At 69.8% G+C, this 111,844-nt stretch carries 112 protein-coding genes, 1 tRNA gene and 1 pseudogene (2 of these 114 running past the window's edge); 48 read left to right on the forward strand and 66 right to left on the reverse strand.

Annotated elements, in window-relative coordinates; all coding sequences use genetic code 11:
* Positions 1-86, reverse strand: partial view of a glycosyltransferase family 39 protein gene (locus tag LOZ83_RS10040; RefSeq protein WP_236790123.1) — the beginning only. Its footprint begins 1,201 nt before the window's first position; 86 of the gene's 1,287 nt are visible here — the first part of the coding sequence; it begins with the start codon at positions 84-86; its stop codon lies off the left edge, out of view.
* Between the two features lie 85 nt (positions 87-171).
* On the opposite strand from LOZ83_RS10040, the gene LOZ83_RS10045 reads away from it, so the two are divergent.
* The gene (locus tag LOZ83_RS10045; protein ID WP_236790124.1) at positions 172-2,022 is read left to right on the forward strand and encodes a DUF6541 family protein; all 1,851 of its coding nucleotides are present in this window, start codon (positions 172-174) and stop codon (positions 2,020-2,022) included.
* Here the strand turns inward: LOZ83_RS10045 and LOZ83_RS10050 are convergent.
* The 6 genes from LOZ83_RS10050 to LOZ83_RS10075 are packed head-to-tail and all read right to left on the reverse strand — an operon-like array spanning position 1,940 to position 7,286.
* A complete protein-coding gene (locus tag LOZ83_RS10050) occupies positions 1,940-2,839 on the reverse strand; it encodes a YbhN family protein (protein ID WP_236790125.1) in 900 nt (299 codons plus the stop codon). The two genes, LOZ83_RS10045 and LOZ83_RS10050, sit on opposite strands and share 83 nt — an antisense overlap.
* Positions 2,840-2,844: 5 nt before the next feature.
* Positions 2,845-3,954 (reverse strand): acyl-CoA reductase, encoded by a 1,110-nt coding sequence (locus LOZ83_RS10055; protein ID WP_236790127.1) that lies wholly within the window; start codon positions 3,952-3,954, stop codon positions 2,845-2,847.
* Entirely contained in the window at positions 3,951-4,940 is a 990-nt protein-coding gene (locus tag LOZ83_RS10060; protein WP_236790128.1) for an acyl-protein synthetase, read from the reverse strand. The genes LOZ83_RS10055 and LOZ83_RS10060 overlap by 4 nt, the downstream gene beginning before the upstream one ends.
* Positions 4,937-6,337 (reverse strand): AMP-binding protein, encoded by a 1,401-nt coding sequence (locus LOZ83_RS10065; protein ID WP_236790129.1) that lies wholly within the window; start codon positions 6,335-6,337, stop codon positions 4,937-4,939. The genes LOZ83_RS10060 and LOZ83_RS10065 overlap by 4 nt, the downstream gene beginning before the upstream one ends.
* 13 nt (positions 6,338-6,350) lie before the next feature.
* The gene (locus LOZ83_RS10070) at positions 6,351-6,584 is read right to left on the reverse strand and encodes an acyl carrier protein (RefSeq protein WP_236790130.1); all 234 of its coding nucleotides are present in this window, start codon (positions 6,582-6,584) and stop codon (positions 6,351-6,353) included.
* Between the two features lie 3 nt (positions 6,585-6,587).
* Entirely contained in the window at positions 6,588-7,286 is a 699-nt protein-coding gene (locus tag LOZ83_RS10075) for a UDP-N-acetylglucosamine acyltransferase (RefSeq protein ID WP_236790131.1), read from the reverse strand.
* Positions 7,287-7,327: 41 nt separating this feature from the next.
* On the opposite strand from LOZ83_RS10075, the gene LOZ83_RS10080 reads away from it, so the two are divergent.
* Both LOZ83_RS10080 and LOZ83_RS10085 read left to right on the forward strand, forming a co-directional pair.
* Complete coding sequence (locus LOZ83_RS10080) at positions 7,328-8,434, forward strand: DegT/DnrJ/EryC1/StrS aminotransferase family protein (RefSeq protein WP_236790132.1); 1,107 nt, start codon at positions 7,328-7,330, stop codon at positions 8,432-8,434.
* Positions 8,431-9,312, forward strand: coding sequence for a Gfo/Idh/MocA family protein (locus LOZ83_RS10085; protein WP_236790134.1), 882 nt, complete (start codon positions 8,431-8,433; stop codon positions 9,310-9,312). The genes LOZ83_RS10080 and LOZ83_RS10085 overlap by 4 nt, the downstream gene beginning before the upstream one ends.
* On the opposite strand, the gene LOZ83_RS10090 is transcribed toward LOZ83_RS10085, so the two are convergent.
* From LOZ83_RS10090 to LOZ83_RS10105, 4 genes are read right to left on the reverse strand one after another with little or no spacing between them, the layout of a single operon-like run.
* On the reverse strand, positions 9,305-9,910 hold the full coding sequence (locus LOZ83_RS10090; protein ID WP_236790135.1) for a DapH/DapD/GlmU-related protein: 606 nt from the start codon (positions 9,908-9,910) through the stop codon (positions 9,305-9,307). The two genes, LOZ83_RS10085 and LOZ83_RS10090, sit on opposite strands and share 8 nt — an antisense overlap.
* Entirely contained in the window at positions 9,862-11,064 is a 1,203-nt protein-coding gene (locus LOZ83_RS10095; protein ID WP_236790137.1) for a glycosyltransferase family 4 protein, read from the reverse strand. Before LOZ83_RS10095 ends, LOZ83_RS10090 begins: the two co-directional genes overlap by 49 nt.
* A gap of 5 nt (positions 11,065-11,069) precedes the next feature.
* The gene (locus LOZ83_RS10100; protein ID WP_236790138.1) at positions 11,070-11,999 is read right to left on the reverse strand and encodes an NAD-dependent epimerase/dehydratase family protein; all 930 of its coding nucleotides are present in this window, start codon (positions 11,997-11,999) and stop codon (positions 11,070-11,072) included.
* Positions 11,992-13,110 carry a DegT/DnrJ/EryC1/StrS family aminotransferase gene (locus tag LOZ83_RS10105; RefSeq protein ID WP_255823488.1) on the reverse strand — a complete coding sequence of 373 codons (1,119 nt, stop codon included), beginning with the start codon at positions 13,108-13,110 and terminating at the stop codon, positions 11,992-11,994. The genes LOZ83_RS10100 and LOZ83_RS10105 overlap by 8 nt, the downstream gene beginning before the upstream one ends.
* Positions 13,111-13,188: 78 nt before the next feature.
* Between LOZ83_RS10105 and lhgO the strand changes: the two genes are divergently transcribed.
* Positions 13,189-14,376: an L-2-hydroxyglutarate oxidase gene (lhgO, locus tag LOZ83_RS10110; protein ID WP_236790140.1), complete on the forward strand. Its 1,188-nt coding sequence runs from the start codon at positions 13,189-13,191 to the stop codon at positions 14,374-14,376.
* Here lhgO and LOZ83_RS10115 read toward each other — a convergent pair.
* Positions 14,357-14,875, reverse strand: a complete 519-nt coding sequence (locus tag LOZ83_RS10115) for a DUF3558 family protein (protein WP_236790142.1) — start codon at positions 14,873-14,875, stop codon at positions 14,357-14,359. The genes lhgO and LOZ83_RS10115 overlap by 20 nt on opposite strands.
* Positions 14,876-14,985: 110 nt before the next feature.
* On the opposite strand from LOZ83_RS10115, the gene LOZ83_RS10120 reads away from it, so the two are divergent.
* Together LOZ83_RS10120 and serS are read left to right on the forward strand one after the other, a co-directional pair.
* Positions 14,986-15,738, forward strand: coding sequence for an Asp/Glu/hydantoin racemase (locus LOZ83_RS10120; protein WP_236790143.1), 753 nt, complete (start codon positions 14,986-14,988; stop codon positions 15,736-15,738).
* Positions 15,739-15,799: 61 nt separating this feature from the next.
* Positions 15,800-17,089, forward strand: coding sequence for a serine--tRNA ligase (serS, locus tag LOZ83_RS10125; RefSeq protein ID WP_236790144.1), 1,290 nt, complete (start codon positions 15,800-15,802; stop codon positions 17,087-17,089).
* Here serS and LOZ83_RS10130 read toward each other — a convergent pair.
* Complete coding sequence (locus LOZ83_RS10130) at positions 17,086-17,469, reverse strand: tautomerase family protein (protein ID WP_236790146.1); 384 nt, start codon at positions 17,467-17,469, stop codon at positions 17,086-17,088. The two genes, serS and LOZ83_RS10130, sit on opposite strands and share 4 nt — an antisense overlap.
* Positions 17,470-17,590: 121 nt before the next feature.
* Between LOZ83_RS10130 and LOZ83_RS10135 the strand changes: the two genes are divergently transcribed.
* Genes LOZ83_RS10135 through LOZ83_RS10145 form a run of 3 tightly spaced genes read left to right on the forward strand, consistent with a single transcriptional unit; the run spans position 17,591 to position 18,857 of the window.
* Complete coding sequence (locus LOZ83_RS10135; protein ID WP_236790752.1) at positions 17,591-17,986, forward strand: MarR family winged helix-turn-helix transcriptional regulator; 396 nt, start codon at positions 17,591-17,593, stop codon at positions 17,984-17,986.
* A 26-nt stretch (positions 17,987-18,012) separates the two neighbouring features.
* A complete protein-coding gene (locus LOZ83_RS10140) occupies positions 18,013-18,366 on the forward strand; it encodes a helix-turn-helix domain-containing protein (RefSeq protein ID WP_236790148.1) in 354 nt (117 codons plus the stop codon).
* The gene (locus tag LOZ83_RS10145) at positions 18,363-18,857 is read left to right on the forward strand and encodes an SRPBCC domain-containing protein (RefSeq protein ID WP_236790150.1); all 495 of its coding nucleotides are present in this window, start codon (positions 18,363-18,365) and stop codon (positions 18,855-18,857) included. Before LOZ83_RS10140 ends, LOZ83_RS10145 begins: the two co-directional genes overlap by 4 nt.
* Here LOZ83_RS10145 and LOZ83_RS10150 read toward each other — a convergent pair.
* The 4 genes from LOZ83_RS10150 to LOZ83_RS10165 are packed head-to-tail and all read right to left on the reverse strand — an operon-like array spanning position 18,854 to position 22,064.
* Complete coding sequence (locus LOZ83_RS10150) at positions 18,854-19,759, reverse strand: haloalkane dehalogenase (protein ID WP_236790152.1); 906 nt, start codon at positions 19,757-19,759, stop codon at positions 18,854-18,856. The two genes, LOZ83_RS10145 and LOZ83_RS10150, sit on opposite strands and share 4 nt — an antisense overlap.
* A 9-nt stretch (positions 19,760-19,768) precedes the next feature.
* Entirely contained in the window at positions 19,769-20,221 is a 453-nt protein-coding gene (locus LOZ83_RS10155) for a DUF350 domain-containing protein (RefSeq protein WP_236790154.1), read from the reverse strand.
* Between the two features lie 40 nt (positions 20,222-20,261).
* Entirely contained in the window at positions 20,262-21,428 is a 1,167-nt protein-coding gene (locus tag LOZ83_RS10160) for a glutathionylspermidine synthase family protein (RefSeq protein WP_236790155.1), read from the reverse strand.
* Positions 21,429-22,064, reverse strand: a complete 636-nt coding sequence (locus LOZ83_RS10165; protein ID WP_236790157.1) for a hypothetical protein — start codon at positions 22,062-22,064, stop codon at positions 21,429-21,431.
* Between the two features lie 62 nt (positions 22,065-22,126).
* On the opposite strand from LOZ83_RS10165, the gene LOZ83_RS10170 reads away from it, so the two are divergent.
* The 3 genes from LOZ83_RS10170 (at position 22,127) to LOZ83_RS10180 (ending at position 23,934) form a co-directional block, all read left to right on the forward strand.
* Entirely contained in the window at positions 22,127-23,092 is a 966-nt protein-coding gene (locus LOZ83_RS10170) for a septum formation family protein (RefSeq protein ID WP_236790160.1), read from the forward strand.
* Positions 23,093-23,096: 4 nt separating this feature from the next.
* Positions 23,097-23,447 (forward strand): metallopeptidase family protein, encoded by a 351-nt coding sequence (locus LOZ83_RS10175; RefSeq protein ID WP_236790163.1) that lies wholly within the window; start codon positions 23,097-23,099, stop codon positions 23,445-23,447.
* Positions 23,448-23,517: 70 nt separating this feature from the next.
* A complete protein-coding gene (locus tag LOZ83_RS10180) occupies positions 23,518-23,934 on the forward strand; it encodes a hypothetical protein (protein ID WP_236790165.1) in 417 nt (138 codons plus the stop codon).
* Here the strand turns inward: LOZ83_RS10180 and LOZ83_RS10185 are convergent, their stop codons facing one another.
* The 3 genes from LOZ83_RS10185 to pheA form a co-directional block, all read right to left on the reverse strand.
* Complete coding sequence (locus LOZ83_RS10185; RefSeq protein WP_236790167.1) at positions 23,935-24,594, reverse strand: DUF4232 domain-containing protein; 660 nt, start codon at positions 24,592-24,594, stop codon at positions 23,935-23,937. It abuts the gene before it with no gap.
* A 123-nt stretch (positions 24,595-24,717) separates the two neighbouring features.
* Entirely contained in the window at positions 24,718-25,323 is a 606-nt protein-coding gene (locus tag LOZ83_RS10190; RefSeq protein WP_236790168.1) for a histidine phosphatase family protein, read from the reverse strand.
* Positions 25,320-26,231 carry a prephenate dehydratase gene (gene pheA, locus LOZ83_RS10195; RefSeq protein WP_236790169.1) on the reverse strand — a complete coding sequence of 304 codons (912 nt, stop codon included), beginning with the start codon at positions 26,229-26,231 and terminating at the stop codon, positions 25,320-25,322. Before pheA ends, LOZ83_RS10190 begins: the two co-directional genes overlap by 4 nt.
* A gap of 96 nt (positions 26,232-26,327) precedes the next feature.
* On the opposite strand from pheA, the gene LOZ83_RS10200 reads away from it, so the two are divergent.
* From LOZ83_RS10200 to LOZ83_RS10210, 3 genes are all read left to right on the forward strand, one after another.
* The gene (locus LOZ83_RS10200; protein WP_236790170.1) at positions 26,328-26,939 is read left to right on the forward strand and encodes a macro domain-containing protein; all 612 of its coding nucleotides are present in this window, start codon (positions 26,328-26,330) and stop codon (positions 26,937-26,939) included.
* A 102-nt stretch (positions 26,940-27,041) separates the two neighbouring features.
* On the forward strand, positions 27,042-27,974 hold the full coding sequence (coaA, locus tag LOZ83_RS10205; protein WP_236790171.1) for a type I pantothenate kinase: 933 nt from the start codon (positions 27,042-27,044) through the stop codon (positions 27,972-27,974).
* Positions 27,975-28,104: 130 nt separating this feature from the next.
* A complete protein-coding gene (locus LOZ83_RS10210) occupies positions 28,105-28,260 on the forward strand; it encodes a hypothetical protein (protein WP_236790173.1) in 156 nt (51 codons plus the stop codon).
* A gap of 4 nt (positions 28,261-28,264) precedes the next feature.
* On the opposite strand, the gene LOZ83_RS10215 is transcribed toward LOZ83_RS10210, so the two are convergent.
* The 5 genes from LOZ83_RS10215 to LOZ83_RS10235 form a co-directional block, all read right to left on the reverse strand.
* Complete coding sequence (locus LOZ83_RS10215) at positions 28,265-29,800, reverse strand: hypothetical protein (protein WP_236790174.1); 1,536 nt, start codon at positions 29,798-29,800, stop codon at positions 28,265-28,267.
* A 49-nt stretch (positions 29,801-29,849) separates the two neighbouring features.
* A complete protein-coding gene (locus tag LOZ83_RS10220; RefSeq protein WP_236790175.1) occupies positions 29,850-30,824 on the reverse strand; it encodes a hypothetical protein in 975 nt (324 codons plus the stop codon).
* A gap of 14 nt (positions 30,825-30,838) precedes the next feature.
* Positions 30,839-31,897 carry a hypothetical protein gene (locus tag LOZ83_RS10225; RefSeq protein WP_236790176.1) on the reverse strand — a complete coding sequence of 353 codons (1,059 nt, stop codon included), beginning with the start codon at positions 31,895-31,897 and terminating at the stop codon, positions 30,839-30,841.
* A 78-nt stretch (positions 31,898-31,975) separates the two neighbouring features.
* The gene (locus LOZ83_RS10230; protein ID WP_236790177.1) at positions 31,976-32,308 is read right to left on the reverse strand and encodes a hypothetical protein; all 333 of its coding nucleotides are present in this window, start codon (positions 32,306-32,308) and stop codon (positions 31,976-31,978) included.
* Between the two features lie 72 nt (positions 32,309-32,380).
* Positions 32,381-33,562, reverse strand: coding sequence for a 3'-5' exonuclease (locus tag LOZ83_RS10235; RefSeq protein ID WP_255823491.1), 1,182 nt, complete (start codon positions 33,560-33,562; stop codon positions 32,381-32,383).
* Between the two features lie 64 nt (positions 33,563-33,626).
* On the opposite strand from LOZ83_RS10235, the gene LOZ83_RS10240 reads away from it, so the two are divergent.
* The 4 genes from LOZ83_RS10240 to LOZ83_RS10255 all read left to right on the forward strand — a co-directional run bounded on the left by LOZ83_RS10240 (position 33,627) and on the right by LOZ83_RS10255 (position 37,007).
* Positions 33,627-34,343, forward strand: a complete 717-nt coding sequence (locus LOZ83_RS10240) for a thermonuclease family protein (RefSeq protein WP_236790179.1) — start codon at positions 33,627-33,629, stop codon at positions 34,341-34,343.
* Between the two features lie 39 nt (positions 34,344-34,382).
* Positions 34,383-35,759, forward strand: a complete 1,377-nt coding sequence (locus LOZ83_RS10245) for a carboxylesterase/lipase family protein (protein ID WP_236790180.1) — start codon at positions 34,383-34,385, stop codon at positions 35,757-35,759.
* Between the two features lie 9 nt (positions 35,760-35,768).
* A complete protein-coding gene (locus tag LOZ83_RS10250; RefSeq protein WP_236790181.1) occupies positions 35,769-36,395 on the forward strand; it encodes a response regulator transcription factor in 627 nt (208 codons plus the stop codon).
* A gap of 123 nt (positions 36,396-36,518) precedes the next feature.
* Positions 36,519-37,007, forward strand: coding sequence for a MarR family winged helix-turn-helix transcriptional regulator (locus tag LOZ83_RS10255; protein WP_236790183.1), 489 nt, complete (start codon positions 36,519-36,521; stop codon positions 37,005-37,007).
* On the opposite strand, the gene LOZ83_RS10260 is transcribed toward LOZ83_RS10255, so the two are convergent.
* Genes LOZ83_RS10260 through LOZ83_RS10280 form a run of 5 tightly spaced genes read right to left on the reverse strand, consistent with a single transcriptional unit; the run spans position 37,004 to position 41,242 of the window.
* On the reverse strand, positions 37,004-38,011 hold the full coding sequence (locus tag LOZ83_RS10260) for an ABC transporter substrate-binding protein (RefSeq protein WP_236790184.1): 1,008 nt from the start codon (positions 38,009-38,011) through the stop codon (positions 37,004-37,006). The genes LOZ83_RS10255 and LOZ83_RS10260 overlap by 4 nt on opposite strands.
* Positions 38,004-38,831 (reverse strand): ABC transporter permease, encoded by an 828-nt coding sequence (locus tag LOZ83_RS10265; protein WP_236790185.1) that lies wholly within the window; start codon positions 38,829-38,831, stop codon positions 38,004-38,006. Before LOZ83_RS10265 ends, LOZ83_RS10260 begins: the two co-directional genes overlap by 8 nt.
* The gene (locus LOZ83_RS10270; RefSeq protein ID WP_236790188.1) at positions 38,828-39,589 is read right to left on the reverse strand and encodes an ABC transporter ATP-binding protein; all 762 of its coding nucleotides are present in this window, start codon (positions 39,587-39,589) and stop codon (positions 38,828-38,830) included. The genes LOZ83_RS10265 and LOZ83_RS10270 overlap by 4 nt, the downstream gene beginning before the upstream one ends.
* The gene (locus LOZ83_RS10275) at positions 39,586-40,536 is read right to left on the reverse strand and encodes a DUF6282 family protein (protein ID WP_236790189.1); all 951 of its coding nucleotides are present in this window, start codon (positions 40,534-40,536) and stop codon (positions 39,586-39,588) included. The genes LOZ83_RS10270 and LOZ83_RS10275 overlap by 4 nt, the downstream gene beginning before the upstream one ends.
* A 55-nt stretch (positions 40,537-40,591) precedes the next feature.
* Positions 40,592-41,242, reverse strand: coding sequence for a GntR family transcriptional regulator (locus tag LOZ83_RS10280; protein ID WP_236790190.1), 651 nt, complete (start codon positions 41,240-41,242; stop codon positions 40,592-40,594).
* 89 nt (positions 41,243-41,331) lie between these two features.
* On the opposite strand from LOZ83_RS10280, the gene LOZ83_RS10285 reads away from it, so the two are divergent.
* Positions 41,332-42,147, forward strand: coding sequence for an NAD(P)-dependent oxidoreductase (locus tag LOZ83_RS10285; protein WP_236790191.1), 816 nt, complete (start codon positions 41,332-41,334; stop codon positions 42,145-42,147).
* On the opposite strand, the gene LOZ83_RS10290 is transcribed toward LOZ83_RS10285, so the two are convergent.
* The 4 genes from LOZ83_RS10290 to LOZ83_RS10305 form a co-directional block, all read right to left on the reverse strand.
* Entirely contained in the window at positions 42,069-43,235 is a 1,167-nt protein-coding gene (locus tag LOZ83_RS10290) for a GAF domain-containing sensor histidine kinase (protein ID WP_236790192.1), read from the reverse strand. The two genes, LOZ83_RS10285 and LOZ83_RS10290, sit on opposite strands and share 79 nt — an antisense overlap.
* 8 nt (positions 43,236-43,243) lie before the next feature.
* Positions 43,244-46,432: a thiol reductant ABC exporter subunit CydD gene (gene cydD / locus LOZ83_RS10295; RefSeq protein WP_236790193.1), complete on the reverse strand. Its 3,189-nt coding sequence runs from the start codon at positions 46,430-46,432 to the stop codon at positions 43,244-43,246.
* Positions 46,429-47,436, reverse strand: a complete 1,008-nt coding sequence (gene cydB / locus LOZ83_RS10300) for a cytochrome d ubiquinol oxidase subunit II (protein WP_236790194.1) — start codon at positions 47,434-47,436, stop codon at positions 46,429-46,431. Before cydB ends, cydD begins: the two co-directional genes overlap by 4 nt.
* Positions 47,437-47,506: 70 nt before the next feature.
* Positions 47,507-48,991 carry a cytochrome ubiquinol oxidase subunit I gene (locus tag LOZ83_RS10305; RefSeq protein ID WP_236790196.1) on the reverse strand — a complete coding sequence of 495 codons (1,485 nt, stop codon included), beginning with the start codon at positions 48,989-48,991 and terminating at the stop codon, positions 47,507-47,509.
* Between the two features lie 140 nt (positions 48,992-49,131).
* On the opposite strand from LOZ83_RS10305, the gene LOZ83_RS10310 reads away from it, so the two are divergent.
* Together LOZ83_RS10310 and LOZ83_RS10315 are read left to right on the forward strand one after the other, a co-directional pair.
* Positions 49,132-49,968, forward strand: a complete 837-nt coding sequence (locus LOZ83_RS10310) for an NmrA family NAD(P)-binding protein (RefSeq protein WP_236790197.1) — start codon at positions 49,132-49,134, stop codon at positions 49,966-49,968.
* 122 nt (positions 49,969-50,090) lie between these two features.
* Positions 50,091-50,696, forward strand: coding sequence for a TMEM165/GDT1 family protein (locus LOZ83_RS10315; protein ID WP_236790198.1), 606 nt, complete (start codon positions 50,091-50,093; stop codon positions 50,694-50,696).
* Here LOZ83_RS10315 and LOZ83_RS10320 read toward each other — a convergent pair.
* Both LOZ83_RS10320 and LOZ83_RS10325 read right to left on the reverse strand, forming a co-directional pair.
* On the reverse strand, positions 50,689-51,318 hold the full coding sequence (locus tag LOZ83_RS10320) for a helix-turn-helix domain-containing protein (RefSeq protein ID WP_236790199.1): 630 nt from the start codon (positions 51,316-51,318) through the stop codon (positions 50,689-50,691). The two genes, LOZ83_RS10315 and LOZ83_RS10320, sit on opposite strands and share 8 nt — an antisense overlap.
* The gene (locus tag LOZ83_RS10325) at positions 51,315-52,169 is read right to left on the reverse strand and encodes a hypothetical protein (RefSeq protein WP_308190211.1); all 855 of its coding nucleotides are present in this window, start codon (positions 52,167-52,169) and stop codon (positions 51,315-51,317) included. Before LOZ83_RS10325 ends, LOZ83_RS10320 begins: the two co-directional genes overlap by 4 nt.
* Before the next feature lie 323 nt (positions 52,170-52,492).
* Between LOZ83_RS10325 and LOZ83_RS10330 the strand changes: the two genes are divergently transcribed.
* Positions 52,493-53,266: a DUF2470 domain-containing protein gene (locus tag LOZ83_RS10330; protein ID WP_236790200.1), complete on the forward strand. Its 774-nt coding sequence runs from the start codon at positions 52,493-52,495 to the stop codon at positions 53,264-53,266.
* Here the strand turns inward: LOZ83_RS10330 and LOZ83_RS10335 are convergent.
* The gene (locus LOZ83_RS10335; protein ID WP_236790201.1) at positions 53,263-53,724 is read right to left on the reverse strand and encodes a PPOX class F420-dependent oxidoreductase; all 462 of its coding nucleotides are present in this window, start codon (positions 53,722-53,724) and stop codon (positions 53,263-53,265) included. The two genes, LOZ83_RS10330 and LOZ83_RS10335, sit on opposite strands and share 4 nt — an antisense overlap.
* A gap of 24 nt (positions 53,725-53,748) precedes the next feature.
* Between LOZ83_RS10335 and LOZ83_RS10340 the strand changes: the two genes are divergently transcribed.
* The 4 genes from LOZ83_RS10340 to LOZ83_RS10355 all read left to right on the forward strand — a co-directional run bounded on the left by LOZ83_RS10340 (position 53,749) and on the right by LOZ83_RS10355 (position 56,935).
* Complete coding sequence (locus LOZ83_RS10340) at positions 53,749-54,555, forward strand: CPBP family intramembrane glutamic endopeptidase (RefSeq protein WP_236790202.1); 807 nt, start codon at positions 53,749-53,751, stop codon at positions 54,553-54,555.
* A gap of 10 nt (positions 54,556-54,565) precedes the next feature.
* Complete coding sequence (locus LOZ83_RS10345; protein ID WP_236790203.1) at positions 54,566-55,771, forward strand: arginine deiminase; 1,206 nt, start codon at positions 54,566-54,568, stop codon at positions 55,769-55,771.
* Complete coding sequence (locus LOZ83_RS10350; RefSeq protein WP_236790204.1) at positions 55,768-56,220, forward strand: pyridoxamine 5'-phosphate oxidase family protein; 453 nt, start codon at positions 55,768-55,770, stop codon at positions 56,218-56,220. Before LOZ83_RS10345 ends, LOZ83_RS10350 begins: the two co-directional genes overlap by 4 nt.
* A 166-nt stretch (positions 56,221-56,386) precedes the next feature.
* Complete coding sequence (locus LOZ83_RS10355; protein ID WP_236790205.1) at positions 56,387-56,935, forward strand: ferritin; 549 nt, start codon at positions 56,387-56,389, stop codon at positions 56,933-56,935.
* A 1-nt stretch (position 56,936) separates the two neighbouring features.
* On the opposite strand, the gene LOZ83_RS10360 is transcribed toward LOZ83_RS10355, so the two are convergent.
* The 4 genes from LOZ83_RS10360 to LOZ83_RS10375 form a co-directional block, all read right to left on the reverse strand.
* Complete coding sequence (locus tag LOZ83_RS10360; protein WP_236790206.1) at positions 56,937-57,773, reverse strand: hypothetical protein; 837 nt, start codon at positions 57,771-57,773, stop codon at positions 56,937-56,939.
* On the reverse strand, positions 57,770-58,264 hold the full coding sequence (locus LOZ83_RS10365) for a SigE family RNA polymerase sigma factor (protein ID WP_236790207.1): 495 nt from the start codon (positions 58,262-58,264) through the stop codon (positions 57,770-57,772). Before LOZ83_RS10365 ends, LOZ83_RS10360 begins: the two co-directional genes overlap by 4 nt.
* 82 nt (positions 58,265-58,346) lie before the next feature.
* Positions 58,347-58,709, reverse strand: a complete 363-nt coding sequence (locus tag LOZ83_RS10370; protein WP_236790208.1) for a DUF952 domain-containing protein — start codon at positions 58,707-58,709, stop codon at positions 58,347-58,349.
* Complete coding sequence (locus LOZ83_RS10375) at positions 58,706-59,566, reverse strand: DUF5926 family protein (protein ID WP_236790209.1); 861 nt, start codon at positions 59,564-59,566, stop codon at positions 58,706-58,708. Before LOZ83_RS10375 ends, LOZ83_RS10370 begins: the two co-directional genes overlap by 4 nt.
* 66 nt (positions 59,567-59,632) lie before the next feature.
* On the opposite strand from LOZ83_RS10375, the gene LOZ83_RS10380 reads away from it, so the two are divergent.
* Complete coding sequence (locus LOZ83_RS10380) at positions 59,633-60,787, forward strand: cytochrome P450 (protein WP_236790210.1); 1,155 nt, start codon at positions 59,633-59,635, stop codon at positions 60,785-60,787.
* On the opposite strand, the gene LOZ83_RS10385 is transcribed toward LOZ83_RS10380, so the two are convergent.
* The 12 genes from LOZ83_RS10385 to LOZ83_RS10440 form a co-directional block, all read right to left on the reverse strand.
* Entirely contained in the window at positions 60,779-61,690 is a 912-nt protein-coding gene (locus LOZ83_RS10385; RefSeq protein WP_236790211.1) for a DUF4328 domain-containing protein, read from the reverse strand. The two genes, LOZ83_RS10380 and LOZ83_RS10385, sit on opposite strands and share 9 nt — an antisense overlap.
* 7 nt (positions 61,691-61,697) lie before the next feature.
* Entirely contained in the window at positions 61,698-62,036 is a 339-nt protein-coding gene (locus tag LOZ83_RS10390; protein ID WP_236790212.1) for a rhodanese-like domain-containing protein, read from the reverse strand.
* Between the two features lie 41 nt (positions 62,037-62,077).
* A complete protein-coding gene (locus tag LOZ83_RS10395; protein ID WP_236790213.1) occupies positions 62,078-63,694 on the reverse strand; it encodes a cation acetate symporter in 1,617 nt (538 codons plus the stop codon).
* Positions 63,691-64,071, reverse strand: a complete 381-nt coding sequence (locus tag LOZ83_RS10400) for a DUF485 domain-containing protein (protein ID WP_236790214.1) — start codon at positions 64,069-64,071, stop codon at positions 63,691-63,693. The genes LOZ83_RS10395 and LOZ83_RS10400 overlap by 4 nt, the downstream gene beginning before the upstream one ends.
* 251 nt (positions 64,072-64,322) lie before the next feature.
* Positions 64,323-66,107: a cation acetate symporter gene (locus LOZ83_RS10405; protein WP_236790215.1), complete on the reverse strand. Its 1,785-nt coding sequence runs from the start codon at positions 66,105-66,107 to the stop codon at positions 64,323-64,325.
* Between the two features lie 19 nt (positions 66,108-66,126).
* Positions 66,127-66,630, reverse strand: coding sequence for a hypothetical protein (locus LOZ83_RS10410; RefSeq protein WP_236790216.1), 504 nt, complete (start codon positions 66,628-66,630; stop codon positions 66,127-66,129).
* Positions 66,627-67,454 carry a LytTR family DNA-binding domain-containing protein gene (locus LOZ83_RS10415; RefSeq protein WP_236790217.1) on the reverse strand — a complete coding sequence of 276 codons (828 nt, stop codon included), beginning with the start codon at positions 67,452-67,454 and terminating at the stop codon, positions 66,627-66,629. Before LOZ83_RS10415 ends, LOZ83_RS10410 begins: the two co-directional genes overlap by 4 nt.
* Positions 67,455-67,502: 48 nt before the next feature.
* The gene (locus LOZ83_RS10420; protein ID WP_236790218.1) at positions 67,503-68,345 is read right to left on the reverse strand and encodes a S49 family peptidase; all 843 of its coding nucleotides are present in this window, start codon (positions 68,343-68,345) and stop codon (positions 67,503-67,505) included.
* 65 nt (positions 68,346-68,410) lie between these two features.
* Positions 68,411-69,685 carry a sensor histidine kinase gene (locus tag LOZ83_RS10425; RefSeq protein ID WP_236790754.1) on the reverse strand — a complete coding sequence of 425 codons (1,275 nt, stop codon included), beginning with the start codon at positions 69,683-69,685 and terminating at the stop codon, positions 68,411-68,413.
* Positions 69,686-69,850: 165 nt separating this feature from the next.
* Positions 69,851-70,702, reverse strand: coding sequence for an Fpg/Nei family DNA glycosylase (locus LOZ83_RS10430; protein ID WP_236790219.1), 852 nt, complete (start codon positions 70,700-70,702; stop codon positions 69,851-69,853).
* A 3-nt stretch (positions 70,703-70,705) separates the two neighbouring features.
* Positions 70,706-71,146 carry a DUF983 domain-containing protein gene (locus LOZ83_RS10435; RefSeq protein ID WP_236790220.1) on the reverse strand — a complete coding sequence of 147 codons (441 nt, stop codon included), beginning with the start codon at positions 71,144-71,146 and terminating at the stop codon, positions 70,706-70,708.
* 90 nt (positions 71,147-71,236) lie between these two features.
* The gene (locus LOZ83_RS10440) at positions 71,237-72,718 is read right to left on the reverse strand and encodes a sigma-70 family RNA polymerase sigma factor (protein WP_236790221.1); all 1,482 of its coding nucleotides are present in this window, start codon (positions 72,716-72,718) and stop codon (positions 71,237-71,239) included.
* Between the two features lie 186 nt (positions 72,719-72,904).
* Here LOZ83_RS10440 and LOZ83_RS10445 point away from each other — a divergent pair.
* Both LOZ83_RS10445 and LOZ83_RS10450 read left to right on the forward strand, forming a co-directional pair.
* Positions 72,905-72,977: transfer RNA gene (locus LOZ83_RS10445), tRNA-Gly, on the forward strand.
* Between the two features lie 548 nt (positions 72,978-73,525).
* Complete coding sequence (locus LOZ83_RS10450; RefSeq protein WP_236790222.1) at positions 73,526-74,989, forward strand: alkaline phosphatase family protein; 1,464 nt, start codon at positions 73,526-73,528, stop codon at positions 74,987-74,989.
* A 31-nt stretch (positions 74,990-75,020) separates the two neighbouring features.
* Here the strand turns inward: LOZ83_RS10450 and LOZ83_RS10455 are convergent, their stop codons facing one another.
* Positions 75,021-77,381, reverse strand: coding sequence for an oxidoreductase (locus LOZ83_RS10455; protein ID WP_236790223.1), 2,361 nt, complete (start codon positions 77,379-77,381; stop codon positions 75,021-75,023).
* A gap of 109 nt (positions 77,382-77,490) precedes the next feature.
* On the opposite strand from LOZ83_RS10455, the gene LOZ83_RS10460 reads away from it, so the two are divergent.
* Entirely contained in the window at positions 77,491-78,498 is a 1,008-nt protein-coding gene (locus LOZ83_RS10460; RefSeq protein WP_236790224.1) for a winged helix-turn-helix domain-containing protein, read from the forward strand.
* On the opposite strand, the gene LOZ83_RS10465 is transcribed toward LOZ83_RS10460, so the two are convergent.
* The 4 genes from LOZ83_RS10465 to LOZ83_RS10480 form a co-directional block, all read right to left on the reverse strand.
* Entirely contained in the window at positions 78,482-79,255 is a 774-nt protein-coding gene (locus LOZ83_RS10465; protein ID WP_236790225.1) for an amino acid ABC transporter ATP-binding protein, read from the reverse strand. The two genes, LOZ83_RS10460 and LOZ83_RS10465, sit on opposite strands and share 17 nt — an antisense overlap.
* Positions 79,252-80,172 carry an amino acid ABC transporter permease gene (locus LOZ83_RS10470; RefSeq protein ID WP_236790227.1) on the reverse strand — a complete coding sequence of 307 codons (921 nt, stop codon included), beginning with the start codon at positions 80,170-80,172 and terminating at the stop codon, positions 79,252-79,254. The genes LOZ83_RS10465 and LOZ83_RS10470 overlap by 4 nt, the downstream gene beginning before the upstream one ends.
* Positions 80,172-81,098 (reverse strand): ABC transporter substrate-binding protein, encoded by a 927-nt coding sequence (locus LOZ83_RS10475; RefSeq protein WP_236790228.1) that lies wholly within the window; start codon positions 81,096-81,098, stop codon positions 80,172-80,174. Before LOZ83_RS10475 ends, LOZ83_RS10470 begins: the two co-directional genes overlap by 1 nt.
* 186 nt (positions 81,099-81,284) lie before the next feature.
* A complete protein-coding gene (locus LOZ83_RS10480) occupies positions 81,285-82,712 on the reverse strand; it encodes a M20/M25/M40 family metallo-hydrolase (RefSeq protein ID WP_236790229.1) in 1,428 nt (475 codons plus the stop codon).
* A 360-nt stretch (positions 82,713-83,072) separates the two neighbouring features.
* Between LOZ83_RS10480 and pdhA the strand changes: the two genes are divergently transcribed.
* The 10 genes from pdhA to LOZ83_RS10530 all read left to right on the forward strand — a co-directional run bounded on the left by pdhA (position 83,073) and on the right by LOZ83_RS10530 (position 97,614).
* A complete protein-coding gene (gene pdhA, locus LOZ83_RS10485) occupies positions 83,073-84,305 on the forward strand; it encodes a pyruvate dehydrogenase (acetyl-transferring) E1 component subunit alpha (protein WP_236790755.1) in 1,233 nt (410 codons plus the stop codon).
* Complete coding sequence (locus tag LOZ83_RS10490) at positions 84,305-85,345, forward strand: alpha-ketoacid dehydrogenase subunit beta (RefSeq protein WP_236790230.1); 1,041 nt, start codon at positions 84,305-84,307, stop codon at positions 85,343-85,345. The genes pdhA and LOZ83_RS10490 overlap by 1 nt, the downstream gene beginning before the upstream one ends.
* A gap of 3 nt (positions 85,346-85,348) precedes the next feature.
* Positions 85,349-86,587 (forward strand): dihydrolipoamide acetyltransferase family protein, encoded by a 1,239-nt coding sequence (locus tag LOZ83_RS10495; protein ID WP_236790231.1) that lies wholly within the window; start codon positions 85,349-85,351, stop codon positions 86,585-86,587.
* Positions 86,588-86,697: 110 nt separating this feature from the next.
* Positions 86,698-87,246, forward strand: a complete 549-nt coding sequence (locus tag LOZ83_RS10500) for a TetR/AcrR family transcriptional regulator (protein ID WP_236790756.1) — start codon at positions 86,698-86,700, stop codon at positions 87,244-87,246.
* The gene (locus tag LOZ83_RS10505) at positions 87,243-89,204 is read left to right on the forward strand and encodes an ABC transporter ATP-binding protein (RefSeq protein ID WP_236790232.1); all 1,962 of its coding nucleotides are present in this window, start codon (positions 87,243-87,245) and stop codon (positions 89,202-89,204) included. Before LOZ83_RS10500 ends, LOZ83_RS10505 begins: the two co-directional genes overlap by 4 nt.
* 33 nt (positions 89,205-89,237) lie before the next feature.
* Entirely contained in the window at positions 89,238-90,029 is a 792-nt protein-coding gene (locus LOZ83_RS10510) for a DUF72 domain-containing protein (protein WP_374202658.1), read from the forward strand.
* A gap of 73 nt (positions 90,030-90,102) precedes the next feature.
* The gene (locus tag LOZ83_RS10515; protein WP_236790234.1) at positions 90,103-91,158 is read left to right on the forward strand and encodes a hypothetical protein; all 1,056 of its coding nucleotides are present in this window, start codon (positions 90,103-90,105) and stop codon (positions 91,156-91,158) included.
* A gap of 142 nt (positions 91,159-91,300) precedes the next feature.
* Positions 91,301-92,470, forward strand: a complete 1,170-nt coding sequence (locus LOZ83_RS10520; RefSeq protein ID WP_236790235.1) for a hypothetical protein — start codon at positions 91,301-91,303, stop codon at positions 92,468-92,470.
* The gene (locus LOZ83_RS10525) at positions 92,463-96,173 is read left to right on the forward strand and encodes an FkbM family methyltransferase (protein ID WP_236790236.1); all 3,711 of its coding nucleotides are present in this window, start codon (positions 92,463-92,465) and stop codon (positions 96,171-96,173) included. The genes LOZ83_RS10520 and LOZ83_RS10525 overlap by 8 nt, the downstream gene beginning before the upstream one ends.
* A 73-nt stretch (positions 96,174-96,246) precedes the next feature.
* Complete coding sequence (locus LOZ83_RS10530; protein ID WP_236790237.1) at positions 96,247-97,614, forward strand: acyltransferase; 1,368 nt, start codon at positions 96,247-96,249, stop codon at positions 97,612-97,614.
* A 165-nt stretch (positions 97,615-97,779) separates the two neighbouring features.
* On the opposite strand, the gene LOZ83_RS10535 is transcribed toward LOZ83_RS10530, so the two are convergent.
* The 3 genes from LOZ83_RS10535 to LOZ83_RS10545 form a co-directional block, all read right to left on the reverse strand.
* Complete coding sequence (locus LOZ83_RS10535) at positions 97,780-98,445, reverse strand: response regulator transcription factor (protein ID WP_236790238.1); 666 nt, start codon at positions 98,443-98,445, stop codon at positions 97,780-97,782.
* Positions 98,442-99,503 (reverse strand): sensor histidine kinase, encoded by a 1,062-nt coding sequence (locus tag LOZ83_RS10540; protein ID WP_236790757.1) that lies wholly within the window; start codon positions 99,501-99,503, stop codon positions 98,442-98,444. Before LOZ83_RS10540 ends, LOZ83_RS10535 begins: the two co-directional genes overlap by 4 nt.
* Positions 99,504-99,614: 111 nt before the next feature.
* Positions 99,615-100,454 carry a helix-turn-helix transcriptional regulator gene (locus LOZ83_RS10545; protein ID WP_236790239.1) on the reverse strand — a complete coding sequence of 280 codons (840 nt, stop codon included), beginning with the start codon at positions 100,452-100,454 and terminating at the stop codon, positions 99,615-99,617.
* 102 nt (positions 100,455-100,556) lie between these two features.
* Between LOZ83_RS10545 and LOZ83_RS10550 the strand changes: the two genes are divergently transcribed.
* The 5 genes and pseudogenes from LOZ83_RS10550 (at position 100,557) to LOZ83_RS10570 (ending at position 105,165) form a co-directional block, all read left to right on the forward strand.
* Positions 100,557-101,969: an MFS transporter gene (locus LOZ83_RS10550; RefSeq protein ID WP_236790240.1), complete on the forward strand. Its 1,413-nt coding sequence runs from the start codon at positions 100,557-100,559 to the stop codon at positions 101,967-101,969.
* A 53-nt stretch (positions 101,970-102,022) separates the two neighbouring features.
* Entirely contained in the window at positions 102,023-102,541 is a 519-nt protein-coding gene (locus tag LOZ83_RS10555) for an RNA polymerase sigma factor (protein WP_236790241.1), read from the forward strand.
* The gene (locus tag LOZ83_RS10560) at positions 102,534-103,403 is read left to right on the forward strand and encodes a VOC family protein (protein WP_236790242.1); all 870 of its coding nucleotides are present in this window, start codon (positions 102,534-102,536) and stop codon (positions 103,401-103,403) included. The genes LOZ83_RS10555 and LOZ83_RS10560 overlap by 8 nt, the downstream gene beginning before the upstream one ends.
* Before the next feature lie 139 nt (positions 103,404-103,542).
* Positions 103,543-103,830: pseudogene (locus tag LOZ83_RS39740) on the forward strand (helix-turn-helix domain-containing protein); the annotation flags it as partial.
* Positions 103,831-104,262: 432 nt separating this feature from the next.
* Entirely contained in the window at positions 104,263-105,165 is a 903-nt protein-coding gene (locus tag LOZ83_RS10570; RefSeq protein ID WP_236790758.1) for an ATP-binding protein, read from the forward strand.
* A gap of 3 nt (positions 105,166-105,168) precedes the next feature.
* On the opposite strand, the gene LOZ83_RS10575 is transcribed toward LOZ83_RS10570, so the two are convergent.
* On the reverse strand, positions 105,169-106,467 hold the full coding sequence (locus LOZ83_RS10575; protein ID WP_236790243.1) for a UDP-glucose/GDP-mannose dehydrogenase family protein: 1,299 nt from the start codon (positions 106,465-106,467) through the stop codon (positions 105,169-105,171).
* A gap of 148 nt (positions 106,468-106,615) precedes the next feature.
* Here LOZ83_RS10575 and LOZ83_RS10580 point away from each other — a divergent pair, with 148 nt between their 5' ends.
* Entirely contained in the window at positions 106,616-107,374 is a 759-nt protein-coding gene (locus LOZ83_RS10580; RefSeq protein ID WP_236790244.1) for an SDR family NAD(P)-dependent oxidoreductase, read from the forward strand.
* On the opposite strand, the gene LOZ83_RS10585 is transcribed toward LOZ83_RS10580, so the two are convergent.
* Entirely contained in the window at positions 107,371-109,056 is a 1,686-nt protein-coding gene (locus LOZ83_RS10585) for a TM0106 family RecB-like putative nuclease (protein WP_236790245.1), read from the reverse strand. The genes LOZ83_RS10580 and LOZ83_RS10585 overlap by 4 nt on opposite strands.
* 85 nt (positions 109,057-109,141) lie before the next feature.
* Here LOZ83_RS10585 and LOZ83_RS10590 point away from each other — a divergent pair, with 85 nt between their 5' ends.
* Positions 109,142-109,606 (forward strand): DUF6474 family protein, encoded by a 465-nt coding sequence (locus tag LOZ83_RS10590; protein ID WP_236790246.1) that lies wholly within the window; start codon positions 109,142-109,144, stop codon positions 109,604-109,606.
* Between the two features lie 50 nt (positions 109,607-109,656).
* Here LOZ83_RS10590 and LOZ83_RS10595 read toward each other — a convergent pair whose 3' ends face one another.
* The 3 genes in view from LOZ83_RS10595 to LOZ83_RS10605 are tightly spaced (each overlapping or abutting the next) and all read right to left on the reverse strand, a layout consistent with a single transcriptional unit that may run on beyond the window.
* Positions 109,657-110,619 (reverse strand): glycine betaine ABC transporter substrate-binding protein, encoded by a 963-nt coding sequence (locus LOZ83_RS10595; RefSeq protein WP_236790247.1) that lies wholly within the window; start codon positions 110,617-110,619, stop codon positions 109,657-109,659.
* Positions 110,616-111,395 (reverse strand): ABC transporter permease, encoded by a 780-nt coding sequence (locus LOZ83_RS10600; protein ID WP_236790248.1) that lies wholly within the window; start codon positions 111,393-111,395, stop codon positions 110,616-110,618. Before LOZ83_RS10600 ends, LOZ83_RS10595 begins: the two co-directional genes overlap by 4 nt.
* A protein-coding gene (locus LOZ83_RS10605; protein WP_374202646.1) for an ATP-binding cassette domain-containing protein crosses the window boundary here: on the reverse strand, positions 111,392-111,844 show its 3' end. 732 nt of this gene lie beyond the right edge of the window; only the last 453 of its 1,185 coding nucleotides appear in the window; its start codon lies beyond the right edge, outside the window; the stop codon is at positions 111,392-111,394. The genes LOZ83_RS10600 and LOZ83_RS10605 overlap by 4 nt, the downstream gene beginning before the upstream one ends.

Below are 111,844 nucleotides of genomic sequence, written 5' to 3' on the forward strand. Positions count from 1 at the left end.
GGCACCCCGGTCCGCCCGAACCGTGGCCACGCACAGAGAACGACCGCCGCCAGCGCGAACCAGACGGCGACCGCGACGATCACCATTCTTTTCCCGGGCCCCCTCCGCCGCCTCCCTTGCAGAAAGTATCGTGCGTGCGCGGAAATCGTTTCTGGAATTCGGGGCGGGATTTTGCTGACCATCGCGGGGTACCTGCTGGTGATCTTCGGGCCGGGCGCCGTGATCGGCGCGCTCGCCGGTGCCCGTGGCTGGCTGCTGCCCGGGCTCGCGCCGTTGCTCACCTATTGCGTCGCGGGCCTCGCCGGGCCCTGGTACGCGACGATCGGGGTGCCGTTCAACTGGCCGAGTTTCCTGGTCGCGGTGGTCGTCTTCGCCGGTATCGCGTTCGTCGTGCGGCGCCCGGCCGAGCGCGAGCACCACTGGGACTGGCGCGGGCAGGTCGCGGTCGGCGCGTGCGTGGTGTTCGCGGCCGCCGTGGGCGCGCGCACGGTTCTGCGCGGAATGGGCGGGATCACCGCTATTCCCCAGGGATTCGATGCCGTTTACCACGCCAACGGAATTCGGTACATCGCCGAAACGGGTGACGGCAGCCTCACCGGAATGGGCAAGCTGAATTGGTATCCGGAAGGCCTTTTCTACCCGAACAGCTATCACCTCGTCGGCTCGCTTGCCGAACGGCTGACGGGCGCGCCGATTCCGGTCGTGCTCAACGCGAACACCTTGCTGCTGCCGGGTTTGCTGGCGTTGTCGCTGGTCGTGCTGGTGCGCCGGTGCCACGGGCGCGCGGTGCTCGCGGGCGCGGTCGCGCTGGTGTGCGTCGCGGCCGCCACCCTGCTGTACGACTCGCTCGGCGGGCCGCTGTTGCCGTTCCTGCTCGGCCTCGCGCTCACCCCGCTGGGCACCGTCGCGTTGCGCGAATACCTGCGGCGGCCCGCGCGTGACACCGGTTTCCTGCTGGCCGCGGCCGCGGTCGGCCTGCTGACGATCCACTCGTCGACGCTGTTCGGCGGGCTGCTGTTCTCCTTGCCGCTGCTGCTGAACCGGCAACTCGGCCGGAACCTGCTGCGCCTGCTGCCGATCGCGGCGGTGAGCCTCGTCGCGGCCTGGCTGCAGCTGTCCGGCGCGCTCGGCCTCGCCTCGGGCAGCCTGCCCTACAACGGCTGGCCGACCGAGGCGACGACGAACAAGGCCGTCGGCATCCTGCTCACGTTCCAGCGCGACGAACCACATGCGCAACTGTGGCTTTCGGCCGCGCTCCTGATCGGGCTGATCACCTGGCGCAGGCTCGGCGAGCTGCGCTGGGTCGCCGAGTCGGCCCTGCTGCTCGGCTTGTTCGCGGTCGCCGTGCTGTCGTCCGGAAACCCGCTGGTGAAAGCGCTTTCGCGGCCGTGGTGGGATGACCCGACCCGGCTGGTCGCGATGGCCACGATCCCCCTGTGCGTGCTCGCCGGGCACGGGCTCGCCGAGGTGCAGCGCGTCATCCGGGACCGGTTCGAAACGCGCTGGTTCGCGCTCGCGACGGCGGTGCTCGTGCTGGCCGGGTTCTTCGTGGTCAGCAACCAGCTCTACACGTCGGCGAACGCCGCCGTGGTCCAGCCCGGATACGGTCCGCACGGCGGCATCGCGGAGGACGACCTGCCGGTGAGCCACGACGAGGAGCAGGCGATGCTGGCTCTCGGCCGGCTCGCGAAACCCGGTGACTGGGCGATGAACGACCGCGCCGACGGGTCGGTCTGGACCTACGCCCTCACCGGTGTCCGCACGGTGGCCGCGCATTTCGACCGCGCGCTGCCGACGCCGGAGTACACGCTGCTGGCCGCGCATTTCCGCGAGTACGACACGAACCCGCTGGTCCGCGAAACGGTGGCACGGCTGAACATCCGCTGGGTCGTACTCGGCCACGGCGGCTTCCCGACCGGGCCGCATCCGCCGGGCCTGCTCAACCTGGGCGGGCTGCCGTTTCTGCGAGTGGCTTATCAGAACGCCAACGCCACCGTGTACCAGCTGCTGCCAGCGCGGTGAGCAGATCGGCGACGGTGAACATCACCCGGGACGCCAGCGCGAACGCCAGCGCCTTACCGGCCGAGATCCCGCTTGTGGTGAGCACGGCGACCAGCACGGCCTCGCGTACGCCGGCGCCGCTGGGCAGCAGGAACGCAACCGATCCCGCTGTCATCGCGAGCGCCATCGCGCCGATGCAGGTCAGCAGGTCCGCCCGGCCGCCGGTGAGCAGCCACAGGTGCACGCCCTGCAGGGACCACGCCAGCAGCGAGGCCCCGAACGCCGCCCCGACGCGGAAAGCGGTGAAGTTCCGTTCCAGGGGCGGGCGCCGCGACAGTTTCAGCGCGCGCGACGTGATCCAGGTCAGCACCCTCGGATGCAGCACCGCGATGACCGGCACCGTGGCCAGCAGCCACCAGCGCGGCCCGGCGAGCACCGCCAGCTGCAGTGCCGCGATGAGCCCGATGCCGAACTGCACGAAGGATCCGGTGAACACCCGCGCCCGGGACAGCCCGGCCTTGCGGCCCAGCTCCGCCTGCAGCAGGTAGGCCCACACCGAGCCGGGCACGTACTTGCCGAGCGCGCCGACGAGGTTGATCCGCGCGCTGTGCCGGAAACTGACCGGCGGGCCGAGGCCGTCGACCAGGGCGTGCCAGCCGTAGGTGGACATCGCGATGCTCGCGATCAGCGCGACCAGGCTCAGCCCGGAGGACTCCCACGGGATGCCGGCGAGGGTGCGCCAGAACTCCGACCAGTTGGCCGTGAGCGCGCGCACCGCGAAGCCGACGACCAGTACGACTGCGACCCAGCGCGCGATGTCGAGAATCCTGGCTTTCATGGGCCTCAGACTGTGACGGTGATCAGTTTCGTGAACTCGGTAAGCAGATGGTAGCCGTCCCAAACTGGGAAGAACCTGAGCGCCGATCCAAACGGGACGACCCGGTCCACCCCGGACCGCTTCGCGAAATCGATCAGTTCCGCCTGCTCGAAGCCGAAATGTGTGACTGTCTGGTCCTTTCGCCGCACCTTCGGCACGAGTTCGGCGAGCGACGAGACCCGGGAATGTGTGAAAACCCCCACACCAAGCCATTCCCGCAGCACATCCGTCGATTCGAGACTGGTCACCGCGTCGCTGTCGAACGAGATCCGGGCGACCCGGCCGTCCGCCGCGGCGCCGTAGGTCGAGACGCGGTTCTGCACGGCCATCGCGGGTTCGGTGACATGCCCTTTCTCTTGCGTGACGGCGACCAGCAATGCCCGGAACTCCGCGGAAACATCCTGGTCACCGACCCAGAACACGCCTCGCGGCGAGGAACACGCGGCCTGGTCGAACCAGTACGCGTCAGTGAAGAACGCTTCGACCGCCGACCGCCGTTCCCGCGCGGAAGCGCGCTGCCAAGCGGTAACGGAAATGATCGCGAACGAAGAACGGTCGGGAAACGTCAGGTCACGAGCATGTGGCTGGAGAGGGAATTTTCGTAGTGCTCGCACGGAATCATCGCCACCCCACAGCACGCGCAGATCGGCGGCGGCCGAAAGCTCGGCGGTCAACTCGTCGTCGCGGTCGTAGGTGATCATTCGCTGCGTCCGCGTGATCACGGGTTCGTCCAGCTCTTGCCAGACGTCCAGGATCGCCCGCGCGGCCGCGCCCGCGCGCGGGGAAATGCGCACGACATTGATGTTCCCGGCCAGCGCGGACAGCGCCCACGAATACACGAACACGGTGTCCACATTGGCCGGCGGCACATGGAACACCACGCCGCGCGGCTGCCGCAGGCCGTCCAAACGCGACAGTTCCCGCTCGATTTCCGCGCGTCGCAAGAAGAATCCCAGCGACGCCAGCTCCGGAAATCGGCGCCCGAGTGTGAGCAGCCGCCGCCCGAAACGGTCCAGGAACGCCACGACCCGCTCGTCACCCACGTCCAGCCGCGGGGCGCCGAGGTCGAGGTTCATGCCGCGACGGTATCCGAACAGCCGCGGACCTCGGCTTTCGGCAGCCGGCCCAATACGGTGAACCGCTTCCCGGGCCAGTCGCCGTCGTCGATGCCGTGGCACACACCGAGATCCTCGGTCAGCAGGACATGCCCGGGATACGACCGCGGCAGCGTGCTGACCACCTCGATCACCCCCGGGACGCCGACGGGCTGTTCGGCCCAGGTGCGCGGATCCCGGATCACCACGTCCGCGAAGTCCGGGCAGTACAGGCCGTCGCCGGACGGACCTTCGACGAACACGGTGCCGATCTGCTCGACCATCCCGTAGTAGTTGTGGATCCGCCGCAGCCCGGTGTCCTCGGCGAAGCGCCGCCGGAACTCCGCGTTGTCGACGGCCCGGTCGGCGAGCTTCTTCCAGCCGCCGGAGTGGATCAGGATACCGTTCGACAGGTCCAGCCCGTGCTCGCGCGCGAGCACGTACAGGTACTGCCAGACCAGGAAGGTGAACCCGAAGACCAGGAACGGTTCGCCACCGTGCGTGTCCAGAAACCGTTGCAGCGCGGCAAGATCGGGCTGCTCGGACTCGTCGAGCAGATACACGTGCTTGCGTCCGAAGTTCGCCATCCCCAGCACGCCGGCACCGCGCGCGGACGACGAGCGCACGATGCTCTTCCGGTCCACCACGAGCATCGGCAGCCGCGACGGCCCGAGCACCCGCTGCAACGTCGCCGAGAGCTGCCTCGTCTGCGCCGCCGCGGCCGCCTTGTCGAGAAAGATCCTCGACGGCGCGCCGGTGGTGCCCGAAGACGTCAGCACCCGGAACACCTCGCTGTCCGGGATACTCTTCAACTCGTGCGTCTTGAACAGCCGCACAGGCAGCCAGGGCAGGTCCGCCACCTCGGCGAACGTGTCGCCCGCGCCGAGCGCGGCCAGGATCCGGTCGTACTCGGCGCACCGCTCGCGGTGATACGCGGTCAGCTCGGCGAGTTCCGGCACCAGGCTCATATCAGCTCCGTCAGCGCCTGATAGTCGATCTTCCCGCTGGCCAGCAGCGGCACCACGTCGATCGACCGGACGTCGAAACCCGAGGCGTGCAGGTGCAGCCGTTCACCGAGCGCTCGCGAGGCCTGCTTGCAGACGTCCGCGGCGACGCCCTCGGCGAACAGCACGACCTTGTCGTCGGCAGGGACCGCGGCGACGATCTCGATGCCCAGTTCGGTCGTGCGGGCCGCCTGCTCCAGGTCGTCGAGGTTGAGCCGGTTGCCGAACACCTTGCCGATGCGCTTGAGCCGGCCGGTGACGAACAGGAACCCGTCCTCGTCGAGATAGCCGAGGTCCCCGGTCGGCAGCACCCCGCCGAGTTCGTCGTCGAGCGCGAGCCCGGCCGCGTCCTCGGCGTAGCCCATCATCACGTTGGGGCCGCGGTAGACGACCTCGCCGGTGATCTTCGGATGCGTGGTCTCGGTGCCGTCGCCCAGCTGGATGCCGAACTGCCCGCCGGGGATCGCGGGTCCGACGGAATCCGGTTTGTGCGCCAGCATTTCCGCCGGCATCGTCGCCATCCGCGGCGACGCCTCGGTCTGCCCGTACATCACGTACAACCCGCCGCCCGCGGCCCGCATCCGCGCGTCGAACTCCGTGACCAGCTCGGGCCGCAGCCGCCCGCCCGCCTGCGTGAGCGTGCGCAGCCGCGGGTAGCGCGACGGGTCGAAATCCAGGCGCCGCAACATCTCGTAGTGGTACGGCACCGCGGCGATGGACGTGCAGCCCGTGTCGGACACCGCGTCCCAGAACGGGCGGCCGAGGATGCCGGACGGTTCGATCGCGATCGCCGCGCCGCGCGCGAGATGCGAGTTCAGCACCGACATCCCGTAGCTGTAGTGCGGCGGCAGGCTCGTCGGCGCCACGTCGTCCGGTCCGAGGCCGAGGACCTCCGCGATCGCGTGCGCGTTGGCCAGGATCGCGTGCCGGGACAGCCGGGCGAAGTGCGGGGCGCCGGTCGAACCACTCGTGGCCAGCAGGACCGCGAGGTCGGGATGCGGCGCCACCCCGTCCGGCGACGTACGCACCCAGTTCCCGTCGTCGTCGGCGCGGTAGCCGGGCGGCGGCAAGGCGTCCGGCGCGGCGAGCACCGCGCCGGGCCGGAACCGGGCGATCAGCTTGCCCAGCGACTCGGCGCTCAGCGCGGGGTCGATGAGCGCGACCGCGCGGGCCGCTTCGAACGCGCCGAGATACCGCAGCACGCCGGGCAGATCGATCGGCACGCGCGCGAACAGCACGCCTTCCGGCAACGCGGAAAACGCCTCGGCGGCCCGGGCCACCTCGCCCACCAGCTCGTCGTGCCCGAGCGTGCGGCCGGAGGCCACGTCGACGAGCCGGGCGCCGTCACCGATGAGCGTCACTCCGATCGCCTCCTCAACCGCGCAGCTGCCGCACCAGGTCCAGCGCCACCTTGAAGCTCGAGAGATCGAGCACCTGGTCGGTGTCCAGCTGGACGTCGAACTCGTCCTCGATGGCGGCGACGAGCGTCATGTGCCCGACCGAGTCCCACTCCTCGATGCCGCGGTACTCGAGCGTCTCGACGTCCGCGTCCTCGCCGAGGTCCAGCGCCGCCACGAACACGGCCCGCAGGCGCTGTTCGATCTCCACGTTTCAGTCCTTCCGGTCTTCCCAGGCTCGCACCAAAGTAGAGAGCCCGGCAGGCAGCGTGCACATCAGCCCATCGGGTGGAAGTCGCGTTTTGCCCTTGAGCCACGGTTCCAGCTGATCAATCGTGTCCTGGTCGAGGCCCAGCCGGGTCAGCCCGACCACGTTCAGGCCGGCGACCCGGGCGGGGTTGCCGACCGCGATCGTGAACGCGCCGACCTCACGGCGGACGGCCGCGCCCATGCCCACCATGGCGCCCGGTCCGACCCGCACATGTTGATGGACGGTTACGCCCATCCCGAGGTTGGCTCGCGACCAGATCCGGACATGCCCGCCCAGCACGACATTGGAGGCCAAGGTCACCGCGTCCCCGATGAGGCAGTCGTGCGCGACATGACTTCCTCGCAGGTAGTAGCCGTCATCGCCGAGTACCGTCGGCCGCCGCGTGCCCTGGTGCACGCTCGCGTACTCCCGGATCCGGTTCCGGTTCCCGATGCGCACCCCCGCGCCCGCGGGCTCGTCGTCCCACGCCGGATGCGGGCCGTCGCGGTCCTCCGCCGGGGTGCCGATGGTCACGTGCGGGCCGATCCAGTTGCCGTCGCCGATGGCCGCCGGCCCGGTGATGACCGTGTACGGCCCGATCACGTTGCCGGTCCCGAGCTCGACACCCGGCCCCAGCACCGCGGTCGGGTGGATGCGATTCATGGGCAGCCACCCTACCCACAGGCCGAAAGAGGATGACCCGCATGATTCCCCTCACCGTGGTCGACGTCCGCGACGCCGAGTCGCTCGTGATCGACGTGCTGCGCTCGGGTGGTCTCGCCCAGGGGCCGATGGTCAAGCGGTTCGAGGACGCGTTCGCCCGCGTCGCCGGCACCGCGCACGCGATCGCGGTGAACAGCGGGACGACCGCGCTGGTGGCGTCGCTGCAGGCGCTGGGTCTGCGGCCGGGGGACGAGGTGATCACGTCGCCGTTCACGTTCGTGGCCACGCTGAACGCGATCCTCCAGTCGGGCGCGACGGTCCGGTTCGCCGATGTGGCGCGGGCGGACTTCGCGCTCGACCCCGACTCGGTGGCGGAGCTGCTCGGCCCGCGGACCAAGGTGCTGCTGCCGGTGCACCTGTACGGGCAGATGGCGGACATGGGCAAGCTCGCGCCGCTGGCGGCCGAGCACGGGCTGCACGTGGTCGAGGACGCCGCCCAGTCGGTCGGCGCGACTTTCCAGGGACAATCGGCCGGATCGTACGGTTTGGGCTGTTTTTCCTTGTACGCCACCAAGAACGTCACCACCGCCGAAGGCGGGGTGATCACCACCGACGACGACGAGCTGGCGGACCGGCTGCGCTTGTTGCGCAACCAGGGCATGCGCGCGCGGTACGCGTACGAGGCGGCCGGCTACAACTACCGGATGTCGGAGCTGCACGCGGCGGTCGGCATCCCGCAGCTGACGAAGCTCGACGAGCTGGTCGCCGCCCGGCAGCGCAACGCGCGGCAGCTGTCCACCGGGCTCGCCGGCACGCCCGGGCTCGCGGTGCCGGTCGTGCTGCCGGGGCGTTCGCATGTCTGGCACCAGTACACCGTGCTGATCGGGCCGCACGCGATGCTCTCGCGCGAGGAGCTGGCCGCGGAGCTGACGGAACGCGGGATCGGCACCGGCGTGTACTACCCGAAGCTCGTGTTCGACCACGACTGTTTCCGCGGCCATCCACAGATCCCGGCGGTGCGCCCGGAGGACTTCCCGGTGGCGCACACCCTGTGCCGGCAAGCGCTTTCCCTGCCCGTGCACCCGGCGCTGACCGAGTCCGATGTGGACACCATCGTCCGCGAGGTCCGAGAGGCGCTCGGCGCATGAGACTGGCTTTGGTGGGCACCGGCGTGATGGGCCGGTTGCACGCGCGGACGATCGCCGGGAACGAGTGGGCTTCGCTGGCGCGGGTGATCGAGCCGCGGGCCACGGCCGGGCTCGCGTGCGCGGCCGAATTCGGCGCGGACTGGGCACCTTCGCTCGATTCACTGTCCGATGTGGACGCCGTGGTGCTCGCGTCGGCGACCGAGTCGCATCACGAGCTGGCACTCGAAGTTCTCAAGCAGGGCAAGCCTTTGCTCGTCGAGAAGCCGGTCGCGGACGAACTCGGCGCGGCCGAGGAGATCGTCCAGCTGGCGGAAAATCTGGACGTTCCGGTGATGTGCGGGTTCATCGAGCGGTTCAACCCGGCGGTGCTGGCCGCGGCGCGCCTCGTCGACGAGCCCGTGCACCTGATCGCGCAACGGCACGGGCCGTACGCGCCGCGGATCCGGACGGGCGTCGCATGGGATCTGCTGGTGCACGACGTCGATCTCGCCATCCGGTTCCTCGGTGAGCCGGCGCGGGTCGCGTCGACGGCCGGGTACTTCCATCCGCGCTCGGCCGCGGGCGCGGAAGACGCCGTGGACGCGACCCTGTCGTGCCGCACCGGGATGGCCATGGTCTCGGCTTCCCGTCTGGCGCAACGGAAAGTGCGCACGGTGACGATCACCGAGCTGGACCGGGTGATCGAGCTGGACCTGCTGCGCCGCGAGGTCGTGGTGGTCCGGGAGTCAGGGCCGGAGGCGTATCCGGTCGTGGACAGGGAACCGCTCGCGGCTCAGCTCGACCATTTCCTCGACCTGGCCGCGGGCAGGATCGACGCGGCCGCCGAGCGCGCGTCGATCCTGCCCGCGCACCGCGTCATCGCGCGGGTGCTCAGCTGAAGTCGCCCGCCGGGGAGCCCCACGGGGTGATCGTGGCCTCCCGGCGGCGCTTGTTCTCCGCGCGCACCCGCTCGGCCTCGGTCTTGATGTACTCCTCGTCGTAGCGCTGGAACACCCGCGCCGGGTTGCCCGCGACGAGACAGCGCTCGGGAACATCCTTGGCCACCACGGAATTCGGCTGCACGGTCACGAAATCGCCGATCGTGACCCCCGGCATGACCACCACGTGCCCGCCGATGAAACAGCCCTTGCCGATCGAGACCGGCGTGCGCTCGATGAGATCGCTGCCGGAATGGTTCTCCAGCATCATGTTCGCCAGCCAGCTGGAATGGGTGAACACGAGCGCGCCGACGCCGATGCTGGTGTGCTCGCCGATCATCAGCCCGCCGCTCGCGTCGAGCACGGCGTCCTCGCCGATCCAGCAGTGCTCGCCGAGCCGCAGATGCTCCGGGCTGATGATCTTCGCCCGGTCGCGGATCCTGGTGCTGGCGGGCAAACCGAGGAAGCGGGCGCGTTCGGCGTCGTTGAGGTACTGGCCGACCAGATCGGTCAGGATCTGCGGCCGTAGCCGGTTGCTGCGCTCGTCGTCGAAGAACACGCTGCCTCCAGTAATCGCAGATGATGCTTGGCCACGACGTCGAGTGCGAAGTGCTCGCGCACCAGCGCACTCTGCCGCCGGGCGAGGTCCGCCCGCCACGCCGGATCGTCCAGCAGCCCGATGACGGCCTCCGCGACGGCGGCCGGATCATCCGGCGGGACAAGGAGAATGTTGTCGCCGTTGCGCAGGTCCACACCCGGGTAGTTGTCGGCGGCGGCCGACGCGATGGTCGCCGTGCCGGACAGCATCGCCTCCAGCGACGCCGTTCCGCAGCCGCCGTTGAGGTCGTGCGTGACGATGTCGGCCGCGGCGAAGTACGACGGGACTTCGGCGCGGGGCACCGCGCCCCGGACGACGATCGCGTCCCGAACGCCGAGTTCCTCGGCCCGGTGCAGGAATTCGTCGTGGTACACGCGCCCGACGACGGTCACCTTCGTCTCGGGATGCTTCGCGAGGATCGACGGCAACGCCTCGACGAGCGGCAACCGGTTCCGCAGCGGGATCACATGCCCGAGCGACACGATCGACGGGTTTTCCCTTGCCCCGGCATGGATTTCCGCGCGGTCGAAGAACTCCGTGTCGATCGGGATCGGCAGATGCGTCGAGTTCGCCGCGGTCGTGCCGTAGCGGCGGGCGCAGTAGTCGGCGCCGAGCTTGTCCAGCAGGATGTAGTGCGGGTCGATACGGCGCAGCATCGGCTTCACCAGCGCGGCGTCGAGCAGCCGGAAAACCGAGCGGTACCAAGGGTTTTCGCTGATGAGCAGGGTGTGGACGGTCAGCAGGCACGGCACCCCGAGCCGCCGCGCGTACCGGCCCGCGAGCCACGACAGGTCGAAGAACTGGCCGTGCAGGTGCAGCGCGTCAGGCTGGAACTCGTGCAGCAGCCGGCAGATCCGCCGCCGGTTTCCCGGCACGAGCGCCGTGAAGCTGAGATCGAAGTCGATCGACAGGCCCAGCTTCGGCATCTTCGCCGCGGGCAGCCGGATGATCCGGTACCCGTCGCGCTCCTCCTCCGCCGGCGCCTGCCCGTATTCCGCGGTCAGCACCAGCACGTCGTGCCCGGCCTGGGCGTACTTCGCCGCGAGCGCCGCGGCCATGTGCGCGCTCCCGCCCACGCGCGGCGGAAAGAAGTTGTTGACGACGGCGATGCGCATGCCGCTCAGCCGTAGGACTCGACTAGTTCGCGCATGCCTTGTTCGACCGGGATGGTCGGCGCCCAGCCGAGGATTTCCCGGGCCCGGTCGATGTTGGCGGCTCGCCGCGAGACCAGCACCTCGCGCGGGTTGAACTCGGGCTCGACGTCGGCGCCGACCGCGTCGGTGAGGATCTTCGCCAGGGTGGCGATCGACGTGTCGATGCCGGTGCCGATGTTGACCGGCAGGTTCGCCCGCGGCGATTCCAGTGCCCGCACAACGGCTTTCGCGAGATCCGTGACGTGCACGAAGTCCATCGACTGCTCGCCGCGGCCGTCGATCACCGGCGGTTTGCCCGCGCGCAGCCGCTGGATGAAGTGGTTGATCACCGACGTGTAGTAGGCCTCGATCTTCTGCCCCGGCCCGTACACGTTGAAGAACCGCAGCGCCAGCCAGGACAGCCCGTGCCGGCGTTCGTAGAAGCCGAGCAGATCCTCGCCCGCGCGCTTGCTGATGCAGTACGGGGTCAGCGGGCGCAACGGGTCGTCCTCGTGCATCGGCAACCGGTCCGGCTCGCCGTACACCGACGCCGAGGACGCGAACACCAGCCGCTGCACGCCTTCCGCGGCCGCGGCGGCGAACACGTTGTGGTTGCCGGTCATGTTGATGTCGATCGACTCGTGCGGGTCCGCGACGGACTTGTTGATCGACACCGTGGCGAAGTGGATCACATGCGTGCAACCGCGGATCGCCTCGCGCACCGCGCCGCCGTAGCGCACATCGGCCTCGATCAGCTCGACCCGGCCGGTCGCGACGAACTCGTCGACGCGGGCCCGGTCCCCGCGGGTCATGTTGTCGAAGATCCGCACCGAGTAGCCGCTCTCGAGCAGCAGCGGAATCGTGTGCGCGGCGATGAACCCCGCGCCCCCGGTGAAGAAAACCTTGCGGTCAGGCATCAACAGCTCCTCGAACGGCGTCGATCACTCGGTCTGCCTGCTCCTCGGTGAGCTCGGCGTGCATGGGGATGGCAAGGTGCCGGCGGAACGCGTCCGCGGACACGGGCAGCGGGCGCTGCCGGCCGTAGACGGGCTGCAGGTGCGAGGCGTAGGTGCCGAACGTGCAGCCGATCCCCCGCGCACGCAGCCCCGCCAGCACGCGGCCGCGGTCCAGTTCGGGCGCGAGCAGCAGAAGGTAGCTCTGCCAGGGATGTTCGCGATCCGGCAGCTCGGCCGGCACCTCGACCGCGTCGAGCTCCCGGAACGCCTCGGTGTACCGCTTGGCGACCGACCGCCGGGCGGCGAGCAGGCTCGGCAACCGGTCGAGCTGGGCGCCCAGGATCGCGGCCTGCACGTCGGAGAGCCGGAAGTTGTAGCCCAGCTCGTCGAACACCGGCACGTCCTCGCCGCGCCCGAACGCCGGCGCGACGCCGTACGAATGCGTCTTGCGGGCGCGCTCGATCAGCACCGCGTTGTCCGAGACGAGCGCGCCACCCTCGCCGGCGGTGATGCCTTTGCGGCCGTGGAAGGAAAAGGCCGCCAGGTCGGCGAGGCTGCCGGCGGGCCGGGTGCGGTAGGTCGCGCCGGCCGCGCACGCCGCGTCCTCGAACAGCCAGAGCCCGTGCCGGTCGGCGATCGCGCGGTACGCGTCGAAATCGCCCGGCTGCCCGGCGAGGTCCACGACGAGGATGCCGACCGTGCGGGGGCCGATCGCGGCCTCGATCGCCGCCGGGTCCGCGCAGAACGAGTCGGGCCGCACGTCGGCGAACACCGGCGTGGCACCGGACTGCAGCACGGCGTGCCCGGTGGCCGGAAAGGTGTAGTCCGCGACGACGACCTCGTCGCCGGGGCCCACGCCGAGTGCCCGCAGCCCCAGGAAGAGCGCGGAACCGCAGTTGCTCGTCGCGAGTGCGTGCGCGGTGCCGGTGAGGTTCGCGAACCGCGCCTCGAACCGCCGGCAGGTGGGACCGGCGCCGGCCAGCCAGCCCGAGGCGAACACCGCGGCGACGGCGGCGAGTTCGGGTTCGCCGACCGTCGGCCGGCCCAGCGGAATCGTCGGCGGAATTGTCAAGGGGGACTCCTTCACCTCGCGCGGAGTCTAAGCAGCAAACCCCCTCACTCGATCAGGCGAACCCGTACTCTGGGCCTCGTGGCACAGCGAGTGATCGTGATCGGCGGCGGGATCCTGGGTCTGGCGGTGGCCTGGGAACTGACCCAGCGGGGTGGCAACGTGACCGTGCTGGAGAAGGAAAATACCTGGGCGGCACACCAGACCGGACACAATTCCAATGTCGTGCACGCCGGTCTCTACTACAAGCCGGGTTCGGCCAAGGCGCGGATGTCCGTCGCGGGCAACAAGTCCATTGTGGACTTCGCGCGGGTGAACGGGGTCGGCGTCGAGGTGTGCGGCAAGCTGGTCGTCGCCACCACCGAGGCCGAACTGCCGGCGCTCGGCGTGCTCGCCCAGCGGGCCGAGGCGAACGGCGTCCCGGCGAAGCTGATCTCCGGCGAGGAGGCGCGCGAGTACGAGCCGGAGGTCTCGTGCGTCAAGGCGCTACGGGTCGAGTCCACCGGCATCATCGACTTCCCCGGCGTGTGCGCGGCTCTCGTCCGGCTGCTCGAAGACAAGGGCGCCGAGCTGCGGCTCGGCACGCCCGCGCTCGGCATCCGGCCCGGCCGCACGGGCGGCGTCGAGGTCGCCACCGGTCGCGAGGTGCTGCGGGCCGACGCGCTGGTGAACTGCGCGGGCCTGCAGTCCGACCGGGTCGCGGAACTGGCCGGGGTCACCCCGAGCGCCCGGATCGTCCCGTTCCGCGGTGAGTACTACGAGCTGCGCCCGGACCGGCGGCATCTCGTGCGCGGGCTCATCTACCCCGTGCCGGACCCGACGCTGCCCTTCCTCGGCGTGCACCTGACCCGGATGCTCGACGGCAGTGTGCACGCGGGCCCGAACGCCGTGCTCGCCCTGCATCGCGAGGGCTACCGCTGGCGCGACATCTCCCCGGCCGACATCGCCGACGTCGCCCGCTTCGCCGGCACCTGGCGGCTCGCCCGGAAGTACGCCTTCCCGACCGGGCTCGACGAGGTGCTGCGCTCCCTGTCCAAACGCCGGTTCGCCGAGAGTCTCGCCCGGCTCGTCCCGGCCGTCGGGCCGGACGACCTCGTGCGCGCGGGTTCAGGCGTGCGCGCGCAGGCGCTGCTGCCTGACGGCTCGCTCGTCGACGACTTCCTGATCGAGACCGCCCCCAACCAGGTGCACGTGCTCAACGCGCCTTCCCCGGCGGCGACGAGCGCGCTGGAGATCGCGAAGCACGTGGCTAACTCGGTATCCGCTTAGCGACGATCGGCGCGGCCTTGCGCGCGGTGTCGCACGCCTTGGCCTCGTCGGTCATGTTCTGGCTGGCCAGCGCGATGAACGAGCGGTCGGACAGGGTGACGGCGAGGTTGCACATCGAGTCGCCGAAGACACCCGGGTAGTTGTCCCAGGTGAGCCCGCCGAGCTGCTCCTGCGCGGTCGGCGCGTCGGAGAAGTACTCCCGCACGTTCAGGTCGGTCGCGTAGCTGATCTGCAGCTCGTCGTCGAACTCGGAGATGGGGTTCGTCGACCGCCACTCGCAGCTCGGCGGCACCCGCGCGCTCTTGTCCTCGGGCCGCGGCGTGCCGGGCGCCTGCAACCCCAGCTGCACGGCCTCGTCGCTGGTCAGCAGCGAGCAGGGATCGGTGGACGCCGTGGGCGCCACGGTCACCCGGCGCGGGTCGGGCTGCGGCATCCCGGTCACCGCGCTGGTACAGCCCGCGACCAGCAAGGCGGCCGCGACCACCAGCAGTCTGCGCACGCTTCCCCCTCGAAACCTTTAACGGCCTGGTTACACACGCCGCCTTCTGTTTTCGCACGTAGAACCTACCGTCCCGAGTGGAGTCGCATGGGTGAGAAGGGAAAATTCCGATGACCATCAGTCCCTTCGAGATCACCCTGCCCGCGCAGACCGGCGTCGGCGTGGTCGCGCCGTTCGACTTCGCCCTCGACCGCGAGCTGTGGCGCTGGGTGCCGGACCAGGTGTGCCTGCACACGACCCGGTTGCCATACCTGCCCGAGCCGGTCACGGTGCAGCTGGCCGAAGCGCTGAGCGACCCGCACGGTGTCCGCCGCGCGACCCGCGACGTGCTCGTACCCGAACCGCTTGTCGTCGCCTACGCCTGCACCTCCGGCAGCTTCGTCGGTGGCGCGGCCGGTGAGGCGGCGCTGGTCGCGGGCATGCTCGACGCGGGCGCGCCCGCCGCGGTCACCACGTCCGGAGCGCTGATCCGCGCGTGCACCCGCCTCGGCGTCCGGCGGCTCGCGGTGATCACGCCGTATGTGGACGACGTGACCGACCGGCTGCTGGCTTTCCTGGCGGAGTACGGCATCGGCACCACCGCGAGCGTCGGTCTCGGCATGCTCGGCGACATCTGGAAAATGCCGTACTCGGCGGTCCTCGGCGCGGTCGCGGGCCTGGACGTGACGGGCGCCGACGCGCTGTTCGTCAGCTGCACCAACGTGCCCACCTACGATCTGGTCGCCCCGCTGGAAAGACGGCTCGGCATTCCCGTGCTGACCGCCAATCAGGTCACTCTGTGGGCCGCGCTGGAGGATGCCGGCGCGGCCCTGTCGCATTCCAGTGCCCTGACGGCACCGCTCGCGGTGTCCGAGGTCGCCTGAAACTCGCTGGTCGCCGCGACTACCCTGGGTGCATCAAACCCGGCTCGTACCTGGAGTACTGATGCACGACCCTCGCCTGCTGCTCGATCCCGGGACGGACGCGGCCGCCAAGCTGCGCCGCCGCGGGTACGTGCTCGACACCGACCGACTGGCCAAGCTGGTCAGCCGGCGCTCCGAGGTCATCAGCCAGGGCGACCAGGCGCGGGCGCAGTCGAAGAAGTCGGCGGCGGAGGTGCAAGCCGCCGCGCGCCGGGGCGAGGACATCACCGAGCTGCGGGAGCAGGCGCGCCTGCTGAAGGTCCGCATCGGTGAGCTGGAGGAGGAGCAGCGTTCGGTCGAGGCGGAGCTGAACGAGTTCCTGCTGGCGATCCCGAACCTCCCGCTCGACGAGCTGCCCGACGGCGCCACCGAGGAGTTCGCCGAAGAGGTCCGCCGCTGGGGCACGGTCCCGGAGTTCGACTTCGAACCGCTCGACCACGTCGATCTGGGCGAGCGGGCGGGTTTCCTGGACCTGCAGCGCGCGACGAAGCTGTCCGGCCCGCGGTTCGCGGTGTTCAAGGGCGCGGGCGCGCGGCTGGAGCGGGCGCTGGCCACGTTCTTCCTCGACGTGCACACCCAGGAGCAGGGCTACACCGAGTTCTCGCTGCCGGCGCTGGTGACCCGGCAGGCGATGACCGGCACCGGCCAGCTGCCGAAGTTCGAGGAGGACCTGTTCCGCACCGCAGTCGCCGACCGGGAGCTGTTCCTGATCCCGACCGCCGAGGTGCCGCTGGTCAACCTGCACGCGGGCGAGATCCTGAGCCTCGAGGACCTGCCGCTGCGCTACACCGCGCACACCCAGTGCTTCCGCTCGGAGGCCGGGTCGTACGGCCGCGACACGCGCGGGCTGATCCGGCAGCACCAGTTCTCGAAGGTGGAACTGGTGCAGCTCGTCGACGCGGAGAAGTCGCGGGAGGCGCTGGAGGAAATCCTCACGCACGCCGAGGAAACCCTGCAGAAGCTCGGCCTCGCGTACCGCGTGATCAAGCTGCCGGCCGGGGACATCGGGTTCTCGGCGCAGATCACGTTCGACATCGAGGTGTGGCTGCCCAGCCAGCAGACCTACCGCGAGATCTCCAGCGCGTCGGACACGGGCCAGTTCCAGACCCGTCGCGCGGGCATTCGCGGGAAGGCCAAGGACGGCAAGCGCGGTGCGGTCGCGGCGCTGAACGCCTCGGGTCTGCCGATCGGGCGGACGCTCGTCGCGCTCGTCGAACAGTGCCAGCAGCCCGACGGCTCGATCCGGATTCCCGAAGCCTTGGTGCCGTACACCGGTTTCGCCATGATCAACGCGGACGGCAGCACCAGCTAGCTGGCCACTACGCCGCCGACGCCGGTGTGCTCCATCGGTGTGCCGACCAGCTCGACGGCCACACCGGCGCGGACGCGTTCGCCGAACACCGCGACCACCGCGTCGGTGACCCCGGAGATCAGCCGGGCCACCATCTCCTGCGCGTTCGGCAGGCTGAAGGCCGCCTCGTTGATCCCGAACGTGACACTCGGCGACGGTTTCCCGGCGGGCTTGCCGCCGATGCCCCACCGGTTCGCGGGCAGGCCGATCAGGTGCACCACCGCGATCTCTCGCGCCCAATCCCCATACACAGCAACGACCGCGTCGGTCAGTGCCGCGATCAGCTCGGTCTCGCGGCCCGCGAGGTCGTCTTCGAGCGCGTGCACGGTCAGGTGGGGCATGCCGACTCCTTTATGATGAGTTTGATCGCAAATCATCTTTGCTTACAAAGCTAATTGAGGAGGCCGGCGAGTGTCAACGCCTGATCCCACGGACGACGCCGTCCGCGAACTGCTGCTACTGATGCCGCGACTGGTGGGCCGGGGCAAACGCCTGCCACTGCCCGAGCAGCTCCAGTCGTTCGACCTCGCCCCGAGGCACCTGTCCCTGTTTTCCCTGCTGCTCCTCGACGGCCCGCAGACCGTGTCGGAGCTGGCCGGAAAACTCGGCGTCGCTCCGACCACGGTCAGCCTGATCGTCAGCGACCTGAGCCGGAAAGGCGTGCTGGTCCGGCGCGAGGACGAGGCGGATCGGCGGCGCCGGATCATCGACATCAGCACCGAAAGCCGGCCGGCCATCTCCCAGTGGCTATCACCCGGCGCGCAAGCGTGGCAGCAAGTCCTCAGGCCATTGACGGCCGCGCAACGGCGGATGTTCGTCGACACCCTGCTCGCCTACGAAGCCGTACTTGCGCGCTGACCTGCTCGCCACTAACGTACAACCATGTGGTTGTAAGTCAGCTCAGTGACGACGAGGTGGACCGGGTCTTCCACGGTCTCGCGGACGCGACCCGCCGGGACATCGTCGTGCAGGTGTTGCGGCAGGAGCAGTCGATCTCCGCGCTCGCCCGCCGGTACGACATGAGTTTCGCGGCGGTGCAGAAGCATGTCGCGGTACTCGAACGGGCCTCGCTCGTCGTCAAGGAACGGCGCGGAAGGGAGCAGCTCGTGCACGGCAACCCTGACGTGCTGCACGAGGCCGGCCGCCTGCTGGAGGCCTACGAGCAGATCTGGCGCCACCGTGTCCGCGCCATCGAGGACATCCTGTCCGAGGATCGCGAGAAGGGGAAAAAGAAATGACCGTGATCAGCAGCCAGAAGAACACCGAAGCACTGACCCTGACATTCGTCGCGGAGTTCGACTCGCCGGTCGAGAGCGTGTGGCAGGTCTGGGCGAATCCGCGCAAGCTCGAGCGCTGGTGGGGCCCGCCCACCTACCCCGCGACCTTCGACGAGCACGATCTCACCGTCAGCGCCCGGTCGCGGTACTACATGACGGGCCCGGACGGCGGGAAGTCGCACGGCTGGTGGCAGATCACCGCCGTCGAACCGCCGCACCGTCTGGAGTTCGACGAGGGCTTCGCCGACGAACACGGCGAACCGTCGACCAGCATGCCGAACTCGCACTTCGTGGTCACCCTCGAAGCGGCCGGGTCCGGCACCCGGATGACGACCGTCGCCAACTTCGCCACTGCCGACGACCTCGAGAAACTGGTCGGCATGGGCATGCAGGAAGGCATGCGGCTCGCCATGGGCCAGATCGACGGCGTGCTCAGCAGCACCACCGTCTAGCCGCGGACGAAGTCCGCCACGATCCGGCCGAGCTCCTCGCCCGCGTCCTCCTGCAGGAAGTGCCCGGCGCCGGCCACGGTGGGATGGTCCAGACCTGCGGCGCCCTTGATGGCGCGCCGCAGGATCGGGGCCATCCCACCGGTGATCGGGTCACCGTCGGAGAAGGCGCACAGGAACGGTATGTCCATAGTGGACAGTGCGCCCCAGGCCGCCCGGTTGGCGTCGCTCGCCGGATCGTCCGGCCGGGTCGGCACCAGGCCCGGCATCGCGCGCGGGCCCGCCTTGTACATCTCGTTCGGGAACGGCGCGTCGTAAGCGGCACGGACCTCTTCGGACAGGCCGGTCCGGCAGCCGGATCCGACGAGCCGGCCGATGTCGAGCACCGACGCGTTCTGCACCACCTCGCGGAACTCGTGCCACACCGCCGGCATGTCCAGATCACCCGTGGGCAGCCCGGTGTTCGCCGCCACGACGCGGTCGAACCGGTCCGGATGCTCGGCGACCAAGCGCAGGCCGATCAGCCCGCCCCAGTCCTGGCCGACGAGCGTGACCCCGCGCAGATCCAGCGCGTCGAACGCGAACGCGCGCATCCACTCGACATGCCGGGCGTACGTGTGGTCGACGATCTCGGCGGGCTTGTCCGACCGGCCGAAGCCGACGAGATCCGGGGCGATCGCGCGCAACCCGGCGCCGGCGAGCACGGGCAGCATCTTGCGGTAGAGGAACGACCAGCTGGGCTCACCGTGCAGCAGGAGCACCACCGGCCCGTCCGGTGGACCCGCTTCGGTATAGGCGACTCTGACGATGCCGTCCGTCGGGTTGTCGATGTCCGCGTACAGGGCTGGGTAGTCGAAGTCGGGCAGATCGCTGAACCGGTCGTCTGGTGTCCTCAGTAGGCGCACACACCAACTCTAGGAGATGGCGACCGCCACCACGAGGCCCAGTGCGACGTGCGCGGCCGCGACGACGACGCTGACCGGCTGGAACTTCTCCTGCTCGATCGTCTTGCCGACGTCGATCCGGGTGGCCCATTCGAGCAGCCGCACCGCGATGACCTGCACGATGATTCCGAGCAGGCCGTAGATCAGCGCGGTGATCAGCCCGGCGGTGAGATCACTGGCCGAGTTGAAGATCGCGACGACGATGATGAACGCCATCGACAGCAGCCCCGACGCGGTGACGATCACGGCGTTGGGCAGGCCGCGGTGCACGAGCGCGGACAGCTTGCCCGGCGTGGTCCAGTCGATCGCGTAGAAACCGGCGAACATCAGCAGCAGGCCGACGATCCCGTAGAGCAGGATCGCTCCGACCCCGTGCACGAGGTCGGAGCCGAACGTCGCGGGCAGCGCGCGGATGGTGGTCACTGAGTCTCCAGGTTCCGGTTCGGGTGTCGCGGGGTGTTTATCACGATTCCGGGATGCGATGGGGGACAAAAGCGGCACCGTCGTCGGTGACCAGCCCCGCCGTCTCGCGAATGCCCAGGCCGGCCGCGCTGTCGCCGACGATCCACGCGCCCAGCGCCGGGCGGAACCCGTCGAACTCCGGCAGCGGGTCGAACGCCTGGTACACATAGCCTTCGTGGCCGTAGACGCCGGGCGTCTCGGTCTCGTACCCGGGCGCCACGATCGACACGTTCGCGCCCTCACGGCCCAGCTTCGGCTTGCGCACGTACTCGGTCAGCAGGCCGGGGTCGTCGGCGAACGCGGGCAGCAGGTTGGGGTGCCCCGGGTAGTTCTCCCACAGCACCGCGAGCAGCGTCTTGTTGGACAGCAACATCTTCCACAGCGGCTCGACCCACAGGGTGCGCGGCAGCGACTCGACGGCGTGGCGGCCGAACTCCTCGTCCACCACCCATTCCCACGGGTACAGCTTGACCACGGTGTTCATCGGGGCCTCTTCGAGGTCGACGAACCGCTTGAGCACCGGGTCCCAGCCGATCTCCTCGATCGCGAGACCGACGGTGTCCAGGCCACCCTCGGCGGCGGTCTCCTGGAGGTAGCTGGTCGTGATGTGGTCCTCGCCCGTCGGGTCGGCACTGGACCAGGTGAAGTACAGCTCGTTGTCCGGCAGCTGGCCGCGGATCTCCTGCCACCGCTCGACGAGCTTCTCGTGCACCGAGTTCCACTGGTCGTCGTCGGGAAAGACCTCGGTCTTCCAATGCCACTGCAGGACCGACGCCTCCAGCAGCGACGTGGGCGTGTCCGCGTTGTACTCCAGCAGCTTCGCCGGGCCGCTGCCGTCGTAGCGCAGGTCGAAGCGGCCGTAGACATGCGGATCGCGGCGCTTCCACGACTCGGCGATATGCGGCCAGACCCACTCCGGGATGCCGAACTGCGCGTACCGCTCGGTCAGCACGACGTTCTCGACGGCCTCCAGGCACATCGAATGCAGCAGCTCGACGTCGGCTTCGAGGGAGAGCACCTCGTCCATCTCGAACACGTAGTGCACCGACTCGTCCCAGTACGGCCTGTCCTGGCCGCTGCCGTAGCGCGCGGGGGTACCGAACACCAGGCCCTGTTCTTCGACGATGCGCTGCCAGTCCCGCCGCGGGGCGCTGGTTGCCCTCCGCACCTACGACCCCCCGGACTTTCCGGTGCCGCCAGTACCACCGGTACCGCCCGTGCTGCTCTTGCCGCTGATGCCGAAGCCGCCGCGCTGCACGGTCTTGCCCGCGTTCGTCTTGACCGTGGTGTTGCCGGACGGAGCGGTGTACGTGCCACCCGCGACGTGCGTGCCGACCGCGCCGGTGCCGCCGTAGTTGTAGCGATACTGACCGCCGCCGAGGGCCAGCGGGAGGATCCACAGGCCGCTACCCGAGTCGTAGTGCCCGCCCTGGCTGGTGATGTAGGAGTCGTCACAGTACTGGTCCGGCTGGACGGTGCCGTTCGCGTCGGTGCAAACCGCGCTGACCTGGTTCGGGGTGCCGACGATGTACCACGCGGCGACCACGCCGACGAGCCCGACCGTGACGCCGCTGCCGATCATGACCTTGCGCCGGGTGGCGGCCTTGCGCTCGGCGACCTCGCGCGCCTGCGCTTCCGTCGCCTCGCGTTCCTCTTCCTCGGCCAGCGCCTTTCTCCGCGCGCGCTGCTCAGCCAGGGTCGGCTCACGCGGCGTCGTCGACTCGGCGTCCTGGTACCGCATCGAGCCGTGCGCGGGGGGCTGCTCGGAAGGCTGGTGATCTTCCGGCGGAATTTCTTCGGTCATCGAGGCACACACTAGCCACCCGAGGGTCGTCGTGTGGGCGAGACGCGGGCATTATTGACCCGATGCTCGGACACGGCTTGGCAACGAACACGGTGCGCACCCGGCTCGTCATGGTGGGTGTGTTCATCGGCGCTATCGCAGCCCTGTCTCTGAGCGTGGCTTTCTCCTGGGGAGACACGGTCACCGGGGGCGGGAAGGTCGAAGAGTCGCCCGAGGCGAAAGCCGCGTTCCACGCGAATGCCGGAAGCTGCGTGAACTGGGTGAAGCCCGACGTCTCCGACATCCACGTCGTGCCGTGCGCGCAGCCGCACCTGTACGAGGTGACCGGTGTGGTGAACATCGCCGACAAGTACCCGGCAGGGGTACCGGAACCCGGGATCGACGAATGGCGCGATCTCGCGATGGCTCGCTGTGCCGACGGCGCGCAGCAGTACCTGGGCAAGCAGCTGGACCCGTACGGCAAGTTCGCGGTGAGCGCGCTCCGGCCCGGGGCCGACGAGTGGACCGGTGGCGACCGGGACATGAGGTGCGTCCTGCAATGGGCCGCGCCCGGCGGGGCGCTGCAGCCGGTGACCGGCAACGCGGCCAACCAGTCGCAGGCACCGGTGTGGGAGCCGGGAACCTGCCTGGCGCTCGCGGGCAAGACGGTCGGCAACCCGATCGACTGCGCCCAGCCGCACGCGTACGAGATCGTCGCGACCGTCGATCTGAAGAAGCAGTTCAAGGACGCCTACCCGTCGCAGAAGGACCAGGCGGCATGGCTGGACACCGAATGCAACAACGATGTCCAGTCGTACGCGGGCGGGGTCGATCTCGACGCGGAGCACCTGATCCTGACCTGGGACCTGCGTGAGCAGGAAAGCTGGGACGCCGGGTCGTCGCTGGTCAACTGCAAGGTCGCGGCGAAGCTGCCGGACAACTCCGGGCTGGCGCCGGTGACGGGCAGCGTCAAGCAGCAGGCACAGGACGCGCCGCCCGCGCAGCCGCCGGGCTCGCCCGGTGCGCCGCCTCCCCCGGGCGGCGGGTGAGCCGATGCCGGTGGAGATGTCCGCCGCCCGGTTCGAAGAGCTCGTCGCCGACGCTCTTGACGCGGTGCCCGCCCAGTTCGCCGAGGCGATGGACAACGTCGTCGTGCTGGTCGAGGAGCACAACTCCGAAGCGCCCGGGATTCTCGGGCTGTACCACGGGATCGCGCTGACCGAGCGGACGTCGAGCTACGGTGGCGTGCTCCCGGACCGGATCTCGATCTACCGCAGGCCGATCCTGGCCATGTGCCAGACCGAGGACCAGGTGGTCACCGAGGTGCTGATCACGGTGGTGCACGAGATCGCCCACCATTTCGGCATCGACGACGCCCGCCTGCACGAACTCGGCTGGGGCTAGCGACACCCGCGGTGGATAACGGACCGGCCGCGAAGCTGGCTCCGTGCCGGTCCGGATGCTGGAATATCGCATGCGGACCGACGAGGGCAACGTCGCACCGGACGAGCCGGTCGCGTCCCGGCGTCCGCTGGTGTTCGCCGGGGCCGTCGGTTTCCTGCTCGGGCTACTCGTGATGGGCCTGCTCTGGGCGGGCGCCAGCAGCGGCAGCGGCGCGACCGAGGACGCCAGAGCCGCCTGTGGCGCCCTCGATCGCGCGGGTGCGCTGCCCGCCGGGTTCGTCAGCCAGGCGGCGCTCGCGCCCGGGGTGATCCAGCACATCACCGCCGCCCGGGATCTGTCCGCCGCGGCGGCCGCGCAGAACTCCGCCTACGAGGACCTCGCCGACCACCTCGACGGCGTCAGCCGCATGGTGATCAGCCTCAACTTCGCCGACCCGTCCGGGCGCAGGCACCTGACCCTGGCCCACCAGCTGTGCGGCCGGTTGTGACTATTGCGCGTTGCTGCCCTTGACGATCGTCTTCACGGTCAGCTGGTCACCCGGGATGTTCGGGTTCGCGCAGCCCGTGCCGGCCAGGTCGATGAACATCGACGCCGTTTCCTGCGGCGGGTAGATCCGCAGGCCACGCACCGCCTGCGGCTGGCAGGTCACCGTGTCGAAGTTCTGCACGTTGACGAAGCCGAGCGCGGCCGACGCCGTGTCGCCCTTGTTCAGGCTGATCACCGCGCCCTTGTCCCCGACCCGCACGGCGGGCTGCCCGACCTGATGGCCGTCCGCGCCCGCGACGTACGAAACGCCGGGGAACCCCTGGATGGTGCACGGGTGGTCACTGGTGTTGGTGAAGATCAGCGACCGGTGGACCGTCCCGGCGCCGGCATCGCTCTGACCGAACGAAAGCTTGAGATCAGCGGCCTTGCACAGCCCGTTGTCACCGGACGACGCGGGCGGCGGGGCCGTCTGCGAGCCGGGGGTGACCGAGCCGGGGCTGCTGGGCGCCGGGGTGTCCGTCGACGCGCTGGACGACGGCGCCGGGGCCGAGGTACTGGGCTCGGGCTGGGCACCGTTCGAGCCGCCGCACCCGGCGACGGCGAACGCCACCGCGACCGCACTCGCGGCCAGCCCCACCTGTGAAATCCTCGCTCGCGCCATGATGTTCTTCCCTCCCTATGCCGTTGTGAGCACTACCCGGAGGACGCGTATGCACGCACTCGGTTGTGTGGTCCATGCCAATCCGTTACCAAGAGACTCCGGACATGGTGAACCTGCCACAACTCACATCTCGGCGCCCGCCCAAGTGAGGCAGTGCCAGCCCTCGGGCGACGATTCCAGCTCGACGATGCCGGTGTTCGGGATGAGCCCCTGGTCGGCCAGTTCGGGCCGGACGTTGTCGGAAAGCCATTCGGCCGCCAGCCGGATCACGCCGCCGTGGCTGATCAGCGCGATCGCCGGGTCGTCCAGGTGCTTGGCGCGCAACTCGCCGATCGCGGCCAGGTACCGCTCGCGCACCTGCTCACCGCTTTCGCCGCCGGGCATCGCGACGCTGAGGTCGCCCCGGGTCCACGGGCGCACCGTCCCGGCGTAGGCCCGCAGCGCCGCCATGTCGCCGCGGCCTTCGAGATCACCGACGCTGACCTCGTGCACGCCGTCGATCACCTGGACCTCGTGGGTCAGCGCGGCCGCGAGCGGTCCGGCGGTCTGCTGGGCACGGGTCGCGCGGGAGGCGTAGACGGCCGCGATCGGCTCGCCCGACAGCTTGTCCGCAAGCGCTTGCGCCTGCTGCCGCCCCAGCTCGGTGAGCGCCGGCCCCGGGAGCGCGGTGTCCAGGATCTTGCGCACGTTCGCGGTGCTCTCCGCGTGCCGGATCAGGTACAGCTTCACGCCTGTTCTCCTCTGCGCACCGCCGCGACCCAGTCCGCGGCGTCGACGAAATCTTCGTTGCCCGCGGCCGGCTGGATCGTCGCGCGTACCCCGTCCGCCCGCGGGTGCGAGCCGAGGAACCGGACGTTGCGGCAGCGGCGGCGCAACCCGGCGAGCGCGTCGCCGATCCGAGGCTCCGCGACGTGCCCCTCGAAGTCAATGAAGAACCGGTATTCGCCATAGTTCCGGGCGGGGCGGGCGTCGAGCCGGGTCAGGTTGATACCGCGATCGGCCAGTTCGGTGAGCAACTCGGCGAGCGCGCCCGTCCGGTTGGCCGCGGCCGCGACGACGGAGGTGCGGTCGGCGCCGGTCGGTTCGGGCAACGGGTGCTGTGGCTTCCGGACGAGGAGGAATCGGGTGCGCGCGTCCCGCACGTCGGCGACCTCGGTGGCACGGACCTCCAGCGGGTAGTGCTGGACCGCGACCGGCGCGGTCACCGCCGCGTCGAACTCGCCGGCCTGCACCGCGACCGCGGCGGCGGCCGTCGAAGACGTCGCGATGGGCCGCGCGCCGGGCAGGTTGGTCTCGACCCACAGCCGCACCTGCGCGAGCGCGTGCGGGTGGCTGGCGACCGTGCGGATCTCCTCGGTGCCGGGCCGGGTCAGCACGCTGAAATGCACTGGTAGCAACGCTTCCGCGCACGCGATCAGCGGTTCGGCGTCGGCGAGCCCGTCGAGGGTGGCCGGTACGACCCCTTCGACCGAGTTCTCCACCGGCACGCACGCGCCGTCGGTTTCTCCCTTGCGCACCGCGGCGAGCGCCAAGTGGATCGTCTCGAAGGGAATGAGCTCGTCGTCGCCGGTGGCGAGCGACCGGGCGGCTTGTTCGGTGAAGGTCCCGACTGGTCCAAAATATGCGATCCTTGCCACCCGCCCAGGTTACGCAGCTGGCAGAACACTGGTCTGTTCAGGCGTTGGCAAGATCGGATGGTTACGCCGGGTGGCTTTTTTTGGCATGGTGTACCCGTGACCGCCGATTCGGGCACGCACACCACCCATAAGGGCACCGAGGATCAGATCTCACCTTCTACCCCTTCTCTGGTGTTGTGCGCCCTCGACGAGCCCTTGGTCCGCGCGTGGCAGTCCGTCGTGGACCGGATCAGAGGTGCCGTGCGCGTGCATCACGGCTCGGTGCTGGACATCGCGGCGCAGGCCGTGGTGAGCCCCGCCAACTCCTACGGCTGGATGCGCGGCGGCATCGACGCGATCTACGCGCGGGCGTTCCCCGAGGTCGAGCAGAACGTGCGCAGCGCGATCCTCGCCTACCACGGTGGTGAGCTGCCGATCGGCGAGTCGGTGATCGTGCCCACCGGGGAGCCGTCGCCGGCGTGGCTGATCAGCTCCCCCACGATGCGCGAGCCGGGCGAGCGGTTGCCCGAAGACACCGTGCACCCGTATCTCGCGGCGCGCGGCGTGTTCCTGCGATGGCGCGACGGCCGGCTCGAACACGGCGCCGACGTGCGCACGGTGGTCGACACCATCGCGATGCCCGGCCTCGGCACCGGCGTCGGCGGCGTCAGCCCGGAGACCTGCGCCCGCCAGGTCGCGGCCGCCTGGACCGAGGTCTTCGGGCGTTGACCGTGCACTAACTCACAGCCCGTTCGCACGCTGGACGACCTACCGTAAGAGGAGCGTTACGCGGGCAACGGCGCCAGCCCACGGCGGGCAAGGAGTGAGGGAATGTCACGGGTTCGTGAGCTCAGCCCCTACGTCGAACTACACCGGGACCAGTGGCGCGAGCTGCGGAGAAACACCCCCCTGCCACTGACCGCCGACGAACTGCTGGAGCTGCGCGGGCTCGGCGAACAAGTGGACCTGAACGAGGTCGCCGAGGTCTACCTCCCCCTGTCGCGCCTGATCAACCTCCAGGTCGCGGCCCGGCAGCGGCTGTACGAGGCGACGACCACCTTCCTCGGCGAGGACAGCCGGGGCACCAAGGTCCCGTTCGTGATCGGCATCGCCGGCAGTGTCGCGGTCGGCAAGTCGACCACCGCGCGGCTGCTGCGCACGCTGCTCGCCCGCTGGCCCGATCACCCGAGCGTCGACCTCGTCACCACCGATGGCTTCCTCTACCCGGCGGCGGAGCTGACCCGGCGCGGCATCATGCACCGCAAGGGTTTCCCGGAGAGCTACGACCGGCGCGCGCTGCTGCGCTTCGTCGCGGAGGTGAAGTCCGGCGCCGAGGAGATCAGCGCCCCCGTCTACTCGCACCTGGCCTACGACATCGTGCCGGGCGTGGAGCAGATCGTGAAGCAGCCGGACATCCTGATCATCGAGGGGCTGAACGTGCTGCAGCCCGGCCCCCGCCTGATGGTCTCGGACCTGTTCGACTTCTCCATCTACGTCGACGCGCACACCGGGGACATCGAGCACTGGTACGTCGAACGGTTCCTCAAACTGCGCCAGACGGCGTTCGCGGACCCCGCCTCGCACTTCCACCACTACGCGGGCTTGCCCGACGACGAGGCCCGCACGGAAGCCCGGCATCTGTGGCACAGCATCAACGAGCCGAACCTGATCGAGAACATCCGGCCGACCCGGCCGCGTGCCACGCTTGTGCTCCGTAAGGACGCAGACCATTCCATCAACCGCGTGCGCCTGCGCAAGCTGTAGGCACCGGGCTCGGCCGAACGGCTGATGTTGTCACCTGGTCAGTAACCGGTTGGCCGATACCGCCCCCATCGGGCAAACCTCACTCTGGAGTCAGCAAGAAACGCACGCTGAGCAGGAGGGAGGGCAGGCGATGGTCGCGACCGTCTTCACCTGGATCGGGGCGATGGTGGGCATCGTGGTGCTGCTCGCGATGGCCGCGGGGGCGTTCGTCGTCGATGTCGACGACGCGCTCGCCGAACGTCGCGAGAAGGCACCGGCACCGGAAGGCACCGTGGTCGGGTCCTGAGCCGTCAGCTCAGCTCGTCGAGAGCGTGGACATAGTCGTCGAGGTCGAACTCGAGCCCGTCGCTCTCACCGGTTTCCAGCCGCGCTTCGAGCACCCCGGCCAGCTCTTCGAGCACCTGGGTGCGTTCCACGCCCCGCCCGAGCAGCCGCTGGGCGGCCTGCCACACCTCGGCCGGTTCGTCGTCCCACAACTGGTCCACGACCGTCGTGTGGGCCGCGACCCGCAGGAACGACTCCTCGTCCAGATCGTCCTCGGCGAGCGACGCCTGGAACTCCGGGTGCTCGCCGATGACGAGCAGGCGGCGCTGCTCGGGGTCCGCCGGGTCGAGTTCGACCTCTTCGTCCGCGATCTCCGTGTAGACCGAGGGGATCGCGAACTGGCGGCGTTCCAGCAGCGCCGCCACTTCGGACTCGTCGAGGTCCTCGAACCCGTCGAGGTAGGAGTCCATCGCCGACTCGTCGTCGCCCTCCAGCGCCCGCTCGTACAGCCGGTCCTCGACCGCCTCCAGCAGCGGCTCGACCGCCGCCTCGGGCAGGCCGTCGCGGAAGGCGCCCCAGCGGGCCCACGCGGGCAGCACCTTTTCCAGCGCCTCGTCCTGTTCGTCGGTCAGCTCGATCGCACCGTCGTCGACGAGGTCGACGAAGGACGCCAGCTTGTCGGGGCCGACGCGCAGCGGGTTCCGCGGGTCGTGCTCGACGCCGAACTCGATGAGCCGCAGCGCGCAGACGCGGGCGGCCTCGGTGTCTTCCAGGGCAGGGGACGCGCTGAAGAACGTGTCGATCGCCTCGGCCTCGTCCTCGGCCGACAGCAGCTTCGGCGGGCCGACCGGCTCGGGCTCGGGCAGGGCGCGGGTGCGCGCCATCGCGAGCGCCCGAAATCGTACGTAGTCGTCGGTGACCTCGGGCTCGGCCTGCAGCTCCGTGCCGACGAACGCGTCGGTGAGCAGCTGGTGCGCCCGGGCGGGGGTGATCTGCTCGCAGGTGACGAGGTCGCCACTCTCGGCGGCCTGGGTCTGCATCTCGGCGATGACCTCGGCGGGCGACTCGACGATGACGGCCTCGTCGGCCCAGCCGCCCAACACCGCGTAGCCGATGGACACGAGCAGCCCGTGCGCGGACTCGCCCTCGCCGAACACGCACAGCACGGAGCTTTCGTCGCCGTAGACGTCGGCGGTCCGCCAGCACTCGCCGACGGCCACCCGGTTGAGTGAACCGGCCCAGGCGGGCTCGCCCAGGCCCAGCTTCTCCAGCGCGAGCCCGGCGGCCTCCCGCTGCTCCTCGCTGGTGGCCAGGGAGCGCAGGGCCGCCAGCGGTGCCACGAGCCGTTCCGGTGCGGGCGCGGCGGCGGCGAACTCGATCAGCTCGGCGGCCAGGTCGTCGCCGGCTTCCCACCATTCGCCGAGAATTTCGGACGTGACGAGCTCGACGCGCAGCGGCTCGGCATCCGAATCCAGTTCGGCGAACTCACGCAGGACCTCCTCGAGCAGCTCGCTGGCGCTCTCGGTGTCATCGCTGGATACCCGCTGGGGCAGCTCGGTCATGCTTCACATATTCGCACCGAGTCGAACCGGCTGCGCCCTGACCCCGCCTTCAGTCCTTGGGCAACGCGATCCGCGCGGCCCGGATTTCCGTGATGAGCCGGGCCTTCCGCTTGTGCACGGCGACCAGCTCCGCGAGATAGGGGGCGAACTCCGCGGGAATGCCCGCCCGGCGGTAGAGCTGCCGGATCTTGCGCAACCCTTTCGCCGCGAGTTCGTAATGTGCCGCGTCCTTCTGCCCGATCAGGTACTCGACGTGTCGCTTGTAGACATCCAGCGCCTCGTCGAAACGCTCCTCGGCGACCAGGGTGCGCACCAGCTCGTCCAGGTCCGGCTCGTCCGGCTCGCTTTCCGGCGGTTTGTCGTTCCCGTTGCGGGCGCGGGCGGCATACGCGACCGCTTCCGCGGTGCGGCCCGCTTCCCGCAGCACCCGCACGACCTTCAACCGAACATCGAGTCGTTCTGGTTGACGGGAAAGGATTCCGAGCAACGCGTCGACGTCGCCGGTGAGCTCTGCGAGTTGCTCGGCGAGCTTTTCCGCCGCCCGCCCGGAGTGCTCGTCCACAAGGGACTGGAGCTTCCCAAGTCCCTTGTCTCCCAAGGATTTCACGAACAGCTCGAGGTCGACCTCCACCTCGTGGTCGAGCGCGGTGCCGGCGATCCACTCGGCGAGATCCGCCGGCGGCCGCGCGGCGCAGGCCCGGGCGTAGAGCGCGACCGCGCGGCGCAGCACGGCGGGATCGTCCTGCTGTGCCGGGACGATCCGGTCCACGGTGCGGCGCGCGAGCGGGGCCAGGTCGGCCTGCGTGCCGCCGTCGAGCAGGCGCTGCAGCGTGTCCAGCACGGCGGCGATCTTCGTGGTCTCGCCCGAACCGGCCTGCCGTTCCAGCAGGTCCGCCGGTTCTCCCCCGTCCGCGTGCAGCCGCAACCGGGTGTGCAGATCGGGATCACGCTGGGCCTGTTCGTGCAGCAACTCGGCGAGCGTCTCGGCATCCAGCGAACGGAGGTAGTCCCGGAGATCGGTCACGCGCACATCTTGGCCTATGCGCTCAGACTGGCGGCCTTCGTCTTCGGGATCGCGATCCGGGCGTTGCGGACCTCGATCAGCAGCCGGGTCTTGCGTTTGTGCGTTTCCAGCAGGTCCGCGAGGTACCGCGTGAACTCGTCCGCCGTTTCGGCACGCCGGTGCAGGCCGCGAAGATCCTTCAGCACGCGGGCGGCGTCCCGGTAACCCAGCGGATCTTTCTGTTCGATCAGTTCGTCCACGCACAGGCGATACGCCGCGATGGCGCCGGCGGGCTCGCCCTCGGCGATCGCGTCCAGTGCCGCCGCGCGCTCCTCGGGCCAGCACTCGCCCGCGGCCTCGCGGAACGCGGAATAGCTGATGGCACAGGGATTGCGCCGGAACTCAGCGCGCCGCAGGGCGAGCGCCCCGCCGCGCCGGGGCTGGCGGTGCACCATCGTCCTGGCCGCGTACGCGATCGCTTCGCCGTGGCGGCCGGCCGAGCGCAGCACCCGGATGATCCGGAGGTCGACCTCGCGGGTCGGCGGTTTCGCGGCGAGGATCGTGAGCAGGGTGTCGACGTCGCCGGTCACCTCGGCGAGCTGTTCGGCAAGCCGGCGCGCGATGTCCCGGCGCGGCCCTGGCCGCCCGGCCAGCACACCGTCCACAATGGACTTCATCCGGGCGAGGCCCCCGTCGCCGAGCGCCCCGGCGAAGTCGGCGAGCTCGATGCGCGGCCAGTCCGGCCGGTGGAAGGCGGTGCCGAGGATCCAGTCCGCGAGCGGCTCGGGCTCGGGCGGGTGCGCCGCGCAGGCCTGCGCGTACAGGGCGACGGCGCGGCGGCGCTCGGCCGTGGTCGCGCCGTCGAGGCCCGCCAGCATGCGGCGGGCGAGCGGGGTCAGGTCGGCCCGGGTGCCGCCGGCGAGCAGGCGCTGCAGCATGTCGAGCGCGGGACCGGCCTTGCTCGCGGCACCGGCGCGCTGCTCCAGCTCCTCGCGTAACCGGGAGTCACGTTCGGCCTCGGCGTAGAGGAGTTCGGCCAGCGTCTCGGCGTCCAGCGAGCGCAGGTAGCCGCGCAGATCGGGGACCGAGTTCACGCGACCATCCTGCCGGACCCAAAGGCGTGACACCGTCACCCACCAGCGTCTATTTCAGCTGGTAATCGACACGCTCCGTCAAGTTTGCAGGGTGAAGAAGTACCCGTCGGACGCGCTGCGGTCGATATCGGCGAGCAGCGGGACCGGCGAGTTCTCCCGGACACTCTGCGGATACTTACGCCACCGGCCCTGCTCCTCGGACCAGTAGTAGAGGGTCCACATGCTGTCGACGCCGTAGCGGAGCTGAGCGAACGCCCGCTCGCCCAGTGCGTCGCCGGACCAGTCCGGGCGCCGCTCGACGAGCGTCACCGTGCTTCCGCGCCAGCGGGACCTGATCCGCTTGTCCGCCGGAACGCGCCGTTCACACCAACGATCGATCTGCCGCTGCTGGAGCTCGGGGATCGCCGACATACACACAGTGATACCGCATGCGTGCCCCGCGCTCGATCGGAGGATGCGCACCTCACACGGGTCATACAATCCCTAGCTCACGGGAGGCTCGCTGAGGTACCAGCCGCCACAGAGGGCGGCCACCCCCGATATCGCCAGCAACAGCGCGCCCACGAACGAACCACCCGCCAGCAGGATCACCAGCGACAGCACCATCACCAGCAGGCCCGCCGCCATGAGCGCCCGCGCCGCCCAGACATGCCGTCCCGTGGCGACGACCGGTACTCGTGCGAACAGGACGTCCGTGTCCCGCAGGTCGGCACGTGGCCGCAGCGCGGGGGCGGCTTCGGGCACGCCGAGCGCGGTCGCGAGGCCGGTGAGGTCGCGGGCCTCGGCCTCGGTGAGGGCACCCCGCTCCTCGGCGGCATCACGCATCGCCGCCACGAACCCGAAGTTCTCCTCGCGCACCGCGATGCCCGCACCCGCGGCCAGTTTCGCCAGGTCACGCGACTCGTCCGGGGACACGTAGTGATCAGTGACCGCCGCCGCAAGCAGCTCGCCGTACGCCTCGCGCACCGGGTCCTCAGCAGCGCTCCGGGCCCGTCCGGCCAGATCCGCGAGCCAGGTCCGCCCGAGCACTTCTTCGAACTGCCGGGACAGCCCGTGCTCGCCGCCGGCGAACGGGGGCAGCTCCGGGAACCGCGGCGCGTCGGTGAGCGCGAGGCCGTGCCGGCTGATCAACCCGGACACCACCGCCGCCACGGTCCTCGCGTTCGCCAGCGCCAGGTGTCCCGGAAAGTCCGGGATGCCGAGCGCGGCCGCGACGGTGGCGAGCCGCGAGTTCGGCAGGCGCAGCGCCTCGCGCGCGGTCTCCAGCGTGCCGATCGCCGGCAGCGGCGGCAGGCGCACGTCGATCGGCGCCAGCTCCGCGGCCAGGAACTCGAGCGTGACCGGCAGGTTGTGGGCGACGAGCACGGCGTTCTGGCACAGCTCGAGCAGATCCCCCAGCACCTCGGCGAACGTGGGCGCGCTGTCCAGCTCGCGGCGGCTGATGTGGTGCAACGTCTCGGGCCCCGTCTCGACATGCCAGCCGGGGTTGACCATCGTCGTGTACTCCGTCAGCACGGTGCCGTCCGCACGGACGCGCACGGCGGCTGCCTCGACGACATGCCCGGGTCTCAGCCCGGTGGTCCGGAAATCGATTGCCGTGAATTCCGTCTCTGTCGCCGGAAACCGCCCATCCCGGGCCAACCGCAGCGTGTCCAAAGGTGCCATCGCCCGCTAATCGCCGGAGGGCACGGAAACGTAACGGATTCCGCCTGAGAAACGAGAAACTCACGTGCCGAAAAGACACGTGCCCATTTGGCTCAAGATCACCGTGGGCGGCTTCGCCGTGCTGTTCGTGCTGTCCGCGCTGCTCGGCGGGTCGCCGGCACCGGCCAATGTCGCACACGACACGACCATGTCGCCGACCGCCACTTCGGCACCACCGGTGCGCTACACCGCGACCGGTATCGCGGGCACCACCGTGAAACTCACCGATACGGGTGGAAAACAACTGACCGTTCGGGCAGCGGGCATCGAACTGCCCCTCGAAGACAACTGCTACGGCACCGAATCGGCACAGTGGGCGAGTAACTTCCTGACCGGAAAAGAAGTCACCGCGAAAATGCTCGACACTCCCGATGGCACGCTCGCGGTGATCGCGTTTCCCGATGGGACGAACTTCTCGATGGCCGCATTGCGGTACGGGAACGCGAAATACGTCGCCGACGCGTTCGCCGCCACCTACGGCCCGGCCCTGCAGGCGGCCGAATCATCGGCCAAGACGGAAAAGGCGGGGCTCTGGGGTCCGCCGTGCGACGGGCAGATCGACGCGCCCGCACAGGCGTCTTCCACACTGCCGCCCGCCAGCGGCGCCCCGCCGACCGGCGTCGCTCCGCCGAACACCACCGTCGCGCCGCCGCCCGCCCCGCCGGCCGCACCCCCTACCACCAGGACGACCTGCCGGCCACCGCAGGACCACCACCGGGGCAAGCCCTGCGAAAACCAGTGATCTTGTCCGGACCAGCCGCGTTCTGGTATTCCATGACTCGTGGATCCACTCGTCAAGACCACGTCCGGCGCGGTGCGCGGCAGGACGGCCGGCGGCGTCAGCTCCTTCAAGGGCATCCCGTACGCGGCGCCGCTCGACGGCATCCGCCGGTTCCAGCCGCCGCAGCCGCCCAAGCCGTGGGACGGTGAGCGCGACGCGGCCCGCTACAGCGCCGACCCGCCGCAGGGCACGCGCCAGGCGAATCGCCCGTCGCCATGGAGTCCCGGCGACGACACGGAATCGCTGACCGTCAACGTCTGGACGCCGGATCCCGGCGCGCGCGGGCTGCCGGTGATGGTGTGGATCTACGGCGGCGCGTTCCTCGCCGGCACGGCGAGCCAGGCCGACTACGACGGCGCGACGCTGGCCGGCGGCGGGCTCGTGATCGTGACGCTGAACTACCGCGTGGGCTACGAGGGTTTCGGCTGGCTGCCGGACCAGCCGCACAACCGCGCGTTCCTCGACCAGCTCGCGGCGCTGCGGTGGGTGCGGGACAACATCGCGAACTTCGGCGGCGACCCCGCGAACGTGACGCTGTTCGGCGAGTCCGCCGGCGCCACCGCGGTCGTCGCGCTGACCGCCGCCGACGCCGCGCGTGACCTGTTCCGCCGTGGCATCGGGCAGAGCGTGGCCGACGGGTTCCAGTCGGAGGAGACGGCGCGCGGCACGGCCGAGCGCATCGCCGGCGCGCTCGGCGTCCCGCTGACCGCCGAGGCGTTCGGCGAGGTGGGCTCCGAGGCGATCCACGCCGTCCAGTCCTCGCCGGAGTCGTTCACGCCGTTCGGCCCGATCCTCGACGGCGACCTGGTGCCCGACCTGCCGTGGCGCCGCCTGCGCAAAGAAGTGGACCTGATCACCGGGTTCAACCATGACGAGTTCCGGCTGTTCACCGCCGGCGAGGACCTCGGCGCGATCGATCCCGCCACCGTGGCCGGTCCCAGGATCGGCGGTTACCGGGCCGCGTATCCGGACCTGTCCGACGCCGACCTGTACGTGCTGATCATGTCCGACACCGCCTTCCGGATGCCCGGGACGTGGTGCGCGCAGGAACATCCGGGCCGCAGCTGGCTCTACGAGCTGACCTGGCCGAGCCCCGCGTTCGGCGGGATCCTGCGCGCCTGCCACGGGCTCGACGTGCCGCTGGTGTTCGGCAACTTCGACGGCCCGCTCGGCTCGAACGTGCTCGGCACACCGGTACCGCCGGAGGCGCTGACGCTCGCCGAGCAGATGCGTGAATCGTGGACGGCGTTCGCCACGACCGGCGACCCGGGCTGGGCCGAGTACGAGCCGGGCGAGCGGCTGGCGCGGCGATGGGACGCGCCGGTCTCGCTGGAAGCCGATCCCGCGGGAACGTCACGGCGGATCTGGGCCGACTAGCCTGGGCGTATGGCCATCGAGGTGCTGCTCGTCGATGATCACGAGGTGGTCCGGCGCGGGCTGCGCGAACTGCTGAGTGACGAGCCGGATATCGAGGTCGTCGCGGAGGCCGGCAGCGCCGACGAGGCACTGGCCGTGGCGATGCACGTCGAACCCGATGTCGCGGTCGTCGACGTCCGGCTCGGCGACGGCGACGGGGTGGCGCTCTGCCGCGAGCTGCGTTCGAAGCCGAACCCGCCGCACTGCCTCGTGCTGACCGCGTTCGATGACGACGACGCGATGGTCGGCGCGATCATGGCCGGTGCCGCGGGCTATCTGCTGAAGCAGGTCCGCGGGCAGGACGTGGTGAACGCGGTCCGCGAGATCGCGGCCGGGCGCTCGCTGCTCGACCCGGTGACCACCGCGCGGGTGCTCGAAAAACTACGCCATCCGCAGGCGGACGAGTACGAGCAGCTGACCGACCGGGAACGCAGTGTGCTGCACCTGATCGGCGACGGACTGTCCAACCGCGAGATCGCGGAACGCCTGTTCCTGGCGGAGAAAACGGTCAAGAACTACGTGACCTCGGTGCTCGCCAAGCTCGGCATGCAGCGCCGTACGCAGGCCGCCGCGTGGGTCGCGCGGCGAGCGAAATAACTGAATCTCCTTACTCTCCGTGACAAAAGGGCACGCCCTGCGGTCACGAAAACGAACCGGACTATGTTCGCCGCCATCGATTCCGCATCAATAAAAAATTCTTTGGGGCGAAGGAGCATTGCGGTGAGTGATCTCATCGACAGAGCGCAGCGGCAGTGGGGGGAGGTGCGCCCCGAGCTGGACACTTCCGGAATGGTGGTGATCGGGCGCGTGCTGCGGCTCGCCTCCCTGATCCGCCGCGAAACCGACGATCTGCTGGCCGGGCACGAACTGACGAAGGCCGAGTTCGACGTGCTGTGTGCGTTGCGCCGCAACGCGGTGCTCAATCCGGGTCAGCTCAGCCGCGAGATGCTGTCCTCCGGGGCGGCCATCACCAAGCGGCTCGACCGGCTCGCGCGGATGGACCTGGTGTCGCGCACGGCGAGCGAGCGCGACCGCCGCGTGGTGCACGTCCGGCTCACCGACAAGGGCACCGTGCTGATCGACGAGCTGCTGCCGCGCCAGTTCGAATCGGAGCGCGCCGCGCTGGACAACCTGTCGGACCCCGAACGGTCCGAGCTCGCGGGTCTACTCGGGACGGTCCTCCAGACCATCGAGGGCGTCAGCGCTTAGCTCACATTTTGGCCGTACAGAAAGTTTTCGTAGCTCGGTGCCTTGCGGACCAGCCCACTGTCCAAATGGAACTTCCGCGCCGTTTCGTACGAAGCCCGCCGCACCTCCGGGGTCGGCGGCACCTCGGGCGGCAGGATCGGCACCAGCGCGTCGAGTGCCTTCGCGTCGGTGCCCTTGAGGTACTGGCCCAGCAGCGACCGGACCTGCGCCGGATTCCCGTGGATGTCCGCGAGCGCCCTGGTCATCGCACGCTGGAACGCGGCGAGTTCGTGCTGCTTGCGGTCGAGGAGTTTCTCGGTGCTGAACACGACACCGTGCAGCGCCCCGCGCAGGCTCGGCACGTCGCCTCGCGCCGGGGAGATGTAGGTCCGGCCGACCTTCGCGGCGGCGGCCTGCTGGGCGATCGGCTGGAAGAACGCGAGGGCGTCCACCCGATTCGCTTTGAGCGCACCGATCGCGGAGGTCGTGGCGCTGCCGAGGTTCACCAGCGTCGAGTCGACCGCGGCGTTGCGGCCGATGCTGCTGAACAGGTAGTCCACCAGCGCCTCGGTGCCGCTGCCCGGACCGGTGATGCCGATCTTCTTGCCCACCAGCGCCTGGACCTTTTCGTTCAACGTCGGTGGTTCCGGGAACGAGGCCGGCACGACGATGTCCACGTAGTACTCGGTGACCAGGCTCGTCACGATCCGCGTGCCGTCATCGATCTTGGCGAGGTTGAACGCGTCGGTGATCACGCCGGCGCCCAGGTCGACGCTGCCCGATTTGAGCGCGGCGGCGACCTTCGCGCCGGTGCCCAGCCGTGGCCGGTCACCGAGGGTCAGGCCTTCCGCTGTGAAATAGCCCTGTTTCTCGGCGATGAACAGCGGCAGGAACGCGACCGAGTCGCTGATCTGGCCGATGTTGAGCACGCCGGGCGGGGTGGTCGACTCGCGGGTCGCACAGCCCGCGGCGACCAGCAGCGGCGCGGCGGAAAGCGCTTTCAGAAACGTCCGGCGGTCAGTCATCGATCGGCTTCCACCGGTTGACCCGCCGCCCGATCAGGCTGACGAACACGTTCAGCACGCCCGCGACGACGCTCAGCACGACCAGCGTCGCGAACACGCCCGCGGTGTCGAACTGCGAGGCGGAGTCGTTGATCAGGTAGCCGAGCCCGCGGTTCGACGCGACCAGTTCCCCGATCACCGCGCCGATCAGCGCGTACGGGATGGAGACCTTGAGCCCGGTCAGCAGGCCGGTCATCGACGCGGGCAGCACCACCCGGACGGCGATGTCGCGGCGGTTGCCGCCCATCAGCCGGACCGCGTCGATCAGCCCGCGGTCCACCTCGCGCACCCCGGCGGCCGTATTCAGGAACACCAGGAAGAACACCGTCGCGGCCGCGAGCAGCACCTTCATGTGCATGCCGATGCCGAACCACACGATGAACAGCGGTGCCAGCGCGACCTTCGGGATCGCGTACAGCGCCATCACGAACGGGTCGAGCACGCGGTAGATCAGGTTCAGCGACGCCAGCACGAACCCGGCGATCGCGCCCGCCGCGGCGCCGAGCAGGAAGCCGTAGACGATCTCCTGCACGGTGATCCAGGTGTTCGTCCACAATGTACCGTCGGCGCCCCATTCGCCAAGGCGTTGCACGATATCCGTCGGCTTGCTGGTGAACGTGCTGTCGATCCAGCGGTCCGCGGCGAGCTGCCACAGCACGATGAGCACCGCCAGCAGGCCGATCCGCAGCGACCACACGATGGTCGCGCTGCCGTGCCGCTGCCACCAGGTCCGGTCGAGGCCGACCCGGACGGGCCCGGCCTCGGTCGCGGTGAGCGTCATCGCCCCTCCTTGAGTGCCGCCGAAAGTTCCTTGTGCAGCGCGACGAACTCCGAGTCCACGCGCAGGTCGTCGGCCGAGCGCGGCCGGGCGAGGCCGATCTCGCGGTCGAGCAGGACGCGGCCCAGCCGGCCGAGCACCACGACCCGGTCGCCCAGCAGCAGCGCCTCTTCGATGTCGTGCGTCACGAACACCACCGTCTGCCCGCTGCCCTGCCACAGCCGCAACAACTCTTCCTGCAGTTCCATCCGCAGCTGGGCGTCGAGGGCACCGAACGGCTCGTCCATCAGCAGCGTTTCCGGGGCACCCGCGAGCATCCGGGCGAGACTCGCACGCCGGCGCATGCCACCGGAAAGCTCGCGCGGGTAATGCTTTTCGAACCCGTCGAGGCCGACCCGCCGGATCAGGTCCTCGGCGACCGGTTTGCGCTGTTTCGCCGGCACACCACGGATTTCCAGCGGCATCTCGACATTGCGCCGCACGTCGCGCCACGGCATCAGGGTGTCGTGCTGGGTCAGGTAGCCGATGTTCGTGTCCGGCCCGCCGAGCCGCCGGTCGCGGTAGCGGATCTCGCCGGTGGTCGGCACGGTCAGCCCGGCGAGCATGTTGAGCAGGGTCGATTTGCCGCAACCACTGCGGCCGAGCAGGGTGACGAAGCTGCCTTCCTCGATCGTCACGGAGAACTCGCGCAACGCGACGGTCGCGGTGTCCCCCTTGGCGAACTGTTTGGTGACCGCGTCCGCGGCCAGCACGGCGGTCACCGGAGCCGGTCCGGCGCGTCCGCGAGCGGTTCCGCACCCACCAGCCGGCGGCTGTTGTGCACGATCATCAACCGGACCTCCTCGTCCGTGAAACCGTTGTCCAGCAAGCGATCCGCGCAGAGCGGGAGGCCGTCCTCGACCGGCGGGTTGAACGGCTGGCCGAGATCGCTGGAAATCACCGAATGTTCCGGCCCGGCGGCGCGGATGTTGCCGAGCCAGACCTCCCAGTCGACCTTGCCGGTGTACGGCGTCGTGAAGCACCGCTCCAGCAACGCGCCCTTCTCGGCAAGCGCTTTCTGCCGTTCGATGCCGATCCGCTGCGACGTGAATTCCGGGTGGGTGACGACGATCCGCCGCACGCCCTCGTCGAGCGCGGCGTCGATCACCGCGAACGACTCGTCCTGGTGCAGATGGCCGGTCGCGAGCGTCATGTCGTGCTTCGCGATCAGCCGCAGCACCTGGCGGGTCCGTTCGAGCACCTTGCCGTCGGCGTCGAGGACGTCGACCGGGTCGGCCGCCATGCCTGCCTCGGCGAGGTCGGCTTGGAGTCGCGCCCACATCGGCGGTTTGGCGCCTTCGGGTTCCTCGGCCTGGCACTGCCGCTGGTTCGCACTGTCCACTGTGGGCAGCCAGACGAACCGGGCACCGCCGCGGCCGGCGATCTCGACGGCGATCGGGTTGAGCCCGCCGACGGACGCGTTGAGCGTGATCGCGCCGAGGGCATCGATCCCGGGACGCGCCCGCCGGACCACCTCCGCCCGCTCGGCGGTCGGCACGTAATGCGACTTGAGCACGAACCCCGCCATGCCGGCGGCTTCGAACCGCTCGGCGAGCGTGACGTCGTCGATCCGCCGTTTCATCACATCCGGCGCGACGTGAATGTGCACGTCATAAGCACCTCGGACGAGCTCTCGCGCATGCTCGGAGGGCTGAGGATGGTCGGTCATCTGACTCCCTTGACAGCATTTCCGACCAAATTGTTAACAATCTTGGCGACAGCCGTCAAGGGGTAGCTAGGCCATCTGTCTCACGCAAGGCCTTGATCACGCTCTCCAGGTGGGCTCGCGCCGCCCGCTGGGCTCGCTCAGAATCGTGCGCGCAAATGCTCTCGATGATCTCCAGGTGCTCGGGCAGCGAGACCGACGGCCGGCCCGGCCGCATCGCGAGCCGGAACTGGTGCCGCACACTCTGCCCGCGCAGCCGTTCCAGCACCTGCGAGGCGGTGTGCTGCGCGCTGATCTCGCGCACGCGCAGGTGCAGCCGCTGGTTGAGGCCGGAATAGCCGACCACGTCACCGGCGGCGACGGCCGCGCGCATGTCCTCGCCCAGCTTCGCCAGCTCCGCGATCTCCTCGTCGGTGATCCGCTCGGCCGCCTTGGCCGCGCACAGCGCTTCGAGCATCATCCGCACCTCGGAGATCTCGACGGCCTCTTCGACCGAGACCGCGCGCACCCGGGCGCCGCGGTTCTGCACGCGTTCGACGAGCCCCTCGTTGGCGAGCTCGATCAGCGCGGCGCGCACGTTCGCCCGGCTCGCCGAGAACTGCGCGGACAGGTCGGCCTCGACCAGCCGCTGGTTGGGCACGAACTCGCCGCGGACGATCGCCTCGCGGATCGCGATCACCACCGGCTGCTCGACCTGCGCCTCCGTCACCGCTGCCACTCCTCAGCCTCAGATTGTTGACAATTTTGTCTTGGACATCGTCTACTCGATGCTAACCCGCGTACCAGAAGGAGTCTGCTATGTCCGGAACGACAGTCACGATCGCGGTCCTCGGTCTCGGGGAGGCGGGCGGCGCGATCGCCCGCGATCTCGTCGCCGCGGGGGCCGTCGTCCGTGGCTACGACCCGGCCGTGCGGGCTACCGACGGGATCGTCGACACGTCGTCCGAAGCCGAGGCCGCTGAGGGCGCGGACCTGGTGCTGAGCGTGAACAGCGCGACCGCCGCGGTCGGCGCGCTGCGCGCCGGGCTGCCGAAGACCACCGGGATCTGGGCGGACCTCAACACCGCATCGCCCGGCCTCAAGCGGGAACTGGCCTCGATCGCGGCCGGGGTGCCGTTCACCGATATCGCGATCATGGCGCCGGTGCCGGGCAAGGGCCTGCGCGTGCCGATGCTGGCCAGCGGTCCGGCGGCCGAGCCCACCGCCGCGTTGCTGCGCTCGCTCGGGGCGTCGGTCGAGGTGATGGCGGGCGAAGCGGGGCTGGCCGCGGAACGGAAGTTGTTGCGCAGCGTGTTCTTCAAGGGCATGTCGGCCGCGGTCGTCGAGGCTTTGGCGGCGGCGCGCGCGGCGGGCTGCGAGGACTGGTTGCGGGAGATCATCGTGCACGAGCTGACCACCGCCGACAAGTCCACAGTGGACAGGCTGGTGACCGGTTCGTACAAGCATGCCAAGCGCCGCACCACGGAAATGGCCGCGGCTGCGGACATGCTCGGCGAACTCGGCGTGCCCGCGAACGTCGCCGCGGCCGCCCGGGATCAGCTGGCGAGCTTGTCCGGATCCAACGGCAGGTCGAACGCGACGAGCGTGCCCAGACTCGGCGAAGAGTTGAGGTAGAACCTCCCGCCGGCGGCCTTCGCCCGCTCGGCGAGATGCCGCAGCCCGCGGGTCTCGACCCCCTGCGGCACGCCGGAACCGTTGTCCCGCACGCGAAGCCGTACCTCGCGGGCGTCCCGGTGCAGGGTCACCCTGGTTTCGCTGGCACCCGAGTGACGGACCACATTGGACAGTGCTTCGCGCAGCGCGGCCCGGATGTGGTCGGCACGCTCGGCCGGGATGTCGGCGAACTCGCCGGACAGCTCCAGCGTCGGCGGAAAGCCCAGCAGTTCCTCGGCGATGCGCACCTCGCCGCGAGCGGACTCGGCGAGATCCGTCTTCGGTAGCGCGTTCGACGCAGCCTCCAGCTCCGGCGCGGGCGAACGCAGGCTGTGCACCGTCCCGCGAATCTCCGCAATGGTCTGGTCCAGTTGGTCGATCGCCTCACCGAGCCGGGTCGCGTCGGTGCCGGCGAACCGCTTGCGCATCCGCCGCCGGACGCGGTCGAGCTGCATGCCGGCCGCGTACAACCGCTGCACGATCACGTCGTGCAACTCGCGCGCGATGCGCTCGCGCTCCTCGTACAGCGTCACGCGGTGCCGCGCGTTGGCGCCTTCGGCCAGTGCCAGCACCACGCCGACCTGCGCGGCGAACGCGCTCAGTACCTCGACCGTGCCCGCGGAGAAACCCTCGGCGCCGTGCTTGCGATACACGGCCAGCGCCCCCAGCACCCGGCCGCCGGTGCCGAACGGGACGGCCGCGAAGGGGCCGTAACCGCGCAGCTCGTCGGGCACGTGCGGCGCTGTCCGCGGGTCGATCGTGAAGTCGTCGGTCACCACGGTCTCGCCGCCGTGCGCGACCTGGCCCGCGGCGGAGTCGGGGGGCAGCAGCAGGCCGTGCACGTCCGTGGTCTGCGGTCCGGCTCCGGCTTCGATGGACACGCTGCCGTCGTCGGTGCGCACCATGATCAGGCCGAGGTCGGCATGCGCGAACTCGACCGCCTTGTGCACGACCGAGGCCAGCACGGCGTCGGGCTCGTCGCCGGAGAGCGCGGCCGTGGTGATGTCGGTGGCCGCGGACAGCGCCTGGGCGGCAAACATGGGTTCCATCAGCGACATCAAGAGTAGACGCCTTCCGGAACCCGGGTGTGCACGTGACCGTCGCGGACTTCCCAGACGACATCGGCCCCGGCCGCTTCGTCCGGATGGTGCGTCACCTGTACCACGGTGTGCCCGGCGAGTGCGGTGCGCAGGTTCGCGCGCAGCTCCCGCGCGGTCGGTTCGTCGAGGTGCGCGGTCGGCTCGTCGAGCAGCACCAGCTTCGACTTCGGCACCGCGACGAGGGCGCGGGCGAGCGCGAGCCGCTGGGCCTGGCCGCCGGACAGGCCGCTGCCCGCGCTGCCGAGCAGGGTGTCGAGCGGCAGGTCGAGGCACGCCAGGCGGAGGGCTTCGGTGAGCTGCGCGTCGGTCGCGTGCGGGTCGGCGAGCCGGAGGTTCTCCGCGACGGTCGTCGACACGAGTTGCGGATCCTGCGGTGCCCAGGCGATCTCGGCCGGGACGCGCGCTGTGGCGGGCGTCAGGAACCCGAGCAGCGCGGCGAGCAGGGTCGACTTCCCGGCTCCCGATTCACCGACCACCGCGACGTGGGTGCCCGGCGGGATCTCCAGATCGACCTCGCGCAGCACCGGTTCTCCTTGCGGCCACGCGATATCGCCGCGCAGCAGGACGTGATCGCCGTGCTCGGGCTGTTGGGCCGACGGCGTCTCGATGTCGAGCCGCGCGCGGGCGTCGCGCAGCGCGTCCCAGTGCTGCGCGACGGGCGGCACCATGGTGATGACCTCGGCCAGCGCGAGTGGGATGAGGGCGACCACCGGCACCAGCGCCGCGTCGAGGCGCCCGGCCGCGAGCCAGGTACTCACCACTGCGGCGAGCCCGGTGACCAGCACGATCAGCCCGTCGGCCGCGCCGGCGCCGAACGCCTGCCGCCGTGCCTGGGCGACGAGTTCCGCGTCGGTGGCGGCGAGGTCTTCGCGCCTGCCGCGGTACCGGTCGAAGGCCAGCAACTCGGCGGCCCTCTCGAACAGGTCGAATACTTTCGCGTTCACGGCGCGGCGTCCTCGCGCGAGCGCGGCGGTGGCGCGGCGCTCCAGCCTGAGGGCGAGCAGCGGTGCGGCGACCGCGCCGAGCAGGACGGCGACCGCGAGCGCGAGTCCGGCGGGCGGCAGCAGCACGGTCTGTACGACGATCGCGCAGGCGAGCACGATTCCCGCGACGAGCGGCGGGGTGAGCACGCGGGGCAGCAGATCGCGCACGGTGTCGACGTCGGCGACCAGCCGGCGCTGGCTCTCGCCGTGCCGCAGGCTGTGCGCGGGGCCCAGTCGTACCAACGTTTTCCACAGATCGACGCGAAGCCGTCCGGCGATCCGGAAGGCCGCGTCGTGGGTGGTGAGGCGCTCGGCGTAGCGCAGTCCGGCGCGGCCGAGCCCGAACGCGCGCACGCCCACGACGGCGACCGTCAGTGTCAGGATCGGCGGCTGTTGCGCGGCTTTCGCGATCAGCCAGCCGGAGGTCGCGGTGAGCGCGAGCCCCGCGACGAGTGCGAGCGCGCCGAGGACGGCGCCGCCGAGAAAGCGCTTACTGGGCAGGCGGCGCATCCGCGTCGCGGCACGTGCTGCTGATTGTGCGATCGGGAGGACGGACTTCCCGGGCCGAGCCGTCGTCGCCTCCGGCCGCTCGTGTGCGGCGATGATCACCGCCGCACCCCGGCGGCGCGCGTCGTCGATCGCGGTCATGACCCGGGCGGCGTTGCCGGCGTCGAGATGCGCGGTCGGTTCGTCGAACAGCAGCAGCCACGCGTCACGCGCCAACGCCCGCGCGACGGCCACCCGTTGCCGTTGGCCGAGCGACAACTGATCGAGCCGCGCGGACTCGAACCCCGCGAGGTTCAGCTGGTCGAGCAGCTCGGTGGAGGCACCTCGCAGCTCCTCGGCCACCGTCTCGCTCGTGAACACCGGCGACTGCGGCACCCACGCGACCCCACGCCGGAACGCCGACATCCGGATCTCCGGAAGATCGACATCCGAAATGGTGACATGACCGCCGTCGGGCCGGACGAAGCCCAGCAGCACGGCGAGCGTCGTCGATTTCCCGGCGCCGCTGGGCGACCGCAGCCAGGTGATCTCACCGGGCCGCGCGACGAACGACTCCCCGTCCGGCGCGAACCCGTTGCGGCGCAACACCTGCAGGCCCTCGACGCGGATCTCCCCCGGTTCGGGAACCCGCGTGCCGTCGGGCGCGACGGGTAGCGCGAGGACGTCGGCGACCCGGCGGACCGCCTCGACCCCATCCTCACTGGCGTGGAACGCGGCGCCGACCGACCGCAGCGGCTGGTAACACTCGGGCGCGAGGATCAGCACGCCGAGGCCGATCACGAGCGGCAGATCGCCCGCGACGAGCCGGACGCCGATGAGCACGGCGACCAGCGCGACCGACAGGGTCGCGGCCAGCTCCAGCACAAAGGCCGAGGAGAACGCGACTTTCAGCGTTTTCAGCGTGGCGCGGCGGTGCCGCTCGGACACCAGACGGACCGTCTCGGCCTGTGCCTCCGCGCGCCGGAATGCCGCGAGCACCGGCAGTGCGCGGACGAGTTCCAGCAGCTGTCCGGAAAGCCGGTGCAGCGCGTCGGTCGCGGCGGCCGAGCGGGCGGCGGTGTACTTGCCGACGAGGATCGCGAACAGTGGCAGCAGGGGCACGGTCAGCGCGATGATCACCGCGGACGGCCAGTCGGCGAACAGGATCGCGGCGCCCGCGCCGAGCGGCACGACGGCAGCCGTGACGAGCGCGGGCAGGTAGTCGGTGAAGTAGGCGTCGAGCGCGTCGAGTCCCTTGGTGGCCAGGGAAGTCAGCTCGGCGGGGCCACGTCCGGCGATCCATTCCGGGCCGAGCCGCAGCGTGTGGTCGACGGTCTTCGCGCGCAACTCCTCCTTGGCACCGGCGGCGGCGCGGGCGGCGACGACGCGCATCGCCCAGGTGATCAGCGCGCGAGCGAGCACGACGGCCGCCAGCACGGCCAGCTCGGTCGCCGGGAAGGCATGACCCTCGACGACCGCCGTCGCGGCGGAGGCGAGCAGGAACGCCTGCGCCACCAGCGCGGCGGCGCCAGCCAGGGCCAGGAGAGCGGCAAGGGCAAGCGCCCGGCGCGCGGCCGCGGAGAGGGCCGGCAACGCGCCGAGCGGTCCCTTTCCCGGGCGCCCTGTGTCCGTTGTGGACACGTTGGCGGGAAGGGTGGTGCGTCCGGGAAAGATCATGGGGTGTGCACCGGCGGGATCTGGGCGGTGCTGATCCGCTTGCGGAACACCCAGTAGGTCCAGCCCTGGTAGATGAGCACGGCGGGCGCGCCGAACGCGCCGACCCAGGACATGACTTCCAGCGTGTAGTGGCTCGACGCCGCGTTGGCGATGGTCAGCGAGTTCGCCGGGTCCACAGTGGACGGAAGGACATCCGGGTAGAGCACGCCGAACAACGTCACGACCGCGGCCGCGATGGTGACGCCGAACGCCGCGAACGCCTGCCCGTCGCGGTCGGTGACCAGCCTGAGCCACGCGAAAACCGCTGCGGCGACGGAGATCGCGAGCGTGACGAGTGTCCACAGTGAACCCCCACGCAGCTGCACGACCACGAGCAGCGCGACGAGCGGGAGCACTGCGATCGGGAGCGCGCGGATGGCCAGCCGCCGCGCGCGTTCCCGCAGTTCACTGCGGGTCTTGAGGGTGAGGAACACCGCGCCGTGCACGAACGAGAACCCGACGATCGCGAGCGCGCCGAGCAGCGTGTCCCAGCGGACCGCCGCGAACGCGGACCCGATCCGGTTGCCGTGCGCGTCCAGCGGCAGGCCGAGCACGCTGGTCGTGAGCAGTAGTCCGACGCCCAGCGGCGGGATCCACGAGCCGATCATGATCACGCGATCCCAGTTGCGGCGCCAGCGCAGCGAGTCGACCTTGCCGCGATACTCGAACGCCACCCCGCGCCCGATCAGCGCGAGCAGCACGAGGAGGAGCGGCAGGTACGCGCCGGAGAAGAGCGAGGCGTACCAGCCGGGGAAGGCCGCGAACATCGCGCCGGCCGCGACGATGATCCACACCTCGTTGCCGTCCCATACCGGGCCGATCGTGTTGATCATGACGCGGCGCTCGGTGTCGTCGCGGCCGAGCACGGGCAGCAGCATGCCGACGCCGAAGTCGAACCCTTCGAGGAACAGGTAGCCGAGCCAGAAGAACACGATGATGCAGAACCACACGGTTTCGAGGGTCATCGTCCCTCCCCAGGGTTATCCACAAGGTTGTGCACAAATCGCGTAGTTATCCACATGCTGTACACACTCCTCAGTAGGCGAAGGCGAGCGCATCGCCGGAGCCCTTGTCCTGCCCAGGTTTGTCGGGCGGCAGCACACCCTCGACGCCACCCAGGACGTACTTGCGCATCAGGAACACCTCGACCACCCCGAGCGCCAGGTACAGCAACGTCAGCGTCACCAGCGACGTCCACACCTCACCCGTGGCCAGGTTCGAAACGGCCTGCGCGGTGAACATCCACACCCCGTCCACCCCCGACGGGTTCGGCGCCACGACGAACGGCTGGCGGCCCATCTCGGTGAAGATCCAGCCGGCGCTGTTGCCGATGTACGGGGTCGCGATGCCCAGCAGGGCGAGCCGCGGGAACCACTTCGAGTCCGGGATCCGGCCGCGCCGCGTCAACCACAGCGCCAGGACGCCGATCCCGGCGCCGGCCGCACCGAACCCGATCATGGCGCGGAAACCCCAGTAGGTCACCGGCAGGTTGGGCGTGTAGTCGATCGGCTTGCCGGCCAGTTCGCCCAGCGCCGGGTCGTCCGGGTAGTTCGTGCCGTACTTCGCCTGGTACTGCCCGACCAGGTCCTCGACACCGCTCACCTGCGTGTGGAAGTCGTTGTGCGCCAAGAAGGACAGCAGCGCCGGCACGTTGAACGTCTTGACGTCTTCGCAGTCCTGCTTGCCCACGTCGCCGATCGCGATGATCGAGAAGCTCGCCGGCTGCTCGGTGTGGCACAGCGCCTCCGCCGACGCCATCTTCATCGGCTGCTGCTGGAACATCAGCTTGCCCTGCTGGTCACCGGTGATCGCGAGGACCGCGAACGCGACCACGCCGACCCAGGCGCCGAGCCGCAACGAGGTCCGCCAGGTCGCGCGGTGCTCGTCGTCGGTCTTGCGCTTGCGCCACAGGTGCCAGGCGGCGACGCCGACGATGAACGCGGCCGAGACGGAGAACGCGCCGGCGATCGTGTGCGGGATCGCGGCGAGCGCGGTGTTGTTCGTCAGCACCGCCCCGATCGACCGCAGCGTCGGCTTCCCGTTGACGAAGTCCACGCCGACCGGGTGCTGCATCCAGGAGTTCGCGGCCAGGATGAAGTACGCCGACGCGATGCTCGCGAGCGAGAACGCCCACGCGCACGCCAGGTGCACCTTCTTCGGCAAGCGGTCCCAGCCGAAGATCCACAACCCGAGGAAGGTCGACTCGATGAAGAACGCGAGCAGCCCCTCCATCGCGAGCGGCGCGCCGAACACGTCGCCGACGAACCGCGAGTAGGCGTTCCAGTTCATCCCGAACTGGAATTCCTGCACGATGCCGGTCACCACGCCCATCGCGAAGTTGACCAGCAGGAGCTTGCCCCAGAACTTGGTCATCTCGTAGTAGCGGCGGTTCCCGGTTCGCACCCACGCCGTCTGCATGCCCGCGACCAGCACGGACAGCCCGATCGTCAACGGCACCATGAGGAAGTGGTAGACGGTCGTGATCCCGAACTGCCATCTCGCGAGCTGGAGTACGTCCACGCCATCCAGCCTGCTCGCGCGCGCGGGCGGGCATCAGGTCCTGGGGTCCTGATCTCGGCAGGACCTAGGTCCTGGACAACCGGGGCGTGCGTTCCGTATGGTGCTAACCGGAATCAGCGCCCCGTTTCTGGGAGGATGTCATGACCAAGCTCGCCGTCGTCTACGGCGCCACCGGACAGCAAGGCGGCGCCGTCGCCAGACGGTTGCTGGCCGGCGGCTGGCGGGTCCGCGGGGTCACCCGGGATCCGTCGAGCGCGAAGGCCCGCGCCCTGGCCGGCGCGGAAATGGTGGTGGAGCCGTCGTTCGAGGGCGTCAACGCGGTGTTCAGCGTGCACCCGGGCCCGCTCGCGCCCGGCGAGGACGAGTTCGCCGCCGGCAAGGCGATCGCCGACGCGGCCCACGAGCACGGCGTCGGACATCTCGTCTACAGCTCCGGGCTGGGCGCGGACATGCTCGCCGCGGTGAATCTGCAGCAGGACAAATGGCGGGTCGAGCAGTACCTGGCCACGCTCGGCATCTCCGCGACCGTGCTGCGCCCCGGCTCGTTCATGGAGAACTACTTCAACCCGCTGTTCGGCCTGACCGACGGCGCCCTGCGCACCGCGGCGAACCCGGGAACCAGGCAGCAGTACATCGCGCTGGAGGACATCGCCGCGTTCACCGCGCTGGCGTTCGACGATCCGGCGGCCTACCGCGGCAGGACGTTCGAGCTGGCCGGGGACGCGCTGACCCCGCCGGAGGTCGCGGCCGCGGTCAGCGAGGCGACCGGGATCACCGTGCCGTATGTGCACCTGGACATCGAAGAGCTGCGGAAGATCAACCCGCGGTTCGCGGCCGGGTACGAGGCGCTCAACTCCATCAAGGAGCCGATCGCGGACGTCCCGGCGCTGTGCGCCCTGCACCCGGGGCTACTCACGTTCGAGGCCTGGCTGCGCCGGACCGGCGCCACAAAACTGCGGGAACTGCTCGCCGGATAAATTGTTTCGGCATGCCGAAAAGACAATTCCAGCAGCACCACAACCACCAATTCGCAATTCCCATCTGATGGCTTTCTTGACCGATCCCCTTTATCGTGGAAGCGAAAGGGGGAAGAACCCGGATGGATGCCGCACTGCTCGCGCTCGTCAGTACGTTCGCGCTGGTCCTGGCCGTGGAACTGCCGGACAAGACCCTGGTCGCGACGCTCGTGCTGACGACGCGATTCCGGCCGTGGCCCGTCTTCACGGGGGTCGCCGTCGCATTCGCGGCACAATGTGCGGTCGCGGTTCTGTTCGGTCGCGCGCTCACCTTGTTACCGGACAACGTGGTGGCCGCGGTGGTGGCCGCCATGTTCGGGCTCGGCGCTTTCATGTTGCTTCGCGAGGGTTTCGCGAAGGGCCGCGACGGCGATGAGGACGCGGCCCGCTCGGGCCCGGGCCCGGTGACGTTCTTCCGGTCGGCGCTCACCTCGTTCGGCGTGCTGTTCGCCGCCGAGTGGGGTGACGCGTCGCAGCTCGCGACGGCCGGGCTCGCCGCTCGCTACGGTGCGCCGGTCGCCGTGGCCGTCGGCGCGTTCACCGCGCTGGTCGTCGTCGCGGGGATCGCGGTGTTCGTGGGGCACAAGATCCGCGGCCGGATCCGCCCGAAGCTGATCCAGCGCATCGCGGGGTTCGTCTTCGCCGGGCTCGCGCTTTTCGCGCTCTGGGAGGCGGTCAGCGCTATCTGAGCGCGGTCGCGAGCTCGGCGGCGGCCTCGACCACCTGTGGCCCCACGGTCTCCGCCTTGATCGCGCCCAGCGTCAGCACGCCGACGCTCGCCCGCAGCCCCGGCACACCCCGCACCGGCGCGGCCAGCCCGGCGACTCCGCGCTGGACGTCTCCCGCCGAAACCACCCATGCCCGGCCGCCTTGCCGCAGCAGCATCGCCTTGCCCGCCGCGCCGACCCCGATCGGCTGCCGGGCGCCGACCCGGTAGGCCACGTGCAGGTTCGTCCACGACGGCTCGACCACCACCACGGACTCGACCTCGTCGCCCTCCGCGATCGACAGATGCGCTGTCGCGCCGGAACTCTCCGCGAGCGCCCGCAGGACCGGCCGCGCCACCTCACGCAGCTGCGGCACGACCTGGCCGGCCAGCCGGAGCACACCCACCCCCAGCCGGACCTTGTTGCCGTCCCGCCGGACCAGACCACGCGCGGACAGCGGCACGAGTAGCCGGTAGACCGCCGCGCGGCTGGCCCCGATACTCGTCGCCAGCTCGGAGATGGTGGCCGCCTCGGCGCCCGCGTCGGCGACCGCCTGCAGCAGCGCCAGCCCGCGGTCCAGGGTCAGCGACCCCTCGGCGGTCACAGCAGCCCGAGCGCCTCGAGATCGGCGAGCGGCTCGGCGAAGCTCGCGGACGCGTAGGAGGCGAACGACGCGCGCACCGCCTTGGCGGCCTGCTCGGACAACCCGCGCGCCTCGTCGGCGAGCTGCTGCCCGTCGGTCGAGGACAGCGCGTCCCGCACGTCGCCGCCGGACAGGCTCCGCGCGACCGCGACCAGCAGGTTCAGGAAGCCGTGGTGCTCGATGCCCGTCTCCGGGTCGTCGTGCCGGACCGCGCGGTGCAGGCTGTTGGTCGCCTTGAACGAGGCGGCGTCCGCGCCGCTCAGCACGGCCAGGAAGTCGGCGACCTCGTCGATGCTCGGGAAGTTCTCGCTGGACACGCCACCGCAGCGGATCTTCGGCCAGCTGCCGTGCTCGATCACCTTGCGCACCCCGTCGAGCCAGCCCACGCCCCGGCGCGGCTCGACGACCCGGATCACGTCCTCCGGCACGAACTCCGACACCCGCTCCAGCCACACTTCGTCCACATCGGACGGTGCGGGCATCTCCACCATGCGCAGGGAGAGCAGCTCGCTGCGGGACTCGACGATCGAGATCGCCTTCGGCACCCCGCCAAGCCCGGTGTCGATGATCAGCGACAACGGCAGCGGCTGCTTCGGCTTCACCTTGATCAGTTCGGTGATCAGCTCCGGCAGCCGCGAGGCCTGGCAGAGGAAGACGCCGAGCAACCCGGCGCGATCACCGGCCCGCGCTTCGAAATGTGCCCTCAGCGCTTCGGGCATGGTCGCGGTCCCCGGCGGGAACAGCGCCGAGTCGTCGACGAGCCGCGCGAAGAGGGGAGGAATTCCACGGGGGCCGGGGGGCGTGAGTTCCACAGCGCTTGACACAAGGGACACGCTAGTAGCGTACGGCAGCCGGACAAACGGGTGCGCAGGCCGGACACCAGGGCGATCACTTCCCCTTTTCCGAAACACAGGTTAGGCTCACCTAACCAAGCAGGTTTCAAAGCGGCGGAGCCGATTGCTGTGTGGGACTCAGCTTGCACCGCCGCGGGTTCTGAGGTGGTTCCTGGCGAGGACAGCTCCGACGTGGTGACTTGGCAGTCATGAGGAGGAGATCCCGGAGTCAGGGGCCACGTCAGGTTCCGCCACCCGCACCGCATATCAAACCGCGTTGAAACAGTCTCCTGGAGGTGCCCGTGACTCAGACTTCTACCCGTCGCCCGCCCGCACCGGCGCCGGCCGAACGGGCCAAGACCATCGCGACCCGCGAGTGTCCCGGTTCGCTCGTGCCGACCGGCCCGGGCAGCGGCGAGCGCGTCGTGCCCGACCTGCACCACGTGCACCCGAGCGGCAGCGTGAGCATCCTGCTCCGCGACGGGCACCCGCTGCTCACCCGCTCCGCCGATGCCGAGGTCGCGGTCATGTTCGAGCTGGCCGACCACGCACCGGTCGACCTGCGCGAACCCGTGCGCGGGCTGCTGTGGATCACCGGCTGGCTCCGGCCGCTCGGCGCGGCTGCCGCGCGGGCCCGCGCGGTCGCGATCGCCGAGCACCGGCCCGACCCGCGGCTGCTCGACCTCGGGCACGGGGTGAGCCTGCTGCGGCTGACCCCGGCATCGCTCGTGCTCGCCGACGCCGAGGGCACGCACTCCCTGCGGCCGCACATGTTCAGCGCGGCCACCGCGGACCCGTTCGCCGGCTACGAGACCGGCTGGCTCCGGCATCTCGAACAGGAGCACGCCGACGTGTTCGCGGATCTGGCCCGGCACGTGCCGGAGGAGCTGCGCGGCGGCCGGATCCGCCCGCTCGGGCTCGACCGGTTCGGGCTGCGGCTACGGGTCGAGACCGACGCCGACGACCACGACGTTCGGCTGGCGTTCTCGCGGCCGGTGTCGAACCCGACGGAACTCGGCAGCGAGATGCGCCGCCTCGTCGGCTGTCCTTTCCTTGCCAGGCAACGGAAAGGCTAGCCGAGCTCGGGCGGGAAACCACCGGTCGCGATCGGGCCCCAGCGCTCGATCGTGACCCGGATCAGGCTCTTGTTCTGCTTGCGCATCGCGTCGCGGTACTCGTCCCAGTCCGGGTGCTCGCCGGAGATGCAGCGGAAGTACTCGACGAGCGGCTCCAGCGCGTCCGGCATGTCGAGCACCTCGGCCTGCCCGTCGATCTGCACGTACGCGCCGTTCCACTCGTCGGAGACCACGCACGCGGACACCGCCGGATTCCGGCGCGCGTTGGTGGCTTTGGCACGCTTCGGATAAGTCGAGACGACGAACCGGCCGTCGGTGTCGATGCCGGCGGTGACCGGCGAGAGCTGCGGGGTGCCGTCGGCACGGGTGGTCATCAGGATCGCGCGGTGCCGGGGCCGGAGGAACTCCAGCAGCTCTTCACGTCCAACGCGGTCCGCCGTCGCTATTTTCGGTGCCATGAGCACAGAAGGTAGCGTGCCGGCGTGACGTCCCTCGCCCGCGACTGGTTCCGTCCGGAACGCCCGGACCTGCCCGAACTCGTCGAAGACGAGGCCGAGCGCCGCCGCATCAAGCTCGAGATCCTGATCGTCTTCGGCATCACGCTCGGGCTGTCCGGCGCGCGCAGCCTGCTGTCGCTGATCGACTCGCTGCTCCAGCCGACGCCGCTGAGCCAGCAGCACGTGGCGCTCAACGCGCCGCAGGCCGCGCTGAGCCTGATCGACCTGCTCGCGCAACTGCTCAGCGTCGTCCAGCTCGTCGGCTGGGGCGCGCTCGGCGCGTACCTGCTGGTGCGCGCCGGGATCCGGCTGAGGTCGGTCGGGCTGGGCTGGCGCCGCCGGGACCTGTTGTGGGGTGCCGGGCTCGCCGCGCTGATCGGGATCCCGGGCCTCGCGCTGTACTTCGTCGGCTGGAAGCTCGGCTTCAACCTGGCCGTCTCCCCCTCCACGCTGGGCGACACCTGGTGGCGGCCGATCGTGCTCGTGCTGTCCGCGTTCGGCAACGCGTTCGCCGAGGAGATGCTCGTCATCGGGTACCTGCTGACCCGGCTGCGGCAGCTGGCGTTCCGGGAGAACACCGCCGTGCTCGCGGCGGCGGTGCTTCGCGGGTCGTACCACCTCTACCAGGGCTTCGGCGGGTTCGTCGGGAACGTGATCCTGGGCCTGGTGTTCGGCCGGGTGTGGCAGCGGACGAACCGGCTGTGGCCGCTCATCGTGGCGCACACGATCCTCGACGTGGTGTCCTTCGTGGGGTATTCGCTGCTGAAGGGAAAGGTGTCGTTCCTGCCGTAATCTGCGGGGCATGACGACCGAACCGAGGGTGGACAGCGAAGTCGGGCCCCTGCGCTCGGTGCTGCTGCACCGGCCGGGCGACGAGCTCAAAAGGCTCACCCCGCGCAACAACGACCAGCTGCTGTTCGACTCGATCCCGTGGGTGGACCGGGCCCAGCAGGAGCACGACGCGTTCGCCGAGGTGCTGCGCGGCCGCGGCGTCGAGGTGCTGCTGCTGGCCGACCTGCTGCGCGTCGCGCTGGAGGACGATCGGGCGCACGCCGCGGGGGTGCACGCCGCGGTCGACGAGCGGCGGCTCGGCCAGACGCTGGCCGACTCGCTGCGCTCGTACCTGTCCGGGGTCCGCGCCGCCACCCTCGCCGAGGTGCTGACCTGCGGCGTCACCTACGAAGAGCTGCCCGCCGCGGAAGGCGCGTCGCTCGTGCGGAAGATGCACCACCCGTCCGACTTCGCGGTGGACCCGCTGCCGAACCTGCTGTTCACGCGCGATTCCTCGGTGTGGATCGCGGACCGGGTGGCGATCTCGTCGCTCGCGATGCCGGCCCGCCGGCGCGAGACCGCCCTGCTCGACCTGATCTACGCCTATCACCCGCGGTTCCGGCGCGCGGCCCGTGCCTATGGCGCGCATTCGGCGCCGGTCGAGGGCGGTGACGTCATGCTGCTGGCGCCCGGTGTGCTGGCGGTCGGCGTCGGTGAGCGGACGACCGCGGCGGGCGCGGAGTCGCTCGCGCGGTCGGTGTTCGCCGACGACCTGGTGCACACCGTGCTCGCGGTGCCGATCGAGCAGGACCGCGCCACGATGCACCTGGACACGGTGTGCACGATGGTCGACCGCGACGCCGTGGTGATGTACCCGCTGGCGCGCGACTCCCTCGTCGCGTTCACGATGCGCCCCGGCAGAGACGGTTCGCTCGACGTCAGCGGCCCCGAGCCGTTCCTGCACGCGGCCGCCGAGGCGATGGGCATCGAGAAGCTGCGGGTGATCGACACCGGGCTCGACCCGGTCACCGCCGAACGCGAGCAGTGGGATGACGGCAACAACACGCTGGCCCTGGCGCCGGGCGTGGTCGTCGGCTATGAACGCAACATGGAAACCAACGCGCGGCTGGAAGAGGCCGGGATCGAGGTGCTGCCGATCGCGGGCTCGGAACTGGGGTCCGGCCGCGGCGGCCCGCGCTGCATGTCGTGCCCGATCGTGCGGGAGCCGATCGCATGACGACGTGGCGGGAGTTCGAAGAGGCGTCCCCGGAGTTCGCGCAGCGCGTAAAGACGCTGTTCGACGCGCACAAGCACAAGACCATCGCCACCCTGCGCGCCGACGGCTCGCCGCGGATTTCCGGGATCGAGACGGAATTCGAGGACGGCGATCTGGTGTTCGGCTCGATGCCGGACGCGCGCAAGGGCGCGGACCTGCGCCGGAATCCGCGGTTCGCGCTGCACAGCGGGACGGTCGACCCGGTCGAGGGCGCCGAGGCCCAGTGGCCGGGCGAGGCGAAGATCGCCGGCCGCGCGCTCACCGGACCGCCCACCGGGGGACCGGAGGGCGACCGTTTCGTGGTCGACATCGCCGAGGTCGTGCACACCCACCTCGACGAAAAGGCCACGGTGCTCGTCGTCGAATGGTGGACCCCCGAGCACGGCCTGCGCAGCATCGAACGCGCGTAAATCGCGAACGAGATTCGGCACGGTTCTTAGGCGAGCCTTACCGAATAAGAATAAGGAAAGCCTTACCGAATGAGGCGGACCTATTATTGGGTAAGCCTAACCGAATAGGGTGGCAATCACCAGGCCCAACTGGGCAAAAGCAATTCCGATCCCCTATTCTCGACACATGCCCACCAAGCGGAAAGAACCTCGGTCCAAGTTCTATGAGCTGCTGCAACAGCAGATCCAGAACGAGTTCAACGCCTCCCAGCAATACCTCGCGACCGCGGTCTGGTTCGACAACTCCGACCTGCCCCGGTTGGCGAAGTTGTTCTACCGCCAGGCGGTCGAGGAGCGTAATCACGCGCTCGCCATCACCAAGTACCTGATGGACACCGATCACCACGTGGAAATCCCGGGCACCGGTGAGGTCCGCAACGATTTCGCCGAAGCCGTCGAGCTGATCGAGCTCGCGCTCGAGCAGGAAAAGGGCATCACCGCGGACTTCCGCACGCTCGTGAAGACCGCCCGCGAAGAGGACGACTACCAGGGCGAGCAGTTCCTGCAGTGGTTCCTCAAGGAGCAGGTCGAAGAGGTCGCGACGATGACCACGCTGCTCAACATCGTCAAGCGCGCGAACGGCAACCTGTTCGAGGTGGAGACGTGGCTGGCCCGCGAGTCCGCCGGCGGCAAGGGCGACTCGGGCCTGCCGTCCGTGGCCGGCGGCGCGCTGTAGTTCAGCAGCTCGCCGAAGCGACGAGCGAGAGACCGCTGACGCGGTTGCCGTCGATCGCGAACAGGTAGCTGCCGCCGGAACCGGCGTCGGCCGCGTACCCGCTACCGCTCTTGTTCAGGTTCGGGTACGCGGTCTCCAGCTCGTCCTTCGTGGAGCCGACCCGGATCCGTTCGGGCGTGTGCGCGCCGGTCGCGTCGAAGCCGACGATGCCATTGGTGTCCGAGATCGTCACGGTGCTGACCCCGGACGAACCCTCGGTGAGCTTGTAGGTCGCGCAACCGGAAGGCGCGGTGTCGGCGTTCGCGAGCAGTCCGCTGTCCTTGGCGTCGGCGAACGACATCCCCAGCGTGAGCTTGCTGTAGCCGCTGGGCCCGAGGACCGGTCCGGGCACGATGGGGAGCGTCTGGCTGCGCGCGGCCGTGCTGGTCGGCGGCTTGCTCGACGAGGGGGTTCGCGTGGCGGTCTGCGAGCTCGACGGCGGCGTTTCCGTGCTGCTGCTGGGTTCGCTCGACGACGGGACACCGGGCGCCGGCGGGTTGATCGGGATCTGGCTGACCGATGCCGAGGACTCGACGGTGCCCGCCGCGGACCGCTCCAGCGGCGAGGCCTCGTTGGTGGTGTGCCCCGACAACCGCAGCGGGCCCAGGAGCAGGCCGGCGGTGACCAGTGCGACGACGGTGACCGCGCCACTCGCCGCGGTCACCGCGGCGCGGCGGCGCCGGATCCGGCGCGCACCGGCCACGATCCGCGCGGGGGCGTCCTCGCCGGCGTGTACGTCCAGCCGCTCGTCCGCGAACAGCCGGCGTAGCTCGTCGTCGAACTCGTCCTGGTCGGTCAACCCACTTCCCTCCCTCCGGTAATCTTGGTCCGCAGGTTCGCGATGGCCTTGCTGGCCTGACTTTTCACCGTGCCCTGACTGATGCCGAGCGTTTGGGCGATCTCGATCTCGGTCAGTTCTTCGTAGTAACGCAGCACGATGACAGCACGTTGCCTCGGTGGCAATTCCCGTAGCGCCTGCCACAGGGGTTCGTGCTCGAAGGGGTCGGGCGCGGACGTCGCCTGGCCGTCGGGGACATCGGCGACCAGGTTCTCGCGGCGGGTCCGGCGCCAGCGGCTGACGTGCGCGTTCGCCATGGACCGGCGGATGTAGGCGAGCGGGTCACCCGTCTTGTGCTGCACATGCGTCCACCGGGAGCCGATCTTCTCCAGCACCGTCTGCACCAGATCGGCCGCGTCGTGCGGATTACCGGTCAGCGCGTGCCCGTATCGGAGCAGCCCGGGCAGGCTCGCGTGCACGAACTCTTCGAAGTCCGTGAACTCACCTGCCATCACCGATTCTCTCCCCACGGCCGGGACGGTCGTGGCAACGGTAGCTCCTCGCATGACAGTCCCCTCGCGTTTTGTGCCTCATTCAGGGGACGCGCGGCAGGGGTTCCCGGTTGGCGAGCACCTCGGGAAGCCGGAAAGTGCCGTCGGATTCCGGGGGAAACGGGTGTACGGCGACTACCGCCTGTGCCCGGATCGCGCCGTAGACGTGGGGAAACCAGATACCCGCAGGATGCGGAGGGTCGCCCTCTTCCCAGCGCACCGGCACGTCGAGCCTCGCCGGGTCGATCTCCAGCAGCAGCAGGTCGGTGCGCCCGGCGTAGAGCGCGTTGGCCGGCAAGTGGGTGGTGCCGGGGTCGGAGCAGTGAATGAAGCCGACGACGTCCAGCGACGCGGCCCGGTAGTTCTCGCCGGTCCAGTCCGCGCGGGGGCAGAGGTGCAGGATCACCGCAGGGTCAGCTGGCGGCCGATCAGGCCGTCGCGGGCGCGGCGCTCGACAGCGTTGAGCGGCTCCTTGTCGAGCGAGGCCAGGGCCTCGTCGAGGCGGCTGCCGAGCTGCTCGGCGGGCTCGGCCCACTCACGGGCGTGCGCCTCCGGGTCGAGGTCCCACACCGGCACGAGGAGCCCGTGGGCACGGAAGGAACCGGCGTAGCGCGAGCCCTCGCCCAGCCCCAGCTCCCCGGCGGCCGACAGCCGCGCAAGCGCTTGCAGCAGGGCGTTCTCCGGCTCCGGGCGGACCCAGCGAAGGTGCGCCTTCTCGCCCGCGAGCACCCAGTACGACCCGGCGCCGAGCCGCTCGGTCGGCATGATCGCCTCGTTCGCGCGGTCCAGCGAGAGCTTCACTTCGCCTTCGGGGTCGGTGTCCTCGGGCAGCCACCAGTCGAAGTTCTCGTACAGCGTGACGTCCAGCTCCGCGTCGGCGACCAGGAAGTCCTGCAGCCGCTCGCCCTCGCTGCCGGGAGTCGTGGTGTCGGGCACGGACAGCACGTCGCCGGGCTTCGCTTCGAGCGCCCACGCCAGCGAACGGCCCAGGTCGCGGCTGATGTCGGAGGAGCGGGTCTGGACCTGCAGGCCGACGAACACCCGCTCGTCGGTCCGCACGAACGCGGCCGCGGCGCCCGGCAGCACGGTGGCCACGGTGACCTCGCGGCCGGAGTCCTTGAGCGGCAACGGCGCGGTGGCGGACGGCACGAACTCGCGCAGCGCGATCAGCTCGGGTTCGGCGGCCAGGCCTTCGAAGGGCTGCGCCACGAACACCTCGCGCACCTTCGGTGCCTTGTTCTTCTTTCGCGCGGCCTTGCCCATTTTGTGCCTCCTCGAACGGCTCGGCCGCAGACGCTACCGAACACACGACCGAGCTAGGGTCGGTGGGTGTTCGATCCCCGCGACCCCGTGTTCCTCGCCGATCCCTATCCGGAGTTCGCCCGGTTGCGGGCGGACGGCGAGGTGCACGCGCACGAGGGGCTCGGGCTGGCGATCGCGGTGTCGCACGCGGCCGCGTCGGCGGTGTTGCGGGATCGCGCGCTCGGCCGGATCTGGTCCGACGCGCAGCCGGCGGAGCAGTTCGTCTCGTTCAACCTCCTGCACCGGAATTCCTTGCTGGAGAACGAACCTCCGGCGCACACCCGGCTCCGGCGGTCGATCGCGGGCGCGTTCGGGCGCGGGCATGTCGAGCGCCTGCGGCCGACCGTGGCCAGGCTCGCCGACCGCATGGTCGCCGAGCTGGCCGAGCGCGGCGAAGGGGATCTGCTCGACCAGCTCGCGCAGCCGTTGCCGGTCGCGGTGATCGCCGAGCTGCTGGACATTCCCGAGGCCGACCGGCCGCGGCTCGTCCCGTGGTCGAACGCGATCGTGAAGATGTACGAGTACGGCCTGCCGCCCGAAGGACAGCAGGCCGCCGAGCGGGCCGCGAAGGAGTTCACCGACTACCTGCGCGCGATCACCGAGGAGCGCCGCCGCGAGCCCGGCGAGGATCTGGTGAGCGACCTGGCGCGGAGCGACCTCACCGGCGACGAGGTCGTGGCCACCGCGGTACTGCTGCTGATGGCCGGGCACGAGGCGACGGTGAACGTCATCGGCAACGGCGTCTGGGCCCTGCTGCGGCACCCCGATCAATGGCGGCGGCTGTGCGAAGACCCGGCACTGCTGGACACCTGCGTCGAGGAGCTCATCCGCTACGACTCGCCGCTGCAGTTGTTCGAGCGCACCGCGACCGAGGACGTCGAGATCGCCGGTTTCCGCGTGGGGAAGGGCGAAAAGATCGCCGCGCTACTGGGCGCGGCCGGCCGCGATCCGAAGGTGTTCGACGAGCCCGGCAAGCTGGACATCGGCCGGAAACCCAACGCGCACTTGGGTTTCGGTGCCGGGATCCACTACTGCGTCGGCGCCCCGCTGGCCCGGATCGAGATCGCCGCCGCCCTCCGCGCGCTCACCACCCGGCTGCCCGGACTCCACCTCACCGGCGAACCGCGACGGCGACCGGAGTTCGTGATCCGCGGTCTGCGGACGCTGCCCGTGTCAGCGTGAGGTGGTCGGCCGGACCGGGCGCAGCGCCGGCGCCGGAGCGTTCTTGACCGCGATCACCCGCCGCACCCGCAGCCGGTCCAGCGAGATCGGCGCGAGCAGGCTCGTCAACCGCTGGATCAGCAGCGCCGTCAGCACCGCCAGCAGCGCGGCCGAGGCGTCGAGCAGCCCACTGAGGAACACCCCGTCGGCCTGCGCCTGGACACCGTCCCGGAACCGCCAGACGATCACCAGGATCATCAGCACGGCGTTGAGCACCCAGGCGGCCCACCACGCGAGCACGAACCGCGAGGGACGTGGTCGCCGCGACGGCGAGCGCCGCAGGACGGCGTGCTCCAGCTCGGCCAGGATCGAACCGGCCATCACCAGGTTGAACCCCGGCACCAGCACGCCGACCAGCACCTGCCGGGTCGAGCGCGGCGGCTCGTGCCCGCTCACGTCGGCCGCGGCCTGGCGTGCGATCACCAGCCACCACAGCGCCGACGCGACGCCCAGCACCCCGAACACGACCGTCAGCAGCGAGGCGATGATCTCCAGTGTGTCCGACATCGCGACGACACCCGTGTGCAAAGCCGCGTTCCGGCTGATCACCAACAGCGCGTACCGCCAGAACTCGGCGACCGCGCCGGTGAGCGCGAGCCCGGCCAGGAACCACAGGATCATGACCGCGTTGCGCGACAACAACCGCACGCGCTCCACCGGACGCGGGTAGCTCGACGGCATGCCCGGCACCAGCGTCGGCGCGCGCCACGTCAGGTTCGGGAACCCCCAGCGCGGCGGGACGGGATAGGCGGGCGGGCCGGTGTAGCGCGCGGGCGGCCTGGACCGGCGCGGCGGCATCGCGCCGGGCGGCGGTGTCGCCACCCAGCGGACGCGCGGGCGGTAGTGGTATCGGCCGGGCTGCATGGGGGACCTAGAGGATCTCCGGCGCGGCGTCCGGCTGCTCGCTCACGACGGGACGGCCCTCGGCGTGCCAGGACTTCATGCCGCCGCCGACGTTCACCGCTTCCCAGCCGCTGGCGTTCAGCCAGGCCGTCGCCCGGGCGGACCGGCCACCGGACCGGCACACGATGTACAGCGGCTGGCCCTCGGGAAGGTCGTCGACGCGGGAGGGCAGCTCGCCCAGTGGGATGTGGACCGCACCGGGGGCGTGCCCGGCGGCCCACTCGTCGTCCTCCCGCACGTCGACCAGGGTGATGTCGCTGGCGGGGAGTTCGGAGACGGAGGCGGTGGGAAGCTGAGCCGGATTCACCCGGTCAGTTTCCCACGCGCCTCCGTCGAGTGCACGTGAGCTTAGTGAACGACGGCCTTCTCGGCGTGTGCACCGGTCAGCGCCCGGACTTCCATCTCCGCGTACTTCTCCTCGTTCCGTTCCTTCGACAGGACCGTGCCCAGCCAGCCGAGGAAGAACGAGAGCGGGATGGACACCAGGCCCGGGTTGGACAGCGGGAACCAGTCGAAGTTCGCGCCCTTGATCATCGAGGTGGACTCACCGGACACCGCGGGCGAGAAGACGATCAGCACGATGGTGATGACCAGGCCACCGTAGATGCTGAACAGCGCACCCCGGGTGTTGAACCGCTTCCAGAACAGCGAGTACAGCAGCGTCGGCAGGTTCGCCGAGGCCGCCACCGCGAAGGCCAGCGCCACCAGGAACGCGACGTTCTGGCTCTTGGCGAGGATGCCACCGGCGATCGCGATCGCGCCGATCACCAGCGCGGTGATCCGGGCGACCCGCACCTCCGAAGCGGCGCTGTCCACCTTGCCCTTCTTGATCACGTTGGCGTAGACGTCGTGCGCGAACGACGCCGACGCCGTGATCGTGAGCCCCGCGACCACCGCCAGGATGGTCGCGAACGCGACCGCGGCGATGAACCCGAGCAGCACCGGGCCGCCCAGTTCGAGCGCGAGCAGCGGCGCGGCCGAGTTCGTGGTGCCCGGCGCCTTGCTGATCTTGTCCGCGCCCACCAGCGCGCCGGCACCGTAGCCGAGCACCAGGGTGAACAGGTAGAAGATGCCGATCAGCACGATCGCCCACACCACGGACTTCCGGGCTTCCTTGGCGTTCGGCACGGTGTAGAAGCGCATCAGCACGTGCGGCAGGCCTGCCGTGCCGAGCACCAGCGCGATGCCCAGGGAGAGGAAGTCGAGCTTGCTGGTGCCGGTCTTGCCGTACTGCTTGCCCGGCCCGAGCAGCGCCTCGCCCTTCGCACCGCCGCCGGCCTTGTCGACGGCGTGCTGCAGCAGGCTGGAGAAGTTGAACCCGTACTTGGATAGCACCCACAGCGTCATCGCGAGCGCGCCGACGATCAGCAGCGCGGCCTTGATGATCTGCACCCAGGTGGTGCCCTTCATCCCGCCGATCAGCACGTACAGCACCATGATCACGCCGACGACGGCGATCACGATGTCCTGGCCGACGTTGCCCTGCACACCGAGCAGCAGGTTGACCAGACCACCGGCGCCGGTCATCTGCGCCAGCAGGTAGAAGAACGACACGATCAGCGTGGACACCGCGGCCGCCGCGCGCACCGGACGCTGCTTCATCCGGAACGCGAGCACGTCGCCCATGGTGAACTTGCCGGTGTTGCGCAGGAGTTCCGCGACCAGCAGCAGGGCGACCAGCCACGCGACCAGGAACCCGATCGAGTAAAGGAAACCGTCGTAGCCGTTGACCGCGATCGCCCCGGCGATACCGAGGAACGAGGCCGCGGACAGGTAGTCACCGGAGATCGCGATGCCGTTCTGGGGACCGGTGAACGCGCGGCCCGCGGCGTAGTAGTCCGATGCCGTCTTGGTGTTCCGGCTCGCCCAGAACACGATGACGAGGGTGATCGCGACGAAAATCGCGAAAATGATGATGTTGAGCGTCGGGTTGCTGCCCTCGACGCCCGCCGCCAGTGTCTTCACTCGGCGTCTCCTTCGGCGGTCGCCGTGGTCTGGACCTTCTCACCTTCGAGCTCGGTGCGGATCTTCTCCGAGAGCGGGTCGAGCCGCCGGTTGGCGTACCGGACGTACAGCCAGGTGATCAGGAACGTGGTCACGAACTGCAGCAGGCCGATGAGCAGGCCGACGTTGAAGTTGCCGGCGATCTTCGTCGCCATGAACTTGGGCGCGTAGTCGGCGAGCAGGACGTAGACCAGATACCAAGCCAGGAAGAGGACCGTCATGGGGAAGACGAAGGTGCGGAGCCGGTGACGCAGCTGCGTGAAATCCGGACTCTCCTGCACCTCTTTCCAGTCGCTGCCCGGGCCTGACCCTTCCAGGCCCTGGTCGGTGGTGCTCACGGGACGACCTCGCTTTCCATGGTCTCTACCTCTTCCGGTCGGTGGCTGCGGTAGATCTTGCCCTTAAAGGCGAGATATGTTGTTAATCCTTTCGGGTGAATGACATTACAGAAAGTAGCGTCCCGTTCCGTCCTGTTTCAGAATTCATGGCCGCTTCGCGAACCTTGCCGCGACCACAAATTCAAAGGTCCCCCTAACGCAGAGCAAAGTAACCGCCAGACGGGTGAAAATAACGAACAGGCTCCGGACCGCTACCTGCGGTGCTTGCCGCGGCCCGCGCGATGCCGGCTTTCGACCTGCCCGAACCGGGCGACGGCGCGGTCCCGCATGAAGCCCAGCGGGTCCGGCGCGTGCAGCCGCAGCATCACGGCGTTGACGTCGGCCGGGCGGCCGCCGCGGGTGCCGAGGCTGACCACGATGGTCACCGCGAACGCGATCGGCACCGTGAGCAGCGCGGGCTGGTCGGCCAGCCAGGGCGCCCAGTTGCCGGTGTAGCCGCTGACCGTGTTGAGCACGAGCGCGGTCAGCACGAGGCCGCCGCCGACGACCATGCCGGCCATCGCGCCCGGCCAGGTCAGGCCGCGCCACCAGATGCCGAGCACGAGTACCGGGGCGAACGTCGACGCCGCCAGCGCGAAGGACATCCCGACGCTCAGCGACAGGTCGGTCGAGCGCATCGTCAGCGCGAGCACCAGCGGGATGGCGCCGACGATCACCGTCGCCCAGCGGAAGTCCGGCACCCGGCCCTTGAACAGGTCGGTCGAGATGACGCCCGTGACGCTCACCATGAGCCCCGACGAGGTGGACAGGAACGCGGCGAACGCGCCCGCCATGATCACCGCGGTCAGGATCTCGCCGCCCACCCCGGGCAGCACCGACTGCGGCAACAGCAGCACCGCGGCGTCGGTCTGCCCGGTGACCAGCAGCTGCGGCACGTACATCCGCGACATCGCGCCGAGCAGCGTCGGGAACAGGTAGAACAGGCCGAGCAGCAACAGCACGTGCACCGCGGTGCGGCGGGCGGCCTTGCCGTCGGGGTTGGTGTAGAAGCGGACCAGCACGTGCGGCAGGCCCATCGTGCCGAGGAAGGTCGCGATGAGCAGCGAGTAGGTCTGCAGCAGGTCGGACAACCCGTTGCTGCCCGGCCGCAGCCAGTCGTCGTTGTTCGCGACGGCCTGGGTCACCACCGGCACCGGCGTCCCGGCCTCGAACCGCAGCACGGTGCCCTTCGGCACGTACTCGGTCGCGCTCTTGGCCCAGACCACGGTCCGCTCTTGGGCGTCGCCCGGCCCCCGCACGTGCAGCGGGGTCAGCGTGTTGACCCGCAGGTTCACGTCGGTGTCGATCCGGACCGTGGTGTCCGCGGCGAACTGGGGCGGCGCGGGTGCGCCGAGGGCGCCCGCCGGGCCGGCATGCCCGCCGCTGACGAACACCGCGCACAGCACGAAAGCGGGCACGGCGAGCGCGAACAGCTTGAGCCAGTACTGAAAGGCCTGGACCACCGTGATCGCGCGCATGCCGCCGGCGAGCACGTTGACGGCGACGATCACGGTCACCGCCACCGAGCCGATCCACAGCGGCACCGACGGCAGCACGGTATTCAGCGCGAGCCCGGCGCCCTGTAGCTGCGGTACCAGGTACAGGATGCCGATCACGACCACGAAACCCGTGGCGCAGCGGCGAAGCGCGACGGAACCGAGCCGCGCCTCGATGAAGTCCGGCAGCGTGTACGCGCCCGAACGCCGCAACGGTGCCGCGACGAACAGCATCAGCGCGAGATAGCCCGCGGTGAACCCGATCGGGTACCAGAGGCCGTCGGCCCCCTCCTTGAGCACGATCCCGGCGACGCCGAGGAACGACGCGGCGGAGAGGTACTCGCCGGAGATGGCGGCCGCGTTGCGGCGCGAGCGCACCGTGCGGCGGGCGACCAGGAAGTCGTGCGTGGTGCTGGCAAACCGGGACGAGCGATGACCGAGGTAGAAGGTCATCACGGCGACCAGCACCGTGCCGGTCAGCGCCCACGCGTTCAGCTGCACGGCAAGTAGTGTGGCACTGTCAGTTTTCGATCATGTCAACGAAGTCGCGTTCGTGGCGTTCGGCGAGGCGGTTGTAGACCAGACCCGCGAGCAGGAGCAGCGGAAACGGGAGTACCGCCAGCAGCAGCCAGGCCAGCGGCAGGCCGACCACCCGCAGTCCGGCGAAGTCCGGCGAGAAGTAGAACGCCAGCGGCAGGCCACCGAGCACGACCAGCACCAGCGCGGCGAGCAGGAGCCCGGCCCGCAGCTGGTGTTTGACCAGGTCGTCGATCAGCAGCGTGCCCCAGCTGGTCTGTTCTTCGAGCTCGACCCGGGCGCGCAGGGTGGTCGACCGCGACCGGGGGTCGGCCAGCACGACTCGTTGCCGCTTGGGCGGTTTCGCCGGCGTGTCGGGCTGCGGCGGTTCGACCGGCACCGGCGGCACCCGCTCGACCGTCGCGGGTTCGTGCTCGCCGTAGCTCTTGCCGAGGGTGGGGTCCGGTTCCCGGACCCCACCCACATGGCGGTAGACGTCGTCGTTCATCGGCCGGTCAGGCGGTCTTTCAGCTCACGCGTGTGCCGCCGCGACACCGGCAGGAGCTTCTCGTCGTTGCCGATCACGACCTGGTAGCCGCCCTGGCCCATGCGCAGCTCGGTGATCAGGTTCAGCGCCACCAGGAACGACCGGTGGATGCGCACGAACCCGGCCTTCTCCCACCGTTCTTCCAGCTGTGTCAAGGGAATCCGGACCAGGTGGCTGTTGCCGTCGGTGGTGAACAGCCGCGCGTAGTCGCCCTGCGCCTCGACCCAGCGGACCGTCGAGCGCGGCACCAGTTTCGTGGTGCCGGCCAGTTCGACCGGGATCACCTCGTCGTCGTCCGGTTTCGCCGGGGCGACCGCGCCCGCCGGACCCGCCACCGCCGGCGTGCTGCGCAGCTTGTCCAGCACGCGGTCCACGGCCCGGTCCAGCCGGCTCTGGTTGCACGGTTTCAGCAGGTAGTCCACGGCCCCGAGATCGAACGCGTTCACTGCCTCGGAGGCGTGCCCGGTGACGAACACCAGCACCGGCGACGGGTTGAGCGCGGAGAACACGCGCGCCATCTCCATCCCCGACAGCCCCGGCATCTGCAGGTCCGCGAACACCGCGTCGATCGTCGGGAGGCCGAGTTCCTTGCGCTGCAACAGCTCGTCGTCGTTGGAGGCCAGCAGGCGCAGCGCCTCGGCGGCGTCGACCGCGGCGAAGACCCGGCGGATGTGCGGGTTCGCCTGCAGGCCCTCGACGAGCAGGCTCAGCCCGTGGGGTTCGTCGTCCACGGCGAGGACCACCAGTCGCCGTGTGTCAGTTTGCGCACTCACAGTGGTTCGCATCCTGCCCAGTACACGGGTTGCTGTCCATACCGCGCTTGGGCGAACGCATTACAACCCGTAGCGGCTCCAGATTGCCTTGTGCGAAACGGCTTCCAAGATCGACGCGGCGGGGGCGCCGATGCCGAGCCGCGCGAGCAACGGCTTCTTCGGTTCCGCCATCTTGATCTCCGCGTCGGGGAACCGCTCCGCGACCAGCTCACGGAGGGTGGCGAGGCCGTCGATCAGGCCCAGTTCCTTCGCCTTGGCGCCGAGCCAGACGTCCCCGGTGAACAGGTCCTCGGTCTCGGCCAGCCGGTCACCGCGGCGTTCCTTGACCCAGCTCACGAACAACTCGTGCAGCTGGGCGTGCATCTTCTTCAGCCACTCGACGTCCTCGGGCTTCTCCGGGCTGAACGGGTCGAGCCTCGACTTGTTCGCGCCCGCGGTGTGCAGCCGCCGTTCGATGCCGAACCGCTCCAGCAGCCCGGTGAACCCGAACCCGCCACTGATCACGCCGATCGATCCGACCAGCGAGGTGCGATGCGCGTAGATCTCGTCCGCCGCGCACGCGAGCCAGTACCCGCCCGACGCCGCGACGTCCTCGCAGAACGCGAGCACCGGCACGTCCTTCTTCTTCGCGGCCAGCTGCCGGATCCGCTCCGCGACCAGCCCCGACTGCGTCGGCGCGCCGCCCGGTGAGTTGATCAGCAACGCGACGGCCTTCAGCCGGTCGTGGCCGAACGCCCTGGTCAGCGCCGATTCGACGGCTGCGAGGTTGATCGTGCCGCGCGCGAGCGGCGATGGGGTCGGCGTGATGACGCCGTGCAGCTTGACGACGGCGACCACGTCGGTGCGGTCGACCCGGTCGCCGAGCTTCGGGATCCTGCTCGCTAGCTCCGTGACGGTGGCCATAGGTCCAATGTAGCGGCGCGAAGCGTCTCCGTTGAGGGTGGTGGTGGGCGAGGGGCCGGCGCAGGTTACGGACCTTTTCGCGCATGTGCAGGCGACCCGTTGCGCGACTCCTGCGCCGGCACCGCGGCCGAGTAGTCCGGCAGCTCGGTGCGCACACCGGGGGCGAACTTCGGCACCCGCAGCGTCACCTTCATCCCGGCACCGGGCGCGGTCTCGACCATCAGCGCGTACTCGTCGCCGAACAGCTGCCGCATCCGGGCGTTGATGTTGCCCAGCCCGACGTGCGCACCCGTGCGGTGCGAGTTGCGCAGGTCCGCCAGCCGCGCCGGGTCCATGCCGATTCCGTCGTCCTCGACGCTGATCAGCGCCTCGGTGCCGTAGTCCTGCGCGGTCACGGTGACCATGCCACCGGTCGGCTTGTTCGCGAGCCCGTGCTGGACGGCGTTCTCCACGAGCGGCTGGATGATCAGGAACGGCACCACCACCGACAGCACCTCGGGCGCGATCTTCAGCCGCACCTCGAGCCGGCCGCCGAAGCGGGCGCGCTCAATGGTCAGGTAGCGGTCGATGTTGCGCAGCTCGTCGGCGAGCGAGGTGAACATGCCGGAGGTGCGGAACGAGTACCGGGTGAAGTCGGCGAACTCCTGCAGCAGCTCGCGTGCCTCTTCGGGGTCGGTGCGGATGAGCGAGGAGATCGTGTTGAGCGCGTTGTAGATGAAGTGCGGCGAGATCTGCGCGCGCAGTGCCTTGATCTCGGCCTGCTGCAGCTGCAGCTTCGACTCGTCGAGCCGGGCCAGCTCGAACTGGGTGCAGACGAACTGGGCGACCGCGTCGGCCATCTGCACGAGCCGCTTGCCCTTGGACCGGCCGACCACGATCAGCGCGGCCTCGACGTCGCCTTCGACGATCAGCGGGACGATCACGGCGGTCTTCATCTTGCAGGTGCCGCGGTGGTCGCACGGCACGTCATCGTGGTTGACGACCTCGCGGCGGTGCTTGCGGATCGTCATCCCGACGGACGACGTGAGGTCGACGTAGTGGTCGTTGGCCTCACCGTCCCAGGACACGAGGGTGCCCTCCGGGTCCGTGATGCCGACCGCGACGCACTTGAGCAGTTCCAGCAGCTGCGAGGTGATCCGGTCGGCGGCGACCTGGTCGAAGCCCTCGCGCAGGTCCGGGGCGGCCTTCGACATGTGATAAACGGCCTCGAGCACCGCGTCGTCCACGAAGCTGCTCGGCTTCCTGGACCTGACGACGAGCACGATCAGGGCGATCAGCAGCAGGCCCGCGACGGTCCACGGAATGATCTGCGCGATCGGCAAGTCGGACACGGCGTCAATGCTCTGCGCTCGGTCAGCCGGGTGCAAGGCTTCGGGCCCACTTTCTGTGTAGATACCGACACCCTGGGGTAAGCCGCACCTTACCCAACGCGAGAACTGTGCCGTATCAGCCAACCGAGTGTCGCAATGAGACGGTGAACGGGTGAAATGCCTACCTACGCTGCGCTACTTGAGCAAGCGGGACAGTCGGCGGTCCGCGAGCGGTTTGCCGCCCGTCTGACAGGTCGGGCAGTACTGGAAGGCCTTGTCCGCGAAGGAGATCTCGCGAACGGTGTCACCGCACACCGGGCACGGCAGGCCCGCGCGCGCATGCACCCGTAGCCCGGATCGCTTCTCCCCCTTGAGCCGCGCGGCGGCCTGCCCGACCGAACGCTCGACCGCGCTCGTGAGTACCTCGTGCATCGCGTCGGACAACCTGTCCAGTGCCTCTTCGGGCAGCTTGCCCGGTGTCGCGTACGGCGAAAGTTTGGCGGTGTGCATGATCTCGTCGGAGTAGGCGTTCCCGATCCCGGCGATCAGCGACTGGTCTGTCAGCGCGGTCTTGAGCCGCTCGGTGCGGCCGCCGAACAGCTCACCGAGCTGCTCGCGGGTCAGCCCCAGCGCGTCCGGCCCGAGCCGCGCGACGCTCGGCACGTCCTTCGGGTCGTGCACGATCCACACCGCGAGACCCTTCTTCGTGCCCGCCTCGGTGAGGTCGAACCCGGGCCCGTCGAGGTGAACCCGGAACGCCAAGGGCCCGCGGCCGGGTTTCGGCGGGGTCGGCGAAAGCTGGTCGGACCAGCGCAGCCAGCCCGCGCGCGCCAGGTGGATCACGACGTGGAGACCATCACAGTCCAGGTCGAGGTGCTTGCCGTAGCGGCCGGCGCCGGTCACCGTGCGGCCGTGCAGCTCGGTCCACTGCGGGGTTACGGTCTTGAGCACGCCGAACGACGCCACGTCGACCCGCGTCACCGTCCGGCCGACCGCATGCTCACGCAGGTGGTGTGCGAGCGCCTCGACCTCTGGTAACTCGGGCATCGGTCACTCCATCGGATGCAGGGGCCCGTCGAAGTCCGGCAGGCCGTCGTGCTGGATCGTCCTGGCGACCCTCGCGACCTCGCTGCGCACCCGGAACATCCCGGACACGAGGCCGGACCAGCGCTCCGGCGGGTGTTCACCCAGCGGATCGCCTTCGGTTTCCGCGACCATGCTCCACGGCCGGTTCAGCACCCACCGCAGCGGGAAGAACAGGCCGATCAGCAGCAGGCCCCAGACAACCCAGGGCGGTACGACGACCCCATCGGGTAGCCACGCCACCAGGATAACCGCGAGCACCAGGGTTACCGACAGCATCGCGATGCCCGGGGCCGGGCTGCCGGCCACGTCGTGTTCGAAGTTCTCCACGGTGGCGGGGCGGCGCCACTCCATCTGCGCCCGGACCGTCCAGTCCCGGCCGTCCAGCCCCTGCACCCGCCGGTTCATACTTCGTGGCCTCCTGGACACGCTCCGTCGTTCCCGAGCTCGGTCAACGTTAGCGTGCCTGGACATCGGGACGCGAGATGCGGACCAAGATCAACCGGTGGCGTCACCCTCGCCGGGGCCGAAGAGCCACCACAGGAAGTTGTGATGGGTTTTGCCCGACGTGGCCGAGGTCGTGGAGCTCGTCCCGGTCGTGTGCAGGTCGTCCCGCGGCGTGTCCGATGACGAGTCGCCGTCGGACGTGATTTCGTCCGACCGGTCGTACGTGCTGTTCTTCGTCGCCGGCTTGCCCTTGCCCGGCTTCGCGCCGGTACTGGTCGGGCCGCCGGTCGTCGAGTCGACGCCGGAGAGGTCGTCACGCGGGCTGCCGTTCGACGACGAGGAGGACGACGAGCTGCCCTGCGGCGCGGGCTGATCCTGCCGCGGCTGCGCGACCGGCGCCTGCGCGACAGGCTGGGTCGCCACAGAGGCGCCCGTGGACGGCGACGGGTCGTGCTGCACCTTCACCGGCGGCTGGCCGGGCAGCTGGACGGTCGCCTCACCCGGCGGCCCCGGTTCGGGCGGCGGCGGGCTCAGCAGTTTGGGTTGCGTCGGCGCGATCCGCAGCTCGATCCCGCTCTGCGGCAGGCCGACGACCTGCGTGTGGTCGGCGTCGATCAGCGCCGGGCCGACGGTCACCCCAACGACCCCGGCCGCGGCGGTGGACACCAGCGCGATGCCGATCTTGAGTTTCGTGAGCACCAGGCCCTTGATCGTGGCCACCGCCCCGCTGCCCGACGCCGCGACGGCAGCGGTCGAGGGCACCAGCATCGCCAGCACCCCGGCGTGCGCGCGCAGCGACGAGCAGACGTCCCGAAGCTCGGCGTGCATCGAGCGGCAGGAGGCGCAGCCGAGCAGATGGGTGCGGATCCGGGTCGCCTCGGACCCGGTCACACTGCCCGCGGTGTACCCGCCCAGCTTCTCGATCACCCCCCGGCAACTCACGTCGGAGGTGCGGTTCATGGCAAGGTGCGCCTGCAGGTAGGCCGCGCGCAACCCTTGCCGGGCACGGCGGGCCAAGGCGGCCGTCGCGTTCGCACTCAGCCCGAAATGCGGCGCCACGACGGCCGGTTGCTCGCCCTCGACCTCGGTCTGCCACAGGACGGTGCGCCAGCGCTCGGGCAAACTCGTGAAGGCCGTCGCGATCAACGTGTGCTCGGCCGTGCGGGCATGCGCATCCGCCCCGGCACCCGCACGATGCGTCAACTCGTCATCGGTGACCGGCACGTCGCGGCGCGCCCCATGCCACTCCCACGAAACCCGGCGGGCGACGGTGAGCAGATACGCGCGGATATGGTCGCGAGGACCCGAGCCGCGGCGCAGGGCCTGCAGCACCCGGAAGAACGTTTCGGCGGTGATGTCCTCCGCCTCCGAGGCGTCACTCGCGATCCCGCGGGCGAGCCGCCGCACAGCACCCGAGTGCAGCTCGAAAAGCTCACTGAACGCCTGGTCCTCCCCGGTCCGGAGACGACGCAGAAGTGCCTGCTCATCGGCCGATACCGTGCGTTGCTCCGGTACCGTCGCTTCTTCCGTCATCCGGCCAGGCACCTCCTCCCCGGGCAGGGCTGACCCCCGTTCGGTTGAATGGGGACACCATACGGAGCGAAACGCTTGCCGTCACCCCTTGTACTCCCGGAGTGACAGAGTTACCTCCAACCGGGTGCCTGCAACACCCCCAGCCCGCACGGTATAAAGTAAGCAACGCCCCGGTGAACGGGGTATGCGGACGTAGCGCAGCTGGTAGCGCATCACCTTGCCAAGGTGAGGGTCGCGGGTTCGAATCCCGTCGTCCGCTCGTAACGGGGTGGAGTGTGCTCGTGGAAAGCACGAGCCGGATGTTTCTCGCCATCGCCCTTGGGGGTCGAACCCCCAAACCCCCGCCAGGGAGGGCTTCGCCCCCCTGGACCCCCCAAAAGCCCGTGGTTGCGTTGGGTTTTTTGGCTGCGGTCCGGTGGCCGGGTTGGCATGTTTGTCCGACGGTATCCACTCCGGAGCCTGCATCCCGATCCTCAGCGCCCCTAGCGGTCGCCGCGCCGGGTCAAGGCATCTTTCCCGCCTTGACGCGGTGTGGCGACCGTTAGACCCTCGCGCGATCGGGATGGTGGCGAAACGCAACCACCAGCGCCCTAACCGCGCAGCACGCACGGCGACCGGCACCGCACGAAACCCGTAAAACATCATCACCCCGAACAAAACCCGCAAAACATCACTCCTCCCTTTGGCGGAACTCCCCTCCTGTTTGCACCTTTCCGATTCCGTTGTCATTTCGTGTTTCTCTTACGTTCGGCGGCGAACGCGAAAGTGACTCACGCTCACACCACCCCACCACCACGGAGGCTGGAAATGGCTGAGGTCACTCGTCGGCGGCTGCTCGGGTCAGCAGCGGCCGGTGCCGCGACGGCTGCGGCGGCGACGTTGTTGCCGCCCAACGTGCAGAAGGCCCTCGCGCAGGAAGCACCCCGCCACGGGTCGCTGCGCGATATCGAACACGTGGTGCTGCTGATGCAGGAAAACCGGTCGTTCGACCACTACTACGGGACGATGTCCGGGGTTCGTGGCTTCAACGACCCCAACGCGGTGCGGCTGCCGGGCGGTAAGTCCGTCTTCTACCAGCCCGACCCCCAGAACCCCGCGGGCTACGCGCTGCCGTTCCACCTCGACACGCACGCCACCAACGCGCAGAAGATCCCGTCCACCTCGCACGCGTGGCAGGTCCAGCACGACTCCCTCAACTACGGGAAGATGGACAACTGGCTGCCGGCGCACCGGGCCGCCGACGGCAAGAACGGCCCGTACGTGATGGGCTACCACACCCGCGCCGACCTGCCGTTCCAGTTCGCGCTCGCCGAGTCGTTCACCGTCTGCGACGCCTACTTCTGCTCGGTGCTCGGCCCCACCTGGCCCAACCGCATGATGTGGATGACGGGCACCCTCGACCCGAACGGCGAGAACGGCGGCCCCATCCTGCAGAACACCGCGCCCGCCGGCGGCTACACCTGGAAGACCTACGCCGAGCGCCTCACCGAGGCCGGGGTGAGCTGGAAGGTCTACGAGCAGGACGACACCTACGGCTGCAACATGCTCGAGAACTTCGCGGCCTTCAAGAACGCGGACCCCAGCTCGGAGCTGTACGTCAACGGGCTCACCCACCGCCCCGAGGGCCAGTTCGAGTACGACGCCCGCAACGACAAGCTGCCGGCCGTGTCCTGGATCATCACCACCAGCACCCAGTCGGAGCACCCGAACTACACGCCCTCCGACGGCGCCGCGTACGTCGCCAGCAAGATCGACGCCATCGCCTCGAACCCCGAGGTGTGGGCCAAGACGGTGTTCATCCTCAGCTACGACGAGAACGACGGCCTGTTCGACCACGTCGTCCCGCCGATCCCGCCCGCGGGCACGCCCGGCGAGTTCGTCAACGGCACCTCCCCCGGCGGCACCAAGGGCAACGGCCTGTGGGTCGGCGGCGGCTTCCGCGTGCCGTGCGTGATCGTCTCGCCGTGGACCGCCGGCGGCTGGGTGGCCACCCAGAACTTCGACCACACCTCGCAGCTGCGGTTCCTGGAGAAGGTCACCGGGGTCAAGGAGACCAACATCTCCGATTGGCGCCGCACCACCTTCGGCGACCTGACCTCGGCGTTCCGGTTCGACGAGGGCAAGGCCAAGCCGCCGGTGCTGCCGGACACCGCCGGCCCGCTCACGCTTTCGCGCTACGAAGCGTCGCAGCTGCCGGCGCCGGTCGTGCCGCCGGCCAACCCGAAGCCGCCGACGCAGGAGCCGGGTCACCGCCCGCACCTGCCCCGCTGAGAAAGCGCTTTCAGAAAGTAGCGAGAAAGCGCTATCTGCCGTTGCCGCCAGGGGTGTCGCGCCGGATCATCCGGCCGGCACCCGCGGCGACGGTGGTCGCGAGCACCCAGCCCATCGCGATGAACCCGTCGCTCACCCATTTGTCCAGACCATGCATGTACCAGCGGCCCTTGTTGCCGAAGTCGACGATCGGCACCAGCAGATCCGCCGTGTACAGCACCGGATTCCATTCCAGACCGCTGTCCTGCGAGTTGACCGCGCACCGCGGGCCGAGCGCCAGCAACGCGTTCGCGCCGGACCGGATGTCGTGCACGCACGAATCGCTGCCCAGCCAGAAGTACAGGCTGCCGGCGAACAGGAGCCCGATCAGCCAGCCCAGCGCCCGCACCGGCCGGTAGCCGTAGCCGACCATCGAGCGTTGCAGCCAGCTCCACAGTCGCACGCCCGGCCCGAACAGGTTGTAGCCCTGGGCGAGCGCGTCGTACCGATACTGCTGCTTGCGGAACAGCACCGTGTCCGCGTGCTCCTCGTTGCCGCTCGCGCGCAGCATCGCGGCGAGCTGGTCGTACGGCCCGGGCCGGTAGCCGGCCATCGCGGACCGCAGTTGCTGGATCCGGATGTCGACGGCCCGGTCGTTCTTCATCTCGATGGGCCGGCGCAGCACGTCGTACCGGAAGTCCTCGAGCTCGATCCCGCCCTCGGTCGCCCAGAACTCGTCGTTGTCGTCGAGCGTGCGGCAGTGCGCGTGCCGCAGCAGGATCCGCCCCTGTGGCGGCACCCCGGGATTGAGCAGCAGCTCGTCGGCCTCCAGGTCGCTGGCGTCGAGCGCGATGTCGTGTCCCGCGACGGAAGTCAGGTGCGCGCCGGTGAGGTCGATCCGGCGGGCGGCGCTCGCACCGTCCATGTTGACCCCGCCGGCGGCGCGGAAGTCCCGGTCCCGTGACCTGGTGAGACTGATGTTGCGGCCGGCCCGGACCGTGCGCAGGTCCACCGAGAAGCTCGTCTGCTCGCGCACGGTCGGCGCCGTCGCGTCCATGCCGTACAGCTCGAAGCTGCCGCCGACCTCGGTGCCCTGCAGCCGCACGGTGCCTTCCAGCGTCGAGTCGTTCAGCAGCAGGTTGCCGCCGACCTTCATCCGGCGGGCCGCGAACACGTCGCGGCCGCCGTGGTGCAGTTGCATCCGTGCGGCCAGCACGTTCCCGCCGACCCGCACGTCCGCCAGCCGCAGCTGGCCGGTCGGCACCTGCAGGCCGGTCAGCTCGAAATCGCCGTCGATCTCACTGCCGTCCAGGTGCAGCGCGCGGTCGTAGTACGGCTCGATCTTGCCCCGGGTGACCTTGATCCGGGCCCGCGCGAGCCGCAGGGTGCCACCGATCCGCGCGTTGATCATGCGCAGCGTGCCCAGCGCCGACAGCCCGTCGGACAGCTCGACATTGCCCTCGACCCGCATCCGGTCGGCGACCAGCGACGGCCACGGGTCGACGTAGGGATCGCTGGAATCCCAGGCCTCCACGGCGATCGCGCCGCGCTGCGGGCTCGCCAGATCGGCGCCGCGGAAGACGATGTCGCCATCGACGCGGGCGCTCGGCAGATGCAGCACGCCGCGCGCCGTGAACGGCTGTCGTTTTTCGGACCCGCCGTAGTTGTCCACCTCGCACAGCAGGCTGCCGCCGATGTGCACGCCGTTCGCGTCGAGCGCGAACCCGTTCGGATGGTGCAGGGTGGCGCCCGAGAAGTTGACGTTACCGCCGGTCCGCATGCCGGGTACGCGTACCTGACCATCGGCCTTGAGCCGGTAGGCCAGCAGCGCGCCGCTGATCTGGAGCCGGTCGGCCTGCAGCGCGCGGCCGAACGACGTCGCGATGCGGGTGCGGGTCAGCACGAGCGAGCCCTCGATCACCGCGTCGGTCATGTTGATCGCGGCGTCCGGCACGCCGCGCTCGTGCGTGTCTCCGCGCTGCACGGCGGTTTCCCCGTCGTCCGCGCCACCCGGGAACGGCTGCACGACGCTGCGGATCAGCCGGACATCGTTGCGGCTGCGCAGGTTCCGCGCCTTGAGCCCGGGCAGCCAGCAGCGCCGGAACACCAGGCCGAGCAGCTTCGCCTCGCGCACGTCCGGCGCATGCTCGAACCGGCAGTTCTCGAATCGGAAAAGGCAGTCCAGATCCGCGCCGCGCAGGTCCAGCCGGCCCGTCACATAGACATTTTCCACCGGCACGATCGGTGCGTTGCTGCTTTGCTTGCGCCACCGCAGAAGCCCGCCGCTGCCTGGTTCCAGCAGCGGCCGCAGCAGCTCAGCGGCCGAAACGTGGTACCGCGCGTCCGGCACTCCGTCGAACGGGTTGAGCGGCGGCAGCTCACGTTCCACCGGTCCGGCCTGGCCGCTCGCCATTCGTGTGCTCCCCTTTCCGGAAATACTTCGATCAAACCTTAGTCGCCCGCGTTACTCCGGTAGGGCAGTTTCGCTGAGACCACTGCTATTCGCGGCTATCGTCGAAGAAATGGAGGCCCTCGCGGAGTTGAGGGAGGTCACCGACACGGTGACCTATGGCGAGCTGGCTGCCCTGCGGCGCCGGTTGTGGGCCGACGAAGCGGGCGCGTACCGCTGGTTCGGCCAATACCTGCCCGCGCCCGAACAGCGCGGGGTGATCGAAACCGACTTCGCCGACCGGGTCCACGCCGCGCTCGCCCGAGGTGGTGCGCTCGGCGAATGGGCCGAACGGCTGCGGGCGGAAATCACGCCGGTGCTTCCGTTGGCGCGACTGCTCAACCGCCATCCGTCGCTCGATTTTCCGGTGATAGCCCCGAATGTCGCCGCCTGGCGGGTGCTCGCCCGGTTCGGCGGGGTGTTCGAGGTCAATCACGGCTGGGCGGCGGTGCCGGACCTGGCCACCGCGGTCGCCAGGACGAAGGAGATCGTGGCCGAGCTCGGCGACGCGCTGCGCGCGGAAAGCCCGGCGGAAGCATTCGCGGCCCGCGGTTTCGCGCTCACCGACGACGAGCTGGTGGCGTGGCTCGCGCAGTGCGGCTACCGCGTGTCGCCGTCCGAGCTGCGCCAGCCGCGGCGCGCCCTGCACCGGATCGTCGAGCGCATCTCGCCGGGCACGCGCACCGCCCGCGGTCCGACCGCGACGGACACCGCGGCCGAACTGCTGACCCAGGCCGGGGTGCCGCTGCACCTCGACGACCTGCTGCAACGGATGGGCCGTCGCTACAGCCGCGGCCCGCTGTACAACCGCCTCAACGCCGACAGCCGCTTCGCCCGGGTCGCGCCGAGCACGTTCGCGCTGGAGTCCTGGCATCTCAAGCCGTACGCCGGGCCCAGCGGGTCGAGCACGGACAACGCTGTCCAGCTCATCGAACGCGCGGGCCGGCCCCTGCATCTGGACGAGATCCGGGCTGAGCTGAGCAGGCCCATCACGCGCGAAGGGCTGCGCAACGCCCTCAACGCCACGCACCGGCTGGTGCGCGTCGCGCCGTCGACGTACGACGTCAGGCGTTCGGATTGAGCACGCGCGCCAGGAAGCTGCGCGTCCGCTCGTGCCGCGGCTCGACGATGACCTGATCCGGCGGGCCTTCCTCGACCACGACGCCGCCGTCCATGAACATCACCTTGTCCGCCACCTCGCGCGCGAACTGCATCTCGTGCGTCACGACGATCATGGTCATGCCGTCCGCCGCGAGCTGCCGCATCACGCCGAGCACGTCGCCGACGAGTTCCGGGTCCAGCGCCGATGTCGGCTCGTCGAACAGCATCAGCTTCGGTTGCATCGCGAGCGCCCGCGCGATCGCGACCCGCTGTTGCTGCCCGCCGGACAGCTGGGCCGGATAGGAATTTTCCTTGTCCGCCAAGCCGACCCGGTCGAGCAGCTCCCGGCCGCGTTCGCGCGCCTGCGTCTTGTTCTCGCCGCGGACCTGCACCGGCGCCTCGATGACGTTCTCCAGCGCGGTCTTGTGCGGGAACAGGTTGAACCGCTGGAACACCATGCCGATGTCCTTGCGCTGCGCGGCGATCTCCTTCTCCCGCAGCTCGTACAACCGGTCCCCGCGCTGGCGGTAGCCGACGAGATGGCCGTTGACGTAGAGCCGCCCGGCGTTGATCTTCTCGAGGTGGTTGATACACCGCAGCAGGGTCGACTTGCCCGAACCGGACGGTCCGATCAGGCAGGCGACCTCGCGCTCGGCGACCTCGAAGTCGATGCCCTTGAGCACTTCCAGCCGGCCGAACCGCTTGTGGATGCCCTGGGCCTGCACGATCAGGCTCATCGCGCGACCCCTCCGCCGAAGCCGAACATCCGCGAAGCCCAGCCCTTCTCCGGTGTGGCCCGGGACGTGCCGCGGGCGAAGTACTTCTCGATCTGCATCTGGATCAGCGTCAGCACCGACGTCATCAGCAGGTACCACAGTGCCGCGACGATCAGCAGTGGCGCGATCTTGTAGTTCTGCGCGTAGATCTGCTGCGCCGAGAGCATCAGTTCGGAGTACCCGATGACGACCACCAGCGACGTGGTCTTGAGCATCGCGATGGTCTCGTTGCCGGTCGGCGGGATGATCACGCGCATGGCCTGCGGCAGGATGATCCGCCACAGCGTCCGGCCACGCGACATGCCGAGCGCGCTCGCGGCCTCCAGTTGACCGGCGTCGACGGACAGCAGGCCACCGCGGACGATCTCGGCCATGTAGGCCGCTTCGTTCAGGCCGAGCCCCAGCAGCGCCGCCGCGAACGGGGTGATCAGCGAGTTCGTGTTGGCCCCGATGAACTCGGGCCCGAACGGGATGCCGAGACCCACCCGCGGGTAGAACAGCGCGAGGTAGTTCCAGAACACCAGCTGCGTGATCAGCGGGGTGCCGCGGAACAGCCAGATGTAGATCCCGGCGGCGCCCGAGGTGAGCGGGTTGGGCGACATCCGCATCACCGCGAGCAGGATGCCGCCGACCACCCCGATCACCATCGAGATCGCGGTGAGCTTGAGGGTGCTCACCAGCCCGTTCAGGATGCGGTCGTTGAACAGGTAGTTCCCGACCACGTCCCACTGCATGTTGGGGTTCGTGGCGATGCTGCGGATCGCGATGAACGCCACGAACAGGATGATCACGCCGGCGACCCACCGGCCGTAGTGCCGCACCGGCACCGCCCGGATGTCCTCCGGATTGGTGCCGGTGCGTTCGTTCTGGTCGGTCATCAGCTGACGGCCGGGTTCAGTTCCGACTTCTGGATGGCGCCCGCGGTGGACAGGTTCCACTTCGCCATGATCTTGGCGTAGGTGCCGTCGGTGATCAGCGCCTGCACGGCGCCCTGGATCGCCTGCGGGAACTGGCCGGAGCCCTTCTTGAGCGCGATGCCGTACGGGGCTGTGTCATACGGCTGGCCGACGACCTCGACCGCGCCGTCGGTCTGCTTCACCGCGTAGTCGACGACCGGCGAGTCGGCCAGCATCGCGTCGCTGCGCTTGGTGGTCAGCTGCAGGTTGACGTCGGTCTGCGCCTGGAACTGCTGGATGTTGATCGCGGGCTTGCCCGCCTTGGTGCAGTCGTCGGAGCGCTTGGTCGCGTCGTCCACCTGCACGGTGCCCTTCTGCACGGCGAGGTTCTTGCCGCACAGGGTGTCCGGGGTCAGGTTGCCGGGGTTGCCCTTGAGCACGCCCAGCGAGGTGCCGGCGGAGTAGTAGGTGACCATGTCGACGGTCTGCTCGCGCTCCGAGTTGACGGTGAACGACGACATCGCCAGCTCGTACTTGCTCGCGGCGAGGCCGGCGAGGATGCCGCTGAAGTCGGCGTTCTGGTACTCCATGGTCAGGCCGAGCTTCTGCCCGATGGCGTTGCCGAGGTCGACGTCGAAGCCGACCACCTTGCCGCTCTCGTCGAGGAACTCGTTGGGCGGATAGGTCTGGTCCTGTCCGACAACTATCTTGCCGTCGGCGGCGATGTCGGCAGGAACCATCGCCGCCAGTGCGGCGTCCTTGGTCGCGGCGGGGATCTCCTGCGCCGCGGGGGCGCCGCCGCTGGGCTGCGTGCCATCGTTGCCGCCCGATCCGCAGCCGATGGTCAGCCCCGCCAACGCGAAGGCCGGCAGCAGGGCAAGTGCCTTGATGTGTGTTGCACGCGCCACGTTCGTCACTCCTAGTAGGTCATACCGTGCGAGTGCACGCATCCTGCCATCCGTCTGCACCCATTCGCAGCATCAGGGAGGTCACGGCGTGATGTCATCCGGCGGAGCAACGGGGTGGAAACAAAGGATTAACGCCGGAGGGACCACTGTGCGTGGCCGATCGGGCAGGTGGCCGAGCCTTCGAGCTCAGCCGCGGGCGTGGGCGTCCAGGGTGTGCGCAACCGTCTCCGTGACGCGACGCGCCTGGCCCAGGTGCAGCCATTCGTCCGGGACGTGGGCGTTCGAGTCCGAGCCGAGGGCGCCGGTCACCAGGAACTGCGCCCGCGGGTACTTCTCCGCCAGCAGGCCCATGAACGGGATCGACCCGCCGAGGCCGACGCTGCGCCACGGCTCGCCGAAGACCTCCGTGCTCACCTTTTCCAGCACAGCCGCCAGCCACGGCGCCGCGTCCGGGGCGTTCCAGCCGCTCGCGTGCTCCAGACCCGCCAACTCGACCTGCGCGCCGTACGGAACATCCGTCGTCAGCGCCTTCTCCACCGCGTTCAGCGCCGCGGCCGAGTCCGCCGTCGGCGGGAGACGGAAGCTCAACGCCAGCGTCGTCGAGTCCCGCAGGACGTTCCCGGCGTTCGCGGGTTCCGGAAAACCCGACGCGCCGATCACCGAGAGCGTCGGCCGCCAGCCGCTGTTCAGCAGCAGCTCGTACTCGTCGTCCGCCACCGGGCGCATGCCGTCGACCAGCGGGAACGTCGACCGCATCGCGCCGGGCGCCACGGCGGCCGTCGCGCGGGTCTCCTCCTGCCGGTTCGCCGGGATCTCGACGTTGAACTCGGGCAGCTTGATCGCGCCGGTCGCCACGTCCTCGACGCGGTCCAGCAGCTGCCGCAGCACGCGGAACGAACTCGGCACGACGCCGCTCGCCAGGCCCGAGTGCTGCGCCGACTCGAGCACCCGCACCTTCACGTGCACCTGCACCATTCCGCGCAGGCTCGAGGTCAACCACAGACGCTGGTAGTCGTTGCCGCCGGAGTCGAGGCAGATCACCAGCGACACCTCGCCGAGCCGCGGCGACAGGTGCTCCAGGTACAGCGGCAGGTCCGGGCTGCCCGACTCCTCACCGGTCTCCAGCAGCACCACCGACCGCGCGTGCGAACCGCCCGCCGCGTGCACCGCCTCCAGCGCCGTCGTCGCCGCGTAGCCCGCGTACCCGTCGTCCGCCGCGCCGCGGCCGTACAGCTTCTCCCCGCGTACGACCGGCTGCCACGGGCCGAGCCCTTCGGACCAGCCACCGACCGGCGGCTGCTTGTCCAGATGCCCGTAGAGCAGCACCGTGCCGCGGTCTTCCGCGCCGGGCGTCGCGGGCACGTCGATCAGCAGCACCGGGCTCCGGTCCTCGATGCGCACCACGTCGATCGTCGCGCCGGGTAGCGCGCGCCCGGCGATCCACCCGCGCACATGCGCGACGGCGGCGGCGAGATGTCCGTTCGCGGCCCAGTCCGGGTCGAAGGCCTGCGACAGCGCGGGAATCCTGATGAGCTCCGACAGGCTCGGCACGACCTCGGTCTCCCACAGCCTGGACACGGTTTCACGCACACTGGTCTGCTCCACGCGCGTCATTGTGCCAGCCGGACACCCCTGTGGCGCAGGTCACGACGGCCACCCCGAGTGTGACACCGGACCGCGGCGCCGCATCACCACCGAGGACAACCGGCTGCTCACCCCCTGCTCGCGAGCCCGACTTTCGGCGCCCTGATCATCGGTAGTCCTAGGGTTTTCGCAGCTCAGGATGCCTTTCTCAGCAACAAATCAGGCGTCGGCACTGCCTGCCGGGGACCGGTTCGTGCCAGGATGACGGCGTAAGCCGTCATGGCCGACGGCTGCCCGAGCGCTTCGGACCCGATGCGCGGGCGGCTGCCGGCGCCGCCGCTGTTGCCGCCACAAGTGGCTTCGCGGCACGACACCGAGGAGAGCACGCGTATGTCGTCCCCCGAACAGTGGACGCACCCGGAGCCCGGTGAAGGACCGGCCGCCCAGGCGGCACAACCGTCCCCGGAGCAGGTGATCGCGGGTTTGCGAGCAACGACAGAAGGTGGCGCTGAGCTGACCCAGCTGCTCACGCCAGAGGGCGAACGAGTCGCCTCAGCCCAGTTCGACCGGTATGTGGCCGATATCGACGGCGAGGCACTGCGCGGGCTCTACCGCGACATGGTGCTGGTCCGCCGCGCCGACCGCGAGGCCAACGCCATGCAGCGCCAGGGCCAGCTCGGCATCTGGGTTCCGCTGCTCGGCCAGGAGGCCGCGCAGGTCGGCTCCGGCAGAGCCCTTCGCCAGCAGGACATGGCCTTCCCCAGCTACCGCGAGCACGGCGTCGCGTACACGCGCGGCGTCGACCTCCGCGACGTGATGGGCCTGTTCCGCTGCGCCGACCACAGCGGCTGGGACTTCCGGAAGCACCGCTTCCACCCGTACACGATCGTCATCGGCAACCAGGTCCTCAACGCCACCGGCTACGCCATGGGGCAGAAGTTCGAGGGCAGAGTGGGAAACACAGACGGTGACGGCAGGCCATCAGACACTGACGAGGCCACCATCGTCTACTTCGGTGACGGTGCCACCAGCCAGGGCGACGTGCACGAGGGTTTCGTCTGGTCCGCCGTGTACGACGCGCCGCTCGTCTTCTTCTGCCAGAACAACCAGTGGGCCATCTCGGAACCGACCGAGCGCCAGTCCCGCCTGCCGCTGTACCAGCGCGCCCGCGGCTACGGCTTCCCCGGCATCCGCGTCGACGGCAACGACGTGCTCGCCTGCCTCGCGGTCACCCGCTGGGCGCTCGACGAATGCCGCCACGGCAACGGTCCCGTCCTGATCGAGGCCTTCACGTACCGGATGGACGCGCACACCACGACCGACGACCCGACGCGCTACCGGCTGTCGGACGAGCTGGAGGCGTGGAAGCTGAAGGACCCGATCGAGCGCGTGCGTGCGTTCCTCGCCCGCGGCGGGTATGCCGACCAGTCGTACTTCGACCAGATCCAGGCCGAGGCCGACGCGTTCGCCGCCGACCTGCGCGAGTTCACCTTCAACATGCCGGAACCACCGCCGGAACGGGTGTTCGCGAACGTCTACGCCGAGCCCTCGCCGGTGCTGGACGCGCAGCGCGAAGAATATTTGGCCTACCTGGACGGCTTCGCGACGGCGGGTGAGCGCTGATGGCCGCCCCCGTGAAGTCCAGCCCGAAAGACGCTGTGGACGAATCCGCATCGACGGTGCAGACGCTCACCATCGGCAAGGCCATCAATCTGGGCCTGCGTGCCGCGATGGAGGCCGACGACAAGGTCATCATTCTCGGCGAGGACGTCGGCAAGCTCGGCGGCGTCTTCCGGATCACCGACGGGCTGCAGAAGGATTTCGGTGAGCAGCGCGTGCTCGACACGCCGCTCGCCGAGTCCGGCATCATCGGCACCGCGGTCGGCCTCGCCGTGCGCGGGTTCCGGCCGGTGTGCGAGATCCAGTTCGAGGGGTTCATCTTCCCCGGGTTCGACCAGATCTCCAGCCAGCTCGCGAAACTGCACTACCGCAGCCAGGGCAAGATCAAGGTGCCGGTCGTGGTGCGGGTGCCGTTCGGCGGCGGGATCGGTGCCGTCGAGCATCACTCGGAGTCGCCCGAGTCGCTGTTCGCCCATATCGCCGGGCTGAAGGTCGTGTCGTGCTCCAACCCGGCCGACGCGTACTGGATGATCCAGCAGGCCATCGCCTCGGACGACCCGGTGCTGTTCTTCGAGCCGAAACGCTTGTACCACAACGGACAGCTCAAGTCCGAAGTGGACACTGCCAACCCGGCGGGGCCGCTGTTCGCGTCCCGGGTCGTGCGCCAGGGCACCGACGCGACGCTGGTCGCGTACGGGCCGTCGGTGAAGGTGTGTCTGGACGCGGCGACGGCCGCGCAGGAAGAAGGCCGGTCGCTGGAGGTCATCGACCTCCGCACGATCTCGCCGCTGGACCTCGGTCCGGTGATCGAGTCGGTGCGCCGCACCGGCCGGCTGATCGCGGTGACCGAGGCGCCCTCGGAATCCTCGATCAGCTCCGAGATCGCCGCGCGCGTGCAGCAGGAGTGCTTCTACTCGCTGGAGGCACCGGTACTGCGGGTGACGGGTTTCGACACGCCATACCCACCGTCCAAACTGGAGGATCACTACCTGCCGGACCTGGACCGGGTGCTGCACGCCGTCGACCGCTCGCTGGGTTGGTGACCGGTGCCTGACTTCAAACAGTTCCTGCTCGCCGACACCGCCGAAGGCCTCACCGAGGCCGAAATCCTCGGGGTGCGGGTGAAACCGGGCGACGAGGTAGCGGTCAACCAGATCGTGGTCGAGGTCGAGACCGCCAAAGCCGCGGTCGAGTTGCCCATCCCGTGGGCCGGCAGGATCACCGAGATCCTGGTGACGGAAGGACAGACGGTCGAGGTCGGCGCGCCGATCCTGACGATCGACGTCGATCCCGGCGGTGCGTCGGCGAACGGCTCCGCGCCCGAGGAGGAGATGAAGCCGCTCGTCGGCTACGGCTCCAAGACGGTCACCGCGAAGCGGCGTGCTCGCCGCGAGGTCGCTCCGGAGGCACCGGTCGCGGTCAAGGGGGGCTATGTGCCACTGGCGAAACCGCCGGTGCGCAAGCTCGCCAAGGATCTCGGCGTGGACCTGACCACGCTGACCGGATCGGCCGAGGGTGTGATCACGCGCGAGGACGTCCAACGTGCGGCAGCGCCCGCGACCCCGGCGGCTCCCATGCAGACTGGTGCGCGCGAACGCCGGGTGCCGATCAAGGGCGTCCGCAAGGCGACCGCGCAGGCGATGGTGACCAGCGCGTTCACTGCCCCGCACGTCACGGAGTTCCTGACCGTCGACGTCACGCCGATGATGGAACTGCGGGAGCGGCTCAAGAAGCACCCGTCCTTCCAGGGCGTGAAGCTCACCCCGCTGGCGTTCGCCGCGAAGGCGGTTTGCCTTGCCGCCAAACGGACTCCGGACGTCAACGCGACGTGGGACGAGGCCACGGGCGAGATCGTCTACAAGGACTACGTGCACCTCGGGATCGCCGCCGCGACCCCGCGCGGGCTCGTGGTGCCGAAGATCCGGGACGCGGACGCAATGTCCCTGCCGGAGCTCGCGGTCGCGCTCGAACAGCTGACCGCGACCGCGCGCGACGGCAAGACGCCACCCGAGGCCATGCTGCACGGCACGATCACGATCACCAACGTCGGCGTGTTCGGCGTCGACACCGGGACACCGATCATCAACCCCGGCGAGGCGGCCATCCTGGCCTTCGGCGCGATCAAGGACATGCCGTGGGTCGTCGACGGTGCGCTCGCCGTGCGGAAGGTGCTGCAGCTCGCGCTGAGCTTCGACCACCGGCTGGTCGACGGGCAGCAGGGCTCGCAGTTCCTCGCCGACGTCGGCGCGCTGCTGGCCGACCCGGCATTCGCGATCACGTACTGACCGGAAAACCGGCTCTCGCCGAGGGCCGGTTTTCTGATATCCAGTTGACGGAGTGAGCACTCACTCCGCAGACTGGCGGCATGACGGAGACCAAGCGGCGCGCCCCGGGCATGAGCCCCGAGGAACGCCGGAAGATGATCGTGCGGGCCGTGCTGCCGCTGATCGTCGAGCACGGCGCCGCGGTCACGACGGCGCAGATCGCGCGCACGGCGGGCATCGGCGAGGGCACGATCTTCCGCGCGTTCAAGGACAAGGACGAACTCGTGGAGGCGTGCGTGTACGAGGCGTTGCGCCCGGACGGGATGCTCGAACTGCTCGCGGAGATCCCGCTCGACCAGCCACTGGAGCAGCGGCTGGCGGAGGCCATCGACGTGCTGTCGGCGTATCTCGAGCGGCTGGGCGCGGTCGCGGGCGCAATGCACCGGTCGGGCGCGCGGAAACGGGGCATGCACGGCGACCGGCAGGCGTCGTTCGCGGCGATGCGGGCGGCGGTGGCGGAACTGTTCGAGCCCGAACGCGACGAGCTGCGCCTGCCGCCCGACCAGCTCGGCGGGATCTTCCTGTCGCTGCTGTTCAGCCGCGCCCGCAGCGACGAGAAGGCCGCCGACGCGAGCGCGCTGATCGATGTTTTCCTGCACGGGGCGGTGAAAGCCCAGTGACGCACAGCGGTGGGGCGCCGGTCGGGCTCCGCCGGAAGCTGCGGCAGGCGAGCAGCACCGTGCCCGACAGCGGGCTGACCGGCCCGATCGAGATCCCCGATCCGGAACCGGACGGCGGGCCGAAGGACCTGCGGGCGCGGCTGCACCGGCTGCGCACGTCGGCCGGCGGGACCGTGCGCGGCCTGCCCAAGGTGCTCAAGCTGACCTGGCAGGCCAGCCCGGTGATGACCATCCTCATCGGACTGTCCACAGTGATCGGTGGGCTGACCCCGACGCTCACCGCGTACGTCGCGAAGCTGTTGCTGGACGCCGTTGTCGCGGCGGTGCAGGGGCACGGCACGACCGGGCGGATCATCGAGATCGCGGCCTTCCAGCTGGGTATCTTCACGGCGACCGCGGTCACCACCGCGGTGACGAACATGGCACAGCAGCTGTTGCAGGAACGGATGACGCTGACCATCCGGCACCAGGTGATGGCACACGCGGCGAAGCTGGACCTCGCGTTCTTCGAAGGGTCGGAGTCCTACGACCTGCTGCGCCAGGCTTCGCAGGAGGCGCCACAACGCCCGGTGTCGATGATGAACTCCGCGCTGGGCCTGATCCGCACGGGCATCACGTTCGCGAGCATGGTCGCGCTGCTGGTCTCGGTGAGCCCGCTGCTGGCGGTGATCGCGCTGCTGGCGCCGATCCCGGCCTTCATCTCGCAGTCCAAGTACGGCGCGCGGGCCTTCATCCTGGCGCTGTACATCTCGCCGATCCGGCGGCGGATGGACTACCTGTCCTCGCTGGTCACGACGGACACATACGCCAAGGAGACCAAGCTTTTCGGGCTCGGGCAGTACCTGACCGACCGGTTCCTGCGGCTCGGGCAGACCTTCTACGCCCGGGAGCGCAAGCTCACCACCAAGCGGAATCTCGTCGGCACGGCGTGGAGTTTCCTGTCGACGGCGGCGGGTTCGGGGATCGCGCTGTACATCGCGCTGGAGGCGGTGCACGGCAGGCTGACGATCGGCGACCTCGCGCTGTACACGAGCGCGGCGACCGCGGTGCAGACGTCGGTGCAGGGCCTGTTCACCGGGTTTTCGGGGATGTACGAGAACAATCTGTATCTCGACACGCTGTACCAGTTCCTCGCTACCCGGCCACGGATCACCGCGCCCGCGCAGCCCCGGCCGCTGCCGGCGAAGGTGCGCGGGCACGTCGAGTTCCTGGAGGTGTCGTTCAGCTATCCCGGTGCGGACGAGCCGGCGCTGGACAGCGTGAGCTTCGAGATCCGGCCGGGCGAGACGGTCGCCGTCGTCGGCCGCAACGGTGCCGGCAAGTCGACGCTGATCAAGCTGTTGTGCCGGTTGTACGACCCGACGGGCGGGCGGATCCTGCTCGACGGCGTGGACATCCGCGAGTTCGACCCGGACGAGCTGCGCACCCAGATCAGCGCGATGTTCCAGGATTACGTGACGTACCAAGGGACCGCGGCGGAGAACATCGGGCTCGGCCAACTGTCCGGTTTGGACGATCGAGACCGGATCGTCGACTCGGCGCGGCGGGCGGGCGCGGCGGAGCGGCTGGAGCGACTGCCGAAGGGCTACGACAGCCCGCTCGGCCGGTGGTTCGACCAGGGGGTGAGCCTTTCCGGCGGGGAATGGCAGAAAGTCGCGCTGGCACGGGCTTTCATGCGGGACGCGCCGCTGTTGATCCTCGACGAGCCCACCTCGGCGCTCGACGCGCAGGCCGAGCACGACCTGTTCGCGCGCCTGCGGGCGCTCGCGGCGGGCCGGACCACGCTGTACATCTCGCACCGGTTCTCGACGGTGCGTCAGGCCGAGAAGATCCTCTTGCTGGACAACGGAAAGCTCGCCGAACACGGCACACACGACGAGCTGATGCGGCTGGGCGGCAACTACGCCGACCTGTTCACCCTGCAAGCGGCGGCCTATCTGGACGAGTCGGGTGAGTAGCCTCCAGCCATGAAACTGCACGTCGGCTGCGCGATGTGGACCCACCCGGCGTGGCCGGTGCGGAAAGGGTTGCGCTCCTACGCGAGCTGGTGCAACGCGGTGGAGGGCAACACGACCTTCTACGCGACGCCGGCCGCGAGCACGATCGCGTCGTGGGTGGAGCAGACGGCGCCGGACTTCCGGTTCCTGCTCAAGATGCCGAAGGCGATCACCCACGAACGCCGGCTGGGTGACGTCGCCGGGCTCGTCCGGAGCTTCCTCGACACGATCGAGCCCCTGGGCGAGCGGGTGCACGCGCTGTGGGTCCAGCTGCCGGCGTCGTTCGGCCCGCCGGATCTCGGCGCGCTCGCCGCGTTCCTGCGCCGCATGCCACGGGATCGCCGGCTGGCGGTCGAGGTGCGGCATCCCGCGTTCTTCGAGCACCCGCAGCGGTTGGAGCAGGTGCTCGGCGACGTCGGCGCCGAATGGGTCGTGTTCGACACGACGGTCCTGTTCGGCGCGCCGCCGATCGGTCCCGCGGAAGAGGAGGCGTGGCAGAAGAAGCCGCGCCTGCCTCGCCGCTCGCACGCGCTCACCGCGCACCCCGTCGTCCGCTACATCGGGCGCGACGACGACGCGCACACGGTCAGCGGCTGGCAGCACTGGCTCGACGCCGTCGTCGGCTGGTTGCGCGAGGGCCGCTCCCCGACGGTTTTCGTGCACACACCGGACAACGCGCAGGCGCTCGTCCTCGCCCGCCGCTTCCACGACGAGGTCCGCGCCCGGTTGCCCGAGGTCGAACCACTGCCGGCGCCGCTCGCCAGCGGTCCGCTGACGTTGTTCTGACGCCAGAAGACCAACTTCACTCGATCGCGCTAAGTTAAGGGCCGGGCCGGACTTGAGACCCGAGGAGCCCCCGATGACCTGGCAGGAAGACCTCCGCCGCCTGGATGTGCAGCTGGCCAGCGGTGAGATCAGCCTGCGCGAGCACCGCAGGCAGCGGGAAGAGCTGCTCGCCGCCGCGTCCGGCGGGTTTTCGCCGTCGCCGGTCAAGGCGCCCGTCGAGGGCGGCCAGGCACACGCGTGGCCCGAATCCCCGGCGTGGCCGGCCGAGCAGCCCGCGGCGCCGAGCTGGTCCGCCTCTCTGCTTTCGACCGACCGGCCGACGAGCGCGCCCAGCCCGGCCGACGAGAACCCGACCGACTCGATGCGCTACCCGACGACGATCCACGAGGCGCCGACGATCGTCACCCGCGCGATCGGCCCGCTGCCCGGCCTGACGCCGGCCAAGCCCGAGGTGCCCCCGCTGCCGACCCGCCCCGTGCGCACCGGACGCGGCAAGCCGACCTGGTTGTTCCTCGCGCTCGGCATCTTCATCGTGCTCGCCATGATCATCGGCGCCACCTGGCTGCTCGGCACCCGCAACGACCCCAGCCCGGCCAGCAGTGCGCCGACGAGCAGCGCGCCGCCCGTGGACCCGGCCGGCGCCGCCGAGCGTGCCGAGGCCAGGCTGCCGACCCTGCCCGGCGCCGCGAACCCCGCCAACTCGACGCTGTCCATCGACAAAGCGCTCCAACTGAAGCTGATCACCCAGGCCGACGCGGACGTCATGAAAGCGGCCGGCGCGCAGGAGATCATCTACCGCGCCGCGTCCAATCCCGCGAACAGCCCGAACGGGACGGCACTGCTGGTGGTCCCGGTGCCCTCGCCCGCCGAAGCCACGAAACTCGCGGCCGCGCAGCGCAAGCACCTCACCGACACCGGGTTCACGATGGCCGCGCTCGGCCCGGCGAACGCGGACCTCATTTTCACCGGCAGCAGCTCCGCGGGCCGGGTCACCGCGCTCTGGTACTCCTCCGGCCCGCTCGCCGTCGGCATCGGCGTCTCACAGCCGCTGACCGGTGATCCGAACCAGCTCCGCAGCCGGCTCGAACAGATCCGCACGCAGGTCACGGGCGCGTTTCCCGCAGGGTGAAACACCTGGTACCGCAGGGTAGATAACAATACGACCCGCGAGGCCGGACAAGGCCGCTGCCGTGCACAATGTGCAGGTCGCTATCCACTCGGGTCGCGGCGGCCGACCCGATGCCGCCAAGCCAACAGATAGGGGGCCCCTGGTGTCTTGGCAGGAGGAGCTGCGCAAGCTGGACGAGGAGCTTGCGTCGGGCCGACTCTCCGCGGACGACTACCGGATACGACGTGACCAGGTGCTGTCGTCGGCGGTCGGCCAAGCCGACCCGCAGGGCCAGCCGAGCGAGGGCAACGCGGACTCGACGCAGATCATCGCGCCGATCAGCCCCCCGCAGGGCACTCCGGCGCAGGCCCCGCCGGCGGCTCCGCAGCAGGACAGCAGCGCGGAGCGCACCCAGGCGGTGCCGCAGCAGTGGCAGCAACAGCAGCCCGCACAGCAGGCGGGCGAATCCGGCCGTACCGAGTACGTGGCGCCGCCCCAGCAACAGCAGGTGCCCTACTCCCCGCCCGGTGGTTTCCCGCAGGCCGGCCCCGCCTCACCGGCCGGTGGCTTCCCGCAGACCCCGTGGCACGCCGCGGAATCCGACCAGAGCCCGCCGTGGGGTGGCGGCGACCTGCCCCCGATCGCGCCCGGCGGTGAGCCCGGCTGGGCCCAGCAGGGCCCGGAATCCTTTGACAGCAAGCCGAAAAAGGGCAACGGCGTCAAGATCGGCGCGATCGTCGCGGCGGTCGTGGTGGTAGCCGGGCTCGCGGTCGGCGCGTACCTGTTGTGGGGCCAGGGATCCGGCGGCGACGGGGGTAGCCAGGCCGCGACCACGTCGCAGGCCGCACCACCGCCGCCCCCACCCGATCCGCTGGCGGTGGCCACGCTGCCGGGCACGCCCGAGAAGTTCGACCAGATCAAGAACTTCTCGCAGATCCCCGGTCTGCAGTACCTGACGTCGGCCGAGATCTCGACCTACCAGTCGGCGTCCGCCGGGGACACCAAGTTCGTCGGCCGTCGGCTCGCCGACGGCAGCCGCGTGCTGATACTGCTGACCAAGGTGAGCGACCCGCAGACGGCCACCAGCGCCGCGAGCGACCTGCTCGGGATCCAGATCCGCAACGGCATGGCCCGGCTCACGGACGTGCCGGACAACGTGCTCGCGTCGTCCGTCAGCGCCAAGAACGGGAACCCGGCCCAGATCCGCGCGCACTACGCGCACGACGACGTGGTGATCCGCATCGAGGTGAACAACGCCGACGCGCAGGCCGCGCAGGCCGACTTCACCCAGGTCCTCAACGCCCAGCTGAAGGTACTGCCCGCCAATGGCTGACGCTCGGGTCACGGCGTGCACGATCGTCGCGCGCAACTACCTGCCGGCGGCGAAGGTACTGGCCCGGTCCTACCTGGCGCAGCATCCCGCCAACGAGTTCGTGATCGCGGTCATCGACGCGCACGACGAGCCGGAGCAGGACGGGTACCGGATCGTCGGCTGGGAGGCCTTCGGGATCGCGGAGGACGACTACCTCCGGATGGCGACGGCCTACTCGGTCACCGAGCTGGCCACCTCGGTCAAGCCGTACCTGCTGCGGGAACTGCGCCGCGAGAGCGACGTCGCGATCTACCTCGACCCGGACATCAAGGTGTTCGCGCCGATGCCGGAGATCGCGGAACTCGCGATGGCGCACGGCATCGTGCTCACCCCGCACGTACTCGAGCCGCTGCCGCGCGACGGCTGCGAGCCCGACGAGGCCGGCATCATGGGCTCGGGCATCTTCAACCTGGGCTTCATCGGCGTGGGCCCCGGCTCCGGCGGCTTCCTCGACTTCTGGGCCGAGCGGCTCAAGCACGACGCGATCGTCGCCCCCGAGCGGCAGCTGTTCACCGACCAGCGCTGGGTGGACAACGTGCCCGCGCTGTTCGGTCACCACGTGCTGCGCGACCCGGGTTTCAATGTCGCCTACTGGAACCTGCACGAGCGGCAACTGCGGCGGGAGGCCGACGGCCGGCTGACCGCGGGCGGCGCCGAGCTGAGGTTCTTCCACTTCAGTGGGTACCGGCCGGAACAGCCGTGGCTGCTCACCCTGTACTGCCAGCGCAAACCGCGGGTCCTGTTGTCCGCCAACCCGGATCTGCGCGCGCTGTGCGACAGCTACGGCGAGGCGATGCGCGAAGCCGGGTATGCCGAGACGCTCGAAGCCGTGCCGTACGGGTTCAAGACGTTCGGCGACGGCACCCCGCTGCCGCGGCTCGCGCGCCGCGCGTTCCGCGAGGCGTGGATCAAGGCCGAGCGCAAGAAGAAGCCCCTGCCGCCGCACGCCTACGGCGAAGACGGCGGCGAAGCCCTGCGGGAATGGCTGGCGACGCCCAGCGACGAGGCGCAGGCCGCCGCGGGGCTGAACCGGATGACGCTCGCGGTCTGGTCGGCACGCACCGACCTGCAGACGGCATTCCCGGATCCGACCGGCGGGGACGCCGAGGCGTTCCGCGCGTGGTGCGGGACCTCCGGGCTCAACGAGGGTGAGCTGGCGGGCTGGGGCGCGCCGGGACGACCGCCCACGCCACGTCCGCCGGACGACGAATTCGGCGTGAACCTGCTCGGCTACCTGACCGCCGAACTCGGCGTCGGCGAGATGGGCCGGATCGTGCACGACGCGATCGAGGCGGCCGGCATCCCGATGGTCTCGGTGCTCGAAGAACGCTCGGTGGTCAACCGCACCGGCATCGAACGGCCCACCACGATCGGCGACCCGCGGTTCCCGCTCAGCGTGCTCGTCGTCAACGCCGACATGACCCGCGCGCTGCTGGGCAGCCATCGCGAAGTCGGGCACGACCGGTACCGGATCGGGCTGTGGGCCTGGGAGCTGGAGGACTTCCCCGGCTCGATGCACCACGCGTTCGGGCTGCTCGACGAGGTCTGGACGATCAGCGACTTCTGCCGGACGGCGTTCGCGAAACATTCGCCGATCCCCGTCAAGACGATCCCGGTGCCGGTCCGCGATCCCGGCGAGCCGGTCCGCCCGGAGCGCAAGCCCGGTGACCCGGTCCGGTTCCTGTTCGCGTTCGACTTCAACAGCGTCGCCCAGCGCAAGAACCCGTGGGGCACGGTCGCCGCGTTCAAGAAGGCGTTCCTCAGCCGCGACGACGTGCACCTGACGATCAAGACGATCAACAGCGAGCGGCACCCGCTCGAAGCCGAACGCCTGCGCGCGGCGGTCGCGGGTGACGAGCGGATCGAGCTGATCGAGCGGTACCTCAGCCTCGACGAGCTGCACAAGCTGTACGAGCGCAGCAGCTGCTACGTGTCCTTGCACCGCAGTGAGGGCTTCGGCCTCACCGTCGCCGAGGCCATGGCCCGCGCGATGCCGGTCATCTCCACCGACTACTCCAGCACGACGGAGTTCCTCGACGAGCACACGGGCTGGCCGGTCCCGTACCGGATGGTGCCGGTCGGCAAGGGCAGCGAGCCGTACGACGCGAACTCGATGTGGGCGGATCCGGATCTCGGCGCCGCCGCGGCCGCGATGCGGCAGGTCGCCGACGATCCGGCGGAGGCCGCGCGGCGAGGCAGGCAGGCGCGCCGGCACATCCTGCGGACCCGGTCGATGGCGGCCGCCGCCGAGTGGATCCGCGCCGAGCTGGAAACGGCGTACGGCATCTGGCAGAGCCGGCATGTCGCGCTCGCACCGGAACATCCGCTGACCCCGGTCCGGCAGGCGGCGGAAGCCCTGCGCTGGCGGCCGGAATCCGAAGCGGCGTCCCGCACTCCGCTGGCGCCGGCCATGCGCAAGGCCGTGCTGCGCGCGATCGACCACTACGACGTGCACCAGCGGCGGGTGATGGGCGCCCTGCTCAACGGCACCGAGGACACCGCCGGGCGGCTGCTCGCGCGGCTGGAGTCCATCGAGGCCCGGCTCGACGACGCGAGCCGCGCGGCCGAGACCGGCCGCCGGGTCAGCGAGCGGATCGAGTCCGTGAAGGGCATCGTCGACCGGCGGCTGAACGCGGTCGAGTCCGCGCTCGCCGCGCTCCGGGCCGAGGTGCCGGAGAACGAGCTGGCGGTGCGCAACCTCGAAGCCGACCTGACGAAGCTGGCGGACGGTTTCACCGCGGAGCTGCAGGCGGTCACCGCCTCGACGCACCACATGTTCGAGGCGCGGGACAAGCGGCTCGACCAGGACGAAGCCGCACTGCGGCGGATTTCCGTCGACATGTCGGCAATGCGCGAAGCGGCCCGGATGGCGCACGCCCCGGTGCCGGGCGACGCCGACGTGGTGCCGTGTGACGTGGGCGCGCTGCTGATGCCGGTCGACGAGGTCATGCTCCCGTGGATCGAGTTCCACCGGTCCTGGGAGGACAGCGAGGCCGAGCTGATGACCCGGCTCGCCACCGGGCGCCCCGGCGCGATCGTCGACATCGGCGCGCACGTCGGCTACCACACGCTGCGGCTGCTGCGGGCCTGCCCGGACGTGACCCACGCGATCGCGGTCGAGGCGCATCCGGTGAACGCCGAATACCTGCGCCGGAATCTGAGGGTCAACCTGCCGGCTTCGACGGCCGGGCTGACGACCGTCGTCGAAGCCGCGGCCTGGGACCACGAGACCACGGTCCGGCTCGCGCAGGCCTCCCCCGGCAACAGCGGGGACAACCGGGTCAGCGCCGACGGGCCGGGCACCGAGGTCCGCGCGCTGCGGCTCGACGACGTGCCGGAGATCGGTGCGCAGCCGGTCGCCCTGATCAAGGTGGACCTGCAGGGCCGCGACCACCGGGCGCTGGCCGGGCTCGCCGGCACGCTGCGCCGGGACCGGCCGCACGTCGTGTGCGAGTTCTGCCCGAGCGCGATCGAAGAGCTGGGCGACGATCCCGCGGCGGTCCTCGCCGGGTACCGCGAGCTGGGCTATCGCCTGGTCGAGGTCGGTGAGCAGGGGCCGGTCGAGCGGGAGCGCGGCGACGCGGACCTGATCAAGACGGCCAGGGCCAGCGACAAGGAGTTCGTCACGCTCTGGCTCGACCCCGGGGTGCCCGCCCACCCCTGATTTGGCAAGCACGAAAAACACCCACCGGTTGTTGGTTACACTCCGAACGAGTGGAAATCTGGACAACCGGGGGGTGAGGGCACTGGCCGAGTCCGCACTCTCGCAGCCCTCGAAACCCACCCCACCGGAGCGCCCGAAGAAGACGCGCATCGTCTTCATCGACGTCGGCCGCGCGCTGGGCGCACTGCTCGTCTTCTACAGCCACATCGCGCACGAGTGGATCGAGACCAACGGCGAGAAGGCGCCGTACGTCGACTTCCTCGAGGCGCTGACCAGCGATCCGATGCACATGGCGAAACAGGGCATCGGCGAGGTCGCGGTCCCGTTCTTCTTCCTGGTCAGCGGGTTCGTGGTGACCCCGATCGCGTTGCGGCAGGGCATCCAGCGGTTCTCGGTGAACCGGCTGATCCGGGTGTATGTGCCGATCATCTTCGTGGTGCTGCTGACCACGTTCGTGCTGCTGGTGCACCTGCATCCGCCGTCGACCGGGCAGCCGCAGACGCTGACCCCGCTCACCGTGCTGACCAACAGCCTGCTGGTGAACTACCTGGTCGTGCCGCAGGTGGTGCTGATCCCGGTCGCCTGGTCGATGATCGTCGAGGTCCTGTTCTACGTGGTGCTGCTCGCCATGCTGCCGTTGCTGCGCCGCTCGGTGTGGCTGACGATCGCGATCGAGCTGACGTTCATCCTCGTCGTGATGCTGACGGCCCGGCAGTTCGGCGCCTCGTACTTCCTGTTCGCGGTGAACGTGTCGTACCTGGCGATCCCGGTCATCGGGCAGATCATCTGGGCGACCACGTCGAAGCAGATCCCGCTGTGGGCCGGCGGGGTGTTCGGCGGTGCCGCCTGGGCGCTGTACGTGCTGGGCGACATCATCAACGTCGGCCGGGTCGACACTTCGTACAACCTGTCGCTGGCCTTCGCGGTGCTCTGCTTCCTGCTGGGCATGTTCGCCGAGCCGAAGCTGCGGCAGCGCAAGGCATGGACGGCGTTGTCGGAGCGCAGTTACTCGATCTACCTGCTGCATTCGCTGGTCGCGTTCGTGCTGCTGGACCTGATGCGCCCGCTGATCCCGTTCCCGATCGCGCTGGTGCTCGCGATCGCGGCCGTGTTCGGCGTGGTCGAGCTGAGTTACCGGTACGTCGAGCGGCCGAGCCACACCTGGGCGCGTCGGCTGTCGCACGGCAAGGAACCCAAGCCGGCGCCGATCCCGGTCAGTGCGGAAATCACCATCGAACTGCCGCCCGTCCCGCCGCGGCCTCGGCCCGCGCCGCGGCCCGCCCCGCGCAAGCCACCTCGGGCCGATCCGCCGCCGAAACACCAGGCCCAGGTGCCGCGGCCGAACGCGAACGAGGAGACGACGGTCATGCGGCCGGTCCGCCGGGCAGCGCCCGGTCGCCATGCGGCGCAGCCGCAGCGCAGGGTTACGCCCAACAGGTGAGATTGGCCGTGTCGCGCAACCTCATCCCCGCCCGCTGCGCCTTCTGAGTGAGCATCGGGGGCGGAAGGGGGCCCAGAGATGTGGGTTCAGATCGCGATTCTCGTCGTAGTGGCCGTGGTGTTCCTGGTACGGCTGGTGGCCCGGCTGCGCTCACCGGGCAAGTAGCTACTTGCCGGGTTTGACCAGGCCCGATTCGTAGGCCAGCACCACGAGCTGGGCGCGGTCGCGCGCGCCGACCTTCGTCATGATCCGGCTGACGTGGGTGCGCGCGGTGGCCGTGGAGATGACCAGCTGGGCGGCGATCTCGTCGTTGGACAGCCCGCCCGCGACGAGTGCCAGTACCTCGCGCTCGCGGCCGGTGATCTGCTCGACCGCGCGGGTGTCGACGCGCCGGTTCTCCGGGCGGCCGACGAACTCGGCAATGAGCCGCCGGGTGACCGTCGGGGCGAGCAGGGACTCGCCGTCGGCGACGACACGCAGCGCCCGCAGCAGCTCGACCGGCTCGGTGTCCTTCAACAGGAACCCGCTCGCCCCCGCGCGCAGCGCGTCGTAGACGTACTCGTCGATGTCGAACGTGGTCAGGACCAGCACCTTCACCGCCGCCAGCGCCGGATCGGCGGTGATCCGGCGGGTCGCTTCGAGGCCGTCCATACCGGGCATGCGGATGTCCATCACGACGACGTCCGGCCGGTGCCGCGTGGCCAGTTCGACCGCTTCGCCGCCATCGTTCGCCTCGCCGCAGACCTCGAACCCGTCCTCGGTCTCCAGCAGCACCCGGAATCCCGCGCGCACCAGCGCCTGGTCGTCGGCGAGCACCACGCGAATCGTCATCGCCCCTCCTCATGGACGGGCAGTTCCGCCCGGACCTCGAAACCACCGTCGACCGGCGCCGCCCGTACGGTGCCGCCGAGCGCCGCCGCGCGCTCGGACATCCCGCGCAGGCCGTTGCCCGGCGCCGGCGCCCCGGCGTCGCGGCCGTTGTCGCGGATCCGCACCGACAGCATCCCGTTCGACCGCCCGAACGATACGTCCACTTCGGACGGTTCGTGGGCGTGCCGGACGACGTTGGTCAGCGACTCCTGCAGGATGCGGTACGCGGCGCCGTCGACCGGGGCGGGCAGCTCCCCCGGCGCGCCGTGCAACCGGACGGTCAGCCCGGTCGCCCGCGCGTGGTCGAGCAGCTCGTCGAGCTGGCGCAGGCTCGGCGCCGGGCCGAGTCCTTGGCCCGACCTCAGCACGGCGACCGTCGCCCGCAGGTCGGCCAGCGCCGACGCGCTCGCCTCCTTGATCGCCCGCAGCGCCTCGACCGCCTGTTCCGGCCGCCGGTCCGCGACATGCGCGGCGACCCCGGCCTGCACGTTGATCATCGCGAGGCTGTGCGCGACCACGTCGTGCACCTCGCGCGCGATCCGCAACCGCTCCTGCTCGGCCATCCGGTACTGGTGCTCGGCCGCCCGCTCGCGCGCGGCGCGGATCGCCGCACCCCGGTTCCGCGCCGCGGTCCCGATGCCGATGACCGCCGTCAGCCACACCACGATCAGCGCCGCGCTGGCGTTGAACAAGAACGCGCCACCGGTCGCGAAATGCACGCCGACCGCGACGAGCAGCGCACCGACCGCGGCGATCGTGGCGACCAGCGGGCCACGACGGCGGGTCAGCACGAACAGCGCGATCGTCGGCAACACGAGCGCCGGCCCGTTCGGATAGTCCGACCAGTAGTACGCCAGGACCGCGCAGTACACGACGACGAACACGGGCAGCGGGAACCGGCGGACGAGCAGCAGCGGGAGGGCGGCCGCGGCGAGCCAGCCGTAGCCGAGGGCGTCGAGTGGGTGGGCGCTGCCCTGGAAGTGACCGGCGGCCGTGGTCACGCCGAGCACGAAAGCCATGGGCACGACCGTCAGCACCACGTCGCCCGCGAACCGGTTCCCTCGCCACACGCTTCCAGAAGCTACGGCACTCACCAGCGCCGCGCGTCGGTCGAAAAGCGGCTTTCGCGCCTACGACCAGTACCGGCAGAGCTTCTGCTCGGTCGCCTCGTCGGTGGGCACCCAGGTGGTCAGCCGCGTCTCGGACCGGCGGCCGAACCACATGTGCGTGTTTTCGAACGACAACAGCCCGGCCTCGGGATGCAGAATCCGCTTCGCGTGGTTGACCATGGGCTCCACGTCATGCCGGTTCCACAGTGTCGCGAACTCCGCCGACTCCCGCCGTAACCGCTTGACCAGCTGTTTCCACGCCGGTTCGCCGACATGCTCGGCCATCATCGCGCGCAGCTGCGCGACCGAGCGGGGCACGGCGGTGTCCCAGTCCTGCATTCTCGCCCGCCAGCCCGGGTTGGTGAAGCACTGCAGCAGCGAGTTGCGCTCCTCGAACGGCAGGTCGTCGACGTCGAGCAGCCAGTTGAAGACCCGGTTGTAGGCGAGGATGTCGGTGCGCGCGTTGTACACCGCCGCCGGGTACGGCTCGAGTTTCGCCAGCATCGCGTGGATGGCCGGGGTGACTGCTTTGCATTCCCGGTCCATGGGCGGCTCGGGCGCGCCGGCCAGGGTGAACAGGTGCGCGCGCTCGTACGGGTCCAGCCGTAGCGTGTCCGCGACCGCCTGCAGGACCTGCTCGGAGGCATTGATGTCCCGGCCCTGTTCGAGCCACGTGTACCAGGTGACTCCGACGCCCGCGAGCTGCGCGACCTCTTCGCGGCGCAGGCCCGGCGTGCGGCGGCGGCCGAAGACCGGCAGGCCGACCTGCTCCGGCGTGATCCGCTCGCGGCGGCTGCGCAGGAACCCGGCCAGCTCACGGCGGCGGATGACGTCCGCGGAGACAGGTACGGCAGTGGTCATGATGCCACTGTCACACAAGCGTCAGCCTGGTACCAGGTAGTTCCAGTACCCGGATACAAGGGCTCCTGGTACCAGGGTCCAGGGCGCCGGATCGTGGTATTCATGACGACCACCAACGCCACGCTCACGGCCGGAACCCGGTCGCTGAGCAGAGCCGGTCTGGGCACGGTGCTGCTGGGTGCGGCACTGGCCCCCATCGACCTGTTCATCGTCAACGTCGCGCTCCCCACCATCGATACCGACCTGCACGCCTCCACCGCCACCCTCGAGTGGATCGTCGCCGGCTACGGCATCGCGTTCGCACTGCTGCTCGTCGTCGGCGGCCGCCTCGGCGACGCGTTCGGCCGGCGGCGGCTGTTCATCGCCGGCCTGTCCGCGTTCACCCTGACCTCACTGGCCTGCGGGCTCGCGCCGGGCGCGACCACGCTGGTCATCGCCCGCGTGGCGCAGGGGGCCGCCGCGGCGATGATGGTGCCGCAAGTGCTGTCGATCATCCAGGCCACCACGACCGGCGAGCACCGCGCGCGAACGCTCGGCTACTACGGCGCGGTCGGCGGTATCTCCATGGTCATCGGCCAGCTGCTCGGCGGGGTGCTCGTCTCCGCGAACATCGCGGGCACCGGCTGGCGGCCGATCTTCCTGGTCAACGTGCCGATCGGGGTGCTCGGCGTGATCCTGGCACTGCGCGCGCTGCCCGAGACCAAGGCGAGCGACCCGGTCCGCGTCGACAAGGCCGGCACCCCGCTGCTCGGCCTCACCCTGCTCGCGCTGCTGATCCCGCTGACCGAAGGCCGCGCGCTCGGCTGGCCCGTGTGGTGCTGGGTGCTGCTGGGCGTGTTCCCGTTCGCCGCGGCCGCGTTCGTCGCCGTCGAGCGGCGACTCGAAGCGGCCGGCGGGGTGCCGCTGCTGCCGATGTCGCTCCTGCGCACGCCGACGATGCGGCGCGGGCTAGGGATCGCCGGTCCGTTCTTCGTCGGGTTCGGCGGGTTCCTGTTCGTCTACGCCCTGATGTTGCAGGACGAGCTGCACCTCGGCCCGCTCGGCTCGGGGCTCGCGCTGACCCCGCTGGCCGTCGCGTTCCTGCTGGCGTCACTGGTCAGCAGCAGGCTGGTCGCCCGGTTCGGGCACCGGGTCGTGGTCGCCGGCCTCGCCGTGCAACTGTTCGGCCTGCTGACGCTGGTCGCGACGGCGCTACTGGCGTGGCCGCACCTGGACGTCGGCGATCTGGCGCTCGGCACGTTCATCACCGGCGCCGGGCAGGGACTGGCCGCGCCGACGCTGTTCCGGGTGATCCTTTCGCGGGTGCCCGCTGGGAGCGCCGGCGTCGGCAGCGGGATGCTGACGACGACCCAGCAGACCTGCCTGGCGCTGGGCGTCGCGACGCTCGGCACGTTGTTCGCCACGCTCAGCACGACCGGTGGAGTGAGCGCACTCGTCACGGTCATGCTCATCCACGCCGCGATCACGGCGTGCATCGCGATCGCCGCGCTCAGGCTGCCTGACCCACGTGGCTGAAAACTTTCGGTTCGACCCGTCGGAGAAGTGCCTCCCCGGACGACGATAGGGATGTGAGCGAACCGCGGGTGCGTCCGGACCCGGCGTTCGCGCTGCTGGAGCTGTACGAGGCGGCGCTGCCGGAGGTCTACGGGTACCTGCTGTCCCGGTGCGGCAGCGTCGCGGTGGCCGAGGAACTGACTTCCGAAACGTTCCTCGGTGCCGTGACAGCATGCCGGGGCACGGGCGCGCCGCCGGTGAGCACGCGATGGCTCATCGGGGTCGCCCGGCACAAGCTGGTCGACCACTGGCGCCGGCGGGAACGGGAGGAGCGCGGGCTGCGGCTGGTGCACGAGACCGGAACCGTGGATCCGTGGGACGAGGAGCTCGACGCCTTGCTGGCCCGGGAGGTGCTCGCCGAACTCGGCGCGCACCACCGGGCCGCGTTGACGTTGCGGTATCTCGACGGGCTCGCCGTGCCGGAGGTCGCGAAGCTGCTGGGCCGGACCGTGCATGCGACCGAAGCCCTGCTCGTGCGGGCCCGTGCCGCGTTCCGCACCGCCTACCGCCGGAAGGAGGGCCGTGATGACTGACCCGTTCGACGCCCTCCGCGCGCCGGTGGAGCCGGTCGACCCGGATCCGCGATTCGCCGCGGAACTACGCGAGAGGTTGCAACGTGCCGTCCTGAATGGAGGAGAGATGACCAGCACCGAAGCGTCCGTGAAGCTGCGTTCACTGACCCCGTATCTCGCCGTGTCCGATGCACGGCGGGCGATCGAGTTCTACGTCGAGGTGTTCGGCGCGACCCGGCGCGGCGACCCGATCGTGATGCCCGACGGCCGGATCGGCCATGCGGAGCTCGCGATCGGCGACGCCGTGCTGATGCTCGCCGAGGAGTTCGAAGAGATCGGCCATGTCGCTTCGCCCGGCGGCGCGTCCGTCCGCATCGAAGTGTCCGATGTGGACGGTGCGGTCGAGCGCGCGGTGGCTCGTGGCGCGGAATTGCTGCGCCCGGTGGGCGACAGCGGTTACGGCCGCGGCGGCGCGATCCGCGACCCGTTCGGCCAGCGGTGGCTGGTGTCGCAGGCGCCGCCGCGCACGGCGACGGGCACCGGTCCGCGACACGGCGAGGCCGCGTACTTCACGTTCCAGGTGCCCGACGACGAAGCGGCCAAAGTGTTCTACGGAGGCGTGCTCGGCTGGCGGTTCTCGCCGGGCAGCACCGAAACCGCGTGGGGCGTCGAGGGCAACGGCCTGTTCGGCGGCCTGTGGGGCGGGCCGGGACGACAGGTCGGCTGGAAGCTGATGTACGCCGTTGACGACCTCGAGGCCGCACTCGCCCGAGTCCGGGAACTCGGCGGCCAGACCGGCGAAGTCGAGCACCAGCCGTACGGCCTGTCCGCGGACTGCGTGGACAACCAGGGCATCCAGTTCTGGTTGCTACAGCAGCCTTAGCCGAGCGTGCCCCGTCGGCAACTTTGGGCGTTTATCGATATATATCGGACCGATCTTCTATCTGAGATAGGGTTGCGATAAATATCCAAACCCAGAGTCGAGGTCGGAGGCGTTCGCCGCCGGAGAGCCCTACCACACCGAGTTCAAGACCGACCGCAAGCAGCTATCCGACAACGACCTTGTAGAAGCGGTTGTCTGTCTTGCGAACGGCGCCGGTGGTGTCCTCCTCATCGGCGTCGAGGACGACGGCCGTGTAACCGGTGCGCGCCCCCGCCACGAGAGTGGACGTACAGACCCGATTCGGTTGCAGGCGCTCATCGCAAGCCGGACCGAACCGCCGATCGCCTGCGAAGCATCCGTGATTGCAATCGCCGACGCCGAGATCATCGCGGTCGAGGTGCCGGACAGTCCGCGCATCATCGGAACGGCGGCAGGCAAGTATGTTCGCCGGGCGATCGGTGGCGACGGCCGTCCCACGTGTCTGCCGCTCCGCGCGCACGAGATGCTGGCTCACGAGATCGATCGTGGAGCAGCCGACTTCGCCCGGCTACCAGCGCATGGCGCTACCTGGAATGACCTTGATCCATTCGAATTCGAACGAGTACGACGCCTCGTCGCCGACGCGGGAGACCGGGCCGACAAGGTCTTGGCCACTCTCGCCGATCGGGAATTGACACGTGCACTGGGCTTGGAAATACCCAGCAGCGAGGTGAGTACCGGCGGGCTTCTGTTGTTCGGACGTGAAGCCGCGCTTCGCCGGCACGTCCCGACCCACGAGGCGGCCTTTCAGGTCTTGCGTGGTCTGGAAGTCGAGGTCAACGAGTTCATGCGGCACCCGCTGCTTCGGCTCGCCGACGAGATGTACCAACGGTTCAAGGCGCGCAATTCCGAGGAGGAGGTTCAGTTCGGTCTCTTTCGGATCGCCATTCCCACGTACTCGGAGATCGCCTTTCGAGAGGCACTTGCGAACGCGCTGACTCACCGCGACTACACCAAGCGTGGTGCCATCCACGTGCAATGGTCCGAGGAGCAGCTGGAAATCTCGAGTCCAGGGGGCTTTCCCGAGGGGATCCGCATCGACAACCTGCTCGTTGCCCCACCGCACCCACGGAGTGCTGTGCTGGCCGACGCCTTCAAGCGGATCGGCCTCGTGGAGCGAACCGGTCGGGGTATCAATCGGATGTTCGCCGAGCAGTTGCGTGTCGGACGGCCAGCACCGGACTATGGCCGCACCACAGACCAGACCGTGGTTGCGATTCTCCCCGGTGGACCAGCGAATCTCGCGATAACCAAATGGGTATTGGAGCAGGAACATCATGACCGCCCCCTGATGCTGCCCGAGTTGCAAATCCTCTCCGAGTTGCTGCGCGAACGGCGCGCAGCAACGGCAGAACTCGCCACTCTGACACAACGTACGGAAGGCGAAACTCGCACTCTGCTGACCCGGATGGTTGAGCGAGGGTGGGTCGAAGCTCGTGGAGAAGGCAAAGGGCGAATGTGGCACTTGTCAGCGTCGGTCTATCGGATCCTGGACTCGTCGGCGGGATATGTCCGAGTGCGCGGCTTCGAACCACTCCAGCAGGAGCAGATGATCCTCGCATTCGTATCCGCGCACGGCCGCATCACTCGTGCGCAGGCCGCCGACCTGTGTGCCATCGCACCCGAGCAAGCAAGCCGGGTTCTTCGCCGGCTCACTCAGGAGGGAAAACTCCGGCAACGAGGCGAGCGGAAGGGCACTCGCTACGAGTTGCCCGCGACCTGAGCGCTACTGGGCGAGGACGCGGGCGCGGGGACGGCCGAGGCCGAGCCAGGTGAGGCCGGCCGAGAGGACGACCTGCGGGTCAAGCAGGTTGCGGGTGTCCACAACGGAATCGCCCTGCATGAGGTCCGCGATGTAGGACCAGTCGAGCCTGCGGAACTCGTCCCACTCGGTCAGCACGACGATCGCGTCCGCGCCCTTGGCCACCTGGTACGGGTCGTCCACGATGCGCATGCCCGGCAGCTCGCCGCCGATCGCGGGGTCGTAGGCGGTGACCTCGGCCCCGTGCGCGGACAGCATCGCCGTCACCGACAGGGCCGGCGAATCGCGCAGGTCGTTGGTGCCCGCCTTGAAGGCCAGCCCGAGCACGCCGACGCGGGCGCCGGCCAGGCTGCCGCCGACGGCACCGGCGATCTTCGCGACGATCCGGTCCCGCTGGGCGATGTTCTCCTGGATCGCCGACGAGAGCAGCGAGAAGTCGAACCCGACCGACTCCGCGACCTGCACGAGCGCGTGCGTGTCCTTGGGCAGGCACGAGCCGCCCCAGCCCGGGCCGGGCTTGAGGAACGAGCGGCCGATCCGCCGGTCGTAGCCCATGCCCTCGGTGACCGACTCGATGTCCGCCCCCAGCCGCTCGCACAGCTCGGCGACGGCGTTCACATAGGACAGCTTCATCGCGAGGAAGCAGTTGGCGGCGTACTTCACGAGTTCGGCGCTCGCCGCGTCGGTGACGACGTTCGGCGCGTCGAGGTCCGCGTAGAGGTCGGCGACCCAGCGGGCCGCGGGCTCCTCGTCCGCCCCGACCACGATCCGGTCCGGGTGCAGGAAGTCCGAGACCGCGGTGCCCTCACGCAGGAACTCGGGGTTCGCGACGACCGGCACGTCCGTCCGGCCGAGCATGGCGCGGATGCGCTGCGCGGTGCCGACCGGGACGGTCGATTTCGTGATCACGGCGCAACCGGCGGGCAGGCAGCCGGCGATCTCGTCGATCACGGCTTCGACCGCGCGGAGGTCGGCGGCGCCGCCCGCGCCCATCGGGGTCGGCACGCAGAGGAACACGGCCTCCGCGTCGGCGACCGCGGCGCGCGAGCCGACGACGAAGCTGAGCCGGCCGGCGGCAAGACCACGCGAGACCAGCTCTTCCAGCCCCGGTTCGAGGATGTCGACCTGTCCGGCGGCGAGTCTGGCCACCTTGGTCTCGTCAACGTCCACGCAAATGACCTGATGACCAAGGCTGGCAAGGCATGCGCCAGTGGTCAGGCCTACATATCCGGTGCCGATCACGGCAATCCGCGCTGAGCCCATAGAGCCAACCTGACATTCGGAGTTGACGATCGTGCTAACTGTAGGGGTCGGCCGTGAATACTTGGCGCGACGGGTGAGGAGGGCCACCCGAGACCGCTGCGAACGAACATTAACCTGAGGCTTCCAGCCCTGGTGAGAGAGGAATGGCATGCGGATCACGGACACGGCGGCGATCGTCACGGGTGGCGCTTCGGGCCTCGGCGGTGCGACCGCGGCGGCACTGGCGGCGAAGGGCGCGCGGGTCTTCGCGCTCGACCTCGCCGGCGGCATCGAAAAGGCGCCCGAGGTAGCCGGTGTGACCTATGTCGAGGCCGATGTGACCGACCCGGAGCAGGTCGGCGCGGCGGTCGAGCAGGCCACCGCGGCCGGGGTGCCGTTGCGCACCGTCGTCAACTGCGCGGGCATCGGACCATCGGGCCGCATCCTGTCGCGTAAGGGCACGCACGACCTCGGCCTGTTCCGGAAGGTCATCGAGGTCAACCTGATCGGCACGTTCAACGTCATGACGCTCGCGGCCGAGGCGATGGCCAAGACCGAAACACTCGAGGACGACGCGCGGGGAGTCGTCATCAACACCGCGTCGGTCGCCGCCTTCGACGGGCAGATCGGGCAAGTCGCGTACTCCGCGTCGAAGGGCGGCGTCGCCGGGCTGACCCTGCCCGCCGCGCGCGACCTTGCGTCGCAAGGCATCCGCGTGGTGACCATCGCGCCGGGCATCATCGATACCCCGATGCTGGCCACGGTCAGCGACGAGTTCCGCGCCGGGCTGGCCGCCAGCGTGCCGTTCCCGAAGCGACTGGGCCGCCCCGACGAGTACGCGCAACTGGCCGTCGACATCATCGAGCACGACTACCTCAACGGCGAGGTCATCCGCCTGGACGGTTCGATCCGGATGGCGCCGCGCTAGAGATCGCCCATGTACGGGATTTCGTTGGCGGGCCCGGACATCCACCCGCGGAGCACCTGGGTGGCGCGGACGTCGTCTTCGTTGTAGCGGAGGAGGCGTTCGCGCTGGTCCGGCGCCGGGACGGCGCCATCCATGCCGACCGCGTCGCGGTACCAGCGCATGGAGGCCTCTCCGCCCGCCTCCGGATCCCGCCAGCTGAACCCGGCCACCGGCGCGATCACCTTGAGTCCCTTGCCGCGTGAGCACAGGAACTGCTCCGTGACCCCGCGGAAGAGATCCACCCACTCCTCGGAGTCCACAAAGGACTGGACCTCGTTCTTGGCGGGAATGCCATCGAGTCCGGCGAACCGCTCCACCGAGCCGAACAACCAGCGGTTCTCGGCCATCGCGTTGTAGCAGTACGCGCGGAAAGTCAGGCCCGCCGCGGCCGTCCGCTCGCGCACGTCGCGCAGCCAGGCCCAGAACTCCGCGAACGACCTGGCCTCGTCCACTGTGGGCACCGGCTCCCAGGTGACGAACGAGCGATATCCCTGTGGCAGCCCGATATCCGCGCCGGACAGCAGGCAGCCCCACAGGTACGCGCCCGACTCGCCGAAGCTTTCCATGTCGACGTCGACCTCGACGTCGCCCCGCGAGACGGTGACCTCGGGGACCCGGCGCACCACGGTGAGATCCGCGAGCCACGCCCGGGCGAGCGCGACCGCGTCCGGGAAGGAACCGGAGGTCCACACGATCGGCGGCTCGTCGTCCAGGTTCAACGCGGCCAGCTTGTCCACAGTGGACACTCCGGCGCGGCGCAGCTCCATCGCGTCCTCACCGCGCACGACGAGGCTCACGTCCCGCACGGCGAGCAACGCGGATTCACACGTCGGCCACCACGGGCAGGCGCGGCAGTCGAGGATGCGCGACGGCTCGGCGAGCGCGGGACCACCGGTGGCCGCCGCCTGCGCGACCGCGACCCGGTCGGCGAAGCGGATGTCGTACTCCGCCAGCGCACTGCGGCCGCCGGGCCAGGTGGGCGCGGCCAGGTCGTGCCACAGCACGCAATCGGCGTCCAGCCCGATGACCCCGCCGAGCGGCTGGTGCGCGGCGAGCCCGAGCGCTTCGAGCATGCGGCGCAGATGCGCGAGCCGCAGCTGGTCCCGCGGCTGCGAACGGACCTTGCGGTGCTCGTCGACCACCGCGCGCGCCGGGTCGAGCTGGTTCGGGGCCGTGGTGACCGCGCCCGCGCCGGGATCGGTGATCCGGTGCCGGACCACCAGTACGGGCAGGTACCCGGCACCGGAGCGGACCAGCAGCTCGGCACCCCCGCGCCGGTGCCCGCGGCGATCGGCGGGCAGCAGCGCCCCCCAGATGTAGGACGCGCCGTCGGCCAGCGCCTGCTCGGTGATGCGGACACGTTCCCCGGCCGGCAGCTCGCGCGGCACCGTGACCCAGCCGGCCTCTTCCCCACCACCACCCTCAGCGGAGACGCCTCGCGCCGCTGCCTGCTCCCGGCGAATGGCCTCGACCAGCCGGCGCCGGATCTCCAGCCGGTGCGCCGCCGCGTCGGCCATGCGTTGCTCCGCCGCCGGATCCGGCGGCGCCAGCGTGGTTTCCCGCATCGACGGGTCTGCTTCGAGATGCACCCGGCGCCGGCAGCGGCTCACCGCCCCGGCATCGAGTAGCACCTCGGTTTCCATGTGAACCACTTTAGAAGCACCCTCCGACAGAAAATGACGCGCGTCCGGCGTGCCCGCGGTCGGCGCGACCAGTAGATTTCACGCCATGGCACGTAAGAAGTCCGGCGAGTCCACGAGTACGGGTCTGACGCCGAAGAAGGCGCGCAACGCCGTCTCCGTGGCCAAGATCATCGTGCCGGCGGTGGTGCCGGTGCTCGCGCCCTTCGCGGTGCGCGCGGCCGGCGCCGCCCGCGAGGCGTACGACCGGTACCAGGCGCGCAGGCTCGGGGTGCCGGTCGAGCGGCTGCCGGAGTTCACCGGCCGCGGCGCCGGGCTGCTGGCGCGCATCGCCGGGGTCTCCGACGCGCTCGCCGACCTGCGCAAAGCCGAGCGCTCGACCGAGGACGACCGGAAGTTCGCCGCTGACGCGCAGGCCACCCTGGAGCAGCTCACGGCGGCGGTCCGGGCGGCGGAACGGATGCCCGCCGCCCGCCGCCGGGCCGCGCACCAGGCGGTCACCGCCGAACTCGAACGGCTGGAAACGCAGGTGCTCAACCACCTCGGCGTCTAGCGGCTCGCCGCGGCGGGCCAACACGGCGCCGCAGCGGGCCAACACGCGGGTTATTTGATGAAGCCCTTCGAGATCATCCAGTCGCGCGCGACCTCACCGGCGTCCTTGCCGTCGACGTCGACCTCCTTGCAGAGCTCGATCATCTGCTTGTTGTCCATCGCCTTGCCCACGGGCACGAGCACGTCGGCGAGCGCGGGATGCGCCTTCAGGTACGACGTCTTCATCGTCACCGAAGCGTTGTACTGCGGGAAGAACTTCTTGTCGTCGTCCAGCACGCGCAGGTTCAGCCCGGCGATCCGGCCGTCGGTCGTGAAGATCTCGCCGAAGTTGCAGGTGCCGTTCGCCACCGCGGAGTAGATCGCGCCGGTGCCGAACGTCTTCACGTCCGTCGTCGGGAACCCGTAGGTCTTCTGCACCCCGGGCATCCCGTCCTGCCGGCTCGCGAACTCGGTCTCCACACAGAACACCGCCTGGTCGGGATGTTCCTTGAGGAACGCCGTCATGTCCGAATTGGACTTGAGGTTGTGCTCGGCGGCGTAGGACTCCTTGGTACCGAAGGCATACGTGTCGTTCAGCGGCGAGTAGTCGAGCCAGGTGATGCCGAACTTCTTCTCGTCGGCCGCCTTCGTCGCGTCGAACTGGCGCTGCTCGTCGGGGATCGGCTCGGTATTGCCCTGGTACGAGATCCACGCGGTGCCGGTGTACTCCCACGACAGATCGACCTGCCCGTTGAGCAAGGCCTGCCGGGCACTGTTGGAACCCGAGATGTTCGACAGGTCCGTGACGTCCGCGCCCGCCGCGGAAAGCGCCAGCTCCGCGAGGTAGGCCAGGATGATGTTCTCGGTGAAGTCCTTCGACCCCACCGTCACGTTCAGCCCTTGCAGGCTCGGCACCGGGCGGATCGAGCCGGGCTCCACTTTGTACGGCAGCGAGGCATTGACGTTCAGACCACACGCCGTCAGCGACGAAGCCAGCAGTACGACGCCGAACAGCGCCTTCAGCCGATGCTTCACTTGAGCCCCCTCGGTCCGAAAACCTCCTCGAGCACCGCGCCGACCCAGTCGATCAGCAGCGCGAGACCGACCGCGAGCACCGCGCCGGTGATGAGCACGGGAACGCGGTTGAGCTTGTACCCCGTGTCGATCAGCTCACCGAGCCCGCCGCCGTTGACGAAGAACGCGAGCGTCGCGGTGCCGACCGCGAGCACGAGCGAAGTCCGCAGGCCGGCCAGGATCAGCGGCACGGCGAGCGGCATTTCGATACGCCACAACACACCCGGCCCCGACATCCCGATCCCGCGGCCCGCGTCGGTGAGCGCCGGGTCGACGCCGTTGATGCCGACGATCGTGTTGCGCAGCACGGGAAGCAGCGAGTAGAAGGCGATCGGCAGCACCGCGCACCAGAAGCCTTCCCAGTTGGTCCACAGGAAGAACAGCACGATCATGCCGAGCGCGGGCGCGGCCTGGCCGATGTTCGCGATGGTCAGGAACACCGGTGCGGCGCGCCGGGCCCAGGTGCGGGTCAGCATCATGCCCAGTGGCACCGCGACGACCACGACGATCGCCGCCACCGCAAGGGTGATCAGCAGATGCTGCCAGGTGCCCGACAGCAGCGTCGAGACGTTCAGGCTTTCCGCTTCGATCGCGTCGTTGTCCCGGGTCAGCGCCCACGCGAGCACCGCGCCGACGATGACGACCACGGCGAGGGGCTGGGCGATGAACCGGCCGCGTTCCGCGCGGCGCGAACCGGATCCGGTCGAGAAACCGCTTTCAACGGTGGTGGTGGTCATGACTCGGCGTGCTCCTCGCGGAGCCGCTGGATCGTGCCGATCACCGTGTCCAGATGGATCGTGCCGACGTACTCGCCGCGCGAGCCGGTCACCGGCACCCCGCCGCCCTCGACGAGCATCGCCTCGAGCGCGTCCTGCAACGTCGACTGGAGACTCACGTGGTCGGTGAGCGGTTTACCCGCCGTGGCCAGCGATGTCGCGGCCACCAGGTCGCGCACGTGCACCCACCGCACCGGGCGGCGCCGCTCGTCGAGCACCAGCGCGTAGCGGGCACGCTTTTCGGTCAGCTGCTGCCGCACCGAGGCCGGTGATTCGCCGATCGACGCGGCCACCGGCGTGTGGTCGAGTTCGACGTCCCGCACCCGCAGCAGGGTCAGCTGCTTCAGCGACGCGCCCGCGCCGACGAAACCGGCGACGGTGTCGTCGGCCGGGTTCGCCAGGATCGACTC

The sequence above is a fragment of the Amycolatopsis sp. GM8 genome (assembly GCF_021653975.1).
GTDB lineage: Bacteria > Actinomycetota > Actinomycetes > Mycobacteriales > Pseudonocardiaceae > Amycolatopsis_E.

Bases quoted from the DNA above. Each gene is read 5' to 3' on its own strand.
- LOZ83_RS10050 (WP_236790125.1), bottom strand. From the start codon at position 2,839: ATGAAAGCCAGGATTCTCGACATCGCGCGCTGGGTCGCAGTCGTACTG.
- LOZ83_RS10055 (WP_236790127.1), bottom strand. From the start codon at position 3,954: ATGAACCTCGACCTCGGCGCCCCGCGGCTGGACGTGGGTGACGAGCGG.
- LOZ83_RS10060 (WP_236790128.1), bottom strand. From the start codon at position 4,940: ATGAGCCTGGTGCCGGAACTCGCCGAGCTGACCGCGTATCACCGCGAG.
- LOZ83_RS10075 (WP_236790131.1), bottom strand. From the start codon at position 7,286: ATGAATCGCATCCACCCGACCGCGGTGCTGGGGCCGGGTGTCGAGCTC.
- LOZ83_RS10080 (WP_236790132.1), top strand. From the start codon at position 7,328: ATGATTCCCCTCACCGTGGTCGACGTCCGCGACGCCGAGTCGCTCGTG.
- LOZ83_RS10085 (WP_236790134.1), top strand. From the start codon at position 8,431: ATGAGACTGGCTTTGGTGGGCACCGGCGTGATGGGCCGGTTGCACGCG.
- LOZ83_RS10095 (WP_236790137.1), bottom strand. From the start codon at position 11,064: ATGCGCATCGCCGTCGTCAACAACTTCTTTCCGCCGCGCGTGGGCGGG.
- LOZ83_RS10100 (WP_236790138.1), bottom strand. From the start codon at position 11,999: ATGCCTGACCGCAAGGTTTTCTTCACCGGGGGCGCGGGGTTCATCGCC.
- LOZ83_RS10120 (WP_236790143.1), top strand. From the start codon at position 14,986: ATGACCATCAGTCCCTTCGAGATCACCCTGCCCGCGCAGACCGGCGTC.
- serS (WP_236790144.1), top strand. From the start codon at position 15,800: ATGCACGACCCTCGCCTGCTGCTCGATCCCGGGACGGACGCGGCCGCC.
- LOZ83_RS10130 (WP_236790146.1), bottom strand. From the start codon at position 17,469: ATGCCCCACCTGACCGTGCACGCGCTCGAAGACGACCTCGCGGGCCGC.
- LOZ83_RS10135 (WP_236790752.1), top strand. From the start codon at position 17,591: ATGCCGCGACTGGTGGGCCGGGGCAAACGCCTGCCACTGCCCGAGCAG.
- LOZ83_RS10145 (WP_236790150.1), top strand. From the start codon at position 18,363: ATGACCGTGATCAGCAGCCAGAAGAACACCGAAGCACTGACCCTGACA.
- LOZ83_RS10165 (WP_236790157.1), bottom strand. From the start codon at position 22,064: ATGACCGAAGAAATTCCGCCGGAAGATCACCAGCCTTCCGAGCAGCCC.
- LOZ83_RS10170 (WP_236790160.1), top strand. From the start codon at position 22,127: ATGCTCGGACACGGCTTGGCAACGAACACGGTGCGCACCCGGCTCGTC.
- LOZ83_RS10175 (WP_236790163.1), top strand. From the start codon at position 23,097: ATGCCGGTGGAGATGTCCGCCGCCCGGTTCGAAGAGCTCGTCGCCGAC.
- LOZ83_RS10180 (WP_236790165.1), top strand. From the start codon at position 23,518: ATGCGGACCGACGAGGGCAACGTCGCACCGGACGAGCCGGTCGCGTCC.
- LOZ83_RS10185 (WP_236790167.1), bottom strand. From the start codon at position 24,594: ATGGCGCGAGCGAGGATTTCACAGGTGGGGCTGGCCGCGAGTGCGGTC.
- coaA (WP_236790171.1), top strand. From the start codon at position 27,042: ATGTCACGGGTTCGTGAGCTCAGCCCCTACGTCGAACTACACCGGGAC.
- LOZ83_RS10210 (WP_236790173.1), top strand. From the start codon at position 28,105: ATGGTCGCGACCGTCTTCACCTGGATCGGGGCGATGGTGGGCATCGTG.
- LOZ83_RS10215 (WP_236790174.1), bottom strand. From the start codon at position 29,800: ATGACCGAGCTGCCCCAGCGGGTATCCAGCGATGACACCGAGAGCGCC.
- LOZ83_RS10230 (WP_236790177.1), bottom strand. From the start codon at position 32,308: ATGTCGGCGATCCCCGAGCTCCAGCAGCGGCAGATCGATCGTTGGTGT.
- LOZ83_RS10235 (WP_255823491.1), bottom strand. From the start codon at position 33,562: ATGGCACCTTTGGACACGCTGCGGTTGGCCCGGGATGGGCGGTTTCCG.
- LOZ83_RS10250 (WP_236790181.1), top strand. From the start codon at position 35,769: ATGGCCATCGAGGTGCTGCTCGTCGATGATCACGAGGTGGTCCGGCGC.
- LOZ83_RS10260 (WP_236790184.1), bottom strand. From the start codon at position 38,011: ATGACTGACCGCCGGACGTTTCTGAAAGCGCTTTCCGCCGCGCCGCTG.
- LOZ83_RS10265 (WP_236790185.1), bottom strand. From the start codon at position 38,831: ATGACGCTCACCGCGACCGAGGCCGGGCCCGTCCGGGTCGGCCTCGAC.
- LOZ83_RS10275 (WP_236790189.1), bottom strand. From the start codon at position 40,536: ATGACCGACCATCCTCAGCCCTCCGAGCATGCGCGAGAGCTCGTCCGA.
- LOZ83_RS10285 (WP_236790191.1), top strand. From the start codon at position 41,332: ATGTCCGGAACGACAGTCACGATCGCGGTCCTCGGTCTCGGGGAGGCG.
- LOZ83_RS10290 (WP_236790192.1), bottom strand. From the start codon at position 43,235: ATGGAACCCATGTTTGCCGCCCAGGCGCTGTCCGCGGCCACCGACATC.
- cydD (WP_236790193.1), bottom strand. From the start codon at position 46,432: ATGATCTTTCCCGGACGCACCACCCTTCCCGCCAACGTGTCCACAACG.
- cydB (WP_236790194.1), bottom strand. From the start codon at position 47,436: ATGACCCTCGAAACCGTGTGGTTCTGCATCATCGTGTTCTTCTGGCTC.
- LOZ83_RS10310 (WP_236790197.1), top strand. From the start codon at position 49,132: ATGACCAAGCTCGCCGTCGTCTACGGCGCCACCGGACAGCAAGGCGGC.
- LOZ83_RS10315 (WP_236790198.1), top strand. From the start codon at position 50,091: ATGGATGCCGCACTGCTCGCGCTCGTCAGTACGTTCGCGCTGGTCCTG.
- LOZ83_RS10335 (WP_236790201.1), bottom strand. From the start codon at position 53,724: ATGGCACCGAAAATAGCGACGGCGGACCGCGTTGGACGTGAAGAGCTG.
- LOZ83_RS10345 (WP_236790203.1), top strand. From the start codon at position 54,566: ATGACGACCGAACCGAGGGTGGACAGCGAAGTCGGGCCCCTGCGCTCG.
- LOZ83_RS10350 (WP_236790204.1), top strand. From the start codon at position 55,768: ATGACGACGTGGCGGGAGTTCGAAGAGGCGTCCCCGGAGTTCGCGCAG.
- LOZ83_RS10355 (WP_236790205.1), top strand. From the start codon at position 56,387: ATGCCCACCAAGCGGAAAGAACCTCGGTCCAAGTTCTATGAGCTGCTG.
- LOZ83_RS10365 (WP_236790207.1), bottom strand. From the start codon at position 58,264: ATGGCAGGTGAGTTCACGGACTTCGAAGAGTTCGTGCACGCGAGCCTG.
- LOZ83_RS10375 (WP_236790209.1), bottom strand. From the start codon at position 59,566: ATGGGCAAGGCCGCGCGAAAGAAGAACAAGGCACCGAAGGTGCGCGAG.
- LOZ83_RS10385 (WP_236790211.1), bottom strand. From the start codon at position 61,690: ATGCAGCCCGGCCGATACCACTACCGCCCGCGCGTCCGCTGGGTGGCG.
- LOZ83_RS10410 (WP_236790216.1), bottom strand. From the start codon at position 66,630: ATGAACGACGACGTCTACCGCCATGTGGGTGGGGTCCGGGAACCGGAC.
- LOZ83_RS10415 (WP_236790217.1), bottom strand. From the start codon at position 67,454: ATGCGAACCACTGTGAGTGCGCAAACTGACACACGGCGACTGGTGGTC.
- LOZ83_RS10420 (WP_236790218.1), bottom strand. From the start codon at position 68,345: ATGGCCACCGTCACGGAGCTAGCGAGCAGGATCCCGAAGCTCGGCGAC.
- LOZ83_RS10430 (WP_236790219.1), bottom strand. From the start codon at position 70,702: ATGCCCGAGTTACCAGAGGTCGAGGCGCTCGCACACCACCTGCGTGAG.
- LOZ83_RS10435 (WP_236790220.1), bottom strand. From the start codon at position 71,146: ATGAACCGGCGGGTGCAGGGGCTGGACGGCCGGGACTGGACGGTCCGG.
- LOZ83_RS10440 (WP_236790221.1), bottom strand. From the start codon at position 72,718: ATGACGGAAGAAGCGACGGTACCGGAGCAACGCACGGTATCGGCCGAT.
- LOZ83_RS10450 (WP_236790222.1), top strand. From the start codon at position 73,526: ATGGCTGAGGTCACTCGTCGGCGGCTGCTCGGGTCAGCAGCGGCCGGT.
- LOZ83_RS10455 (WP_236790223.1), bottom strand. From the start codon at position 77,381: ATGGCGAGCGGCCAGGCCGGACCGGTGGAACGTGAGCTGCCGCCGCTC.
- LOZ83_RS10460 (WP_236790224.1), top strand. From the start codon at position 77,491: ATGGAGGCCCTCGCGGAGTTGAGGGAGGTCACCGACACGGTGACCTAT.
- LOZ83_RS10465 (WP_236790225.1), bottom strand. From the start codon at position 79,255: ATGAGCCTGATCGTGCAGGCCCAGGGCATCCACAAGCGGTTCGGCCGG.
- LOZ83_RS10470 (WP_236790227.1), bottom strand. From the start codon at position 80,172: ATGACCGACCAGAACGAACGCACCGGCACCAATCCGGAGGACATCCGG.
- LOZ83_RS10480 (WP_236790229.1), bottom strand. From the start codon at position 82,712: ATGACGCGCGTGGAGCAGACCAGTGTGCGTGAAACCGTGTCCAGGCTG.
- pdhA (WP_236790755.1), top strand. From the start codon at position 83,073: ATGTCGTCCCCCGAACAGTGGACGCACCCGGAGCCCGGTGAAGGACCG.
- LOZ83_RS10490 (WP_236790230.1), top strand. From the start codon at position 84,305: ATGGCCGCCCCCGTGAAGTCCAGCCCGAAAGACGCTGTGGACGAATCC.
- LOZ83_RS10500 (WP_236790756.1), top strand. From the start codon at position 86,698: ATGAGCCCCGAGGAACGCCGGAAGATGATCGTGCGGGCCGTGCTGCCG.
- LOZ83_RS10510 (WP_374202658.1), top strand. From the start codon at position 89,238: ATGTGGACCCACCCGGCGTGGCCGGTGCGGAAAGGGTTGCGCTCCTAC.
- LOZ83_RS10515 (WP_236790234.1), top strand. From the start codon at position 90,103: ATGACCTGGCAGGAAGACCTCCGCCGCCTGGATGTGCAGCTGGCCAGC.
- LOZ83_RS10525 (WP_236790236.1), top strand. From the start codon at position 92,463: ATGGCTGACGCTCGGGTCACGGCGTGCACGATCGTCGCGCGCAACTAC.
- LOZ83_RS10535 (WP_236790238.1), bottom strand. From the start codon at position 98,445: ATGACGATTCGCGTGGTGCTCGCCGACGACCAGGCGCTGGTGCGCGCG.
- LOZ83_RS10540 (WP_236790757.1), bottom strand. From the start codon at position 99,503: ATGGCTTTCGTGCTCGGCGTGACCACGGCCGCCGGTCACTTCCAGGGC.
- LOZ83_RS10545 (WP_236790239.1), bottom strand. From the start codon at position 100,454: ATGACCACTGCCGTACCTGTCTCCGCGGACGTCATCCGCCGCCGTGAG.
- LOZ83_RS10550 (WP_236790240.1), top strand. From the start codon at position 100,557: ATGACGACCACCAACGCCACGCTCACGGCCGGAACCCGGTCGCTGAGC.
- LOZ83_RS10560 (WP_236790242.1), top strand. From the start codon at position 102,534: ATGACTGACCCGTTCGACGCCCTCCGCGCGCCGGTGGAGCCGGTCGAC.
- LOZ83_RS10570 (WP_236790758.1), top strand. From the start codon at position 104,263: ATGTACCAACGGTTCAAGGCGCGCAATTCCGAGGAGGAGGTTCAGTTC.
- LOZ83_RS10575 (WP_236790243.1), bottom strand. From the start codon at position 106,467: ATGGGCTCAGCGCGGATTGCCGTGATCGGCACCGGATATGTAGGCCTG.
- LOZ83_RS10580 (WP_236790244.1), top strand. From the start codon at position 106,616: ATGCGGATCACGGACACGGCGGCGATCGTCACGGGTGGCGCTTCGGGC.
- LOZ83_RS10585 (WP_236790245.1), bottom strand. From the start codon at position 109,056: ATGGAAACCGAGGTGCTACTCGATGCCGGGGCGGTGAGCCGCTGCCGG.
- LOZ83_RS10590 (WP_236790246.1), top strand. From the start codon at position 109,142: ATGGCACGTAAGAAGTCCGGCGAGTCCACGAGTACGGGTCTGACGCCG.
- LOZ83_RS10600 (WP_236790248.1), bottom strand. From the start codon at position 111,395: ATGACCACCACCACCGTTGAAAGCGGTTTCTCGACCGGATCCGGTTCG.